Below are 115,343 nucleotides of genomic sequence, written 5' to 3' on the forward strand. Positions count from 1 at the left end.
GCTACCTCCAGCACATGGGTGGAGAAAAAGATGGCGCTGCCCTCCTGGCACAGCTGAGCCATAATGGTCTTCAGCGTATGGGACGCCTTGGGGTCCAGCCCCACAAAGGGTTCATCCAGAATCAAAAGTCTTGGTCTATGGACCAGCGCAGCAATAATCGCCAGCTTCTGCTTCATTCCATGGGAATAGGAGGCGATGCTGTCTCCCAGGTTCCCCGTCAGTTCAAAAGCTTCACTGTATCTGGAAATCAAAACCTCCCTGTCAGAGCGGCTCACCCCATAGATATCACTGATAAAGTTCAGGTAACCAATTCCCGTCAGATGCTCATACAGATCCGGATTATCCGGGATATATGCAATCTGTTGCTTGCAGGCAACGGGATCCTTGAGGATGGAGATCCCATCGATGGTAATCTCCCCTTCCTCAAAATCCAGCACTCCCGCAACGGCACGTATGGTAGTGGTCTTACCTGCCCCGTTATGGCCGATGAAGCCATAGATATCACCCTGCTCCACCTCCAGGCTCAGATTATCCACCGCTTTCTTGCTCTTCCCGTAGCTTTTTGAAAAATTACTGATTCTCAGCATAATATCCCCCATTCCAACCTCCGGTCTTCTCCCCTTAGCATTACTCTGCGTCAAGGGCTTCGTTTAATTGCTCCGTACCTGCCAGAACAAATCTTGCGTCCTGAATAATCGGTATTCTGCTGCCATCCTTTCGCACTACCGCAATCTCCTTAATCTCATCATAGGGAAGGGTGATATCCGTATGGCAGTTAAAATATGCCTTGGAAGGCTCCGTCTTGCGCAGCAGGGAAATCTCATTATCCCTGGCTACCGTCTCCTTCCCGTCGGGATTAAACACAGCCGTATCCTCTCTCATGACATAGCAGGTATCCCCGATGGCAAAATGCGGTCCTGTCTTCTCGGCAATGAGAATCGGCAAACGGGGCGCAATATCGAATTTCCTGCCCATCATATAGGCAGTGGTATTGGTGCCGATGGCAAATTCGCCAAGGGGCAGATAATCATGGTTATACAGCAGATTCTCCTTAACAAAGCTCTTATTCCTCTCCGCCTCGTTAAAATTGGCGCAGGAATATTCCGCTACCAGCCCGTCCCGGAAGGTAAGCTCCAGCTCCCGGCATTCCAGGTCATTGAGATAGATTCTGGAAACATGAAGAACTCCGTTGGTGCCCTCCAGTACAGGTGAGGTGAACACCTCTCCCACCGGAACATTGACATCCGCCACACAATTCTCAAATATGCTTTCTTTGGAGCTGTCCTTCAGCTCATAGAGCTTTACCTTCAGATCCGTATGATTCTCTCCGGCACCCAGGATATGGACATATTCTCCCTGATCCAGAGCATCAATAATGCATTGCTGAATCCTCTGGTAGAGATCATTATCCAGATTATTCACCTTCACCGTCTCCGCAAAGATTCCGTTGAAATCCTTTCCAATCTCAGGAACCGGATAGGCGATAATGGTAAAGGAGGTCTCACTGGGTTTCAGATATTCATTTCTAATGAAATTATCCTCACTGTTAAATTCCACATAAAGCTTCTGCTGGTGATCGTCCAGCTTCACCGCTTCCTTCTTATCCTTGGGCGCAAAAAGCTCCTCTCCAAAGACCTCAATCAACGCAGGGCCAGCATACAGCCCGGCCTTCTCCTTATACTTCTCGTAAGCCTGCTTCACGCACTCCAGACGGCGCTCCTTGAAGGCTTTATCAAAGAACAGACCGATATCAAAACGATGGTCATAATCGAACTGCTTATTGGGGCTGGTAGCATGGTAGCCGATCTTCAGATGCTGCCTCTTATTCACCGCATGATAAGCCGCCCGGTAAATGGTAGGCTCCAGGCCCATTTTCCTGAAATTATGAATCGCATAACGCACCATCCGCTCAAATCCAATCTGATAACGGATATTTATATATACCTTCTTGCTCAGATCCAGACGATTGGCAATATAACCCCGGCGAAAGCCCTCGGTATAGGTATCCGCCATTGCCTGAATCTGCTCCTGGGGCAGAGAATTCAGGAACTCAGCCGTCTTTATCTCATTTTCCGTAATGTATTCCCCATAGAAATAAAGATAACGCAGATCCTCCAAATCCGATTCCATAATAATATCCGCTGCAAAAGTCAGATCCGAATCCACCAGATCCCGGACCCTGTTCTCCACCAGCACCTGGCAGTAATCGCTCATGAAGTCATAGACCGCACGCTTTGCATCCTTATAGGTATGTTCGTCCTCTTCTTCAAAATAATTATAGATCTCAATCAGCAGCTCCAGGTAAATGGTCATTTCATATCGTCTGCATTCATAGGCATAGGAAATGATTCCCCGCAGCTCCGCCGCCAAAAAAGACAGAAGCTTACCGAACTTGTCTCCCAGCTTCTCGCAGGCATAAGAGGGATTGGCATAGCTGAACTGATAATGATCGTCTGTAAGATCCTCATAGAGAGCCTGATTCAGCCCCTTTAACTCCTCCAGGGAAAGTCCGGCGATCCGATCCCCCATAGCCATGTCGGCAACCTGCGCCACCATGCTTACAAAGGATGCCGTCCTTTGGAAATAGGCGCGAAACGGCTCCCGTACACTTTCCTCCGTCTCCATAACCCGGATCCGCTCCAGGGCCAGCTCGTATCTCTCCTGAATCGCTTCATTGTCTTCTTTGAATAAAATACTGTATTTCATTATGAATCCTCCATCCTCTTTTTAGTAATCATAAAAGTATTTAGATATAGAACAACTACATCCGCGTAATAGATCCCGATTATAGGAACATGGGTTATATTCCTATAATATAAATAATCAGCAGCAATATTGTCATAAATCCGTTAAGCACTGCTCCAATCATGGGAAACCGGTAGAAAATATCTTTTTTCCTGAACGCCCGATAACTCAGTATAAAGCCGGTGACCGCCAGGGCGAACAGACCGATTCCAGCCACACCGAGGACCATTCCTCCCTGACCGCGGGCCAACCCCGAGATAATGCTGACCGCCAAAAAGCCGAAAACAACAAATATCCCAATAACTGCGGAGCCTATCCCCAGCTTCGTATGTCTCCTGCCGGAGAAATGGATCATATCCTTATTTCTTTTTATATGCACCTTTGTCTCCTCCTTCTGCTCTTCTTCCGGCGCAGAGCTTCCGGTAAATCCTGCTGATAATAAAATAGAAAACATACCCCAGTATTCCCCCTAAGGTATTCATTAGGATATCATCTACATCAAAAATACCAACCTTGAGCACCAGCTGTGTTGTCTCCACCGCCAGACTGAACACCACGCTCAGCAGTGCAATCCGCCAAAATCTCCGATACCTCCGGCTCAGCTGGGGAAGAAGGAAGCCAAAAGGGGCAAAAGCCAGGATATTCCCCAAGATATTAACGACAAATACCTCCAGACCAAGCTGCTGCCTGTACCGGATAAAACGCTTGATCTCCTTGAGGAACTCCAGATTGCTGCGGTAACCCTCCACGGCACACCCCCGCCCATAATGCTCACTGAAGAACAAAAAATAAGATAATAATATGATATATACATAGAACAAAAGCCATCCTGCTTTTGTCAATATTTTTACAGTACGATCCTTCAATTTCCTTCTCCATATCCTATATTTTCTAATTAGATTGCGCCACCCTCAAGAATAATATACCATCGTCGTAAATGTCCCTATTTATTTATTATAAAGCAAATCTGACTCTCAGTAAAGTGTATAATATAATGTTATGAGAACATCTATATCCGGATTATACACTGTGATTACAGGAACATACATTATGTTCCTGAATATATTTCCCCGCAGTAGATTTTTTTTCTGCTTTTTTGTAAAATATACTTACAGGCGCTTATGATACATCAATCAGTCCGTGCCGGGATCGGCCAGACTGTTATCTTTCAGAAAGGATCTCCGAAAAAACAGATGAAAACATTTGAGGAATTGTATTATGAGGTTTTAATCAGGACATTGAAGGAAAAAGATATGAGCTTTCTTGAGAAGCTGGAGCTCTATGACACCCACCAGCTGGACTGCCTGCTTCATCCTGAGAAGCACCCGCTGGTATGGAGCACCGGGGACTGCCGCTGTGAGAAAGGGGATCATAATTGTGTAAAGGTCTGCCCTTTCCACGCAATTCATCCGAACCAGTCCGGCGAAATAGAAATTGAGGAAGAAAAATGTGTCGGCTGTGCCCTCTGTATCCAGGAATGCCGGGCGAAGAGGCTCACCTCCAGCAAGGATGTCATACCGGCCCTGCAAGCCGTCCGCTCCCATGAAGGGCCGGTTTATGCCCTGGTTGCCCCCGCCTTTCTCGGCCAGTTCAGCAGCGATGTCACGCCCGGCAAGCTTCGCAGCGCGCTGAAGGCCGCCGGCTTTGACGGCATGATCGAGGTGGCTTTGTTTGCCGATATTCTGACGTTGAAGGAGGCCCTGGAATTTGACCGGAATATTCAGACGGAAAGCGACTATCAGCTTACCAGCTGCTGCTGTCCCATGTGGATTGCCATGATCCGAAAGATCTATAAGGAGCTGATGCCCCATGTTCCGCCGTCGGTATCCCCCATGATCGCCAGCGGGAGGGCCGTTAAGACACTGCATTCCGATGCTCTCACCGTCTTCATCGGGCCCTGTCTGGCCAAGAAAGCGGAAGCAAAGGAGAAGGATATCGCCGGTGCTGTGGATTATGTGCTTACCTTTCAGGAGATTCAGGATATCTTCCGCATCATGGAGATCGATCCCGCCGGGATGGAAGAAAGCGAGAAGGATCATTCCTCCCGGGCAGGCAGGATCTATGCCCATACCGGAGGAGTCAGCGAGGCGGTCAGCGCCACGGTAGAGCGGCTGAATCCCAACCGGAGAATTACCATCCGCACCCAACAGGCAGACGGTGTTCCGGCTTGTAAAGCAATGATTAACCAGCTCCTCTCCGGTGACACCACCGCCAATTTCTTTGAAGGAATGGGCTGTGTGGGAGGATGTGTCGGCGGCCCGAAGGTTCTAATTCCCCATGAGCAAGGCAGGGCACAGGTTGAGGAGTATGGCATGGCGGCTCCCTACCCCACTCCCATTGATAATCCCTATGTAATTGAATTGCTCCGCCGTCTCGGCCTGGATACCGTGGAAAGCTTGTTGGAAAACAGTGATATTTTCACAAGAACCTTTGAATAGTCTAAAAGCGCCCTCAAAACCAAATGATTGATTTTGAGAGCGCTTTTTTAAGTTATCCTCAGAATAGCTTCCCGATTAATAGAGAACGGTTACAAACATGGTCGAGTTCATCACTGCCTTATTACCGTTGGCATCGATCAGAGAATTATTCAATACCTCTATCTTCAGTCCGGTTCCCTTATCCGGTATGTAATCCAGGCTGATATAAGCCGTATTGCCGCTCACGGTTACCGTATTGCCGTAAGTAATGGCAGAATTAGAGATATTGGAAATCCTTAATGTCAGCTGACCGGTAATCTCCTCACTGAAATTAAGCTGTATTCCTGTCAGTGTATTCCTGTCAAACACAGGAGAGCCAACCATGGTCGGTTTTTTGTTATCCTTCAGGGGCACCATCATAGTGAATTCGGTCATTGCGGAATAGCTGCCGTTATAGCCCTTAACACCGCTGATCTTAACAGGACGCTCTACCGTGGCATCGATTCCTCCATCCGCCACCGTTAAAAGAACCGTAGCGCCGTCAGGGGTATTCCTTGTCAGTGTTGCCGACAGAACGGGAACTCCCGGAATGGTGTAGTTGCCTACCAGCTCCGCAGATGCTTTATCCAGTTTATTGGCAAACTGGATGCTGATCTGGCTCAGATTAGTGTCCGACTGAGTGATCTCGTAAGGTGCCGGAAGCTCCGACGACGAGTTGCCTTTCGTATTGTTAAAGGAAATCGGACGGGCCAGGCTGGGGTTCTTATAGCTGTCTACTACAAAGCCGTTCTCCAGGGTAAAGGAGTAGGTACCAAGAGCAGAAACATTGCTCAGCTTCAGGTTTATCGTCTTCTTATCATTGCTGTTATCCATCCTGGTATAATTGATATTGGTCCCCGAACGGATATCATCGGTAATCGTAGTCAATGTCGTCGTAATTACTCCGGAAGCAAAGGCTGTTGTTACCTCTTTGTTATAGGTCAGCGCAAGGGTCGAAGTGGTTGCGTCAAATTCATAGGATATCAGAACCGGATTGGATTTATCAACGGTAAAGTTAATCTTCCGGGTCCATCCTGTCAATGCCGTGGTATCCGTCGGCTTTACATTATAGGAATCCCACAGGGACAGCCTTATCTCAACGGTACCGGACAAAGCAGCATCCGTCTCATTGATGGTATAAATTACATTCTTCGGATCAGAGGCATCAATTACACCCTCCATCATGCTTCCATTGTTCACCTGCAGGAAGCCGGCATAGCTGAGGGAACGGGTAAATGTCGCCTTCAGGGTGTTATAGCCCGTTCTGACCACCGATATCGGCACCGCCTGTGCCTTCGCTGTGCTGTCCGTACGAAGGGTTGCCATCAGGGTATAGCTTGCGGGAGCATTCCCGGCCATATCCTTCACTCCTGCCAGTACCACGGTGAATATCTTGCCGTAATCCGCCGGATCGATATTGGACAGATCAATCACCAGCGATTTCTTATTTTCACTGGCCACATAATTCAGGCGGTTATTCAAAATACTGAGCGTGTAGGCCGAAGCATTCGCTCCTGCACTGCCGCTGCTGCTGCCGATTACCGTCGCACCGGTAACACTTAAATTGGTGAAGTCTATGGGCTCCGTGAAATTAATGGTATTCCGGAAGCCGCTGTCATCCAATACAGGTGATCCCATCAGGCTCGGCGGATAGTTGTCGACAAAGGAAACACTCTTATAATATGCCTCTATGGGGACCCCTGAAGTAGTTAAAATCTTATTGCTCAGGCTGATACCATAATCCCCGTCGAAGGTCTTGGATGCGGTTATGACCAGAGTTCTGCCATCTGCGGAAAGGACCGCGGTCAATGTTCCCGGATCCGCAGCAAGCACTCCCTTGGCATTTTTTCTCTGTACCACATCAATATTGGAGGATAATTTGTTACCTGTTTCTATTACTGTGCTGGGATTCACCGCACTGTCAAATACAACCTTGATCTCCGTGGTATTAACAATTTCCGCACTCTGAACCGATGCTTTGGAATCTACCACCTCGATAATAATATAATCATCCACATTGCTCTTCTTAGCATCTGCGGCTGTGGAGCTGGCAGCTGCTTTTACCCTCAGCGTCACCTTACCCACTTTTCTGGCCGTCACGATACCTTCTGCGGCATTGTCCACACTGATACAATCCGTGTCTCCCTTATCCGCATACCAATAAGCCTTATCCGTAGGCTGACCCGGAACTGTCGTTGCATTAAAGTCCATGGTCGAGCCCAGGTTCATCCTGTGGGCACCGTTAACCAGTACGGCATTGCTGATTCGAATCTCCTCTGCCGGAATCTTTACGGTGACAGAACAAGACAAGGTCTTGGTCTTTTTGTTAGAATAGGTTATTTTACACTGTACCTTGGCAGTTCCTCCGGCAACTGCGGTAATCTTTCCTTTGCTGGATACGGTTGCCACATTTTTGTCGGACGAAGTATATTTATATGTACTCCCTGCCACTTTGTCCTTAATCTCAAGCTGATATGTCTTACCCACGCCAACCAGCTCCACCTTGGTTTTCACAAACGCAGGACTTGCCGCGGCACTGGCTATGACCGTGCTATGATTCCAGATCATCGGTATTCCGATCAATAATGCAAGAACCATAATTAATACCCGACTGTACTTCTTCATTGCTCTTCCTCCCTTTTTTTCTCATTATATCATGAACAAGGAGCATGTCCATGATCTTGTTGCTCCATAACGTCTGCTTTTATTACATCATGAACCAAAAACGTGTTCACGATCTCCAGCTCCAATCAGAAACTGCAAGCAAGCTTGCTGTGCGAATGTCTTTCTCGCACTATCCTCATTCCGCTTTCATTATATCATGAACATAAAACGTGTTCATGATCTCCGGCTCCGTTCACATGATTACGGGCAAGCTCGCATCATGTTCGCTACGCTTTCATTATATCATATCATCCGCAGATTAGGAACGCAGGGACCGCCTCCTTGCGTTCCCGTTGCACTTATCCAGGATGGCCAGGGGATTGCTTTAAGCCATCCTGGACTAATCTGCTCATCGTGGACATTATACCACAGCTTTATTGTCAAAATCATGGTAATTTAATTAATATTTTCTTACTTTGAAAATATATGGTTAATTTTCCACCTTTTTTTCCATCAAAAAATCATCCATAACAAAGCCGCCGCCGATATCGGCAACCTGGGTTCCGGTCTTTACAAATCCCAGGCGCTCATAAATACGGATGCTGTTCTCATTTCCGCGATTTACCGTAAGCCATATTCTATGTAAACCATTGTCACGGCATACCTTCTCCAGGTGTGCCAGCGCGGTGCCGGCATGTCCCCTGCCCCGGAATCTGCGTGCAATATACAGCTTGCTTAAAAACAGGCTCTCCGGTTCAAGACGGTACGCAAAATATCCGTTATATCCCCCAAGGCTTTTCATCAGACAGTATACATAATGATTATGAAAAATCTGATCCGATACGGCCTCATGGGACTGGATCCGATCTATCATATACTGCGCCTGATCCTTCCCGATGATACTGTCATAATGCTCATGCCATATCTCCTGTGCCAGCCGGGCCACCGTTTCTATCTGCTCTTCCCCGCAGACCTTTTCCAGGGTTACGGCATAAAGAACTCCTTCGATGATATCTGCCGCGTCCCTGACCAGCTGCTTGCAGGGCCTTGTATCGTAATATTCCTTCGTCCGGCTCTGAGGAGCAGCGCTGGGACTCTCCTCCCGGTCCAGGCGGAGCAATTCCCGGCAGATCAGCGATCCGCTGCGCTCCCGGAATTCCCGGGCCATCTTCTGGACTACCTCATAATTATATTTCTTCCCCTCCTCATCCATTCTGGCTGCGGAGCCTGTTTCCAATCCGGCAATCATGCTCATGCCCGATACGGCGCCGCAGATTTCCCGCATTCTTCCAACGCCTCCTCCAAAGGAAGCCGATAGCTTCAGAGCCACCTCCTGATCTATCCCGTACAAATCGCTATACGCGGCAAAAACCGACTGGGAACAGTTATACCCATCCAAAAAAAGCTTCTCCGCTAATTCCGCTCGCCCCATCCTGCTGCCTCCCTTCTAAACAAAGTCTTTGAAACTTCTGTAATCCATTTAATCATAAAATATCTGCTTTCAAAAGTAAAGCAAATATTTGTTCCTGGTATTTTCGGCAAATTTTACATGTTTATAGAACTTTTACTTTCTTTTTACTTGAATTCGAATTATAATGGAATAACAGTATATAATTATATAAAACAGAAAGGATGGTTCTTATATGAAGAAGTTTGGAAAGTTTTTATTTGGTACAATTACCCTGGCATCCATAGCAGCCGGTGCTTATTATGTTTATAAGAATTTTATCCAGAAGGATTCTTCTGATGATTTTGATGATTTCGAAGATGACTTTGAAGATTTGGATGAGGATACCGACGAGGAAGAAGAGGAGGCCGGAGAGACCAGAGGGTATGTGCCCATCAATCTGTCTACGGAAGAATCCGAAGAAGAAAGCGCTGAGGCAGAGGCTCCCGCTGAGGAAGCCCAGTCAGAATAATCGGAACAGGAATAGAAATAAATAGTCCGCTTGCGGACTATTGCGCTGCCGCGCGGTTGCCTTCAGGCAACATCTTCCTTATGCACGGCATGTGCATCCTGCGGAGCACTTTCTCGTATAGGATGAACTTTCCTATACGAGAATAAAGGTTCCTGCAACAGCCAAAGCATCGTGCTGTTGCAGGAACCTTTTTTATTGCATTATGAATTACCCGCTCAATTGCTGAATTCTGTGAAAAATTCCGTCAGCTCCCTCCGGAACCGGGTATCCTCCACCGCGTAATAAACTGTCTCTGTCTCAGTATCTCCCTGGGCATAGAGTACGGTCAGATTGCTGCCCACCTCCATGATATACAGCATTCCAAGCTCAGAGCTGTTCATCTCCACCGTGTAATCCGAATTCTCCGGGGAGCTGGTATCAGACAGACCGAACTGATGACCGTCCATGACAAGATAAAAGGCTTCCACATCCTCCCGGCTGGTTAAAGTAACGGAGACCTGATTGATATCATCCGATATGGTGAGGTAGCGGACCTGCTCCGGCGACGGAATAAATATCTGGCGGAAGGAATACATCACACTCTCGCCTGTAATACGGGCTGTCAATGCCTGATCCTGGTTCTTTGTCGCCTCGCTCTCCGGTTCTTCCTGCGAAAGGGCGAACTGGGAAGCACGGGTGCTTTCCTCCTTCCGCTGATCCTCCTCTTCCGCCGTCGTGTCCCCTCCTCCGGCAAGCGCATCTGATTTATATTCGTTTCCGTTGCTTTCTTCACCGCCATAAGCTTCAGCCGCAATGGTGAATTGCATCGGAGCCTCTGTCACGTCACCATATATCTCCTTCATGTCGCTGCCGCTTTCCTCCTGCGTCGATGCATCGGCCGATTCCGTATCGGGCATGGCGCTGTCATCCATAGCATTTTTACTCGAAATACCGTAGCTTCCCCCGTCCATCTGCAGGGCGCTATTCTCAGCAGACTTATCCATCTTCATGCCCATGGGCATATTACGGACAAAATTAATGCCGATCACAGCGATTACTGCCGCCGCTGCAATTCCTGCAATCCCGCGTACATACCGGTTCCAGGGCAGTACTTTTCTTTCCTTCTTTTCTATGGTTTTCTCATCCGCACCGGCTCCGGACCGGGCCTCTATATTAACTGCGGACTGCAGCTTGATTGCAGCCAGCGTTCTATTAATTAAATCCTCCGAGACATTGATACCGCTCAAATCAAGAGAAGCATTCAGATGTGATTTGATCTTCAAATCATCCATTTCCACATTAATTTCCTTATCTTTATAGCTCATCTGAAATCCTCCCTTCTAAAATAGATTTTAATCTCTGCCGTGCCCGGGAAAGCCTGCTCTTGGCAGTTCCTTCCGCAATATTCAGCGCCTGGGCAGCCTCTGTTATGGTCATATCCTGAAAATACACACATAAAACAATATCCTTATACTTTGCCGGCAGTCCGAGAACTGTTTTTTGAATCAATTCCCTGGTATCCTGCTTCTCCACATCATCATAATCCGTGTCACTGACAATCGCATCCTCCTGGTACTCCATCATGGGAGTCACCCGACGGTTCCAGGCGCTCTTTAAATAATCCTTGCAGGTGTTGATGGTAATACGGATTATCCAGGTCTTAATACTGGAATTACCCTCAAACGTTGTAAGTTTTTGATTTACTTTAATGAAAACATCCTGAAAAATATCTTCCGCAGTATGAACATCCTTGACATACATGTATGCCGTTCGCAATACATCGTTACCGTACTGCCTTATGAGAGTTTCTATATCATACCCCGGTATATTTTCTGAGAGTTCCACAGGTATATCCTTGTGCATCCTATTGTCCCCCTATACCATACTATTATTATTCCAGGCCGCTGTTACTGTTTTTAAGTCCACAATCATATAATAGTATACATGGATAGACAGATGATGTAAATAATGAAATAGATGCATATGCCATATACATTTTCCCTTCTCAACAATTAGACGCAATATAATAAAAAACAGTTCCATAAAATCCGACCAAATATGTAGGAATATTTATGATATCCGCTTTACTGCCGCAGGCTGCAGGGATTTTCCCGTAAAAAAGTACAGGCTCCCCACTACATAAACAAAAGGATTTCTTTTTCACATCCTTCTTTTATGTATACGGGGAGCCTGCGCCGCAGCGCTTCCTGTTTTACTGGGCCTGTGCCTTTTTCTGAAAAGCCATTCGGTACAGATTGGCATAAACTCCATTCCTGTCCAATAGCTCTTCATGGGTGCCGGATTCCTTGATTCCCTCTTCCGTTAATACCAGAATCCTCTTCGCATTCTTAATTGTAGAAAGCCTGTGGGCTATTACAAAGGTGGTCCTGTTCTTCGCCAGCTTCTCCAGGGAATCCTGCACCACCTTCTCGCTCTCATTATCCAGAGCCGAGGTGGCCTCATCAAAGATCAGCACCGGAGGATTCTTCAGGAATACCCGGGCAATGCTGATTCTCTGCTTCTGCCCTCCTGACAGCTTCGCTCCCCGCTGGCCGATATCAGTATGGTAGCCATCCGGCAGCTCCATAATAAAATCATGGGCGTTGGCATTCTTAGCCGCCTCTATCACCTCTTCCTCCGTGGCATCCAGATTGCCGTAACGGATGTTATCCATGATGGTTCCGGCAAAGAGATAGACGTCCTGCTGCACGATTCCGATATTTTTACGAAGGGATTTCATCTTAATATCGCGGATATCCCTGCCGTCCAAAGTGATACTGCCCTGAGTTACCTCATAAAATCTGGGAATCAGGCTGCACATTGTCGTCTTGCCGACACCGGAGGAACCGACCAATGCGATATAATCTCCGGCCTCAACCTCCAGGTCTATATTACGGAAAACCTCCGTCATGCTCTCATCATATTTGAAGGCCACCTTATTAAATTCAATTCTGCCCTTCACCTGCTTTAATTCCACGGCCCCGGGCCGGTCCACAATATCCGGCATAACCATCAGAATGTCATAGAAGCGGTCAAAGCCCGACATACCGTTCTGGAAGGTCTCCGTGAAACTGATCAGCTTTTTCACCGGATCGATGAGGGTATTGATATACAGGAGAAAGGTTAACAGATCGGTGATGGCGATAATCCCCCGGGTAATGAATAAGCTTCCCCCGGCAATCATCGCAATATTGATAAAGGCGGTAAAAAGGGTCAGTCCCGAGTGGAAATTGGCCATACTCCGGTAGCTGCCCCGTTTGCTCTCCACAAAGCGGGAATTGCTGACGTAGAATTTCTCCACTTCCTGCTCTTCGTTGGCAAAGGACTTCACCACACGGATTCCGGAAAGGTTATCCTCCACACGGGCATTGATATCCGCAATCCTCTCCCTGTTCCGGCGAAAAGCCCGGTTCATTGCTCCCCTCATATAATAGGCAAAAGCAAACATCATCGGGAGGAAGGCAAAAATCAGAAGGGTCAGGGGGACATTAATCTGGATCAGAATGATAAAGGCACCCACCATTTTAATAATGGATATGACAATATCCTCCGGTCCGTGATGGCACAGCTCTGAAATATCAAAGAGATCGTTGGTGATCCTTGACATGAGCTGCCCTGTCTTCTGGTTGTCATAATAGCTGAAGGACAGCTTCTGGAAATGCTCAAAGAGTTCGTTGCGCATGGTATACTCCATCCGCGCCCCCATGATATGTCCCTGGTAGGCAATAAAATAGGTGCTGACAAATTCCAGCAGAGCCAGGGCAAGCATTGCTGCCAGCAGCTTCAAAATAATAGGTGTTGCTTCCGGTATCGCATACTTCACCAGCACCTGATTGGTAATATACCGTACTATCATAGGAAAGACCAGGGATATGCCGGCAGCCAGCAGCGCAAAAAACATATCCGCGAGGAACAGTTTCCAGTGCGGTCTGTAATAGGATAACAGCTTCTTTGTCTTATTACTCATTATCATTCTCCGTTTCTATCTGTGTTATATCCGTCTGTATTATATCCGCAGCTGCGGCAATCCTCCGGGTCTTGCCCAATCCGCACAGCCGCCTGCTGCGAAATATTCTCAAGGAAGTTACTCCGCCAACTCTTCCTCTGTTACAATCTCAATTCCTTCTTCCATCAAAAGCCGGGCTGCCACTCCGTACCCGGGAACCAGCTTTCCCGAAAAAGTGCCGTCATAGATCCGGCCACAGCCGCAGGAGGGACTTTTTGATTTCATAATAGCCGTTCTGACGCCCAGGACTTTGGCAATGTCCAGCGTCCGCCGGGCACCCAGAAGAAATTCCTCTGTGAAATCCTCCCCATCCTTATTCCGGATTCGAATCTCTCCCTGTTGATCTGTCAACTCACAGCTGCTTCTCGGAATGGTCAGTCCTCCCAGCTGTTCCGGACACACCGGCACCGCTCTTCCCTGCGCCGCCAGCTTTGCCGCGGGTCCGCAAAGAGCATCCCTTCCGTCATAACGGCAGGGACTCCCAACCAGACAGGCACTCACCAGATAAAGTTCCTTCTTTTCCATCGCATCCTCCTCTTTGTTAAGTTCGGGTTCAGTCGTAAAGTTAGGCAGGTGTCACTCCATCAGGTCACTTTTACGCTGAGCCGTCCAATGTTACATTCTATACCAAATGTAACATTTGTACATCTTGCGAAGCGGAGCGTCCTGAACGCACGAAGGTAAGGCAAGTAAAAGTGACCTGATGGAGTGACACCTGCCTAACTTTACGACTGGACCCGAACTCTCCCCTATACATTAAGGCCGATTAGTAATTGCATATGCAATTACTAACCAGCCTTATCTTAAATTATCCGCATTGCATCTGATGCCTGTATTACTTTGAGAGCCGGATAGACAGTTCATACATGTACTGATCCACATCCTTCGTCATAGCTAAGGCTTCCTCAATATCAAAATCAACAAACTGGCCGTCCTTATATGCCACGACCCGCTTACTGGCACCGGCTACCAGCAGATCCACCGCCTTTGCTCCCATCATGGAAGCGTATACCCTGTCTCTGGTGGTAGGGCTGCCGCCTCTCTGGGCATGTCCGATAATCGTAGCTCTGCTTTCCATACCCGTTGCCGCCTCGATTCTCTTGGCCATACCATTAGAATCGCCCACACCCTCGGCATTGACAATAATATAATGCTTCTTGCCCTTCTTGCGCTTCTCGATAATATTATTGATGATTCTCTGCTCATCATAATCGTAACGCTCCGCAATCAGAATGTCCTCCGCTCCGTTGGCAATACCGCACCACAGGGCAATATAGCCGGCATGTCTGCCCATTACCTCAATGATACTGCATCTCTCATGGGAGGTAGAGGTATCCCGCACCTTATCGATGGTCTCCATGGCGGTATTCACCGCCGTATCAAAGCCAATGGTATAGTCCGTACAGGAGATATCCAGATCAATGGTTCCGGGAAGCCCCACTGCATTAATCCCTCTTCTGGCCAGCGTCTGCGCTCCCTTGAAGGAACCGTCGCCGCCAATAACCACCAGACCGTCAATGCCATGCTTCCGGCAAATATCCGCCGCTTTATCCTGCACCTCCGGCTTATGCATATCCAAACAGCGCGCCGTATAGAGAATGGTGCCGCCTCTCTGTATAATATCGGATACACTGCGCGTATCCATATCTATAATGTCTTCCTCCAGCAGTCCCAGGTATCCTCTCATGATTCCCTTCACCTGCAGACCTGCTGCTAAAGCGGTTCTCACTACTGCCCTGATGGCCGCATTCATTCCTGGCGCATCCCCGCCGCTGGTCAATACACCGATTGTTTTTACATTGCCCATATTAAATAACCAAACCTTTCCCTCGGCCTGTCAGACTTTTATACCGCACAGGCATCTCCAATTCTACAAAATAGTATTCTAATCTATTTTACCCAATTTTTCAATACTCTTTTCCGTAATTCGTACATTTTCTTCTTTATATACGCTGATCAGCTGCTGGATTACTTCCCCATCCGCTTTAATGTTCCTGCTTTTTGGAAGTTTTTTAACACATTTTTCTGCCTCACAGAAAATAACCACACTGTCATTGCCGTCCCACTGCTCCAATAGACGGTACAGCGACTGCTCATCCCTCTGGAAGCTTTCCAGATTCGGATATTTGATCCATACCTCCTGAGGAATACTGTCAAAGGAGATGATCTCCTGACAGATGAGCTTTGCCGCCTTCTCTTCCTCTACGGCAACCCTTCCCCGGACAAAGATCTTCTGCTCCGGCTCCAGCATGGTTTTATATTTTTCATAGTCCCTGGGGAACAGGATAACCTCAACGCTGCCGAACAAATCCTCCAGCGTGATAAAGGCCATCATGCTGTTGGTGCGGGTGGCCTTAACCGTCTTTGCCGTAATCATCCCCCCGATGGTCTCGATGCTTCCATCCTCTACTCTGGGATGATTCGTCTCTTCGTCAATGCCAAAATCATTGGAATTGACCGTCGCATTCTTCTTAATTCTGTTTTCATAAGCTTCCAGCGGATGTCCGCTGACATAGATGCCAAGAACCTCCTTCTCCAGAGCCAGGAGCTCATCCTTGCCGAATTCCTCCGCTTCCGGCAGGACCAGCTCATAGTCCGTCTTCTCCTCTTCTCCGGCAAAATCAAACAGAGTCATCTGTCCCGTCAGCGCCTTCTTCTTATCCGCCGCAATATCATCCAGAATCCGGCCGTATCCCAGCATCAGCTGTCTCCGGTTGGGATGCAGTTTGGAAAATACCCCGGCCTTAATAAAGTTTTCCACCGTTCTTTTATTCACTTCCTTGCCGGACAGACGCTCCGCAAAATCCCTCAGATTCAGGAAGGGGCCGCCCGTCTCACGTTCCGCCACAATCGCCTGGATTACCGGCCTGCCCACTCCCTTAATGGCTGACAGGGCATAACGGATCGCACCGTCGGATACCGTAAATACAGCATCTCCTTCGTTGATGTCAGGCGGCAGAATTTCGATTCCCATCTGCCTGCAGGTATAAATATATTCAGAAACCTTTCCCGGATTATCAATGACGGAGGTCATAAGCGCCGCCATAAATTCTACGGGATAGTAGTATTTCAGATAAGCCGTCTCATAGGATATGATGGCATAGGCGCCGGCATGGGACTTGTTAAAGGCATATTTGGCAAAGTCCATCATCTCATCATAGATATGATTGGCAACCGCTTCCGGTATCCCGTTTTTAATACAGCCCGGCACGCCTTCCTCTTCATTGCCGTAGACAAAGCTCTGCCGTTCCTTGATCATCACGGATTCCTTCTTCTTGGACATGGCACGGCGAACCAGATCGCTTCTGCCGTAGCTGTAGCCAGCCAGGTCACGTACGATCTGCATTACCTGCTCCTGATAGACGATACAGCCGTAAGTGGGAGACAGGATCGGCTCCAGCTGGGGACATTCATAGGTGATATGCCCCGCTTCATTCTTGCCCTTGATATACTGGGGAATAAATTCCATGGGCCCCGGACGGTAGAGGGAGATGCCCGCTATGACGTCCTCCAGATTCCTCGGCTTAAGCTCCTTCATGAAGCTCTTCATACCGGCGCTTTCCAACTGGAAGATACCCTCCGTCCTGCCGGAGGCGATCAGCTCATATACCTTCTGGTCATCATAATCAATTTTCTTAATATCAAATCTATCGGAGGCGGATCTCTTCCGGTTCACCAGGTTTTCCGCACTCTGAATTACCGTGAGGGTTCTGAGCCCCAGGAAATCCATCTTCAGCAGGCCCAGCTCCTCCAAGGTGGTCATGGTGAACTGGGTGGTAACGGAATCGTCGGAGGAACGGGAAAGGGGAACATATTCATCCAGGCTCTCCTTGCCGATTACTACTCCCGCGGCATGCATGGAGGTGTGCCTGGGCAGGCCCTCCAGCCTTTTAGACATATCGATCAGATATTTTACATCGCTGTTGCTCTCATAGAGGCTCCTTAAATCCCGGTTCTGATCCAGAGCCTTCTGTATGGTGATGCCCGGCTCCGTTGGAATCAGCTTCGCGACCGTATCCACCTGGGCATAGGGAAGATCCAGAGCACGGCCCACATCCCGGATCACCGCCCTCGCCGCCATGGTTCCGAAGGTTACGATCTGAACTACCTTGTCCTTGCCGTATTTGGCAGCCACATAATCAATTACCTCCTGCCGCCGTTCAAAGCAGAAGTCGATATCGATATCCGGCATGGTGAGACGTTCCGGATTCAGGAAGCGTTCAAAGAGCAGGCTGTATTTAATGGGATCAATATCCGTAATCCGGAGAGCATAGGAGACAATGGAGCCCGCCGCACTGCCTCGGCCGGGTCCCACGCTGATATTATTATCCCTGGCATATTTGATAAAATCCCATACAATGAGGAAATAGTCCACAAAACCCATATCCCGGATGGTCTCAAGCTCATACAGCATACGCTCCTGCAGCTCTGGTGTAACCGGCTGATACCGTTCCTCCAGACCCTCCCGGCACAGCTTCGTCAGATATTCATAGGCTGTATAGGGCGCCGGAACCGGATAGATGGGCAGCTTATATTCACCGAAGGTAATGCTTACATTGCACCGTTCGGCGATCTCGTGGGTATTCTCCAAAGCCTCCCTCATATTAGGAAACAGCTCCAGCATCTCTTCCGGAGATTTTAAATAGAACTGGCCGCCCTCATAGCGCATCCGGTTCTCGTCCTGCACCTTCTTCTGGGTCTGGATGCAGAGCAGTATATCATGGGAATCCACATCCTCGGCAAAGGTATAATGGACATCGTTGGTAGCTACCAGCTTAATTCCCGTCTCCTGGGACATGCGGAGCAGCGCCTGATTTACATTCTTCTGCTCCTCTATTCCATGATCCTGAAGCTCCAGGAAGAAATTCCCCTCTCCGAAGACCTCCCGCATACGAAGGGCCGCGGCCTTTGCTTCCGCATAAAATCCTCTGCGAAGATTGACCGCCACCTCACCCCCAAGGCAGGCGCTGAGGGCTATGATTCCCTCATGGTATTGCTCCATTACCTCATAGTCAATCCGCGGTTTATAATAAAACCCTTCCAAAAATCCGCGGGATACAATTTTCATCAGATTCTGATAGCCGGTGTTATTCTCCGCCAGCAATACCAGATGATAATAGCGTTCGTCCGAAGCCCCTGCCTCCCGGTCCATTCTGGAATTCGGGGCAACATATACCTCACAGCCGATCACCGGCTTAATTCCCTCGCTGAGACAAGCCTTATAAAAGTCGATGACACCGTACATCACCCCGTGATCTGTGATTGCCAGGCTGTCCATCCCCAGCTCCTTTGCCCGGTGCACCATTTCCTTGATCTTGCCGGAACCGTCCAGCAAGCTGTATTCCGTATGTACATGCAAATGCGTAAAATTCATATTTCTACCTCCGTTGCAGTTTTTATACAAGGGGAGACGGATAAAAGCCAATAACAGGGCTCTTTATCCGTCTCCCTCATGTACAAAAACCACCGCTGTGGCTAATTGCCTTTATGTATAATATAATATTCTACTCCGGAAAGCTTGTCAATCCCTATAGATAATAGGTAAATAGCGGAATTCCTTTACCTATAAATTAATCCTTTTTTTTATTAAATCTTCCATTTCTGTATCATGGGATATGATTATTATTATCATATCTTTAGCTGCTTTTATAAATTCAAGAATTGCTTTTCTTGAGTCGGTATCTAAAAAAGTAGTAGGTTCATCTAAAACCAGAACACTGGGTTTTTTAATTAAGGCTCTGGCAATAGCAATCATTCTTTTCTGTCCACCTGATAAATTTTTTCCACCCTCCACAATCGGAAGTGTTAATAATTCATCCAGTTTTATGTCCTTCATATTATTAATTAATTTGCATGAATTAACCTTTCCTTTCATGAAATATTTATATCAATGTTAAAACACTTGATATAAATATAGTTTTCTCACATGCTAAATCTTTGAAACCTATAGTCATTTTTCAATATCCCGAATACTCTCTTCACTTTTATAGAGAAGTTCATTCGGCATAGGATTCTTGTTCACCCATCATATTCTCATAGTATTAATAAAATCAATATTGAAAAATCATCCAGTTTGCCAACGTACTACTTATCTTTTATATAATTACCCTAAAGATATATAATGATATTACAATCAGTTATAATGTTACTATACATCTTATAATAACTGTCGGCAATATTTGTTTTTAGAATTTGATATTCGAATTCTAAATACATCAAATATAATTGTCCGATCTATGATAAGGAAATAAAAGGCTCTTTATAAAAACAGGTTTTGGATATCCCAGGGCAAAAGCCCCAGACATGCCCAAAACCTGTTATTTCATAATCTACCAGTTCATAGGAGGGCGCTCGGGATCAATAATTTCCTCAACGGAGAAGAGATCCGCCAGCCGCTGCGGGAATTGAAGCATTGCCTGTCCGTCAATAGGCCTCCTGCCCATTCTGACATAATCCTTCTTAATATGCATCCAGGGCTTGCCGTCTACATTCAGGAACAAATTGAAACCGCATTCCTTCAGGAATTTGAATTTGTCACTGGAATAGTGCCCCATGGTCGTCTCAATATCAATTCCTTTGGGGAAGACAAGGATATCGGTTCCTCCAATCAGAGGAGCTACTTCTTTCAGCCAGCGGTTCGTATCCGTCTTCAGATGCTCCAGGCTCATCTCTCCCATATTCCTGTGTCCCCAGCTATGGGAACCCAGCTCCCAGCCTGTCGCCTTCAGGGCATCCGCCACCTTTGTGGCTGCCTCCTTATCCTGCTCATAGGTGGGGGAGGTCTCATCATTGGTCCGGTAGCCGAAGATTCCTTCATAACCCGTGAGGGCCAGAAGTCCCTTTGCTCCCTTGTAAGAGAAGTCCGGGTGCTCTTCCACAAAGGCATCCAGAAGGGGAACCACATCAAAGGCTCCTGTGACCACACTTCCATCTGCCTGTATCATCTCACAGGTAACCTTTCCGTCTTCACCGATGATCATTCTGGAGGCAAAACCATCCCCATCCATATATTCATAATAGCTGACATCATCTACGGAAAGCACAAAGGGCTTTTTCCCGGGGCGGAGCATGATCTCATTCTCCACATACCCCATGGTGCCGTCCTCCTGCTTCTCCAGCCTCGTCAGATCCGCCATGCTGACAAGAACATAGCCGTCCTTATACATTTTATCCATGAGCTTATTAAACTCGTATATGGTTGCCATATACATATTGTAGCCCTTCGATTCATAATCCCCGTCAAAGGCTCTGGCGTTGTCCGCAACCAGGCAGTGGAAGAAAATATGATTAATCAGGGTTACGGAGCTATAGGAACCTCCCAGATTCACCAGGGATGCCTGCTCTGTCTCCAAACGGGTAATGGCATCGGATAATGCCGGATAGGAATTATAATCTCCCTCGGAGCCCTTATAGTCCTTAATCAGCTGAACTGCCTCATCATAGTTATAGCCCAGCGCCAGAAGGTCTGCCTTTTTAACCAGCTCGTCCCTCTCCGCAAGCTCCTTCTGCAGTCTTTCCTGCTCCTCCTGCGCGGCCAGCTCTTCCGCTGTCGGCTCTTTTTCCGCAGGGGAAGTCACATTCTCTCCGGATGAATTATTCTGTCCCTTATCACCCTTATTAGCTTCCTCTCCTGCTTTCGGAGGATTGTCGTTCCCTTCCTTATTCCGCGATGTAACATACAGGCGATAGCCTCCAAATAAAGCCAGCAATATCACTAACTCAACCACAATAAAAATAATCAGCCTGCGCGGATTTCTCCTTGATTTTCTCTGATCCTGTCCCACCATGTTCAACCTCTTTTCATTCATTTCGAAGACACCCTTTGGGGATGTCCATTTTTCAACCTATAGTATAACATATAAATCGATATAATTCTTTACGAATATATTAATTTATCCTAATAAATTTCTTTCTATTCCATATCTTATTATTCCCCGAACAGGAATAATTATAATCTGCTTCCGGCAGTGATTATGCCGCAAAGAAGGCACGGATTAACTCCGTACCTTCTCTGCTATGAACCCCTTTTTATTCCCATCATTATATAATTCTTAAGAACAACTGACTCTGCCCCAAAATTATTTACTGCTTAAATATTTTTCTATATTCTCGATTGCTGCTTTCTCATCTGGTCCATCCGCAGTAACTGTAACTGCCTCTCCGGCTGAAATACCCATGCTCATCATACCCATAATACTCTTCGCATTGACACGCTTTTCATTACTGGTTACGTAGATACTGCATTCGTACTGGCTCGCAACCTGAACAAGCAATGCAACCGGCCTGGCTTCCAGCCCGTTGGGAATGTTAATTACAATTTCCTTTGTTATCATGACTATTTTCCTCCTTATGCTCTCGCAGTTGATCTGCTATCATACTTAGCTTGCGCAGCCGGTGATTTACGCCGGATTTGCCGATGGCCGGCTGCAGCATTGCCCCAAGTTCCTTCAGGGAAGCCTCCGGATAATCAATCCTCAGCTGTGCGATGTCTTCCAATCCCTCCGCCAGGTCCCCAAATCCCACGGTATCCCTGATGTACAGGATATCCTCCTTCTGCTTTGACGCCGCATTCACGGTCTTCGTAATATTCGCCGCCTCACAATTTACCTGCCGGTTGATGGAATTGCGCATCTCCTTCAGTATTCTCACATTTTCCAAATCCATTAAGGCGACATGCGCTTCCATGACATTCAGAAGATCAACAATCTGAGAACCCTCCTTAATATAAACTACATAATTCTTCTTGCGCATTACTATCTTGGCATCAATGGAAAAGGCCTGTATTATGTCCCTCAGCTGCTCCGCCTTCTCAGGGCTTGCTGTCACTACCTCCAAATGATAGGCCTTCTTCGGATCACTCATGGAGCCGGAGGATAGAAATGCTCCCCGGATAAAAGCTCTCTTACAGCAGGCGTTCTGGGTGACCAGCTGACTGGCTGCCCCAATCCGGCTGCTTCCCTCCGGTACATTCTCCAAAGAGAGCTTGCATGCCTGCATGATCCTGATGACATCCTTCGTATTGCGGATTATTAAGGTTATATTGCTCTTATTCTGTCTGCTGTTTATTTTCACAGAAATTTCACTACTTATATTAAAGGTTTTTCGTATTAATGTAAAGTACTTTCTTGCAACAACCAGATTTTCTGTCTGTAATCTCAGATACAGCCTCTCTCCCGACCGGATCAGATGGCATTCATAAGAACAGATTGCAGAAAGCTCTGCCAGCCTGCAATGTCTTGCGCTGCTTAACTGCAAGGAAAGCTCTTCCTTCACCTCACTGGAAAATGACATATGAACCTCCCCTGACACACTCTTCTATCCCATGTCCCCGATATTATGTCTTATCAACATCCCTATGCTCTATTTTTAGTCCATATTCCGTCTTGGCCAGCCTGTCCCCCAATTCATTCACCAGGGTTACCGAACGGTGCTTGCCCCCGGTGCAGCCTATACTGACCACCAGCTGATTCTTTCCTTCTTCAATATAGTGGGGGATCAGAAATAGCAGCATGTCCTCCAATTTGTCGACGAATTGGCCGGCTATCTCCGATTTCATCACATAACTTCTGACTTCTTCCTCATTGCCGGTTCTGTGTTTCAGTTCCGGAATATAGAAAGGATTGGGTAAAAACCTTACGTCAAAAACCAGATCCGCATCCACCGGAATTCCATGCTTAAAGCCAAAGGACAAAATCGTAATAAAAAAATTACGGAAGGCCTGATCCTCCAAATAGATTTTATTAAGCTGTCCCTTCAGCTCTCTGGTTAAAAGGTGGCTGGTATCTATAATCACATCGGCTTTTTTGCGTAAAAACTCCAGCCTCTCCTGCTCCAGGGCTATCCCCTTCTCCACCCTGTCAACTCCCGACAGGGGGTGGATTCTCCGGGTTTCCTTATAGCGCTTGACCAGCACCTCCGGAGTACAATCCAGAAACAATATTTCATAGGAAAAGCCGGTGCGCCTCATATCTATGAGTACGGAATCCAGCTCCTTTAAGGCCTGGCCGCTGCGAATATCCAGTCCCAGAGCCACCTTGCTCTGGTTTCCCTGCAGAATCAGCCTGGCAAATTTCTTAACTAATTGGATGGGCAGGTTATCCACACAAAAGTACCCGATGTCCTCCAGCATCTTCAGCGCCGAGCTCTTTCCCGCGCCTGACATGCCTGTTACTATTACAAATCTCATCTTTATACCCATGCCTTTTGCCGCACAAATCGCCATGAAAATGCTAGCATGGACCCGGCCCTCCTTTATTCATACATTCCATTTCTCCCAGCCTGCTCCTCATTTCTGCGGAAAATCTCCCAGAAATTTAACCTCCGGTTCCAGCCTTACGCCGGATTTCTCTTCCACAATCCGGATCACATCCCGTATTACGCAAAGGAAATCCTCTGCCGAGGCATGATCCTTATTAATAACAAATCCGCAGTGCTTCTCCGATACCGCAGCTCCGCCCACCTGATAGCCCGCAAGTCCTGCCTCGCCGATAAGCTTACCGGCATAATTATCCGGCGGACGTTTGAAGGTGCTTCCTGCGCTGAATTGATCCAGGGGCTGCTTTTCCCTCCTCTGGGCATTCAGGGTATTCATCTTCTGCCGTATCAGCTGAGGATCTCCCTCGGACAGCTTAATATCCGCTTCCAGCAGTGTATAATCCACTTTCTGCAGTATACTGGTGCGATAACCAAGCTCCAGCTCCTCTAAAGTAAATTCCCTCAGGCAGCCTTCTGTATCCAGCATTCTTGCCGCAATAAGGCATTGCTTCATCTCGCCGTCATAGGCGCCCGCATTCATCGTTACCGCCCCGCCAAGGGTTCCCGGGATACCGGAAGCAAACTCAAAACCGGTCAGGCTATGCTCGGCTGCGATATTGGCCAGCCTGGCCAAAAGCACTCCGGCCTGAGCGGTGATGATCCCCCGCTCACCAACCCGGACTTCCGAGAAATTCTCTCCCAGTTGGAGAATTACCCCGCGAAAGCCCGTGTCTGACACCAGAAGATTACTGCCATTCCCCATAATGTAGCAGGGAATCTGCTTCTCCCTGCACAGGGCGAGAACAGCCCTCACCTCCTCGGTCCGGGTCGGTGTAACAAAATAATCCGCCTTCCCTCCGATATGCAAAGAGGTGTGGTGTTCCATCGGTTCGCCCCTGCGGACCTGGTCTTCCGGTACAATAAGTGTCAGTTCACGATAAAATAAATCCTCCAAGATATCCCTCCGACTGAACTGCAGCATAAAACTGTAGCATAAAATAATATAGTATAGTATATTTCACTAGTTATGTAATTATTAGTTTTGCCGCGCCATAAATTCCGGCATCATTCCCCAGGGTGGCAAGCCGGAATTCTTTATTTTTTAAAGACTCAATTGAAAATTCATTGTAATACTTCCTGATATTCTCTATCAGAATCTCACCCGCCATGGATACGCCGCCACCGATTACAAAGGCCTCGGGGTCAACCACATGGGCCACATGGGATAACGCCAGGCCCAGATAGCGGCAAGCCTTGTCCACCACCGCCAGCGCCAGCTTATCTCCGGCTTTGGCATGGTCAAAGACGGTCTTTGCACTGATTTCTTCCCTGCCGCGAAGGGAGGAGGGTTCTGCGGTTTCTTCTAAAATCCTCTTTGCCAGCTTCACAATACCGGTAGCCGAGGCATACTGCTCCAAACAGCCCTTTTTACCGCAGCCGCAGGTATCATTCTCCGCATTCTCCACATGAATATGGCCGATCTCACCCGCCGCACCATTGCTTCCCGACAGGATATGACCGTTCAGGATAATACCGCCGCCCACACCGGTACCAAGGGTGGCAAGAACAAGACTCCGATAGCCCTTGCCGCCGCCCATCCAGTATTCACCCATGGCAGCCACATTGGCATCGTTGCCTGCTTTGACCTTAAGCCCTGTCATCTCTGACATCTCTTTCTCGATATTAAAATTTGCCAGACCCAGATTCGCCAGCATTAATACCTGTCCTTCGTCGGTCACCGGTCCCGGAATTCCCACACCGACACCGGCCACGCTTTCCGGGGGAAGCTTCAGTTCTTCGATCTTATTTTTGATAAATTCGGACGTATCCCGAAGGATATCCTTGCCGTCCTCGGTTCTCCGGGTTGAAAAATCCCATTTATGAAGAAGCTTTCCTTCCGTATTGAATAAACCTGCTTTCACGGCTGTTCCGCCGATATCGATTCCAAAGCATATCCGTTCCATCTCATTATCACCTTTCCATGGTTATTCGTCCCCTGACGGACATCATCTTATTGCTCCAGTCCACACTTTTGGCCCTTGGCCTCCCCTTAATTGCCGGTTTTCTTCAGACTGTTGGTAACACGGTTATATAATTCCTGGGCCGCATTATAGCCCATCTTCTTCTGACGGTAATTAACCGCCGCCGATTCACAGATAATGGCAAGATTTCTGCCGGGCCGGATGGGTATGGAATGACAGGGCACCTTATTGCCCAGAAACTCGATATAAGTCTCTTCCAGGCCCAGCCGGTCGTAATGCTGTTCCTTATTCCACTCCTCCAGCTTAATTACCAGATCGATTGCCTGGGTGTTCTTCACGCTTTCCACCCCGAACAATGTCTTTACATCTATAATTCCAATTCCCCGCAGCTCAATAAAATGCCTTGTGATATCCGGGGAGGTTCCGATCAGCGTATCATCACTTACCTTTTTAATCTCCACCACATCATCGGTTACCAGACGGTGCCCCCGCTTAATCAGTTCGAGAGCTGCCTCACTCTTGCCGATACCGCTCTCTCCCATAATCAGAATGCCTTCGCCGTATACATCCACCAGACCGCCGTGAATGGTAATCCGGGGAGCCAGCTCCACATTCAGCCACCGGATTACTTCTGCCATAAAGGAAGAGGTGGTTTTCGAGGTCCGCAGAATCGGCACGTTCTTCTCCGTGGCCAATTGGATAAACTTCCCGCTGACTTCCATGTTACGGCTGAAAACAATACAGGGTACACGATAGTCCATCAGCCTGCTCAAAATCTGCAGCCGCTGCTCCTTGTCCATCTGCTGCATATAAGCCATCTCCACATGTCCGATTACCTGAACCCTCTCCGAGTCAAAATGATCAAAAAAACCTGCCAGCTGCAATGCCGGCCTGTTTACATCGGGCTGTGAAATCTTGATATTGCTGATATCAATATCCGGAGTACAATTCTCCAAATCTAATTTTTCAATAAGACGAACCAGTTCAACCGTATACATCCATACCTCCATCTGCCGTCCCGGCGGCATCATTCCTACATGTCTTTATATTTTAACACAACTTCCCGGCGGGTGTAAATGCTAATTACATCTGCGGCTTATGAAAAAATTCAAAAACCTGCTCCGCTGCCTGACGGTTCATGGAAGGAACCTTCATAATCTCTTCCACCTCCGCCGCCTGGATCGCCTCCAGGGACTGGAAGTATTTCATCAGCGCCCGCCTTCTGGCCGGCCCGATTCCGGAGATATCATCCAATATGGAGCGTACCTGGGCTTTCCCGCGCAGGGCGCGGTGGTATTCTATGGCAAAGCGGTGGGTCTCATCCTGGATTCGGGTAATCAGACGGAACAGCTCACTGCTTTTATCAATGGGCAGCTCTTCATTATTGTAATACAGGCCCCTGGTGCGGTGATAATCATCCTTTACCATACCGCAGACGGCAATATCCAGCCTCAGCTCCGACAGCACCCGCAGGGCAATGCCTACCTGGCCCTTTCCTCCGTCCATAAGAATCAGATCCGGGTATCTTGTGAAGCTGCCCAGGGTTTCGTCCATCTGCTTCTCCCTCAGCTGCTCCTGCTCCCGGATACCATGGGTAAACCGTCTGGTAAGCACCTCATACATGGAGGCATAATCATCCGGCCCCTGGATGCTCTTGATTTTAAACTTCCGGTAATCCGCCTTCTTCGGTTTTCCTTTTTCGTATACCACCATGGAGCCGACGGATTCAAACCCGGAGGTGTTGGAGATGTCAAAGGATTCAATCCGTTCCACCAGCGGCAGTCCCAGGTAATCCGCCAGCTCCTTCAGGGCTCCGACGGTTCTGGCCTCCTCCCGCTTAATCTTCTCCAGATCCTGGTTCAGCACCAGCTCCGCATTCTTTCTTGCCAGCTCCACCAGCCGTTCCTTCTCCCCCTTCTGCGGGGTCTTTAAATATACCCTCTGCCCCCTTTTGGAGGTAAGCCATTCGGTGATCAGCTCCTCCTCCCCGGTTCTGGTTCCCAGGAAGATTTCCTTGGGTATATAGGGGGTTCCGGCATAGAATTGCTTCAGAAAGCTGGCCATAATATGGTCATCCTCCTCATCCTCCACGCCGGACAGGTGAAAATGATCCCTGCCGATCAGCTTGCCGCTCCGGATAAAGAAGGTCTGTACAACAGCCTCCTCCTTATTTCTTGCAAAGGCGATGATATCCCTGTCCACCTGATCGGTGCTGGTGATCTTCTGGCGGTTGGCAATCAGCTTCACGCTGCCCAGAAGATCCCGGAACTCCGCCGCCTTCTCAAACTCCATCTCCTGTGAGGCCGCCAGCATCTTCTCCTCCAGCATCTTCCCCACTCTGGCATAATTGCCGTTCAGGAACTCCATAACCTCCTCAATATTGGCCCGGTACTGCTCCTGTGTCAGATACCCCTGGCAGGGCGCGTCGCACTGTCCCATATGGTAATAGAGGCAGGGCCGCTCCTTCCCGATATCCCTGGGCAGCACCCGGTTGCAGGTGCGGATCTTATAGATGCGGCGCAGCAGCTCCAGGGTATCCCTCACCGCATTGACGCTGGTGTAGGGCCCGAAATACTTCGACTTATCCTTCCTCATCTCCCTGGTAATGGAGACTCTGGGAAATGCCTCGTTCACCGTAACCCGTATGTAGGGATAGGTCTTATCATCCTTCAGCATGGTGTTGTACTTGGGCATGTGCTCCTTGATCAGGTTGCACTCCAGCACCAGCGCCTCCAGCTCCGAATCCGTAATAATATATTCAAAATGATCCACCCGTCCCACCATCTGCCGGATCTTCTCCGTGTGATTACGGCTGCTCTGAAAATATTGGCGCACCCGGTTCTTCAAAACAACCGCTTTCCCCACATAAATAATAGTGTCCTTCTTATCCCGCATGATATAGACCCCGGGCTTCGCAGGCAGCTTCTTCAGTTCTTCCTCTATATCAAACATATTCCCATGCCTTCCTTGACTTATAAAATGGCCTCTATACTCTACGCATATTATATCCCACCATCTCCTATCCGTCAAATCCCACCATGGACAAAAGGTTGGTGCTCCTCCCGGCTCCCTCTGTACTGCAGCTCAGCTCTGTGTAACGCAGGAAGGACACCGTCCCATAGCCTGTAATTCCGCTACATTCCGGTGTCCTTTCTTTCTGTTCCTCTAATGCTTAGTTAAAATTCTCCATCGCTGCCTTATTGGCTGCATTGGCTTTCTCTGTAAGATCCGGGGCAAGATCATGAGCATTAACTCCATCATTAAATACCGCCGCTTCAGCTCCGGCATAGCTTTCTGCAATAAAGGTGCCAAATCCGGGGATTACAGTACCGCCGTAGGGGATCGGCTCCTTGCAGTTCTCAAGGAAGGCATCAAAGAAGGGTCCTCTTCCGTAGCTGTCATCCGCACCGGGGAAGAATTCTCTAACCTTTGCCCATACGGTTTCGCTTAAGGTAATGGGAAGGGCATCCATGGAAAGCTTGGAGCCGTCCGGATTGGTCAGATTCGTATAAGCATCAATCTTAGCCAACCAGCCTTCTTCGTTCCAATTCATGAATTTCAGCAATTCATAAGCCTCTCTCGGATGTTCCGCAGCAGAAGAGATACCGCCAAAGTCCATGGTCGCCATGGAGTGTTTGCTGCTGGTTCCCTTTGCTCTGGGTACCGCATAGGGTACATATACCAGGCCCAGATCCAGGTACTCCTGTGTTGCAAATAAGTTGTTGAAGGTCCACCATGCATCAAACTGGTAAGCAATCTTACCGGAGTAGGCAGCCCACATATTTCTGTCACCGAAGGCTGCTTCTGCTTCATCCGAACCGAAGGCCGGGGCATGGTATCCGCCGTTAATCAACTCTGCCTGGAGATTGACCCCATCCGCCCAGTTGGTCATATCAAATTTGGTTCCGTCCCATCCGAATTCACCCCATACATTGGCATCGGAGGCAACCGGGTACCAGGTAACGATGGTTCTGAATTGATTAAATCCAAAAATTCCCTGTTCCGGAACGGTCATCTGCTTAATGGAAGCAACCATCTCATCCCAGGTCCAGTCTGTTCTGGGCATCTCAACATTCAGCTGCTCAAACACGGTCTTGTTGGCAAATATGGTCTCGGGGAAGAACTTTACAGGTGTGGCCCATTTCTTGTCCGTACCGTAGTAGCCGTACTTACCTTCATTAATCGTTACCAATACATTATCGGCTTCCGGATCGTTCTCCCAGTATTCCGTCATATCGCCCAACAAATTATTGGCAATGGCAAAGTCACATTCTCCAAGGATCCAGAAAGCATCCGGCATCTGGCCTGTAGAGATAAGATTTAACAGTGCGTCGTTATATCCGTCAAGAGGAAGGGATACTACTTCCACTGTGATATTGGGGTATTTCTCCATGAACTTGGACGCCAGATGCTGGGTTAGTACTTCATTTTCCCAGGAAGCGTAAGTTAATGTAATTTTTTCTGTGGTCATAGGCGGTAAAGCCTTTGCAGGCTCCGTCGGTTCCGCTGTGCCGGTGCTGTCCGCATCCCCCTTGGCATCTTCCTTGCCGGCATCCGGCGCGGAGCTGTTCCCGCTGTCTTCCACCTTGCCGGCATCACCCGGCTGATCGCTCTTTTCACCGCATGCGGTCAGTGCGCCCACACAGAGTACCAATACTAAGAGCAGGCTTAATACCTTTTTCATGTTTTTCATAAAAATCCTCCTTCATATAATTTTTATTTTTGTTTTTATTAGAATTCAATTTTATTGTAAAAATAAAACTGATGATTCTCATAGATTATTCTCCTGTGATTCCGGTCCGGTCGATGCTCTCCACAAAGAATCTCTGCAGGAAAGCGTACATAAGCAGCAGCGGCAGAATACTCAGCATGGTTCCCGCCATTTTAATGGATTCGTTGATATTACCCAGCTGCTGCTGATTTCCCTGGTTATACTGCTCGTATATATTGGTAAAGTTCTTAAGCTCCACCACCAGAGTCGTCAATCCATTGGCACTGCCGGTTCCCAGTCCTTTAATGTAGAGCTGTGTCAGGTAGGATTCATTCCAGTACCATACAACAGAGAACAAAAACACCACCAGAATAGCCGGGGCTGCCGAAGGCAGGGATATCCGGAAGAAGGATCTGAAATATCCCGCCCCGTCAATATGTGCCGCCTCAATAAGTGCCTGGGGCACCTGCCGGAAAAAGTTATAAAAAATCAGGATAAATATCTGCGCTTTGATGCCCTGGCCAAAGACCGCCGGAAGACCGAAGGCATTCAGGCTTCCCACCAGCTTCAGATTGGTAAGTAATACATAGTTGGGCATCATGGTAACCTGGGCGGGAAGGATGAAGGAAAAAATCAGAATTCCCATCATAATCCTCTTCCCTTTGAAGTTAAACCGGGCAAATCCATAGCCGATCACCGCCGTGCTGCATACCTGGATTAAGGTAGGAACACCCGCAATCAGCACACTGTCCTTCAGAGATTTCCAAAACCGCATGACCTTAAAGGCATTGGCGTAATTTTTCATATAAAGTCCGGAGGGTATCCATTTGATGGAAGCGTCCAGCAAATCGTCCAGGGACATCAGGCTGGTGCTGATCATATACAGAATCGGATACAGGTAGACAAAGCCGATCCCGATGAGCAGCACGTATTTAACTGCCAGGGGCAATATTCCTTCCCTGTCCTTGGCTCCCATCACATATTTTCTGAACTTTTCCTTATTAAACACGGGGGGCATATAGGGTGCTTTATCCTTATTCTTCATTTTACCGGCTTCTTTCATCCTCTCGCCCTCCTTCTTAACTGTTTCTGCCGGCGTTCCTGTCTGGCCTGCAGCTTCCTTCTCTCCCTTAAGGCTCTGGCACTGCGTTTCTTCTCCCGCTTCACCTCTGCCTGGTAATTATCCTTTTTTGTTCTCAGCAGCAGGGCCATCAAACCAACCAGGAGACAGACCACTACGGAGTACATCCAGGCCTTTGACGACGCATAGCCATAGCCTCTGTTAATGGCGAACATGTCATTGTAGATCTGGGTTATGATTACATTTTGTTCGTTATTGGACAGGAAAATCACCGTATATACCGCATTAAGCAGTATCATTGGCTTTATGGTCGGCAGGGTGATCTTCCAGAAGCATTCCCAGCCGGAGCCTCCGTCTATTTTCGCCGCTTCATAAAGAGTGCTGTCTATCTTTTGTATGGCGGCCAGAAAGATCAGGATCTGAACTCCCGAATACCAAAGTACCATGATCATATTGTTAAATAATTTAACGATGGGCTCTACCACTATGTAGGGCAGAAAATCATTCAGCACGGAGAAGATTACCGTAACATTCATGGAAGGAATGCTTGCCGCTCCCTGATCACTGAGCTGCGCCATGACCGGCCCGCTCACCACAATCACCGGGAGGAAATAAATCATGCGGAAGAGCCCCTTCCCCTTCATCTTGCCGTTGAGAAGCATGGCGATGATGAGGGAAAATACCACGATAACCGGAACCGACAGGACGGTATCCAGAAGGTATCTCACCAGATCCTCAAGAAAGAGGGGATCCAGACGGAAGATATCTCCGTAATTCTTAAATTGGACAAATTGAAACACCCTGCCCTTCGGCGTAATCTTCACATTGCACAGCCCGTAATAAAAGGATTGAAATAACGGTATGACCAGGAAGGTAATGGCGCCTATGATCCAGGGTGCCACAAACACATAGCCCATACTGTTTTCTCTTCTTTTCAGCTTACTTCCTTTGCTTTGCCTGTTCTTCATTATTTCTCACCTACCTTATAGGACATGGGTTCCAGCTCATAGCCGTCCACCAGGGCGGATGCGGAAGGATTATAATTGATATAGACCTTTACCCCATTATCATAGCCTACTACAGTTACGCCATTGCTGTATTGGTTATGCTCCGTGATCAGAGCTCCCTTTGTCTTCTCCGCCACCTCTTTTAGTTTTTTATAATACTCTATCATGGTATCCTTATAGACGGAGTATTTGGAGCTGTACAGATCCGAGGAGTTGGTGTACTGCAGCTTGGCGGGATCTTCGTAGGTGATATAAAAGGAAGGATTGATTCCCATTTCAACCAGCTGAAGAAAGTACTCCTGCTTATTGGCTTCAAAATTCACATATTCCCCATACATCGGAATAATCCCCTTTAAGGCAATAGAAAGAAAGGGCACTTCCCTGTCGGTAAAAATATAGTTGGAGGACGCTGTCGGCATATCCAGGATGGCGTCGCTGTATTTCCACAAATAAGACAGGGGCTTTTCCATAACAAGGCTGAGATCCTGATCCAGGTTCCGCACCGCCGCTTCATAGGTATTGGCCGTGTCTACCCTGCTGTATACCTTGCCTTTGTAGGTATAGGTGAATAAGATATTGGTAATGCCGCTCAGAGCAATCTGGTCCGCTCCCTTTTTCAAATAGGATTTTGCGGTTCTCTCCAGATTGGCCTTGCTGCGGGCCGGCGTCAGATAACGGAAGGTATCAAAGACATATTTCCAGGATCTCTCCTCGTAGACGCGCTTTGTAATCTGCTTCATAATGTTGAAGTTGCCGTTGCTCAGATCCGGGTTCACCCTCAGGGCATCCTGATACAGGTATAAATCAATTCCCATCTCCTTTGCATCCTTCATCAGCGAGGTAAGCTTTTTGGTCCCTCCGATGCTTCTATCCGCTTTGTAGGAGGTAATCGGCAGCGCATTCACTCCGTTTTTCTGCCATCCCTTGTATACAGAAATAATATCCTGTACTCCTTCCTTCTGAAGCTCTCCGTAGATTTCCCGGATCTGGTCCGTCGTCGTCATTACCACGTTCTTCTTAAAGATCATCCAGTTTTCCTTGTCTACTCCCAGAAAATCCAGCCTGATGTTAAAATCATCACCGGACTTCCTTACGGAATCCGTCTCTAAGAGGTAGTTCCTGTATTCCTTTGCCAGTCCTGTATAATTGGCATTCTCTTTATTGACAAACTGATAGCGGACTTTGATATCGAACTCGTTCCTCTTGGCCTGCACCGTGACTACCGAGCCTTCCCGGTTGCCGGTGGGCTGGGTGTAAATCTGCCGCAGGATGTATTTGGAGCAGATCCAGTTGTAATCCGTGTAAGCACCGTTGGGATACGCCTCTATTTTGGCGCTGTAATTACCGCTTTCGATGATCCCCAGATACCCAAATCTGGAATCTGTGTGAACCATGCCAAATACAGGGGCCATGATTTTATCCGCCTCATTGACAGTCTGGAAGCTCTCCCACAATAAGGATAGGGTATACGCCTCCTCCAGGCCGATGTTCATGCCATATACATACTGGGAATAGTTAGAGGAGAATCTGCCTTCATTATCCTCCAGGTTAATCAAAGCGCCGTTGCCGTCAGGAATGAACATATATCCGCCGCGTTCTCCCAGCTTGGTATGACCCAGAAAGGGATAGACATAGATCTCACCTATTTTAAATTCCTGGGATTCTTCCATAATGGAGTCCTTCGGAATATCAACCACAATTCCGTTCTCCTCCAGGGATACCCGGAGGGTGAAGCCGATTCCGAACTCCTCGTAAGTGATCCCGGCCTGGAACCCCTTCTCCGTAAAGATTACTTCCTTCTTTGCTTTCCTTATGTCCGCAGTCGTGGGAACAATATTAATCCCCTTTAAAACCTGCACCACAATGCCGGACTTCATAAAAGCCTGCCAGCCCGCGCTCCCCTTCGTCAGCTCTTCCTCCACGATGGATTCCATAATGGAGCCGGTCTCCTTATCCCGGATGATAACCGAAAGAGATTCTTCCTTAAAATAAAGCTGGTATTTTGAATTCTCAACGATCAGCTTATGCTCTTTTATTACCTCTGCCGACTCCGGTATCTGTACTCCCTCCTGCAGACTGAGCGGGACGATATCCTTCTCCTCCGGCAAAGCTCTGGCCGTATCATTTTGCCCGTATAACAGGGAGGCACCCAGAATTACCGCTATTGCCAGACATCCGAAAAGGATTTTGAGGTTTCTTTTTCTAGCTGTTTTCAAATCGATACACCACCTCTCCGTATATGGCCTGCACGAAGTCAGCAACCTGTGAAATCAGTACATATAAGATGAATAGCAAAAGGATTACAATTAATGCACAGAAGAAGGTGATAAGAATGACCTTCACTGTCTCTCCTACGGAATAGTTATTCACTTCCTTTATGGTCATAAACAATAATACTATGATCCAGGTATACAGTATAAAGTTGGAAAACCGGATCAAAAACACTTCATTGTACGTCAATACATTGCTCAGAACCACAATAAAGGGTTTTAAAATAAGATAGGGTCCCAGGGAGTATATATAAGCCGTGTACAGCTGCTTCATACTTCCTTCTCCGTCATTGATGGTGCTGATCAGATAGGAGCTGACGGTAAAGAGCAGGACAATCCCGAGGATGTACATTACATCACCGATAATATCATATCTTCCTTCGCTGACCCGTTTTACAATAAAGCCCGAAGCGTATTTATCCAATAGGAATACACCGATAAAGGCGATGAGCAGCAGGTGGGAGGTGGCGTAGGAAGCCTTTCCTTCCCTCTTGACTCCATATGCCCCGTCTATGGGATGCTTGATATAGTAAAACATGTATTTCAGCCTTTTTACACCGATACGGGCGGTCAGTCTGTCATTCAGCTTCACCAAGGGAGCCAGGACCTGCTTCCTCCGATGGAGATACCCTATGAGCTTCCACAGCAGAATAAAGGCAACCAGGATTCCCATGCTGGGGATCAGATTATTCCTGAGCCAGATATTTCTCACTTCCCAGAAAGCGTTGGAATAACCGGAATAGGACTGTGACATCCGGAAATACCTCAGGGCCTCGCTATAATGCTCTTCCTGCAGCAAAGCCTGACCCATGGCCAGATTGGCGTAGTCAAACAGGCTGTTCATTTCAATTATCTTCGTTAAGGGTTCCTTGCTTTCCGTATATTTTCCATCCTGATAAAGCATAAGCGCTTCATGGACCAGATCGGTAAATTCCGTAGTCTGGAACACCTGTATTTCATTCTTTTCCTGATCCAGAACATAGACCCGGTTCCTTTGATCCACTCCTACGGCAACTGCTTTCTGAAACAGACCAATTCTGAGACGGCCTGAATCCTTACCTCCAAATACAAACAGCATGCTGCCGTCCTTATTGTATTCAAAGATGTAGCCTTCCTCCGTGACCACATAGATGTTTTCATAATTCCCTACGGATACTGCGGAAGGCAGGGAATCATAATAATCTACATCAATCATATTTTTTCCCGCAACATTAAACTTTCGCAGGGAGTAATCCACACCCTGGGTTACGGTATACACCAGACCCTTGGAATCAATGGTAAGATTATAAGGGGTCTTGGGAAGAATTCTAGGAAGCTTGGCCAGCTGTTCGTCGCTGAGAAACATTCTCCGGAACACATCCAGCGGCTTGGGCATTGTCTTGTTGGTTCCAAAATAGCCTAAGAAGGTTCCGTTGCCCGTGGGGCTGATCTGGACAATGCCGTTGGTATTACCTTCGCATACGATGTACATGATTCCTTTGGAATCCACCGCCAGCTTCTGGGGCTTGAAGTTCACATCAGAACCGTACAGGGGATGATCCGGCTTGGTATACTCCTTGATCAGATCTCCCGCCTCGTTGAATACCACGATTCTGCCTGCATCCTTATCCGCTACATACAGGTTCTTGGATTCGGTCACAAAGATTCCCACCGGGTTCTTAAGCTCGCCCTCTCCGTAAATCCGAAGCAAATTCCCCTCCGTGTCAGACACCAGAATTCTCTTTCCTTCCGTATCTGCGATATAGATCTCATCATCCTTCGTTATCTGCATATCCGATGCATTCTTAAAGGATAATTCCCCTATCTTGGTAATGGAAGTCAGAGGAGTATAGGCAGTCTGGGTCTCCGTGATCCCCACATACCCCCCTTCCGTGTAGGTCTTATATGGTGTATCCGCTCTTGCCGGCACAGCCGGCATACAAAGGCTGAAAGCTAGCGCTGCAAGAACGATGAGGTTCAATCTGCCCTTGTTTTTATGAAATGCATTCATGATGCTCCCTCCCAAAGCTTATTTAATGTCACAGTTCGGCTGTTGGTGCCCCAGCACCCTTTTTAGCAGACCGGCTGAGCGTATCTTGTGAAGCGGAGCGTCCTGAACGCGCGAAGGAAAGGCAAGAAAAAGGGTGCTGGGGCACCAACAGCCGAACTGTGACTATTTAATTCCCGAATGTGCCATCGTATTCATAACATTGCGCTGCAATACAACGAACAAAATAAGATTTGGTATAAACAGAATAAGGGAAGCCGCTGCCGCCACACCCTGACCTGCAATCGTATTATTGGCATTGGTTAATGTGCTGGCATAAAACGCAAGAGTCCTGAGCCCTTCATGACTGGTATAATAAGTAGGGCTTTGCACGTCCCCCCATACCGTCTGGAAAGCCAGAAGAGCGCCTGTCGCGATGGCCGGTCTGATGAGGGGCAGTATAATCCGGTAGTACACCTTCAAATCAGAGGCTCCGTCAATATACGCCGCTTCGATCAATGCATCCGGCACCTGATCGATGAACTGCTTAATCAAGAACAGGCAGACCGGCATGGAAATCAAGGGAATAATCAATGCCAGGTAAGTATCCGTCAGCCCTAAGGTATTAATGGTTATGTACCTGGGAATCATAACCGCAACGGGCACAAACATCAGGGCCGCGTTGTTTACTTCCATAAGAACATATTTCCCTTTGAACCGGAGCTTGGATAGCGCGAAGCCCGCCAGGGTGGATAATAGCACCGAGCCCAGAACCACCGACAGGGTAACCAGCACGGTGTTAAAGATATACCGGCTCATGGGTATCGCCGAGCTTCCGGCGGATTTCATAAGCTTCGTAAAATTATCCAGGGTCGGTCTTGTCACAAAAAGCCTTGGAGGATATGCAAACAATTCATCCATGGGTTTAAATGCGTGGCAAACAATGAATATAATAGGAAATAACATAAATAAGGCCAGCGGTACGACAAACAATAATATTTTTATCTGACCGCGCTCAAAATGCTTGGGGTTAATTCTGCCTCCCTTGTAGCCTGCCATGTGCAGATCCTCCTTTCTAATCTTCTTTAAAGAAGCGCTTTGATACGCTTGAAAACAAGTATACGATTCCCAGCAAAACAACGGACACCGCCGCTGCATAGCCCATTTCATAGCGGATAAAGCCGTAATCCTCAATATGGTTAACAATCAGCTGCCCCGCATATCCGGGAGTCGGATTGGCACCGGCCAGCTGGACACCGATCATACCGTTCTGGAAGGCCCCCACTATGGTCATAACCGCTGCAAAGAGCATCTGGGGCTTCATGGTGGGTATGGTGATATAAATCATTTCCTGGAAGCGGTTCCTTACTCCGTCAATGGCCGCCGCTTCATACAGGGTCTCATCCGAGTTCAGGATACCCGCAAGAATTGCCAGAAATCCGACCCCCATGCTGCTCCACAGGGCCACGATAATCATGATGGGCAGGAGAAAGTTCGCATTAATCAGCCATTTGATGGGCTCTGTAATCACTCCGATCCGGATCAGCCACGCATTGATATAGCCCGTCTGGTCCCCGTTGAAGAGGATTCTCCACAACACCACCATGGCAACGCCGGAGGTTATGGAGGGAGAATACAGAATAAGCGCCAGCACGGTTCTCACACCCTTGGTTAACTGGGCCAGCCCCCAGGCCAGCAGGAAGCTCAGCACATATCCCCCCGGGCCTACAATCAGGGCATAGGTCACCGTATTGGGCAGTACGAACTGCATGAATACCTCGTCCTGGGTGATTAAATTGATATAATTCATGAAGGCGGTGAAGCTGGGCGCCTGTATGGTATTAAAATTCGTAAAGGACAAGCCTATGGCAATGGCCACCGGTATTAAAATAAAGACAGTGAACAGCAGCAGGTAAGGCGCCAGGAACAGGTATGCTTTGGTGTTACTGGTCTCCCTGCTCCGTATCTTATTCTTTTTGCTCATTTTTGTCCCCTCCTTCTTCCCCGTATAAGATACCTCGAACGATGTCAATGGTAGGAACAATGTATTCCTTCTGTACTTCCCCCACAGGCGAAAGATATCCGAATTCCATAAGCTTCCGGTTGGTTTCACGATCGATGCGCTTCACTGCCGAGTCAATGGTTATTCTCAGATCCTTGCCGTCTACCACTACTTTATTATAGGAATTGCTGATCTCTCTCTCCAGCATATAGGTTCCTAATATTCTTGGAGCCTCCAGCATCCACTGGGACTGCTCCTTAATTACCTTCTTATCCTCACTCTTCCAGGGAAGCTGCTCAAAGGCATCCATATTAGCGGTATTCCATATGTATTCGCTGCCATAGGAGGCCTGCAGAATCTGTCCGTACTCCACCTGTACCTCTGTGGAGGTCCACCAATCCAGATACTTCCACGCCTTCTGCTCCCTCTCATCCGTGCTCTTAAATATTACACAGCTCTCTGCTCCGCCGGATGCATAGCGCTTGACCTCTCCGTCCTCACCCTGGATTCCGGGGATAAGGGCAATCCCCCAGGCATTGGCAATCTCCGGCGCCGCATTAGTCAGCAGGTTGTACATGCCATATTCGGCGATACCGATGGGCATATCCCCATTGCGAAAATGCTGATAAAAGCTGGGAACATCCACCGGAAGATTATAGATGGTGAACAGCTCTGTTAACTCCGTCAATCCCTTCATGGCTTCTTCGCTGTTAATGGCTGTGTTTCCCGCGGTCCTGCCGTAGAGGGAAGCGCCGTACTGGAACAACAGGGGGGTGGTCCCGTGGAAGGTCTTAAGAGCCACCATTCCGGCGGTGGGGTAGTAGAAATTCAATCCCCTCATCTGCAATTCCGGAAGCATCTCCTTTACCTCCTGAATGGTCTCCGGAACTTCAAGACCCAATTTATCCAGAATATCCTTTCGATAGTACAGGACCCAGAAGTTGATGGTCTCAGGAACCGCATAGATGCCATCCCCTATCACGGCAGGGATATGAAGGCCGTCAACACTTCGGGATAAGACCTCCGTGTAATTAGGGAATTTGGTCACATCCACAATGGCATCCCGGATACCAAGCTCAAAGGGGATGGAATAATTAATGGAGGCCGCTATATCCGGCGCGTCGCCGGAGGAGTTTGCCAATATTAACTTGTTCTGATCCGGCATGATGGAAACATCTACCTTAATCCCGCTGGCCGGGGTGAATTTCTCATCGATGAGCTTCTGCAGCACTTCCACATGCTGCCGGGAACGGTTTACCCATACCTGAAGATGCTCCTCATTGGTGTTGGACACGGAATAAGCCTTGTTGGTAAAGGAGTAGAAAAATCTCCTGACATTGAGAGCCAGCTTTACAAAGAACCCTTTTTCCGCCGGCAGCTTTCCGTCTTCTCCAAAGACATATAATTTGTCCAGACTGACCGCATTTCCATTGAGGGTATCAATGAGATTCGCCAGGTACTGGATTACCGAATTGGTACTCTGAGCCAATTCGTCAATACGGTAAGGCAGGCGGTTGGGCTCCTTCGCCAGACTCTTCAATCTGGAGGATGCTACGGTAAGAGAGGAAAAAGCAGCAATCTTCTTCACATCGTTATTATATATTTTCACACTTTCATGGAGGGTATCCAGCTCCTCCGCCCATCCCAGCAGTCTTTCCTTTACATCGGGTATGTATTTCAGCATCTCCAGATCCCGGTACCGGTCTTTGTTCTTTCCGGCAACCTTGGTTATCTCCAGCGCCAGATCATTAACCTCGCTCATGATCCGGTCCACCGCTTCCAGCACATGGCGGATATTGTCCATATTAATGGTCAGGGACAGGGTATGCTCCCCCCGGGTCAGATAAATCGGGGCATTCTTCCCGTTCTCGTCCTTTAAGGTCATATTCTTAAAAGACTTGGTATAGCGGAAGGGATATGCCTGCATTAAAGCATTGGGTATCTCATCGTCAATCCTGATATCCATGAATACGGGGAAATCCGCTTTATCACTCTGTCTGTATACAAATCCCAGGTTGTAATATCCATCAACAGGAGCCTGAAAGGAATAGGTAATCCGCTGTCCTGCCTTCTTGAAAGAGGCACCCTCCAGGATATTCATTACCCTGTTGGAGGTGCTGTAGGGGGTCAATGCCGTATCATATTCACAGGACGCTCTTATGGAAGAATCGTTCCGGTAAAGCATATCCTCCGCTTCGATGACTACCGCCTGATTATTCTGTCCCGCAGTCTCCTGACCCGCTGTGCTATAGGGAGGGATCTCCGCGCTTCTGCCCTTCAGATACAAATCCCCCAATAAAAATCTGCCCTCCGTAATGGTCAGCTCAATCTCATTATCCCCTTCCTTCAGTTCCAGTTCCAGGGGCTGTGAATAACGGTAGCTGGTATCCATCAAAGGCTTGTTCTCCCACTGAATCAGCTTGCCGGGAAGGGAGACAATTTCATTCCCGTATCTGTCATAGGAGGTAACGCCCTTGTCCGCCCAGGTGCTTTCAAAGCTGAGCCTTCTTGCTTCATAAAACGGGATCTCACCATTCAGGGAGAGGGTGAATTCTACCGGCAGCACCGTCGCATCGTAGGACAGATAATCAAAGCTTAAGCAATACCTGGCTGTAACAGGAGCTTTAATTAAGAGCTTCACACGATCTCCTATCGCCAGGCTGACCGCTTCATTGGGATATCCGTAGTTATCCGCGGTCAATTTGCTCTTGTCACCGATCAGCGCATCCCTGACCGCTATGGTGATCTCCTCCCCTTCATAGGGAGCCGCGGTATATTTCCTGCTCGCCAGCGTATAGTTATTGCTGATCATCTCGTTGGTGTATTCCATATCCGCGGATGCATCCATAGGTGCGGATGTATTCACGATACCGCTATCACCGCCCGAGGCCGCTGCTGCCGGTAAATTGCCTGCCAGAAGCGTTACCGCCGCCGCGATTGCTGCAAACCGATACAAGCCTTTCCTTCTCATGTCAAGTTCCTCCCTATTTATGTACGTTGTATATAATCTGCCGGATTCTTAAAATATTTTAGTATTTTAAATTTTAATGTTTTTGACTAAATTATTTTAGAGTTTTATAAACTATATTCTTATTATATATAACATCTTTTATAAAGTCAATATATTATTTCATATTTTTGTGCATATTCTACAAGCTATATTTTTCATATTTAATTTTACCTATATTATCTCATTTAAAAAACCCACTATTGATTTATTTAAAGTTTTGCTATACAATACTTAAATAAACTTAGTTATTTAGAGGAGGGCTCCATGCATGTTGCATATAAAGACACTTGACGAAGGCCTGGATATTTTCAAAGCTCTTGGTTCCGAGATAAGAATATCCATTGTAAAGCTTTTGTTGAAGAATAAAGGCATGAATATGAACGAACTCGCCACCAGCTTAAACATAACCAACGGGGCATTGACAAGTCATATAAAAAAGTTGGAAGAGTGCGGGATTATTACCATCGTGAGCGAATCCTCCGGCCATGGTAATCAGAAGAAATGTATGGTTCATCTTGATAAAATTCTGGTAGAGCTGGATTCGGAAGAGCAGAAGAAGAACATATACGAGACAGATATCAAGATAGGTCATTATTCCGATTATCAGGTATTCCCTACCTGCGGTCTTGCCACCTCCTCCCAGCTCATCGGAGAAGTGGATGACGCCAGGTATTTTGCCCATCCCAGCCGGATTGACAGCAATATTTTATGGTTTACCAGGGGTTATATCGAATATATGATACCCAATTTTCTTCCGGCTTCCCAGAAGATTGACCAGATCACCATCTCCGCCGAGCTCAGCTCGGAAGCTCCCGGCGTAAATAATGTATGGCCCTCCGATATTTATTTTTATTTAAACGATGTCTGCCTGGGTATGTGGACCAGCCCCGGAGATTTCGGAGACGTAAAGGGCATCTTTACTCCGGACTGGTGGTATCCCAACTGGAATCAGTACGGCCTGTTGAAATTAATTGTAATTAATCATTCGGGAACCTTTATTGACGGCCTTCAGATCTCGGATGTATCCTTAAAAAATCTGAATCTGGATTACAGAAGCACCATCAGATTCAAATTCTGTATTCCGGAGGATGCGGAGCATGTGGGCGGCCTGACCATATTCGGACGCAATTTCGGCAATTACAACCAGGACATTAAGGTCCGCATTCATTACAGCCCCTTTGAGGAGAACAATAGCCAAAATCAAAGAGAGAGCTCAGAAGCATAAAAAGACCCTCCGGCCATATCGTCGCAAGAACGATGCTATGACCGGAGGGTAAAATTTTGATTTATTCTATGGCATTCAGCCCGCTGCCCCATATTGCAAATCCATGATCGGAAAGGGCCGTAAATATCATTACATTCTTCTTTCCCTGTTCATCCCACTGCATGGTGGCAATACCGTTATATACATGGCCGTCAATACTGAGATTTATCACTCCGCTGTCCTCATTGTAATCCCATATGCCCGATACTGCTCCTGTAATGGTATGATCTGTTTTCAATTCAATCAGTTCCGATACAATCACTTTGTTATTAATGCTGTTACCGTGGTTAATGTATTTGTAGATACCCGCCACTTTACTTTCCGGATAGATTTCCCTGGTCTCTTCCACATAGCGGTAGGGAGATACCACAGGCCACCCGGCTTCATTAAAATACATCTGGTGAACTCTGACCTCATGCCCTTCGCCCTTCAGCTCAAATCTGGTATGAAAAATCAAAAAATATTTCCCCGTCTCCTCATCGTAGTATGCGGAATTATGTCCCGGAGACACATAGCCGTTTCTGATTTTCGAGCTCTCCCCTTCCACATACCCGAAGCGGAAGCCGCCCATGAGCTTCACTCCATATTTGTAAATGGAATTATCGCTAAAGAAGGTACCGTTTGCACCCTTTACCTGTATCATGTCCACATCATTGGCATCATAGTAGGGACCATCCGGCTTTCTGGAGCGGGCCACGCGGATATTATATCCCCCGTCCGAGGCCAAACCGCCGTAGGATAAAAACATGTAGTAATATTCCGTATCCGGATTATAAAGCACATAGGCTCCTTCAATGCGCACATGATTTCCGCCCAATATCTTTTTGCCGTAGCCCTTCTCCAGAGGAAACCCGGTATCAGGATCCATCTCCAGCACGAAAATGCCGCCGGAATAAGAACCGTACATCATCCAGAGCCTTCCCTCTGTATCATAATACAAGGCCGGATCAATGGTATTAGGCTGCACATTGGCATTATAGGTCCCTCCGTCCTCACTGGGCATATCCGGGCCCATTCCGGATTTTAATATAATCCCCAGATCCTCATAGGGACCCTCCACATGGTCGGAAACAGCAATTCCGAGGCTGGCAAGAGGCATACTTCCTTCACAGGTGCAATAATACATATAATACCTGCCGTCGGCCAGCTGAATTACATCCGGAGCCCAGAAGGTGCTGGTTCTCGCCCATTGAAAGGCTTCCTTCATTTCTTCTAACGCATCATGAATGATGGGATTGCTCTTATTAACACCGGAGCCTATCATGGTCCAGTTCATGAGATCCTCCGTCTTTGCCGCGGCCAGATGGGAGCCGAATACATAGTAAGCCCCGTCTGCCCGGATCACGGAAGGATCATGAACGGATGCATTGACAAAGGGATACATTACCGGCTTATCTGCAACCAGCTTTATATCCTCATCGATTATTACCCCATTGATTACCAGCCCCTGTTCTTTTAAAGCTTCTTCTCCTGCCGTTTCGGTTTTGTCCGGCTCTTCTCCTGTACCCGGGCTCTCCGATATATCCTTCCCATCCCCCGGCTTCTGATCCGAGTCCTCTGTCACCTTATCCGTTTCTTCCATCACGGTTGTCCTGCCGCATCCTGCCAGCAGTACGGCGGCAGCCAGTAATAATAACATCTTCCTTCTCTTCATGTGTCCCCCCTCTGTGTACTCTTACACCTATTTGAACCATCTATTCCGCAGAAGCTATACCGTTTTCTGAAATTCAAATACCGGCATTCCGTCCTTCCACTGTACCTCCAGAAACATGGCATGGCGGTTGGGATCATACAGGGGATCTCCTGTAATTTCATCATACTGCCGGGCATGAAAAACCATAATATCCTTTGTGCCGTCCTCGCTTTTTGTAAAGCTGTTATGCCCCGGCCCATAAATTCCTTTTTCCTTGTCCGTTTTCAGTACCGGATATCTCAATTTCGTCCATGATTCGGGATCCAGCAGATCGTCGGCTTCATCGGCATACAGCAGTCCCGTACAATAACAGGCCCCTGTGGCACTGGCAGAAAAGGTGAGGAATATCCTGCCGTCATGCTTTAAGACGGCGGGGCCTTCATTCACCCAATATTCCTTCCTCTCCCAGTCATAATCCGGAGTGGTAAGAAGCACCTGAACCGTCTCCAATTTACTGGGGCTCTCCATCCTGGCGATGTAAAGATTGGATATCATCTTCCCCGTTCCAACCTTCTCCGCCCATATATAATAGTTCCTTCCCTTACTCTCAAACACGGTGGCATCCAGAGAAAAGGCACGAAAAGAAAATTCATCCTTATCCGCACACTGCATCTTCCCCAGCTCCACCCAGGTTCCCGTAAGGGGATCCTTATCCTTACATCGAAGTACATAGGGCCTGATTCTCCACTTATTTTCCTTCCGGCCCGCCGCAAAATAAATATACCAGCAATGATCTAAATAATGAAGCTCAGGAGCCCAGATGTGCTGGCTCATCTCCCCGTTCTCATGCTTATTCCATATCGTTACTTCCTCGGCATCTCCCAGGCCCATGATAGTTTTAGACTTTCTTAAAATAATTTTGTCATAGTCCGGTACGGATGCCGTAAAATAGTAATGTCCGTCTTCCTGTTTATAAACATAAGGATCTGCCCGGTTAAGCACGAAAGGTTTATTGTATTCTGTTTGCTTAAAGTTGTATTCTGTCATGTACATTCTCCTTCTAATCTCATCTCTTCATCAACCAGTTTGAACCGATTTTCATTATATTAGTTATTATTAAATTATTTTAATATAATCTAAACTATAATATAATACTATAATTATTTTCTGAAAAAGTCAACTGTTTTATTTCAATTTTTACTTCATTTTCCGAAAACTCACTTCCGCACGCAAAAAGGCGGCGGTTCCTTTTGAACCGCCGCCTTTTTGCACTGATTTTATTCTGTTTGCTCCGTTTCCCCGGAACCTTCCTTCACTTCATTGTAGATCCTCATAAATTCATCTCCGGTAATAGTCTCCTTGGTGATGAGATATTCCGCAATCCGATCCAGCACTTCCCGATTGCCTGCCAGAAGCTCTTCCGCCCTGTTATAGCAATTCTTCAGTATCTGCATCACTTCCTTATCTATCTCGCCGGCAGTCTCTTCTCCGCAGTTCATCACCGCTCTGCCGTCCAGATAACGGCTCTCGATGGACTCCAGTCCCATTAGGCCGAATTTATCCGACATACCGTACTGGGTAACCATGGCTCTTGCCAGGGAGGTTGCCTTCTCAATATCATTGGATGCACCGGTGGTGATGGAATCGAATACCAGCTTCTCAGCGGCACGGCCTCCGTAAAGAGTGACGATACGGGTCAGTATCTCATCCTTGCTCATGAGATATTTCTCTTCCTCCGGCACCTGCATCACATAACCCAGGGAACCCATGGTTCTGGGAACAATGGTGATCTTCTGGACCGGCTCCGCATTCTTCTCCAATGCTGTCACCAATGCGTGGCCCACCTCATGATATGCCACAATCTTCTTCTCTTCCTTGCTGAGAATACGATCCTTCTTCTCCTTACCGGCAATTACTACTTCGACGGATTCAAACAAATCCTCCTGGGTCACCACGGTTCTGCCCTGCTTTACCGCAAGAATGGCGGCCTCGTTGATCATATTGGCCAGGTCGGAGCCTACCGCACCGGAAGTGGCCTTGGCAATGGCCTCCAGATCCACGGAATCATGCATCAATACATTCTTGGCATGAACCTTGAGGATATCCACACGGCCTTTCAGATCCGGCTTATCCACAATAATCCTCCGGTCAAAACGGCCCGGACGCAGCAGTGCTTTATCCAGTACCTCGGGACGGTTCGTCGCACCCAGGACAACCAGACCCTTGGAGGAATCAAATCCATCCATATTGGCCAGCAGCTGGTTCAGCGTCTGCTCCCGCTCATCATTCCCTCCGCCGTAGTGGGAATCCCGGCTCTTACCGATGGCATCTATCTCATCAATGAAAATAATACAGGGAGCGGTCTGCTGGGCCTGTTTGAATAAATCCCTGACTCGCGAAGCACCGACTCCGACAAACATTTCCACAAAATCCGAACCGGACAGAGAGAAGAAGGGTACCTTTGCTTCTCCGGCCACCGCTTTGGCCAGCAGGGTCTTACCGGTTCCGGGAGGTCCTACCAGCAGGGCTCCCTTGGGCAGCTTTGCACCAATTCTGGTGTATTTGGCGGGATTGTGAAGAAAGTCCACGATCTCCGTAACCGATTCCTTCGCTTCCTCCTGTCCGGCCACATCCTTAAAGGTTACACCCGTCTGCTTCTCCACATAGACCTTGGCATTACTTTTTCCGACGCCCATGACTCCGCCGCTGTTCTTTGAAATGGTTCGGAACAAGAACCACATTACAACATAAATAGCAATAAAGGGAACGACATAAGACAGGATCATGGCAATAATAGAGCCGCTGTTGTCACTTACCTCTGCCGTGTAGACAACATGGGCTTCGTCCAGAGCCTTCATCGTATCCGGATTATAAATGTAACCTGTATAATATGTTATATCCAATGCTCCGCCGGTCTGTCCCTTGGGAATAATGGCTATGGTGTTGTTCGTCTTGAAGACCACCTTTTCTATCTCGTCCCGGTCCAGCATCTGCAGAAATTCACTATAGGTGATCTCCTTATTGGTGCTGTCCTTAATCTGCTCCGATAGGGTCCAGAACAGATACCATATAACCAAAGCGGATATAAGGGTGATGATAATGGCCATCTTATTCGGAGAGCCATTTTTATTTGGTTTATTATCGTTATCCATGAAATCCTCCTGTTCATAGAGCTATACCTCATTATACTGATAGTTTTTCCATAAATCAATAAAATTGTTCTTAAAATTCTGTGATTAAATTGTGTACAACCTAACCATAATCCTTTTTATTGTAAAATGCAAGCCTTTCCGAAGCACTACGCCCTCCGGCCTGCAATGTTATTTTCTTTATATTAAAGGTTCTATAATAAATTGAGTTACAGTTCGGCCTATAGGGATTCGAACTGTAACCCAGAGCTATCACTTAATTGAAGCTATAAAATCTCTCCGCTTGCTGTTAATCAGCATCGCTTTCGGATGAAAACAGGGTGGATAGCAGCGTCAGAGCGGATCCCAGGAATATGGCCATATCCGATAAGTTGAATATGATATTCTTCAGCTTTTTGCAATTAAAGCTGAAATAATCCACCACATAACCGCGTTTCATCCGATCTGTAACATTGCTGATGGAGCCCCCCAGAGCCAATGCCAGCCCCAGCTTCAGCATCTTCTTGCCCTTTCTGGGAAGCAGAAGTAAAAAGATCAGGGAAAACAGGGTCAGCAGGGTACCGGAGATAATCTTCAATATCTCCTTGTTCTCATTCATGAAGTTCAAAAAGGCTCCCTCATTGTGGTGTCTGCGAAGGATGACCCGTCCTCCCAATATCTCCTGGCGGCCTCCCAATTCCTTATGTTTCTCAATGTAATCCTTGATTAGATAATCTCCAATGGCAATCATTAGTACAATCAAGATATAGATCATATGATCCCCTCCTTATATCTTCCACTCAACCTCGTTACCAGAAATTACAATCCTATTATGCCACAGGAAACACAAATTATCAAGATGACCTGCTTTTTATTTCTTTCCTTCCTGACTCCACTCCTCGGACAGGATACGGAAGGCGTCCTCCTGTTCCCGGTTGCCTAATTTCCCATAACAGTCGGCCAGCTGCTTCAGAGGATAGTCTCCTGCGTAATGGATGTTCAACTCACATTCCGTCTCATAGGCGGCATTATAAAACCAAATGGTAGCCTCCCTGTAATCTCCCAGTTCCTTATAGTATTCCCCCAGCTCATAGCAGACTTCGGCGCTGGCTCTGCCGTCCGCCATATTATGCAGGCAGTATTTCATGAAGCCGGGAACATCCCCTCGCAGGCGGCAGCATCTGGCCAGGATGCATTCATAAATCTTGCGTTCCCCCTCGCTGCACTCCTCCTTCTGGGCAAAGCCATGAAAATACTCATAGGCTTCCTCAAAATCTTTGGCTTCTCCGGCAATGGAAAGCTCTCTGGCATACATGCCGTACAGCTTTGGAGAAAGTCCTCCGTCCCGCCGGATTGTATTTTGAAAGGTCTTAAAATCCCTTCCCGCATGATTGGATTGGGGCATATGCCGGATCACAATGTCACTGTCATAGATCACCGGCTCCAGCTTCACATTCTCATGGACCGGCTCCGCCCATTGAAAGGTCCGGAGGCGTTTATACAGCTTGGGCCGGTATTCTTCATCAAAATTATAGGTGGTATTATAGGCCAGCTGATTGGCGTATTTCATCTGAACAATTTCAATCTCAGGCAGCAGTCCCTGCTTCAGCCTGAGAAAGCGCTGCCGGTTCTCCTCATCAATCACCTCATCCGCATCGGCCACATAGATATAGTCCATGGCTGCCTTGGAGAAGGAAAAGTTCCTGGCCGCGGAAAAATCGTGGATCCACTTGAAATCATATATTTTATCCGTATAGCCTGATGCAATCTGTTTCGTAGAATCAGAAGAACCCGTGTCTACAATAATGATTTCATCCGCCAAACCTTTAAGAGAATCCAGGCATCTTGCCAGAACCCGTTCCTCATCCTTCACAATCATGCAAACGCTGATGGTAATCATAACTGCCTCCTCCGATGCTTTCCTGCAGAATCATAAATTTATGCAAAGCCTGCGGTCACAGGGCCTCCCGCCATGTCATTTCAATCACGGGCAGGGGGAGATCCATACGGCCGCAGGCCTTCTGATACAATCTGCAAATACTTTATTCTTATGTTCTTATCTTATATCATTCAACCCTGTGCCGCCACGGCAAGCGCCAGCAAGATACTCTTTAAATAACTGAGGCTACGGCGCTATCTTGTCTGCAGTCACCTTAACGGATTTATATTTCACAACCTTCTTCGTTGTACTATTAATCTCATATATTGTAATATAGCTGTCGGCAGTGATTGTAATATCCGCTCCTGAGGTAAAGCTTATACCGTCCGTTAAGACATCTTCCGTGTTCACTCCCTTAACCTCATCCGCACTGATCTTATATACAAAAGTATTATCCGTCCCAGGGGCATTCACCACTGACGGAGCAGTTGTTCCCGGTGCTGTTCCCGGTGCGAGAGTAACCGTCAGGCCCATCGCTGCCGTAGGGCTCTTTATGGTCAGCCTTACAGAGGTCTTATCCACCGTTCCGTTCTCATAATAAATGCTGAGAGCCTTGGCTGTGCAGTTCGGCATCTTTTCCAGCTCGGTTTTGTTGAGAATAATCTTCATTGTGTACTCCTGTGAAGCATCCGGAAGGGTTCCATCCGGAATTGCCGGAGTTACTTCCGCACTGCTCACCGGTACCTCTCTTGTTCCAAGGCGGATTGCCTTCAGCTTTGTTTCAAAAGGCTGCTTACCCGCACTATTCAACTTCACTGTAAAGGTAACATCACTTTCATTTGAATAGTTCTTTACGAATTCAAGGGTGGTTTTGTCCACTTCGGGAACAGAAGGATACCTTATCGGGAAGGTCACATAGGTAGACGCCATCTGGAAAGCAATTGCTTCACTGGAAGAGGTCTTCGCCTTATACTTAATCTCCTTCTTTCTTATGTAGAGCGTACCGTAATCCACAGCCTTACTGGAAGTAATCTTCACCGTCGCACTCTTGCTTATGCTGGTCCATGCCGCTTTATTAATATCAAATATGGCATCCTTCTTTACCACGGTATATTCATAAGGCTGGCCGGCGGAAGCGGAAGGAATGGTCACATTAATATTCTTTGTTCCGTTGTAGCTTATATAGATATTGGGATCATCACTGGCCGCGGAAGCGGGTGCCTCCTCTTCCTTTATCGCTCCGGTCACCTTCCGCTGGGCGGTCAGCTTCGTCTCCGTGATCTTCGTTGCCGCCGCCTTAGCGGTTGCATATCCCCTTATCTCAACTTTCATATCCGGGAAGGCGCTAGCCGCCGTCAGTCCATCATAGGTTCCGATCCCCTTCAATATGGCTGACAGAGTGAGGGTCTTAATCTGCCGGTCAGTTACTTTAGTCCAGTTGGTGGTTATAGCGCCCACCGTTACCCGATACTCCTGTCCATACTTGATATTTATCTTGAATTTGGAGCCATCCACACCAATAACGGGAAGCGCCGTCTGCTTGGCAATCTTAAGCTTTACCGCATTGCTGGCGCGTCTTCCGTTGGTTCCGTCAGGATATGCGCTGAAGGTTATGCTATTTGCATTGTGATTGCTGATGCTATCGATCATACCATCATTATTAGTATCTGTTTCAATATGGAATACCGGATTGGTATAGGCAAACATTGACGCAGCACTAGACAGATCAAGAGCTCCCGCTTTGGCAACATCATCCTTTGGCGCGATGCGGAAATAAAGATCCACACCTTTGACCAGATAGCTCTCCAGCAATCTCTTTGTCAGAAGCTCCGTGGACAGCCACCGCTCCGAATCACCCTTGCTCCACTGCAGCTCATCAAAGGTCAGCGGCTCAACACCGGTACCCTCTGTCGCCATAATATTAAGGAGGCTTCCAATCCTGTCTTCGTCTGCCAGGGTCTCCAGATCGCTGTAGTTAATGGATACCGCCAGCTTCGACGGCCTGGCCTTCACAATAACACGGGCCTGGACCGCATCATCCCCATCTCCCTTAATCTTTATGATATTCTCCGTATTGGATGACAGCCAGGAGATATCAATGACCGATATCCTGTCTATGCCGGCCGGGGCACTGGAAGCAGGCCGCGTAGGAAGCACCTCCCATTTATTTTTGGAAGCATCCAGCTCAGTGGCATAGTATATCTTGGAATTGCCGTTATTCAATACCAGAATGCTTTCATCCGTATAGGATACGGCAACTACCTGCACCGCCGATGCCGCAAAGACATTCCCGCCCGGCAGAGCCAGCAATGCCGCAACGATCAGAACAGGCAGTAATAATAGCTTTAAATTAAATATCATCTTCTTCATTATGCACCTCCATGTGATCTGTATACCCGCCAAAGAATGACTTCGATACGGATTCAGTTCTTTCTCCTGCATGTATTATCGGCAAACCACAGAGAATTCTTAATGCTTTATTTATGGGAAATTAGATGGTCCAGATTGGTATATACCAGTTCTTCCGGTCAATGGGCAGCAGGTCATTCGCCATGCAAATCACACTTCCGCTTCCTATCTCCAGTTTGAGCTCACTCATTCCCCCGAATTTCTCCGTCTCTGCAACAGAATCGAGCACACCAAAATTTTTAATTGCACCTTTTCCCGGTGAAGCCGATTTCTTCATTTCTATGGGTCTTAATTTATTGCAGCAACGCAGTTACTCCTCTGACGGACTGATTTGCCTGAACCAGCATCGCCTGGGCGGCCTGAGCCAGAATATCGCTTTTAGAAAAGCGTACCATCTCTTCTGCCATTTCTGTATCCCGGATTCGAGACTCCGCATACTGAAGATTCTCCGAGGTATTCTGTGCAATGTTATACATGTGCTCCATTCGGTTGGCATAAGCACCAAAATGGCTGCGCAGCCGGCTGATCTTTCCGGATGCCTTTTCCGCATCAAGGATCAATTCCGATGCCGCTTCCCTGGTAGAGGCCCCGCTCGATCCTATTCCTAGGGAATAAGTATTAAACCCCTCCCAGGTCATGGCCATTCCATCATCTTTATTGGCACCCGCCTGAATCCAGAAGCCCAGCTTCTCCTCTATTCTGAAATCAAAGGTGGATACTACCGCGGAATTCGGGTTCTCATTGGCCGCATAATTGGCATAGGCATAATCTGTCGCCTCCAGCTCCAGCTTGGACCCGGATGCGATATCATTCATCATGCTGTCATAGTAAGCTTCCCAGGAGGATATGGTGTTGGTTATAGAAATATTATATCTGGGCGGCTCTTCTGTAATCCCCGGCTTGAAGCCTCCACTCCCGTCATAATAATCCGAATATACATATTTCTTATACCCATCGGTATCCTGTACCCATTCCCCCGACGGGTCCTCCTCCATCTTTACAATCGCGGAGGTTTCCAGGCTCTGAGAGATGTCATACTCAAACTGCAGCCTCATATTGCGGTTGTCCGCCGTATTCTTCAAGGTCATATTGATTGTAGCTTTGTCAACCTCATAAGGCTTTGTATCAAAAGTAGCATCCATGGTACCCGTATTCTGGGGGCGGTTATCGCAGATGTACAGAGTACTGCCCTGGGATGCATACTGGGTAAAATGAAAATCATATCCGCTTTCCCGCATAATATCGACCAGGGCTCCGGCAAAATCCGCACCTGTCGCAATCCCTTTTTCCGCCACAGATTTCAAATCGATCTGGAGGCTGTAATTCTCGTTCCCGTCGTTAGATAAGGTATAGCCGTAGCCCTGAGAGGTGGTCTTGTCGGTTCCCCCATAGACAAACATAACACTGTAATGGTTATTGCAGGTCTTACAGGTAGAATTAAAGCCGGTTCCCAGCAAATCATACAAGTCATAATCTGAACCCAAGCCCGAGAAATCAATCCGCGCCGTGGGATAAGTTCCGTTGCTTATGTCCCTGGTTGTATTCATAGCACCCTTATCAATCGTAACCGTACCGTCCATATAACCGGCGTCGGTAATCTTCCCCGCACCCAGGATTTGTGTCAAGGTTTTATCCGAAAAGTCTTCCCCGGATAGCAGCGACTGTATCTTTCTGGCGGTCAGATACTGGATATATTCATCGGCATTCGCCCGGATTGAATCTGCCGGGGATAAGCTGACGGAGGTATAGGTCAGCAGGGGAGTCCCCTCTGTGCTGTTCCAGCTGACTGCAAATTGATTTGCCGCGGAATCATAAATCAATGCCGCCTCCCCAAAACCCTGCGCCCTGCTGTCAAAATCTCTTCCCAGGGCCGCTTCTTCATATATGGTAAGCCGATTATTGGTACTTACCAATGTCCCGGACACCAGCCCGCTGCCCGGTGCGGCGGCAAATGTATACTTTGTCTCATTGGATGCCGTAATATCCGTGTCCCGGACAGCCGCATGATTAATACCGGAAATCACCGAATCCAGGCTGGTTTCCCTCAGGAGGGTAAAGTCAAATACCACCTTATAATCATCGTTTTCAAAACGATACTGATATGTTCGATTGCCTGAAATATCGTTCTGAGAATCCCATCTGTTAATACCCAGATCAGCCCAGGACTTCTTAGAACCCGATACCTCATCGCCTCCTGAGTCCAGCACCCAGATTCCTGTCGTGTCCGCCCGCAGCTTAAAATCCAAATCCTCATGGTTCTTAATCTGGGGAAACATAGAATTGGTGATTCGCATCCTGCTTCCGGTATCTGTGATATCCACGGCCTGTGCCCTATAATATCCGTTATATACATTGGTGTACTTTCGTCCCAATCGCTGATTCCCATTGGTAATTCCATCGATCACATCCTCCAGGGTATCCCCTTCCGGAACCGTAAAGCTGACCTCCATGCCGCCATAAGCAAAACGATAAATCCCCGGCTTGACCGGGCCCGTCGCAGAAATCGGCTTATTTTCTTCATCCAATATATCGGCCCAGGAAATCTCTGTTCCAGCCAGGAATATTCCTGCTGCCGAGGCCTTCACCGGAATTTCCGCTTTAATTGCAGGAGGCTTGCTTCCCTCTTCGCACTCAATAGTCAGAATACACGAGCCGGTGTCATACTGATAACGGCCTTCCCTAAACATTGTCACACCGGTAGCCGAATCCAGGTAGGTCATATCCGGGTCAATCTCTGACCATGCCACTCTGGTACTTCCATTTACTATAATGCCCCCATAGGAGTCCGGATCCGCCGGGTCTCCATCGTTGGCATCAAAAATCCCCACCACAAGGGGTTCCCCGCCAAAAGTCAGCTCATAAGACCTGCTGAAAATATGATATGTATTGTATTCGGTATTGCGGCTGATGGAGTTAATCTCCTTCTTCAGCTGCTTCACCTCTTCATTAATCATGCCGCGGTCCGTTGATGTATTGGTGTCATTGGATGCCTGTACGGCTAATTCCCGAAGCCTGCCCAGAATACTGTGAACCTCGTTCAAAGCACCGTCTGCCACCTGGCAGAAATTAATCCCTTCCTGTACATTCTGGGCGGCGCGCTCCAGCCCTCTGACCTGAGCACGCATCTCTTCCGAAATGGTCAGACCCGCCGCATTATCCGCCGCTCTATTAATCTTATAACCGCTTCCCAGGCGCTCCGCCGCCTGCGCTTTGCTCTTATTATTCACGCCCAGCTGTCTATTTGCAAATAATGCCGCCATATTATGCTGAATAATCATCCCCGACAAGCCTCCGACACAGTAATAGTATTATAGCAGTGAATACATTCCTCCATTGTCCGGCATTTCATTCCGGTAATTCTGGCACCGCCCTCCGTTGCATCAATGAATTCAATCCCCTTCACATTACTGATCCGGTTCTCAATCCATTGCCGGTACATATCCAGGCTCCTTCCGGTGTACACCATATTGCCGTTGATATCCTCCACTCTCCTCAGATCCGGGGAATAAGTCAATTTCCTTGAGGAGGTGTCGGAAGCATGCCGGTAATCATCCGTATATGCCAGGTCCAGTCCGAGGAATATGATCCGGCGGCTGCCCAAGGCTATGCCAAGATCCAGCGCTGTGGTACTCACAGATCCTCCGGTACTGTTCAGCATCGTATGGTGTTCCTCTGCATAGGATTCTGATTTCTCATAATCCCGCTGCAAAATCAGATATTTCTTTCCATGGTAATTCCGTGCAAAGCCTTTATAGGCAGTGGATAGGAACAGCATGGGAATCTCCTTCTCTTCCAGTCCGGCAATCTGTCTGTATATCCGTTCATTGGCGTCCGTTACGATAAAATAATCCGGCTGGATGCCCGCTGTCAGCAGCTTACGATACACCGTGCCGGCAGCCAGAATGATTCCCTTGTTCCTGTCCACCTTCTTCAGCAATTGAAAATTCTTATCCAGAGACGGTCCGGCGGCAATAATATAAAGATCTTTATTTTGAAAATGATCTTTTAATTCTGCAGCAAAACCATCATAATGCAGAATATTTTCTTGAAAATTGCTGTCCAACAGCTTCTTCTGGTTCATAATAGAGCTGTATTGTATAAAATAGTTTTCCAGCTTCTCCTTTATATTCTGATCGTGTACATTCCGCAGCGAGGGATAGTGAATGACAAAGCGTTCCTCATCCTTCAATCTTTCCAGGCGCTTCAGCATATGCATATGCCTGGGATCATAAATTACCCGTACCGTTGGATGGTTCATCATGCTGCCCAACGCTGTATGGGCTGCTGCCAGCTTCAGGATATGGATATCCGCTTCGTAGACCTCAATCTGAATACTGCTGTCCAGCTGCATCAGCTCTTTAATATGATAACCCATACCGAAGCCATATACGATATAGCAGGTAACCTCCTCGTGATACCAGGAATGCGCCAGTGTAAAAGCTTCCTGTCCCGCCCTGCTGTTGCTGTGCAGATAGTATCTCCCAACCTGATCCGTCAGTGCCACCGTCATCAGACCGGAAGAAGAGAATTCCGCCTCATATCCCTGCCGTGCCAGCGAAAAAGGCGATTCTCCCCGGTAGATCAGCTCACAAAGCTCATGATCCGCCTGGTTGATTACCGCCCTGTTATTCTCAAATAATTCCTCATCATAGCCAAACCCATCCGAGGCAATAATATCCTCCTGAAGCTGGATAAAGTATCTGCGCAGCTGCAGCTCATAGAGGTCCGCCTGCAGAACATAATCCTTGCTGTTCTGGGCAATAAATATCTCTTCCAGAATCCCGCCCAGCTCAGAAAAACGATCCTCACCGACAATTGCCTGCAACCGCCCCATCCCGGCATCCATACGCTTCAGCAGATCGGCAGAAATGCGCAATGCTTTATCATAATTCTGGGTATGTAGGTAGAAGATGACTTTATCGATCAAGCCGATTAATATAGCATTATTTTGTAATGTCTGTTGAAGCTGGTTTGACATGCCATTCGCCGCCTTTTCTCTCAAGATTTTAATCGCTCCGCTATACCGCTAACCTCGCCAGTTTCTCAATATAGGCAGAATTAACTTCCTGCTCCAGACCATTAAGCAGATAATTATAAAAGTTCTCGCTTTTCGCTTCTGTCAGCTGCCTCACGATAGGAATATCATTATACTGCGGATACCTGTCCCGCACCTGCCCATTGATCTCTGTCAGCAGATCCGCGGGTATAAACCCAAAGGTACGGATAAAGTTCTTGACCACGGTGAGGTACGTAATTATGAACTCCTGATCATAGTAACTCTGATATTTCTCATATATCCCTCTCCCCTTCAGTTCCTCCAGCATCAGCTGTTCTATGATAAACCGATGCATTCGCTTCCTCCCGTCACCGGAGCTATTGGAGACTGAATTTTTATAGGTGACATAGTGATATAAATATTCTTCCAGGAAATAAATCCGGTTGGCATAATTCTTCACCAATTCAATAAAATACACATCCTCATAAATAAATCCTTCGGGAAATCGAATCTGATGCTTCTCCAGCATGGACCTGCGGTAAAGCTTGTTACAAGGTGAAGCACTGACCTCAAGCCGAAGAAAAGCCTCCCTGTCTTTATCATCGGCAACCTGCACCAGCCGATCCTTTTCTGCTCCGCGCCCCATGGCCGCCTGCTGCCCCTCTTCCGGCAAATGCTTCCTGGAACGGCATATTACCAGATCGCAGTCCTGTTCCTTCATCTTCTGATACATGGACTCATACATTGTATCCTCAATATAGTCGTCACTGTCAACAAAACCGATATATTCCCCAGACGCATAGCTCAGCCCCACATTCCTTGCTGCACCCGCACCGGCATTCTGCTCCAGGTTAATCAGCATTATTGTCTCCGGATATTGCCGCTCCCATTCCATCAGTTTCTCCAGAGTATCATCCGTGGAGCCGTCATTGACTATGATAATCTCCAGCATCTCCCGCCCGATGGTCTGACCCATCAGGGAATTCATACAATGGAACATACGTCCGGAACCATTATAAACCGGTATAATGATGCTAATCTCAGCCATGCTTCTTCTCCTTCCTCCAACGCCTATGCCAGGTTTATTCCATTACCGACTTTTATTATCGAAAAACTTTTCCGCCAGATACTGATATGTGGTTTCCGGCACTAGGTCTTTTATTTTATCGAATTCCTTTTCTTTCAAGTATTTTCTCACCAGCGATGCACTGACAACCACATTTTCATTTACGGTATGGCGCGGTATTTCAGAGAACTCTATATCATACTGCGGCAGGATGGATTTCATCGATTCGTTGTACTGCCTGGTCACAATATCGAAAGGTTCTTCTCCTACAAAGCGGATCTTTATATTCAGTGCCGGTGCAATATATTTTGAAAATATCTCAATATCCGTTGAGGTATCAATCTTGACCTCTCCCGGATTATCCTTAACAAAATAACCCGGAAAAGTTAATGCTGATATAATCAGTTTTCCGCTGGGAACTACAATAACATTCGGTATGTCCTTTGTTCCTTCCTTAACCAGTTTAAAGCGATCCTTAAACGGGAAAAACGACTTGTCTTCCTCTACAACAAAAATATAGAGATAATCAACCTTCTTAGCAGAGGTTGCGATTAAATATTTATGCCCCTTAGTGAAAGGGTTACAATTCATAACAATTGCACCAAGCCGTTTCCTCTTATCATCTATTCTATACTTTTCCAATAATGATAAATATAATTTCAGTTCGCTCTCATTTTCCAGATATTCATTCGTTGCCGTTGAAAAAAACACTTTCTCATTGTCGAAATAATTGCTCTCCTTATCCACAGAATTAATATCCCTCAGATACTTTTGTACAACTTCAACAAACAAATATTCAGCCATTTTTTTATTCATGATATGGTTACAGTGCCCAGGCAAATTAAAAAAACAATTTTTAGGGCGTGATTCATATAGGGGTGTAAAATCAATTATACTTCCCCCGCAATGTGCAATGGTATTAATCACCCTTTGAGAACTTCCAGAGGCATAGACTGCCAAATCACCCTTTCTATACTCCGTATTCCACATATTATCGAATACATTCTCGGCGATGCCTTGCACACCATAATTACAAACACATAACGTATCTTTATACTCCTCATTTATCAAGCGTTGTAAAAAACTACATATAGTGTGTGCATCTTCTACAGCATATCCAAATGCATAGCATGTTCCAAAAACATGTATTTTATTATGATATACTACTGGCTGGTCACATGTTTTTCTTTGACCGCTGAACACATTTACATAATCACTACTAATATCGGAATGTATGTATTTACCCCATTTCTTTATGACCGGCGGAATTTTTGACAAAGCAGATACGTAATCCGGGTGATAATATTCTCCGTAAATGTCCTCAGTAAAATCTTCATATAATTCAATATTATTTACTACATCAGCTATAGTAATACCCTTGATGATACGCTCCCTTTCTTCAGTTGTGTAAATAAGCCCCTCTTCTTTTGCAAATTTATTAGGTACACGTGCATATACAGAAAACAAACCTCTTTTCTTAAACACATCTTCCACATGAAGGTACTTATATATCTTATATAAATCACGAATAAATTCTGATAATCGAATTATTTTATTGTCCTCCAAATCAACCTTAATAAAACGATTTTCCGAAATTATCAGGGATCGTGTAGGAAGGATCTCCTTACACTCCCATTCATTTGTATCACCAATAAAGCATTTTGCATCACCTTGCGAATTAAAAAAACAATATATACTATAAAGCAACGAAGATTTACCCACAAATAAAACATTATCAAAATGATTTGCCATCAAATAATTATTAAGGCGTAAATTAGGAACTATTTGCAATTCATTCCAAAGTAATTGCAATTTAGCGTCATTCTCCAGTTGCTCCGAATCATAATAATATTCATATACAATCTGGTGATATTCATTAAGAACAGGCACTCTGTTTACTTTATTAAATGAAGTAAAAATGTCATGTGCCTCATTGATACTATGCCCTGAAGTACCGCCTTCGATGATTTTTTTGCTATTATAGTTTATCCAATCTTCATTTTTAACTTCTATGCTTCTAGACCATGCCCCTAATGTTATTACTCCAAGATATTTCAGATTATCGTCAACGCAATAAATACAATCTTCCGGAAAATCCATAAATATTTTTTCAATATTTTCTCTTGTAACTTCTTCCGGCTTAATAACATGCAGCATATTAGCAGTTCGCACTTTAATATGATTTTTATCAATAATTCTTTGCATAATTGGTCTCCTAATCCATACTTACAATATCGGAGTTGATTACCGTCTATTAAAGACTCCGCTCTATTCTAAGAAGATGATTTTTGTGCAACAACTCTTATTATCATTGGATCTGCATTTTCAAATGGAGCGAAACCAGTCGCTTCCTCCGAATAGATTATATTTAGTCCTACTTTATTTAGCTCTGCTTCTAATTCATTTTTTACAATAAAACGACGATAATGGTCATTGAATATAAATGCATTTCTTGCAACACATTGTCCTTGTCCGTAAAGTTCATCATGTATGCTTCTTACTTCTATAAAAAACAGACCGTTATCTTTTAAAGCACTTGCTACATTTTTAATTAATTCCTTCTGCTGGCTGTCATTAATTGCATGTATACTAAATCTGCTATAACAGTAATGATACTGTTTTTGATAAAGCGCATTCAATTTTACAAAATCATCACATACACATAAGAGGTTCTTTAATTCTTTGCATTTACTTTCCAGCGTACCTATAGCCTGTGAAGAGGCATCAATAGCAGTTACATTCAATCCCATCTCACAAAAAAATATGCTATCTCTTCCATTGCCGCAACCTAGATCTATAAGTGATTTCCCTTTCTCCAGGTATTTCACAATACTTTTGGCAAATAATGACGCTTCGTTAAGGGATGGATTGCTTGCATAAAAGTCATTCCAATACTTTACATCCCGATTATTAACTGCTTGATAATTAATATCATAATTTATTATAGTGTTAACACATTCAGAAACCGATATAGATCCGTCGGTGTTTAGGACTATATCCGGATTACGTGGCAGCTCAACATCCATATCAATACCTGGTAAGTTCTTAAAAAGACCTTGTTTTTGTTTCGTATACATACCTTTTTGGTCTCTGTTAACTAAAACTTCCGAAGGAACATCAAGAAAAATCTCAACATATAGCTTATTGTTTTCCCTATTCCATAAGCGTATGTCTTCAAACATCGCAACGGTACAGCAAACCACATCAATTCCCTGATCTGTTAATGCCTTACATAACCTAGAGTACCTGATTGCCCGCTCATGTCTTTCGTCAGCAGAATATCCCAGGTTACTTCCTACAATTTCTTTTAAAATATCACCATCTAATATTACAACATTATCTTCTATCTTCTTCAAATAATAATACAAAGCGTTTCCGATGGTAGTTTTACCTGCTCCCGGCAATCCTGTAATCCAGTAAAGAACCCCATAATTGTTCTTATCTATAAGCTTTCTATTCATGATTTACCTCTCAATGTTTTTCTACTTTACCTTTTTCATATAACTCACGTACATATTCATATTTATTGGAACTTTGTAAATTCACAAATCTATCTCCAGCCATCTTTTTTAGTTCGGAAATTCTATCTTGAAATTCCGCCTCGCCGATCCTATTATTGGATTCGTTAGGTAATAGATAATATATCTCCTTTCCATTCCGTAATAATATGTATTTGTCTTTCTTTCCCCTTGCACAACGATAGGACATAGCTGTATCCATATTGGTTTCATTTAAGTATTGGAGCTTACTAAAGGCATAAATATCCACATCTTGAAGCAAAACTTCATTGCTGAATATTTCAGAAAAATTCTCTTCCGTATTCCTTATTATAAATTGCAGCACCTTATCGAAATTATATAAACTAAACATCCCATCACACATTTGAGGTTTTTTGTTTTTACCGGCTATAATAAAGAAAATATGGTTGGCGTAGTCATTATACCGTCTATCCTCCTCTTTATACCAAATGCCATGATCACTCATAAATATTCTTGTAGAATCATACACTTTGAAAAAAGAATCGTAAAAAGCCAGCTGCTCACTCCAGTACCTGGCAGACAGCTCTTTCTGCTGTTTAAGCTCTCTTGTATTAAAATCATCTTTAAATGGCCGCAAATCCCTTATTGGTTTAGTAAGGTATGGCGATAAATAAGGCAGATGAGTTTCTACAACTGCATGTATCACTATGCAAACAGGCTTATCCAGTAATAGAATACTCTGTAACGCATTCCAATAACGAGTTGTTGACGCATTTTCCAAGCTGGAGAGTTCAAAATCATAATTTCGATTTTTAAAATCTTCTGTTATATTTTTCTTGATACCAATGTATTTGAAGTGATATCCCTGATCTTCTAGAGACGAGATAACACAGCCTTTCTTCGTATCATCACGTTCAATACTATTATCTAAAAAATAAACTTTACTAAACATCGTATGAAAAGCTGAGGTAGTTGATGGTACAACTGAAAATGCATTAATAAATGATAGATTTTCCTCTGCTAGAGTTTTTAAATAACTAAAATTAGTCAATTCTTCGTATGGAATTTGATCATTCCACGAAATTATTATATCATTATGCTTTCTCCGCTTCATTCTTTCTGCAATATCTTGAAGCAGATGATCCACCTCTGACATAAACTTGTTTAGTTTGGAGTAAATTTCAAATTCTGAAACCTGCGGTGACTCAATCAGCTTTTTTAAACTGGCAAAATCCTTTATATAAAGATATAATTTTATGAGTTCAATACAAAATTTTGATTTTTTTAGGATATCCCTCTCGGATTCATAGTTTAACCGCGCTTCTATAACTTGTAAATATGGGCTGTATTTATATAAAAAAAAGGGATGGTCAAAATAATAGCCTCTCTCGGCCAGATTTTCATAGATATCAATAACTTTATAGGTATGTAAGGGATATTTTGATTCTATCTCGTTTTTCATATCTTGCCGATAGCGGAATGAACTAATAATCAGCACATCAAATTTGGAATTATTTATTTCGGAAGAATGTAAAAGTGGTATTTCAGTCTGTTCATAATACGAACTGTCCACACCGTCAAGTTTTAATTGAAATAAGTGCTTATCAAAAATCGAAACAATTTTATATTCATTATTAAGAAGTGAGATAATCTCGCTTGTATGATCACCTACTCCCAAAAAAGCTATTGATGATTTCTTCGGTATTGCATCCGCAAGTATCGTTTTAACCAAATTATTATATTTATTTTCATCATAATCTAGTTTATACTTCTTTATTAGTATGTCTAGTTCATTATTTATATCAAACACTATTCCCACCGATGCTCTCCTCTGATCGTACAGAGAAACATTCTTCCTTCCACAGTTTTTTGTTACACTTCAACCTGCACTAACCCTTATTCACAATACTTCATACGATATTTACTAACCAATACATATTTACGTCCCAACATTGTTAGTAGGGCTTTAGCATCATCATGAGCAACTTCCGGTAAAACAAAATAAACGATATCAGAATCCAATTGTACAATACTCGATGGATGTTGAATTTCAATTCCTTCAAAAGCTCCATTTGCAGATTTGTCAATAACAGCCCTCAACTCCCAATTCGGATAGCCGTCATCGATGGCATGAATCAACGCCTGTGCCTGAGCAATCACACCCCAAACTGCATATTTCACTTTTTTTTCTTTATATAAAGGAAGGTTACGGATTTCATCAAGATAGCCCTTATTATATATATTTCTTCGTCGCTTACCATAAAAACCATCTATAAACCTGGTATCTATAACCTGCTGATATTTATTGCGAATTTGTCTGAGGATAATGTCTATCATCCTATTCTTTTCTTCTTCGTAATCAACCACAGTTGGATTCCAGTCGATTTTACCGAACTGTTCCGGTGTATAAAGCGGCAAGAATTTATCCAGCCAGGCGAACCTTCCATCAAAATTGTCTGCTACCAATATAACCGGGATTCCCATAGCCATACACGGGGATGCAGCATGTAGTCTTGAAGTTACCACTAAAGCCGCTTCGTCCCTATATTTTTGTAATTGCGATATACCCAGCTGATAAAACCTTTGATATTCATCCTCCGCCATAGTCTCATTGTCAGATGTTCTTTCAAAGGGAATCTGATGCTCAACGAACTCCGCTCCCTCTAACAGATGCTTCGGGATAAATTCCATAAGATTCCCCGGCACATCCACGAAGAATGTTTTTGTTCCCTTGCACTCATCATCTCTTCGGGGTAATAAAGCTGTCACACAGCCTGTTAAGTATGCCTGAATACCGTGATTTTGCATATTTTTCATTGTCTCTTCATCCCGGCAGCCAATTGGCTGATTGGCCATAAAATCAATTAAAATATCCTCATTAAAATGCCGAGTATGAAGATGAAAGCTTATAAACACAGGTATGATCTTTGAGGATACCGGAAGCGTTCCATAAGGATGTCCGAACTGATTGTATATCATATTAAAAGCATTAAAGGGAAGCACCACTTCTTCTCCTTCATAATCCCTTGCATGATATCTGCTGACTTCAATTAAATCCTTCTCCTGCACATTCATCAAGCTATAAAGATATTTCATAGCATATGTTTGAATGGGATCTCCAATATTGAGCATGTTTCTGCTCCCAGGCCGCATCGGTCGCTTTGAATAACAAAGAATTCCATACCTCACCTAATTTCCTCCTTGCAAGAATTTCTATGATACATCCGATCTTCTATGTATTTTACTACTCTTTTAGAAGCATAACCTTGATCCGCCATTCCAACACTCTTGAGATACTCTGCTACATCCTTTTGGTAAACCTCATAATCGAATTCATTGATATTTCGTACCAGCTCAGTGTTATCTTTAGCAATTGGAAAAGGCAGCGTAAAATAGTCTACGTAAAAATCCCTTTCTACCGCATATTCATATACATCTGTAGCAAATAACAATATCGGTTTCCCCGTAAGTGCAAATTCACTGATGACACTGGAATAATCCGATATCAATATATCAGAACCTGACAGTAATTCCTGCATATCATCATAATCCGTTGCGTTTAATATATACTCACTATACATTGCATCCCCTGCTTTTTCAATCATTGTTGGATGCAACCGAAGAAATACTGTCCATATACCGCCAAATTTATATGCAAGCGCCTCCCGAAGCCCCTTCATATCCAATTTATAATGATCCAGGGTTCGACTATTCCGGTAAGTTGGTGCATACAGAACTGTTTTTCTATCAGATGGAAGCTGAAAATAATCATATATCTTATTACGCACCCTACTAGTATCACCTAGTAGAATATCATTCCTGGGATAGCCGCACTCCATGATCTCACCCGTATATAAGAATGCGCTACGATAAATCTTAGTACAACAGGTACTATTAGATATCATTACATTTGTAATTTTATCCATATGCTTTGATGTTCTGGCGTAGGGTTTGTTATCAAAGTTCCGCGGATTGTCGGCACCAATCTTTTTCATTGGTCCTCCTCCTCCATGCCAGGTTTCTATGAACAATTGAGACTTTCTTTTCCTGTAATGCGGCAACTTTCTCTGATTATCAACCCACACCTTAGCCGTTGCCAGCTCATAGACAGCCTTAATCGATTTATATTTTACTATTCGAATTTCTTTTGGAAAAGAAGCCTCCGGAAAATCCGTTAACCATACAAGATCCCAATCCTTCTTTTGCCTGATAATTTCCTCTGCAATATACTTAGGGTTACAACCATACCCTTTTCCAACATAATTGCAAAACACAATCTTCGTTTGCTTGATCGGAAATAACCGAAACAAATAAAAAAGACATCGAATTCGTAAATTATCCAGATGATTTTCCTTTTTCATAAGACCTCCCATTATTTGTTGTCCAGATAATATAATCTTCTATATCTTTTTCCGTAGTTTCATACTCCGAATCATACGATCAAACATTTCTTCAAGAGGTACCTCCGGATTCCATCCAAGGGCCCGCAGCTTACCGGTATCAAGCCGGATTTTAACAACAGGATTAAATCCATGTTTCTGTTCATCCTCAAGTTCATATATAAGCTTAATACCACTGTTCGGATAGTGATCTATCAGCATCAGCGCCATATCCTTAATTGAGATTGCCGTCAACTCATTTGCCACATTATAGGCTTCTCCCTCTGCTCCCTTGATCAAAATAAAAAAGATAGCCCGAACTGCGTCCCGGGTATAGCAATAATTCCTCGTTGTCTCTCCCGTCGTATGAAGTACAATATCCTTTCGTTCAATAATACACCTGGCAAACTGTGCAAATACCCGGTTATCATCGTACTCCACACCAGCACCAAAGGTTTGGGACAGCCTGGCAATCTTAACCGGTATATTATACTCACTTCCATAAGCTACACATAGGCACTCTACCATACGCTTGCTCTCCGAATAGCTGCTTCTCACATTCAAGGGATTAATATATCCATAATCCTCTTCCGTAATAGATTCTTTTTGCTCCGGTACCCCATATACTTCGAGAGAAGATAAATACAGAAAGCCTTTCACCTTCTTGTTCCTGGCAAACTCCAAAAAATTAAGGCTTCCCTGAACGGCAGTCTTAATCGTTTCTACAGGATATTCTACAAACTCTCTTGATCCGGTAATGCTGGCTCCATGAATAATATAATCTACCGGTTCCCCCATCTCTAATTCAGACAAAATATCCTGCCGGAATAGATGCAGCCACTCACTCTGTAACAGCTTCCCATATATCCTCTCCGCCTTAACAAGGTTCCTTACCGGAGCAATAATACGAATATGCGTACCTCTGTACTCATTACAGCATAGCAACGCCTTCACTATCTGGCTTCCTATTAAGCCAGTAGCCCCTGTCACCAAAATTGTCTGATTATCCATTTGATCCAATGGAATGCCACTCTCTGCAATTCTAATCAAGTCTTCTGCAAGGATGTGATCTTCCAAAGCAACCCCATTTCCTAAATCTATCAAAATCCCACCGCTCTCTTTATATAGGCATTCTTTCACTAATAACTAATACTATTATATCCCAAAAATTTGGGAGTTTTCCCGTGCTTCATTGATCGCTCTAAATATATAATAATCTGAAGGTGTCGTAATTTTAATATTCTCATAAGGTCCTTCCACTGTTTTTAACGAAAATCCATAATGACTCATAATGGATGCAGAATCGATAAAGTCATGCCGAGCTTCTGACAATGCATTTTCATGAGCCTTCAAAATATCTTTTAAAAAGAAGGTCTGAGGTGCCTTCGCCAGCATGCTCTTGCTTCTGTCATTAATTCGGTCAATATTTCCCGTTTCATTAACGGTAATAACTGTCTCTACCGAAGGTGCTACCGTTATAGCCGAACCATATTTTTTTACACAGGCTATATTGTCCGTTATCACTCTGCTATTAATCAGCGGCCTTACCCCATCATGAATTAATACAATGGTATCATCCGGATATTCTCTCCCCAACAGCTTCAATCCGTTATAAATCGAATCCTGCCCCGTGTTACCCCCTTCCACTACCCAATGCACCTTTGTGATAGCATACCGGGTCAGCAAATTCTTCAGATATGAAATCCAGGACGCGATACAAACAACAACAATCGCATCAATCTCTGGGTGCTGTTCAAAATGTTCTATGGTATGTATAATAATATCTTTTCCGTGCAACTTCAGAAATTGCTTTGGTGTCGTATCGCTGCTTCTCATCCTGGTTCCTGCCCCACCGGCAAAAATCAATACTGTATTCATCCCAGTTCACAATCCTTTCACTTTTCCCAGGTAAAACTACTCATCTCAGAATCTCCGCAACATCCCTAAATAAACGTTCACTGGCAATGGTATACTGTTCCGTGTCAAATAACCGATCCCGTATCCTGCTCCTGGCATCTGAATATCGATCCTCTTCCAGAAGCGCCTTCTCCAGTTCTTCTCCACAATACACCTTAGTCCCCGGGGTATACTCGCCATACTCAAAATACAACTCCCTGGACTCAGAAAGGTACTCCTTATAATCATAAGGAAAGAAAATGATAGGCTTATTCGTAAAAAGAAAATCAAAATAAATTGAGGAATAATCCGTAAGCAGAATATCCGCTAACTGTAAAAAACAATAAGGGTCCAATTGTGCATCAATAATCCGGATCCTTTTACTGTTCTGTTTCTTCCATTCTGCCTGCTGCCTTGACTTAGGATGCAGCTTCACACATAATAAATACCGCTCTCTTTCAAGAAATGTTTTTAGCCGCGCCATATCAATAACATCAAAAGCTTTCCCTTCACTATCACGAAAAGTCGGCATATATAATATGATTTTATTCTCTTTCCCCGCGGATACCATCATCTCATAGGTCTGCCTCTCCTGCACGGTCATAACATTCTTTATCCTGTCCGAAATCAGAATATCATTTCTTGGATATCCCCCCGTCAATACACGCTTTGTACGAAATGCCGTTTCAAAAACAGGTCTGATAAATTGTGAAGTTGTTAGTATATAATGAGACGGCTTTTCATCGGAAATGCATCTTGGCCTTGCATGCACCCATTCCCAAAGGCTTCTGGGATTTCTGTAGTAATCAAATATATTATCCTTTTGGATCTTCTTTAACGGTATTCCATGCCATAGATTGATCTTCAATGCACCACCAGACAATACATAGGAAATATCCTTTGTATAATTATCATAGAAATATACGCCTGCCCGCAGGGAATTCCAGAAACCGGAGAAGCTATATAAATAATAAGCCTCCAGACAGTTCTCCCGAAGAATATCCACAATCTCCCTTGATCTCGATATCCATACTGCCCTTACATGATTTCCATGATTCTGTGATATATAGAGATAAAGATATTTTGGATTATCCGCAAAGCGTCTTCCAAAGGTACTTCCAAATACCCATAACTTCTTATCCCTAGGTATCAAATGAAGCAGCCCATAAATCGGAAGTTGCAGAATCTGGCCCCAATATTTAATTTCCTTTCCCAACTTCATCACAGATTACTCCCATGCCTTCCAGATAAATATAATCCTACCACTTCTTCAGTAACGTTTTTCTCTCAATGGGATCCAGTGCTCGAATAATCGGATCTTCGTAGTAAGAATCATTGCGAATATGTGTCGTTGATACTTCTTCAAAAATCGCACCTCTTATTGAGGTAAAGGAATGCTTCTCTCCCCTTAATACTGTCTGTATATCTCCCGGCTTCATATAGATATCTTTGCCATCCATATTCACTGTCAAATCACCGTATAAGAGCTGGAAGGTCTCTTCCTTCTCCTTATGCATATGTACCGGATGCTTCTGTCCCGGGAGAATCACTAGTAACTTCTTGCAATATTCCCGGTTGATAATGCTGATAATAATCGCACCCGTCTGGCGGAAATGCTTCATTCCATAATGATGGGACAGCTCTACCTCAAAACTATTGCCCAAGGCAATCCCCGCCTCATAAAGCATACCTTTGGCATCATGAACTACACTCCTAACCAGGTTAAGGTCCGTGAGCTTTCTTTTCTCCATAAAGGGCGCATTGGCAATATAGTCCCTTCCGGCCTCCATGCCATCAACAAACTCTCCGCTGGTCATCTGTTTTTCCTGGCAGGGCATTGCAAAATACACATCTTCTTCTGTCACCAGCGTTCCTTCTTTGACGTCCTTCTTAAGGTAAACCCCTCTCATAAGGGAACGAAGGGAATCCAGTTCCTCCTGACTGACGTATTTATCATTCTCTTTCTTGGTTCTGCAGATCATCCTGGCATCCAATACGGCCTTCACCCATCGGTCTGCCTGTTCCGGATTCATAGAATAATTATTCAAAGTAATGGTTTCTGTAGGTAGCCCCACATGCCGTTCTAAAATCTTAGCTCCTTTTGCAACCGCAAGCATCGGTACAATATTATCATCGGGATTTTCATGCCCGGAATAACCAATGGTAATATCCGGGTAACGCCGATTCATACGGTCAATAAAATCCAGCTGCAATTGTTCTAAAGGAGCTGGATACTGTGCAATACAATGAAGGAATGCAAACTCGCATCCCTTATGGGTAAAGAAATTATACAACTTATCAATATCAGATAAAGTCTTTCCGCCCGTCGATATAATGATTGGCTTATGGGTATACGCAATCTTGGTCAAAAGAGGCCAGTCCATGGCACTGCAGCTTGCCACCTTAATGATATCTACTCCCTGATCCATGCACCAATCCACCCCATCCTCATCAAAAGGGGTACTCATGGCAATCAGCCCTTCCTCATGGATTGCATCTACCAGCTGTGTAAACTGATCCACATCCAGTCTGGTGCCCATAAAACGCGGAATATGCTTTACGTCTTCCCTGTCCTTATATTCCGGATGAATAAAGGTATCCAGATTACGGTACTGCAATTTGACTGCCGCCTTTATGTTATACTTTCTGGCAATCCGGCTCATTGCTTTTATAATATCAATTCCATGCTCCACGCTGCCCTGGTGGCTGTTGGCCATCTCAAATATGAATAAATCATCAAATAAATTCTTCTCTGCGTTCATCCTGTCCTCCGGCTTTTATCTGTCCTTTTTTGGGACAATCACACAATTGACACTCCATTTCATATATCGACTTATTATAACATAAAATTAACCATATTACCAATCCTGTTTTTTATTCCCGCCTCATATCCTCAAGGCCAATCCTCCGCACATTCCACCAAGCCTATTGCCCCAGGAATCAAAAAAATAACGGGCTACTTTGTATTTTCTTAATAATATTCTCCATCGCCCCCTTGGAATCTGTCACTACTTGCTCCCTCTCTCTTGCTTTCTGCGACATCAGCTCGTAGAATCCTCTGTCTGTAATATATCTCTGAATAGTGGACAGCATCTCCTCATAATCTTTTACACAGAAATCAGGACCGCCAGAGACTGCCACATCACCATAATCCACAGTAATACCCGGCTTACCCTCATGGAATGCCTCAACAATGGAAAATCCTCCGCCCAGCCTTCTTGGATTCACGTATAAATCACAAATCTGCATTAAAGCCAGAATATCATTACAATAACCTATAAAGGTAGAATTGGTTTTAAACTCAGCGTACCTTTGACAATAATGATCATACCTTTCAAAACAACCCGCAAATACAACATGCGTCCCCCAAGCAAAGGTCTTATTCAGCATTTTAACAAAATTGTCATCCACCTCTGAATCAAGGCGAATTCCAACCACAACCAAAACAAACTTGTCCCCAGGAATAGAAAATTCTTCTCTCGTCACCGTGCTTATTCTTGGATTCAATTCAAAGGTGAAGGTACTTTCAATAATACTATCACGGGAATAGCCCTTCTTCTGCAGGTCTTCCCACTCTTCCGATTTAATCTTTCTTCCAATTACAGAAAAGGTTGCCATTGTTGTCGCAAGCGTAGAGAACGCAACGCTGATTGCAGCCTGGGGAACAATCCTTCCGCATAAATCCGCCGTCAGACTTCCATTGCCAATACTAATAATAAACGCAGGCCTCCATTCTCTTATCATGCTTACAATCTCCCCTATCACAGCGCGGGAAGGCATAGTGGCTTTGGGCTGATAGTAAGGTATCATTATATCCTTATACTGGTAATGGCTAGCTCCACTATATTCCTCTATCACCGTACCTCCCACCTGGTTATACACAATCAATTGCCCAGCCTCTGTGTACTGCTCACATGTATTGATTAATATCAGCTTTTTCCCAAGCAACTTGGCAATTGTATAGCAACGCTCCAGTGTCGTCCTGGTCGGCGCATGACGCTCCGAGAGAAATTGAATTGTGAATACAACAATAAGATCTATATTTCTCTCTTCCTTGGGGATTGGAACCAACTGCTCTGCAAGCGACCTCTCATAGCCATCAAAGGCAGCCCGATATAAACGCTTTAACAATCCTTTTGTATCAGCATCTGAAGATATTTTTTTTTCCAAACCATATCGCTTGCATTGATTCCAAAGAAAATAACGATGATTTTCATTCAGACATATATTCTCAATCCCATGCTTAATCAATGTATTAAGATAATGATTTTCTTTCGTCACCTGCATTAGAAATGACAATATAGCAATACAACGCACAATATCTCCCGGATCATTCATCCAAGCAGCATCATCCAGTATGCTGCAGGTAATGTAATACGTAAAATAAGAATACCCGTTCATATCCTGCTCTAATTGTTGAAATATACAATGTATTCTCCCAATGTTTTCCTCGGTCAGGCTATCCAATGCGCAAAATAACTGTTTCATAATCTCATGATCAAAATCATGCATATACTGGAGCTTTTGAAACCCTGGAAAGGCATATTCTTGAGAAGCATTTGATGGTTTATCCAAATTAATAATCCGCTTTTCATCCGACAAAACAGGTTCATATAAATAATATACTCCGTCAATCAGGTAATACTTTCTAATTCGTATACGTTCCTTGATATCCGAGATAGACTTTCCCTCTCCGCTATCTCTTCCATCCTCTCCGATCAACTGATAATCCCTTGTCTCAAAGGAGGTATCGCACCAGCTTAACGTATCGCAATTAGAATAAATGGGCTTAAACAATTCTTCACCTATATTAATTGGCAGGGACATAATCCTTTCATATAAGGGGGGAAGATTGTATTCAAAGCTCTCATCCCTATAATAGAGAAACTGGTCGAAAGTCTGATGATACAGACGATATATAACAAAAAACAATCCGGGTATATCCGTTATAAACAGCTTTTGTTCTAATAAATCGTTTCGCTCCATCACTTGATCCATTTCATGAATGATATTATCCGGATCATTCATTCTGTCTTCCAGATCATAATAAAGATAAATTGTATCCCCCAGCCTATCCAGCTTCTCCAAAAATGCCCAAATATCTCCTCTTAAATTCTTCTGCCTGCTGATAAAGCAATATACTTTTCTCATATGTCATCTCCCACCAATTCCACAGTAATCCATCTATTATTAAAATAAGTTACAAAAACATACTCATAAGTCTGTTCATGTCCATCATCTTATCGTCAACATAATAATCCGCATTCGGTTTACCAAAGTGCAGCTCATGGTATTTCAAGCCCCATGCACCCAGCTGCCGAATCGTAATATCCCTCCAATCTATTCCAGTGACATACCCTCTTGCCGTATGCAATACAATGTAATTTCCACTGTCGTACAAAAGATTAACAACCCGGATCATTTCTGAATTCGGTTCCGAACTCCCGTAATCATTGTTCTGCTGGATTTTAGCGATTACACCATCGATATCAAACACAAACCGTCTGTTTCCGGAGATGATCCTTAGATATTCTTCTGCCTGCTGAAATTCCTCTTCCGTATCAATATCATAATTCTTTGCCATCTCATATCCTAAAATCACCTTACCCGTCATAGACCGCTTCTCTAAAATGACCCTTCCACGTACAACGTCAATACAGGCGTTCTGATAAAATACCTGCGGCAATTCCTGTCTTGGAAGATTATAACACTCCGAAATATCCTTCATTACCGGCATTAAATATCCTTGCTCATCCTTGTGCCACATTTTATACGGAATTTCCTTTGCCGGTGCTACTGATCTGACAGAATCCGCTTCAGGGTGATCCATTAACAGCTCTATCATATTATCAATATCCTGACTGTTACGGATAGGATAAGTGGGTCTCAAATGCACTACAATATCCGCATAATACCCTTCTTTTTCCCTGAGGACATCTAAACAATGACGGAACACATCAATATCCAGCGACTGATCCCCTGCATATTCCATGGGTCTGAGAAAAGGAATCTCCGCTCCGTATTCTCTTCCAATCTCTGCATAAGATTCGCTGTCCGTACTTAGAATGACTCGATTAATATACCTCGACTTTTCGGCATGTTCAATAGAGTATGCCAGCATTGGCTTACCCGCACATGGCCTAATATTTTTGTGAGGTACCGATTTTGACCCGCTCCTTGCAGGGATTAATGCTAAAATATTCATACTAACTATACCTTCCCTTTAAAGTGATTTCAATCCAGTCTCCAGCAGAGGACGTATCCGGTCAATAGCCTTCAAGACAGCCCGATAGATACCAATTGCATGTTCATAGGTCTTTATTTTATTCTCTTTCTCATCCTCTGTGTATTGATAAATATTCGCCATCTGCTCCGTAGTATCTTCCGCCAGATCCCAGTCAATTAATTGATAGACCTCTTTCGACTCAATCAATCGATTAAGCTCTCTGATCTTTCGGCTCTTTAAAATACTGCTTCTTGTTTCCTCAATAGACTTGTTATATTTCTCCAACAGTCTTTCACTAAGCTCGAGCGCCTCCCGCGCATTTTGCTCCATAGTCTGCATATCAGCCAGATCCTGCTTCACCATATCTCGCACTCGGCGAAGCTGTTCCTGATCCAGCGTAGGCTTCAGATCCGCCATTAGCTGCTCGCAATCAAAGGTTCCTGTGCAATAAGTACGGATGGCCTCCTTTAACGTCATAATCCTTGTACCATGGATCCGGGCACCACCTTCTGTCGCGTCAATTACTTCCTTCCCCTCAAAAAGCTCAACCGCATCCTCAAACCAACGAATATAGATATACCAGTCATATCTCGTCTTGATCTGATTTCCGTAGATATCCTCTACCATCTCAAGATTCCTGCCTGCACCGCTTGCGTCCACCTGACGTCCGCCCGCATGCGTCGCGTTACCAAGATAAGCCAAATCCTGTCCCACAAGAATAATCCTCTGAAACCCCATAGTCTCACAGGCAGAAAAGGCTCCCGTCGCCACCGAGCCCCCCGAATGAATATCCCCAGTATTTATCCCTAATCTCTGATAAATTCCTTTGGCATAACCCTCCAGATTATACAGGATCACTCTCTTTCTGTTGTTTTGAACATTCTCCGGCCTGGCATCAATTCTGGTTAGCAGCGGTATGTTTCGGCACCTATCATCTCTCAAGTGAGAAAGCGATTTCCTGGGATCAAGCGTAACAATAAAATCAGGTAATATATCATGTGCCAACAAATATTTTACCGCAGTATCTACCGCAAATATAGCTGCCTTTCCCTTTGCCAGCTTCAAATCCTCTATGTTTTTATCTAAAGAGGGGCCGGCTGCCACTATGATCGCAGGTACCTCCTCAACAAATCTTCCCGTCAAATCCACCTCAATATTGCCGCCATTAAGAAGGTTAATGTTCCTGAGCATATTATCCAGTGCTACTCTGCCAATAGCCAGCTCTGTATATTTATTGACAGTTATTTTCTCCGTGTTATCTTCTTGTATTTTATGAAAAGTACGAAATTGTTCCGCGAAAACCCTTTCATACCCTGGATGTGAACAAACAATCTGAGATTGCTGATTCACGATACCAACATAATTGCTGAGCAAATTCTTAATTTCATTGTCATTAATCCCTTTCACGGTAATGGACACACTGCCCGCCCCAATAATATCCGTTAAATCATATTCCTCCATCACATGTCGGAACAGCCGAGGGCTTGGCTCATAGATCAACAACGCATCCCCCGGCTTCAATTTCTTCATTAACTCCCTCACAACAATACCATTCCCCAGGCCGAACATAGATACTACAATTGCCAAGTTCCGCATATCAAATTGTTTTGCCCAGCGCTGTGCCTCATGTCCCGGGTCATAGCTGCTATTGAACCGAAAGTTCTTCCCATTCGACTCCATCTCCAATACGGGCATCCCGTTCTTGGCCTGTATTGTACGAAAGTCCTTCTCTTCGTCCTTTGTTATCTGCTCCATCGTTTCATGGATCTTTTTATATAAATATTTCTTCTGCTCTTCCAGTGCCTTCAAATTTTGTTCATAGAACGACATAGCTGCCTTCCTCTCCTAATCTTAATCCAGCAAAAACATCCTCTAATTGCTTCGCTATTTCCAAGGACAACAAATCCGCTAAAAGAATCTCATCCTTTTCCTCCAACGCCGACATTGCCTGAGTAAACGAGTTCAGCCATTGCTCTTCATTAAATACAAGCTCCTCTGTCCGACAGTATTGTTCCATATCCTCTGTAAGCATTATCAATTTCTTCAGCAGACCATTCAATGCCAGGTACCCATCCTGCTGCTTCTGCTGGTAAAAATAATCTGTAACAGCGATGATCTCTTCTATTACAGTTTGGATCTCCTGGATTAAGCTTTCCTTCATATTGACAATCATTCCTCTCCTCATCATTCACAATGAATAGATAAATAAATAGGGGCTGACCCTAAGGTCAACCCCCATGATCACCATGGTAATATTTACTGAATTACTGTAATAATGACAATACACCCTGAGTGGATTGATTTGCCTGTGCCAACATGGACTGAGCTGCCTGCTGAAGGATGTTACCCTTAGAGTACAGCACCATCTCTTTCGCCATATCAACGTCACGGATACGAGACTCAGCGGATTGCAGATTCTCTGCAGTATTATCAGCATTTGCAATCGTGTGCTCCAATCTGTTCTGTAACGCACCCAACTTAGATCTCTGTGTGGACACATCCTTAATAGCTGCATCAAGGGTTGATAACTGTGCTGTCGCTAATGAATACTGGGAAACCTTATTCTGAACCTCATCAATTTTTAAAGATTTTGCTGTCATGCTCTTGATGCTAAACGTAATGCTCTGCTCCTTATTCGCACCAACCTGAAGGTTCTTGCCTTTGAACTTACCGCTCAGAAGCTTAATGGTGTTGAACTCAGTCTGCTTAGCAATACGGGAAACTTCGCAAGTCAACGCCTTTAACTCTTCCTTGATCGCAGTACGGTCGTTGGAAACGTTAGTATCGTTAGCTGCCTGAACCGTCAGCTCTCTCATTCTCTGCAGAATGGAGTGAGTCTCATTCAGTGCGCCTTCTGCTGTCTGGATTAAGGAAATGCCATCCTGTGCATTGGTGGAAGCACGATCAAGACCTCTGATCTGTCCGCGCATCTTCTCGGAAATGGAAAGTCCGGCTGCATCGTCGCCTGCACGGTTAATTCTGTATCCGGAAGAAAGCTTCTCAGTTGACTTTGCTACATGTCCGTTGGTAATGCCCAACTGTCTGTTGGTATTGGCTGCTGCCATATTGTGTTGTACTATCATATTAAATTCCTCCTTGAAATTATTGTTTGTAGCTTCCATGCTACTTTACTTTTATCTTTGTCGTCCCCCGTCCGGCCGTACGCTCCATTCGGAAGACTTGACTTTAAGTAAATATGATTTACTTGCTATATATATCGGAATACTTTTGAAATACTTTATACCCTTACAACAAATTTTTTATTTTTTCTTGTCGTAAAAAAAAGATTGTTCCTCGTTCTGGTTTGACATGGTCTTATAATAGGCCGCCGCCGTTCGGGAACTGACCATGGACCTTCTGATTTCCTTGCGTTTGCGGGTCAGCAGAGCCTCCAGCTTCGCCCGGTTGCGCAGCTCCATGGCCTGCAGCTTGACACTCCGATCAGATATTTCCGCGATATGCCCCTGAAGCGTCCGGATCTCGGCCTCATACCGGTACTTATTTCCGGCCAGTTCCTCCCTGACATGCTCAAAGGTCTGATCAAAACCGTGATCCAATTCCTCCAGGCGTTTCAGCAGCTCCTCTTTTCGGGAAACCGTCTCCAGGAAAGCATCCTCTTCAAAGGCACTCTGCTCCATGAGCTCCTCCTGCTGTTGTGTTATTTCAATTAAGCTGTAAAGAAGCTCCGATTTCTTAACTGACGCGTCCACCAGAAGCTGTATGTAGACCTGCTTTGTTTTAAGCTTATCCAGTTCCATCCCTAGTCCTCTCCATAAATACGCTATTTATCTGGTGCCCTTCGTCAGACGCATGACTTCCTTCCAGGTATCCCGCATTTCCCGGATATATCCTATGGCTTCCTCCAGAATCTCAACATTCTTCTTAATATTGCCTTCAACCAATCTGTTGTATACATGTTCATAGACCCGTTCAAAGCTCTCCGCCACTGGATAATCATGATTAAGAGTAGCGCGTAATTCTGTTATAATTTTCTCTGCCTTAATCACATTCAGATTAGCCTTGCTGTAATCCTTGTTCTCAATTGCATACACCGCCAGATTGCCAAACTTAATCGCCCCTTCATAGAGCAGCAGAGTAAGCTCCGCCGGAGATGCCGTCAGTATCTTACTGTCTTTATAAGCCGCAGCAGCATTCATTGCCATAATCCATATCCTCCACTATCAATATCCCTTGTTCTCCTGTACACTATCTCTGGCCAGTTCCAAGCATGGCCGCCAGATTATTGCTCTGGGCATTCAGGCTTGACATCGCCTTCTCCATGGCTGAGAACTGCTTGTAATAGCGATCCTCAATCTCCGTCAGCTTCTTCTCCAGGGCCTTCAGTTTATTCCCGTAGTCCTCAACCTGCTTCTTCATCTCCTTGTCATTATAGAAGGTCAGCGTGCTCCGAAGCGAGCTGCTCTTCCCCATGCTGTCCGCATAAGAGGAGTACATATTATCAGCAAACTTCGAGAAGACCGATATAACAGCCTGCGGGTTCTCCTCCAGTGCCTTCATCAGCTCATCGGCATTACCGGATACCGTACTGTCATCCTTATCTCCGTCGATGTGCAGCAGACCCTTCTCCGTATAATCCATGCCTTTTACGCCGAAGGATGACAAGCTGTATTTCTTGCCATTGACTTCTACGCTAAAGTTAATATCCGATCTCATTCTGTTGATCAGGGAACCAATGCCATCGTCCCTGCGGAGGAGGGAATCCTTGATCTTGGCCTCCCACTTCTCGATCTCCTTCTCGGACATGGCCTCCTTCTGCTCATCGGTCAAGGGCTCATAGCCTTTTACAGAGGGAGCGTTGTACAGCTCGTTCATGGTTGTCAGAATCTCATTGTACTCCTTCACCATGCTCTTGATCTTATCATATACCGCCTGAGTATCCTTCTTGACATTGATACTGACCGTACCTGTTCCTGTTTGCCCCAGCAGCTCAAAGGTAAGGCCGTTAACCGTCACTGTATTGGAAGAGCTCTTCATCTTAGCCCCATTGTATTCAAATTCGGCATCCTCAGCAGCTACCAGAGCCATGCCTGCACCGGCGGGGGCTGAGCCGTCGATCTTAAACGTGTCCCCATCCTTAATGACCGTTCCCAATCCCAGCTTATCCAGCTTAACTCCCGCTGCCTCTGTCGTCAGCGTAAAGGCTCCATCCGATCCGCTGGTCTTGGAGCTCAGGAAGAGACGTTTCTGCGCATTGTCAAAGGAGGCGTTGATGCCTGCGCTCTTCAGCTTGTTCACCAGCTCATTCAGTGTTGTATCCTTGGTCACTTTAATGGGCTTATTATTAATCCTGAATTCCCCTTCATCCCCATCAATGACCCCAAGTTCCGCCATTGTGGTCTTCCCTGTCACTTCAAAGGGTTTCCCGTCCTTCATGCCCTTCAGCTCGCCCCCCGTTACATACTGGGCAGTGGCCAGCCTGTCTATCTTGATCTGGTGATTTCCCTCTACCGCACCGTTACCGGCGGTCACCTTCACCTTACTTTCATCCGAGGAAGCGGCGCTTCTTACATTATATCCGCCCTGCAGCCTCATGCTGGACAGGGTTCCTGTATAAAAAGAATACAGCTTCTTATTCAGCTCCTGCCACTTCTCCTGCTTCCATTCCAGCTTTACCTTGCTATTCTCTATCTTAGTTGACTTCATACGCTGCGCTTTCATAAGCTCAGTTATGATAGCATCCGTATCCAATCCGGATGCCAGGCCTGACAATTTTATCGCCATGTCTATTCCTCCTATCTCTTCTCATCCACCAGCAGACCGGCTATCTCCCATACCTTCTCCAGCATTTCCAGGGCTTCCTCCGGCGGAATCTCCTTGATCACTTCCTCCGTCTCCCGGTCAAGGACCTTAATGGATACACGGTTGATCTCTTCATGATACATGAACTCGCAGCGAGTTCTATGTGCCTTCATCTTATTATTTACTTTATTAACTGCATCCTTTACCTGTTCATTGGAACTTTTCTGGTTCTGCGTGCCGCTCTGTCCCTTATCGGCCTGACTGCCGGCCGCAACCTTCGGCACCGTTACCGGAACCTCTGTAATATTCATATCAGCTGCTTTCGGCTTCTGTACGCTCTGATCCGCCTGCTGCCTTGGAGCAGCCTTCCCGGGGTCGTTGTAAATTGCCCCTGATAATGCTTCTACCGCCATATTAATGCACCTCCATGTGTATACGTCGTTATACAACGTCTGCTTATTTACCGAACGATCCTTATCATGCTTCTGTCATCCTTGACTGCACTGTTATTGCACCGATCTTCTAATTGTTATATCGGTAATGATTACTAAAATATTAATAGCAAGGATCAAATTAAGATACAAGAAGTTTTTATCAGACGATAAGATACGGAATGGAAAAGACCCGCCCTGGCCATCCGCACACGGGACAGTTAGGGAGAGTCTTTTCCAGTTATTTAATCACTTGAATAATTTCTTCAGTATTTCTTCCGATACCGGGGCTTCCGCCGCTTCCTTATTGGATTCCTTGATCTGCAGATAGATCTCCTTACGGTAGATGGCAACGGACTTAGGAGCATTTATGCCGATCTTCACTTGATCTCCTTTTACCTCCAGAAGGGTAATCTCGATATCATTGCCAATCATAATGGATTCATTCACTCTTCTTGACAGGGCCAACATATTATATGCCCTCCTTTGCAGCCTTATGGGCCTTCAGCTTCTCGTAGAAGCGGTATTTAATCTCATAATCCGCGTTCTCCGCAATGACCTGGGCACCCTTGCGTTCATCCGAATTAATAATAAAAGGAGCTCTCAGATTAGCTGAAATCTTCTCAATCTCCTGGGGCACGGTAACCGACACCAGGACTACAATATTCTCGTCCGTGAGATTCCCAAGAGATTTTAAAAGCTCGTCCTCCACCTCCGGGTTAAAATCCGGCCTGATAATAAAGGGATTTACTACCGGTATGGCCAGCGCCGGCTCATCCAGGCTCTGAAGCCAGGAGATATCCGGCCGTTCGCCGCCTTCATTGTCATAAAGCAGCGTATATTTCTTATAATCCTCAAAGCCAAATATTCCGTCGGCAAAATGTATTACCTTATCCTCATCCAGCTCTATTTCTCCAAAATGCCTCGTCTTCACCTGCATGATATCCGCCTTTCCTTTCCGATAATCTTCTCTTTAAAGTAAATATTCCTGTCCTTATTATATACGATTTATCCTGACTTTGCACCAATAAAATGTTTTATCCGCACAACATTCTCTAATCTTTTTATTCTTTTATTGATTTACAGGAAATCCAGCAGCGTGCTCTGTACCACTTTGGACGCGGCAGACAGGGAGGCATTATAAATCACTCCGGCAGTACCATACTTTATAATTGTTTCCGCCATATCCGCATCCTCATTGGTGGAGAGCAGATCGGTGAAATCCACCTCCTGGTCGGAAAGCCGTTCCTCCGTAAGCTCCAGACGAACATACCGGCTGCCCAGATCGGCAACGGCCGTATTGATTCGGTCCTGCTCCTTGGACGTAACCGTAATTCCTCTGGAGAATGCATCCTGCATGATCTCCTTCTTAAGCACCAGCTCCGTCTCCAGCTGTTCCTTCAGCTTTGTATACCCTTCCTTATCCGCGTCACTTAAGGACACATCCGTCAGGCGTTTTTCCACCTCGGCGATGGTATTCTCTACTTCAACCACCTCATTCACCGCATTCAGAATATCATTGATCGATCTCCCGATCTGGTGGGAAAAAGCGTCCCTTCCCTCTGTATTAATGGTCAGCTTCTGGTTGAAATTCACCTCGTACTGTATCTTCTGGGCTTCCTGGGTATATGTGACCGGTCCCTGCTCCGGCTTTGAGCTGTCCGTCATGGTACAGGTGAAATAATGCTCCGGCTTCAATTCTCCGCTGGCAAAACTATTTTTCGTATAGGTCACGGACATGTCCGAGGCCTGACGCATCAAAGCATACACATTCGAGCCAAAAATCAGCTCACCGGTCTCATGGATATAATGAACCTCATCCGGATCCGGCTGATATGCATCCGCGTCGGTCAGGGAGCGTGGTTCAATGTTTGAAATTGCTGTCTGCGGCACATCCACTCCATTGGCATCCTTAACAGAGTATGCTATCTCGTCCGGTACCTCATCGGCATCCAGCCTGTCGTATGCCAGCTGTATCCGATAGATTTCATCCAGCTGGGGTGCTTCATCCAGATTTATGCTCCCGTTCTCATAAGCCTCCAGGGTCTTGCCGCCCGTGCACCGGTTGAGAATCTGTATCTGCTTTCCGGTAAAGCGTTCTGTAATATCATAGGACAGATTGGATGCATCCTCCGTAAAGATCAGCGGGCTGTCCGTCTTATATCCGGTAAATACATATCTTCCGGCATAATTGGTATTCCCCTCCTGGTTGATCTGCTGCTGCATCTCCTCCAGATTCTTCACAATAGCAGAGCGGTCGCTCGCCGTCAAGGTATCCGTGCTTCCCTGAACACAGTAGGTATTCATAGACTTCAATATACCGTTCACCGTAGTCATGGCGCTCTCCGTCACTTCCATCCAGGACTTGGCATCCGGAATATTCTTCTTATAATACTGCTTCAGCTCCGACAGATTCGTACGAAGCCTCAAAGCCCTGACCGCAATGATGGGATCCTCCGAGGGTCTCTGAATCTTCTTCCCGGTGGAATACTGCTGCTCCAGGGAATCCAGATTTATCTTATTCTTATTGATATTCGTCATCATATTATTCGTCATCATCTTATTTGTAATTCTCATGCTTCCTGCCTCCTGTCCGAACCATCCCGGTCATAATGCAGCGCCTCACCCGTTCGGCACCGTTTCACTCTATGCACCCATATAATTAATCAGCCTGTCATAAATCTCATCCATTACCGATATCACTTTTGCAGAAAGATTATAAGCATTCTGATACCGGACCAGATTCATCGCTTCCTCATCCACATCCACACCGGATACGGACAGCCTCTGGTTTGTAATCGAATTCCGGATATTCGACTGGCTGTCGGAGAAGGTAAGAGCCTTATCCGTATCAATACCAATCTCCGCCACCAGGGTCTGGAAAAATCCATCCGGCGCCCCCTGCTTGAAGAGCATCTTATTCTCCTTCATGGCGATCAGCTTCTCTACAATATCATTCGCCTCCACGCCTGCAGAAATATCTTTTGTAGTGGCCATGTATGAAGTATCCGCCATCAGCTTCTCATTCACGGTAAAATTCCCCGCCGTCATAAAATAATAGGAACCATAGAAAGGCTGATCATCCGGAATCTCCTCATAATATCCCCCTGTCTGGGAGTTAAACGTGGTATGGTCATAATACGGATAATCATCCGAATCCGCCAGAGGGCCGAAGGTGTACTCCCTGCCGCCAATCTTGCCTGTTGCAGTAAAGAAATCCATCCCCGCCTTCCCGTTCCCATCCTGTCCGGTACGGTGTATCTCATTAAATGCTTTGGAAAAGGTTCTTACGAATTCATTCAGCTGATCCATATAATAAGGGATTCCCTTATAGTTAATGCTCTCACCGACACTGGAGGGCACATCGAGGGCATCCACCGCCACCTCGGTCTCCAGCTCAAAGGTATAGATGAATTTACCGTCGGCATCCTGCGTCACTTCAAAACCCGAATAATTGTAGTTGCGGTTCCCTACGGTTACAACACCTGTCTCCGGAATATTCAGCTTCTCCGCTGAATTGATATTGGTATCCGTCATGGTAACATAATTATCCCCGGCTTCCGCATAGACATTACCCTTCAGATTAAACTGGTTGTTGCCGTCTCTTACCTCCAGAAGCGCCTGAAGCGTTCCGCCCAGAAAGGAGCTTCTCATGTCAAAGTCCTGCCCGTCTTTCCAGTAGATATCATACAGACCTTCCGCATCGTTCTGGTTCACCTTCTTCTCTCTGGGAACCACCTTCAGCGTATTATATTCCATTCCGTCCACCAGGCTGACCCCGTCCAGCTTCACCACGTAGCTGGTAACCCCGACGCCGTCCCCGACAATCTTCTCTGTCACTGATATATTCGCGATCTCGGACAGCTCGTCTATCAGCAGCGCCCGCTGGTCCCTCAGATCATTGGCCTTGCTGCCGGTGACTTCAAGGGTATTAATCTGTTTGGTCAGCGACGCGATCTGCTGGGCGCAGGAATTGATCTGATCCACCCTGTTCCGAATCTCAAAATTACATTCCTTCTGAATGGTATTCATATTATTGGATAGGGAATTAAAATATTCCGTCAGGCTCTTTGCATAATTCGCCACCTGGGTACGGACATTCAGGCTGGAGGGATCCTTGGAGAGCTCCTGCAGGCTGTCATACAGGGAATTATAAGTCGTGGTAAACCCCTTTAAGGTAACCTCGTTAAAATAATTCTCTATTTCCTTCATATAATACGCTTTTGAAGAATATTCACCGTACATGGTATTGTTCTTCCAGAACTTAGTGTCATAGTATTCTTCCCGCTTCTGCACCACCCCGGTCACAGCCACACCCGTGCCCGCCATTCCGTAAGTGGAGTTCATCTTCAGGGCCCTGCCGGCCTGCAGCCCCATCACCTGTCTGGAATAACCGTCCGTCTCCGCATTGGCAATATTATGGGCCGTGGTATCCATAGCTCCTTTATATGCATAAAGACCCGTGGTTCCTATATTTAATCCAAAAAATGTTGATGCCATATAAACCTCATTCCCGCGCCTCTTTTGCGCATAATCCAGTCCGGAATTGCCTGTATCCCGATATTAGAACATCCTCATGATGATGTGTTCCAGCATCTCACTCACTACATTGACGTATCTTGCCGATGCATTATAGGCGTGCTGGAATTTAATCAAATTCGTCAATTCCTCGTCGGAGGAAACACCGGTGACTCTTGACCGCTGATCATTAATGCTGTCCGCCATAGCCGTCTGATTCTCACTGATGGTATACAGCTGCTCGCCCCGGTTTGCCAGCTCCGCCACAAAAGCCGTATAATAATCACTGAAGTTATATTCCGTCAGGCTGTTGGGTGACAGAGTGGAAAATGCGCTCTGCCACTTTGAAATCAGATTCTGAGCCGCCTCGATATCGAAATCCCCGGTACCCTTGTTGCTGGCCAGGGGAAGCAGCGCATAGCTCTGCATGATGGCCGGATTGACCTCAATCTCTCCCAGGGTAAACAAGGAATAGTTATCCGCGGGATCCTCATCCCGGTATATTCTGGTATAGACCGAATCGTAGGTGCCATCCTCCTTAAGATAGGTCACATACTCTTCCTCCCCGTACTGGGGCGTAGATTTACGTATGAATAAGGGCTCTCCCATGGTCTTGTTCTCATCCATACCAACGGGAGCATTCTCTACATCCAATATCCTTGCCGTTGTTCCGTCCGAAAGGGTCACTTCCTTCGTGGGACACAGAACACTGTTTATCGTCGTAACAATACCATGGATCAACTGGTCAAACTGGGCCTGGGTTGACATGATTACCGAAGCATTGATGGAATTATTAAAATCAATTACCGCCGCATCATACTTGACATCGGATTCATAATTCTCTCTCTTTGGAATATCCGTATGATTCGCCTGTTTGTAGCCTCTGGCCGTCAGCAGTCCCTTCAGGGAACCGATATCCGTATTATCCTTGGCCGCGGCGGCCCGATCCAGATTAAACACATCCTCATTGCCAAAAGCAACCCATACCGGCTTCAGCATCGGAGAGCCTTCGCTCAGCTTCGCCGTCCCCATCTCAAAGACCATATCCTCCGTTACAAAGGGAACGCCCTCCACATTGACACTAACCATAGCGTCGGGACCTTCTTTATAAGTAATGCGGACCAGCTTGCCCAACTCATCCAGAAGGTTATTGCGCTTATCCCGGAGGTCGTTGGCCTTCTCCATCCCATTGCTTTCATACTGGCGGATCTTCCAGTTCAGCTTCTGAATCTCCTCACCGATTTCATTGATTCTCTTCACCTGGTCATTGATCTGGGTGTTGAGATTCACCTGATAGTCATTGAGCTGCTTTGATATATTCTCCGCACGCTCGATGAAGGTGACCGCCGTCTGTATCACGGAAGCCCTTGCCACCACGCTGTCCGGTTCCTTGGCCAGCTCCTGCAGGGCCACCCACAGATCATTCATGGTATTCTGGAAGGCTTCTCCCTCCAGCTCTCCAAATAAGCCTTCTACTTCCTCTACCGCCTTGTACTGGGCTTCATAGAAAGCCTGTCTGCCAATCTCCTGGCGGTAGGACTGGTCCAGGAATACATCCCGCACCTGCTTAACCATGGCAAAATTAGCGCCTAATCCCTTCATCATGGGAGAGATATAGGATTCGCCCAGTTTTATATAATTAAAATCGGCAAGTACCGCCTGCTGCCTTACATAACCTGTTGTATCCACATTAGCCAGGTTATGAGAAGTAACATTCAAAGCCGCCTGACTGACGTTCAGGCCTGATACGCCGATATATAAGCCGCTCATTGAGCCCATAGATCACACCTCACCATATCTCTTACTGCTTCGCATCGAACATCCCTGTTCCCGAAGACGGGGCATCGTATTGATTGACCATTGCTATATTATAGCTTGCCATATCATAGCTTGCTCCCTTTGTGTAAGTATTGTTCCCTGGCGACATCCTTGTGCTTTGAATAAAATTCATATTGAATTCTATCATATCTAGGGATTGTTTTATTAATGATGTATTCTGATTATTGATTTCGACTAACCTTTGAATAGTAGCTTTTAGATTATCATGCAGAACAGAAAGAGCCTTCTGCTCCTTTGGCTGTTTCTCCAGCAGAGCAATTAAATTCCTCAGGGTAAGTTCCTCGGCTTTGCGGTTAATAACCGTCCGGATATTAACCATAATCTGTTCCCGTTTTCGTTCCAGATTGGCAACCGAAGTGATTGCCTCCTGTTCCTGTGCGGTAATCGCCTGGAGGGAAGACAGGTCATTCCTTACGATGACCCTGGTCTTCTCTTCCGCAATTGGTATCAATCTCTGATAGACACCGCATTCCTCCTCCAGAACACCAATTAATTCATCAATTAAGCTTGCCACCGCTAACCTTCTTTCCTTCGTAACATTTCACCTGACGAATCCGTTAAATAGTCTCGAAATATTCATCCACCAGCTTATCAGCCAAATCCTGAATGCTTACATGGTAAGTTCCCGATTCCATTCGCTGCTTAATCTCATTCACCCTGCTCTCCCGGACATCGGGGGAGTGAGCTACGATCTGCTTTGCAGCCTGGTAATCCTTCCCGGCCTTGGAGATCTCCAGCTTATCACTGAAGCCCGCGTTCTTGGACTTTACCGTATTCGCGGCACTGTTGGCCTGGTATAACCGACTCACCTTATTGAACGCATCAATCCGCATTCCTATCACCACCTGTCTTTTATTCTTACTCCCGTGCATATCACAAGCTTCGCTTGAGATACTGCTTCAATAAAGAGTTTGAAAGTGGTTTTCTTTCAAACTACTCCCTGCTCTAACTCTCTACGTTGCCCGCAACGTACCTTCCTATGATATTTATCGGAAGTTTTACTGTTTTCATTAGAGCTTTTTTAAATTTATTACAATTTCCATACGACTAAAAAGAGCAACCCCACCCTGCTTTCGCTAAAATTCTGCGAAGCAGGACAAGATTGCCCCCGCTAAAGTTTATTTGTTTCCGTAAATTATTTGCTGATCTTCCCCTTCAGCAGCTCAATTGCTTTTTGAAGCTGATTATCCTTATCCACGGGAATCACGACTTCCTTTTGCATTGCCTCATCCAGTTCAATCTCTACATCCGGAGTAATGCCGGTGGTATGAATATTGCGCCCCTTCGGAGTAAAATATTTGGAAATGGTCAGCTTAACCGCCGTGCCGTCCGACAGCGGAATAACCTTCTGTACGATTCCCTTACCAAAGCTGGTAGTTCCGACGATGGTAGCCGCCTTATAATCCTGAAGCGTCCCGGCAAAGATCTCGGAGGCACTGGCGCTGTTGCCGTTAATCAAAACTGCCATAGGTACCTTAACCTTGATCTCATCCTCTGCAAACTCTTCCTCCCGGTTCTTATACTTATCCTCTGTATAAACCAGAAGCTTCGGCGGCAGGAGCCGATCCAATATCCGGACAACGGAATCCAGCAATCCTCCCGGATTGTTGCGCACATCCACTACCAGCCCTTTCATTCCTTTGGCTTCCAACGCATCCACCGCTTCGTCAAACTGGGTTACCGTAATCTCATCAAATTCCGACATAACAATATAACCGATTTTATCCGGAAGCATCTTATACTCAATGGTAGGCACCTCGATCTGTTTTCTGGTAATGGTGAAGTCAATGGGATCCTTCTCCCCTTCCCGCACTACAGTTACCTTGACCTTGGTTCCTTCCTTTCCCTTCATCCTGCTCACTACCTCAGAGAGATCCTCTCCGGTCACTTCTTCCCCTTCCACCTTGTACAGGATATCTCCCGGCCTCATTCCCGCCTTATAGGCCGGACCGGTGGTAAAAGGCTTCACGATAGTTATGATTCCGGTTTTGGTATCCTGGCTTACGGTGGCTCCGATACCAAAATAGATTCCGGAAGAGCTCTCCATCAACGCTTTGTATTCATCCGCTGTGTAATAGGTAGAATAAGGATCCTTCAGACTGGAGATAAAGCCCTTATAAATGCCGTCTGCAAAGGATACCTTATCCACGTTCTCCAAATAATAATTATCTACCAACAGCTGCAGGAAAGCCAGCTTATCAACAATTTCATTATAATTGGATGCCTTGGCCGCTTCCGTCCCCGTCTCCTGTTCCTTCGCCTCAGTGGACTCCGGCTGATTAAATTCAGGCATACGATCGGAGAATATCAATGCTGCTCCCAGAACAACCACAAGAAGCAGAGAACTGAGCAGTCCCGTCAGCATTCCGGCAAGAAAATTCTTCTTCATTTAATCTTTTCCTCATTTCTGCATCTCATTGCTTAATAGTCCAAATTCTCCATATACTTCATATACTTTACTACCATCAGCGCAATCTTAAAAGTGATGGCATCCTCAAATACTCTAAGATCGAGATTTGTGCTCTTCTGTAATTTATCCAGCCTGTAAACCAGGGTGTTGCGGTGGATATACAGCTGTCTGGAGGTCTCCGACACGTTCAGGCTGTTCTCAAAGAATTTATTAATGGTGGTAAGGGTCTCATCATCAAAATCATCCGGTGATTTCCCTTCAAAAATTTCTTTGATGAACATCTTGCACAAGGGCATCGGAAGCTGATAGATCAGACGGCCGATTCCCAGGTTGTTGTATGCCACAACATTCCTTCCGCTGTAGAAAATCTTACCGACATCAAGGGCCATCTTCGCTTCTTTATAAGATCTGGATACATCCTTGATCTCATTCACAATGGTACCAAAGGATACCTGAACCTTGGCCATGGCCTCCGTGTTCAGCATATCCAGAATAACCTTGGCAGTCTTGGTCAGCTCATCATAGGTCTCATTCGGCTTCACTTCCTTCACCAGAATGATATTCTTCTCATCCACTGCCGTTATAAAGTCCTTGGTCTTGCCGGAGAAGAGGCTGCGAACTGTCTCCAGAGCATTGGAATCCTTCTCTGTCTTAGTCTCAATAAGGAATACCACCCGCCTGGCTTCCGTGTCAATGTGAAGCTTCTTGGCCCGGTTGTAGATATCCACCAGCAGCAGGTTATCCAGCAGCAGATTCTTGATAAAATTATCCTTATCGTATCTCTCCTTATATGCGATCAGCAGATTCTGTATCTGGAAGGATGCAATCTTTCCAATCATAAATACATCCTCTGAATCACCCCTGGCAAGAATTACATACTCCAATTGATGCTCGTCGAAAACTTTAAAAAACTGATATCCCTGAATTGCCTGGCTGTCTGCGGGAGAAGAGACAAAGGCCAAAACCGCGCTCTCATACTGCTCGGCATTCTCAATGGTCGTTGCAAGAACCTTGCCCTCCGTATCCATAACACAAATATCAATTCGTGTTATGCCTTTTAACCCGTCAATGGTACTTTGAAGAATCTGATTGGAAATCATGCTTTCACTCCTTTATATTATATTTCTATTTTTCTTTAAAATTCATGTATCTGAAAGTTATTTTAACACCGATTTCGTCATAAGTAAACCAATTTCATAAAAAATACACAAAAACTTTAGTATATTTCTATCAAATATCGAAGCCGTAACAATAGTTCATTCAATATACTATCCGGGCAGATCAAGAAACCGGCTGAAAGCTCTTGTCAAAAGAAGACCCGGAGCATACAACCCCGGGCCTTCTTCCTCCTTGCTTTTCAACCGTTCCTGACGGTAGCTTTCCACTGTAATTTGTTATTTAAAGTATGCGTCCAGCGCGTCCTGTACCTGCTGCTTATAGGTCTCCTGGAATTGCGCCGGAGTGACGGAGCCGTCAATCAGAGTGTTAAAATCATAGGCGAAGCCCAGATTATTCCACAGATCGAATACTTCCCTGCTTCCTACGTCAAACATAACATCAAAGTTCTCATTCTGAATCGTCTCATCCTTACCGGTTACAGCATACCACCATACCAGAGTCTCTTCGTCGTCACGGATGGAGGCATCGCCATCATACCAGTTCCACATATCGTATAATACATTATACACCAGCTCCGGGTCCTCTACGCCGGCAGGAATGATGTAATATTCGCCTGCGGAGATCTTGCCTCCGTTGGTCTCCTGGTTGCCGCTGTAGCCCACCGGCCACTGAACGAAGCAGGTATCGAATTCAAGGGTAACACCGTTGGAGCCGGTATAGTCATAATCCGCATTGTTGGCCAGAATCCAGGCAGCGCCGGGCCAGAAGCCGATATTGCCGTCACGGTACTGGAAACGCATGGTATCGGAGTCCGTATCCGTCATATCATAGGGATAGCATATCTTATAGGTATTATACATATCGTACATCATCTGAAGGACCTCGCCCACAGGTGCGCTTGACAGTCCCTCCGTGGTAGAACTGGCCACATTGGCCCCGTTGCTCATCATCAGCTGCTCAAAGGTCTCATTCTTGAAGCCGCAGTAGCCGTACTGATCCGTATTGCCGTCTCCGTCCGTATCCTTGGTCAGCACCTTGGCATATTCGATGAACTTATCCCAGGTCCATTCTCCTCTTTCATACAGCTTCCTGGGATCCTCCAGGTTATTATCCTGAAGCATCTGAAGGTTAAAGGCCAGAGGATAGGTAGCCTCTATGGTGCTGGCTGCCTCCACCCTCTTAAGGAGAGTGGCCTTACCGTCACCCAGATCCAAATATTTTACATTTTTCTGATCGGTAAAGAGATCCGAATCTGCCGGAAGAACCGTCTTCATATCCGTAGCAAGCCCGTTGAGCGCTGCCGGAATACCAAAGTTTAATTCTACCAGATAGATGTCGCAGTCCGGTGTTCCAGCCAGAATCGAGGTATTGATGGACTCCTTTACTCCGGCATAGGTCAGATTCTCCCAGTAAAATTCCACATTGTATTTCTCTTCTATCTTAGCGACATTCTCGAATTTCAACTGCCCGGCCAGAGCTCCCGAATAGGTGGGGTCATCTTCTACGGCCGTATGGCTGCTGTCATAATACTGTACCCACCAGGTACCGATGCGAATGGTTCTCTTCTCGCCGCTGGGTTTTACATCGCCCTGCTTCTCATCCCCTGCAGGCTCGGGAGTGGATTGGACCGGAGCATCCGTTGCGTCCGGCGCCTTATTGGAGGCCGGCTCCGTTTTCTTGCATCCGGCTGCCGTCAATACCAATATCAATACAAGTACAATTGACAGAATTTTTCTTAACTTCATTCCTATTATCCTCCTTATTTTGTAACTGAGCCTCATGCACCCAACACACATTATTCCGCGGGATAGCCGATGGTTGCCCGGTAAACTTCCCATGGAGCATCGCTTTCACACTGAAGCTTGCTCAGATAGGTAACGAAATCCTCGGTATTGCAGTATTTTACCAGCTGCTCATAGGTGATCTGTGCTCTGGAACCATTATCCGCCGCAGCTCCGCCGTCCGCCACGCGCTGCCAGCCAAAGGGTGCTCCATCCACGCCTGAGATAGCCACCAGCCACAGCATGCCGTCGGAAGCATAGTCAACGGTAATCACACAGCCCGGCTGGATCAATGCCGGATCCAGGGTTCCGCCGTCCGCAAGAGTCTGTACTCCGGTGCCCTGGGACCAGGCATCTCCCTTATCGCCTGCCAGACCCTCGATCTTCACTTCCTTATTCACCGGTACAAGGCCGGAGGGATATCCGATGGATACACTGAGTGCCTGCCAGGGCATATCACTCTCCACCTGAAGCTTGCTCAGATAGGTTACAAAATCATCGGTATTGCAATACTTAACCAGCTGGTCGTAGGTGATCTGACAGGTATCCCCGTCGATGGCCGATGCTCCGCCGTCCGCAACACGCTGCCAGCTAAAAGGCGCTCCATCCACGCCTGAGATGGCTACCAGCCACACATTGCCTTCGGATACATAATCAATATTGATGACACAGCCCGGCTGGATCAATGCCGGATCAAAGGGTCCGCCATCCGCTATGGTCTGTACTCCGGTGCCCTGGGACCAGGCGTCGCCGCTGTCGCCGGACCAGATCTCCACCTTATTCTTCAGCTCTACAATACCGGATCTCTGGCCGATGGTTACGCTGGCTACACTCCAGTCCATATCGCTTTCGCACTGGAGCTGGCTTAAGAAGGTTACAAAATCATCGGTATTGCAGTATTGTTTTAACTGGTCATAGGTAATCTGGGCAATGGTGCCGCTGGGATTCTTAATAGAAGCCCCGCCGTCCGCCACGCGCTGCCAGCCGAAAGGTGCTCCGTCTACCCAGGAGGAAGCTACCAGCCACATATCGCCCTCGGACTGATAATAGATGGTAATGACAGAATCCTCGGTAATCAGAGCCGGGTCGAAGGTTCCTCCATTGGCCACGGTCTGTACTCCGGTGCCCTGGGACCAGGCTGCGCCGCTGTCCCCGCTCCAAATCTCCACTTCGTTCTTCACCGAGATCAGATTGGCCCGGTCAACCTCCGAGAAACCTGCCGGTTCATCAAATACTACGGAGCTGTCTGCAGCAACCGTATTGCCGTCCTTATCCAGAAGACGGATATTATCGATATAAAAATTCGCACTCTTTGCTCCTGCCGCAACGCCGTTATCCGTTTCCAGAGACAGAATAATTAAGTTCTGGAAGCCTGCTGCAAAGCTCTCCCCCTCCTGCAGTACAGCCTTAACGGTGTTGGGATTCTTCTTCTCCATATAAACGGACCAGTCACCCTTAGATTCATGCCGGTCTTCGCCTACAAATGCGGTGACCTTGCCGGAGCAGGCATAGAATTTGCCGTCAGGGTTCTCAATTGCCAGATCCATGGTAATGCTCCTTACGGAAGCAATCCTGTCTCCTGCGAGACTGGATATGTCAATGGCCACATAAGGAACTCTCCCATTCATATTTGTTACCTTTAATGCCTTGCTTCCATTGTAATCAGCAATGGCCAGCTCGGAAGCATCCGCATTGGCCGGCTTGGTGTATACCACCACAAAGCCGAATTGTCCGTCCTCAAAATCAACACTTACCGGTGCGGGCTCCGCGGCGTCCTGCACAGGCTCCTTTGTCGGAACAGGGGTTGCTGTCGCCTGTTCCTGCGGCGGATTCTGGCTGACTGCTTCCTGCGGTTCTTCGGATTTCTTACATCCGGCCAGACATACCGCCAGTATAACACTTAGAAATAACGCCCATATTTTTTTTGTTTTCAACTCTTTACTCCTCCTTCTTTTTTTGGCTTTTGAGCAGAGCGCTTCCGTGATCAGCCCACGATACCGCTTCTCTCTACTCCCTCTATAAAGTACTTCTGAAGAACGACATAGATAATAATCATCGGAAGCATCACCAGCATGATGCCTGCATCCAGATACAGATTCTGAATTCTTGAATCCAGAATTTTATCCAGATTGGCTATGGTTGATTGCAGGGTGGCGATCTTTTTACTGATTACTATGTTCTCGCTAATCAGAAATAACTTCGAAAAAAAAGTATCATTGTACTGCCATACCATGGAGAATACAGCCACAGTAATGACAGACGGTATCGCATTTACCAGCATAATCCGGAAATACGTATACCAGGTTCCCGCACCGTCCACCAGTGCGGCTTCTTCTATTTCCCTTGGCAGTCCCCGGAAGAACTGGTTGAAGATATAGATGTACAGTCCCGAACGGACTCCGCAGCCAAGGAGAGTCATAATATACATGGGTATCGGAGTGGACATCAGTACCAAGGGCTTGCCGATGAACAGCGTCGCCAGCCCCAGGGGATCAAAATTTTTAAAGGTCATATACAGCGGGAGCATGATGGTATGGCTGGGAATTACAATCATCACCACCACGCATCCGAACAGGAGCTTCTTAAAGGGAAATTCAAATCTTGCGAAGCCGTATCCCACCATGGAGGTGATAAATACCTGGATCAGCATCAGGGAGCAGGAATATAGCAGATCCCTTCCCATGGTAGGCAGATACGCCATACGTTCCCAGGCAAGCTTGTATTTCTCCATCGTCGGAGCCTGTGGAATCATATATACCATGGGATTATAGGCATCCGCATCCGACAGGAAGGAGCTGACCAGCATCCCCAGCACCGGAGCCAGAATCACATAGCAGATACCCAGAATCACCACAAAGCTGAAGATACGGATCACCTGTTTCTTAAAGCCGCTGGCTATTCCCTTCCGGTTATTGATGAACCTTGGGTCGGAGATCAGATTGTTCCACCTTTTGGCAATGCTTTTTTCTTGTCTTGCAGTTTCCATATCCTTCTCCTCTCCTAGTTATAGTAAAATGTTCTCTTCTGTATAAATCCGCAGATCAGCACCAGAATGGCACAGGTGATCACAGTGCTCACCAGACTGAAGGCAGTGCTGAGTCCGTAATTAAAAGCGGTAAACGCAGTATCATAGGCAAGATCCACAACCTCGCTGTCCGCAAAGCTGTCCACTATGGTATAGACCACATTGGTTATAATATGGGGCATCACCATGGGAAAGGTCACCTTCCAGAAGGTCTCATAGGCGGTGGCGCCTTCAATCTTCGCTACCTCATACATGGAGCCCGAGATGGATTGCAGGGCCGCAAGGAAGATGATGATCTGTACCCCGGAGGAGGTAATAATATCGCTGATTCTGGAAACCGCCGTGATAATGTAATCCAGAATGGCGTCCGGCATCGCCAGGTTCCGGAACATATCGATGTAATAACCCACATTCACCGTCGTACCGGAGCTGGCTGCCATCTCGGAGCTTCCTGCCGAGATGCCTCCCGCCATCATCTGCATACTCAGCTCCAAGGCTTCCGATATTGCGGCGCTGTTGAGAATAACCGGCAGGAAGAAAATCGCACGGACCAGGGTTCTTCCTTTGAACTCCCGGTTCAGCAGGAGTGCCATAAACAGGCTGAAGAAAATAATCAGCGGAACATCCAGCAGCATGTCGCCCACGGAGGTGGTCAGCACCTGTTTAAAGCTGCCGTGCTCCCGGAAGGCATAGATAAAATTGTCAAGGCCGATGAACTTCAGGTTATAGCCCCCAACCGCTCCAACGGTTAATTCGGAAAAGGAGAATTGAACCGTCATGATCAGGCTTCTTACATAAAAAACAATAAATCCGATGAGCCAGGGCAGAATGAACAGATATCCGCTGACCATCCGCTTTTGGAGAAGAGTCAACCTTTTTTTCTTCATGTTACCGCTCCTCCATTTCATAGTGATTGGCGGGTATCGTGAGCTCTCCCACCGTTACCGCTTCATCCGAATAATTAAGATAGAATACCGTGCCGTTGCTGTAGGTCACTCTGCGAAGTCCGTTTTCCAGGATCTCATGATCTGTAATATTGGCCGCCGTGACCTTTTGCAGTGCCAGGTTAACCTCCTTGTACAGATCCAGAGCCTGTTCCTTCCATATCTCATAGTTGGTGGAGTAATACCGGTTTAATCCTGTATATTTCATTTCATTGGCACTCTCCCAGGTGAATACATAATGGGGTGATGCCCCGTATTCAATCAGCTTCAGCACCAGCTCCCGGCGGTCCATATCATCATAATAATTCAGTAATCCCCCGGCATAATCAATGCTTCCGTGGATAATCATCTGGTAGAGAGGAATATCCTCATCAATAAGGAAATAGCCGTTGCCTCCCAGGGGTACATTGATCAAGTGTCCGGTATAAGCCAGGGAATAGTCATTGCCTCCGCTGATCATCAGCTCCTTCCCGGTGCCCTTCAGCTGCTCCAGCTGGGCCTTCACGACATCCAGAGCCTCCTCCCGGTTCACAATCCAGGTCCTTTTATGATCCGACTGGAGCTCATCTCCCAGATCCCGCAGGGAGATTCCTGAAATATCCAGGCCCTTCACCTCTGAGACAAAGCCACCCACATACCGGCTCAGGAACCGGGGAGACAAAAGCAAAAGTCCCGTCTCCGGATACCCCATATGCGACATGCTTCTCAGGGTGGTGGGATTTACATTGGATACATATGCAAAATATCCGGCGCCGTAGTATTTGGAGGTCTCATTGTATTTGCTGTAGCGCTTGCTGATGTAGGTCACCTTCTGGAAGGCGGCATCGGCATAGAAGCTGCCCCCGTTCTCCTTTACCGCGGCACTCAGATCCTCCAGTCCCGATTTACCGCCCAGCTTGCGGATGATCTTTACCTTATCCGCCACATCGTGGTAGTAGCCTCCGTTGAACCAGCCCTGGTAATTCATCACCTGATTGGTAATTCCTCTCCCCGCCAGATCATCAGAGATTTTCTCCGCCTGGTCAAAGGTGGTGACTGCGTTAATTCCCAGATACTGTGTCCCCAAGAAGTGGGCTGTTTCTTTGACCCCTCCGAGAATGTCGTAATAGAAGGGAATATCCTTCGTCTCTTCCTTTCGGGAAAGCACGCCCTTCTTAAGGAGCCCCTCCCGGTAATAATTAGCCATTCCCGAATACCCTTTGTACTCCTCCGTCAGAAAGGTATAGTTCACCGTGAGATTGACCCGGTACATATCCTTCACGACAATGGGAAGATCCGCTTCATTGCCCGTGGAGCCGAACATGGAGAGCAGGTCGTAGTTCCTTAATAAAAAGGTTGGGTAAACATAATTGTAATTGCTGTATTTTCCGGATACTCCCGCCGTTATGTAGGCCAGAGAAGCTCCGTCTTCTATGGTTGCCAGTACGCCGGAGGAAGTCCGGCAGATGCCGAACAGGCCCAGCCTTGCCTTCTCCGTGTTCTCCACCTGAGTAGCGCTGCCCGCCAGACGGTCAATTTCATAGACATACTGGGAGTAGTCGGCGGCAGTGGTCTTTCCATTGTTAAAATAGATGATGGAGCCGGAGCCGTTGGGAACTACCATATATCCCTCTTCTCCGGCACCGGGGGCTCCAAAGAATTTCATCATCTGAATTCGATAGATCTTGGCTCCTCCGTATTCCTTGATCTCCCCAGTGGGGATCGATACCTTCAGTCCGTCCCCTGCCAGCCGGTATTCCAGAGGAATCAGGAAGGAAATGCTCTCCGGCACTTCCTCACCGGCCTCTCTCATGAGTTCGTTATAGTCTTCCTCCGTGAAGCCTGCCGCCTCCAGATAGCCCGTGATCTTTTGAAGGGTCTTCTTGTTCTTCTTCGCCACACCATTAAGCTCCAGCATTCCCGGCGACGCCGTGCTGTTAATATAGTAGCGCCGAAGAGCCGCGGCATCCGCCTCCGGCAGAGCTGCCTGCAATTCCTCCATCTTCTCCGGAGAGAGATAGGCGGGAACAATACCGGTGGTGGCCGTGCTGTGATCTCCCAAATCATAGACGAACCGAATGCCGTTCTCAATTCCTTCCGCCTTTACCTGCCCCCTTGCCACGGACATGCTGTAGGAGTCATAAATTCCCGCCGCCCTGCTTTTATTGAAATAATCCACCAGGAACTGGGATTTCAGATATCTTTTATTCGTCTCGTTGGCGATGGGATCCTCATCCGCATTCAAGGGATTAGAATATACGGTCTCTTTGTTCCGCTTGTCATACACCGCGATTTCCGCCGTCTCCGTATTGGCATACAGCTTCAGATATTCGTTCTCCGCAGCCAGTACCATACCCTTCACCGAAGCTTCCCCCTCCGCTATGGCCCGAAAGTCCTCCCCTTCTTCATAGCTGTAGGATGACAGATACTGCTTATATTCATCATAGGCCATGAAACGGACATAATAATAGACCAGCCAGACAGAGACAGCCAGAGCCGCCGCCCCTATGAGGGTAAGCTTAATCTTTCTTGCAGCTTCCGATTTTCTATTGATTTTTTTCGGCCTTTGTTTATTGAATTTCATGTGAAATATCCCCTTCTGCTGCCGCCCCGCGAATTCGGGCGGCAGTATAAATTTTCGCAGTCCTATGTTCTGAAAATCAGCTCCAGGTAAATGCTGTGAAAGAAGCCGTAGATCTGATTGACCAGATCCGCAAACATCAAAGTGATAAAAATGATGATAAACGCCGCCAGCAAAGTAAGAAACAGGGTGACCAGAGTCTTCGCCAGAGTATAGTTATGAACCTGCATAATTCCGGTCAGGAACATGATAACGCCATAGGCAATGCCGATCCCCAGCACCAGCCAGTAGAACGCTTCCTCCCCCTCCGCCATGAACAGGCTCAGCAGCGTAGCCAGATTGAAGGAAACAATGAAAGGCACCATGGCATATCCGATGGCAATTGCAATGTCCTTCAGCCGGCCCTCTCCCTGCATAAGACAGGTGACGGACCAGTTGCTGACGCAGAGCAGCAGATAGAACAGCAGCACTCCAACCAGCTCGGTCAGGCTGTCCACCGCCCTGGGATTCAGTTCATTTACCACGAAGCTGGCATACAGGCGATTGAAGGAGAAGCTGACACCGAACAATATCACCAGTATCACCGCAATGGGCACGCTTCCCTTGCCGATATGGCGGATCCAGTAATACCCGTCAACGGGGTGCGATACGGTGTATAATACATAGCTCCACTTTTCCTTAGAGAAATATTTGCTCATGATGTCTTTCCACCTCCTGCCCTCAGCCCCTGACTGCGGCCACTGTTTCTGAAGCCCTTCCCGCCTCTGTCCTTGCCGTGGCTGTTTTTCTCGTCATGGCTATTTTTTCCGCCATGGCTATTTTTTCCGCCATGGCTATTTTTTCCGCCATGGCTATTTTTTCCGCCATACTTCCGGCTCCTTTGGAATCCTCTGACAGCTGCTGCAAGAAGGATCACCGCCACGGCTGCCGTCAGCAGAAAATTCATATTTTTCTTCAGTACTTCATTGCGGTAACGGCGGAAGGCAATGGAGTAGAATTCACTGCTCATTCCCCGCTTCAGATAATCCATAGCCAGCTTATAATTCCCCGCCGTCAGATAGGCCTTGCCGATACCCACATATGCCAGCTCGTTATTCTCATCCAGCTCCAGCACCTTAGCCCACAGCTCCACTGCCTGGGCCTCGTCTCCGTCATACCGGAGCGCCACCGCCTTGTTAATCAGATTTCCGTAGTCCGTTTCGGTGAAGGTCAGAATCTCCGCCCGGTAAGCATCCAGAACAATTACTGCTTCTCCGATATTCTCAATCGCTACCGGACTGGCGAAGGTTCCCTTCTGGGTTCCCAGCCCTCCAAAGATATATAGCAGATTGCCCTCATGATCATAGGTGAATATTCTGCCCCTCCGGCGGTCCAGCATGGAGTACATTCCCTTCTCGCGGTATACCACATCGGTGATCTGGGAAGGCCCGGCATATTTGGAGAAACCGTCGATCAAGAGATCGCCGCCCACATTCTTATTCTGCCCCTTCTTAATAACATCCTGACCCTTAGGATTGAGCCTGCGAATTGCCTGGAGCCCCTCGGCATCAATATTGGAGGCGTAGACAAAGCCGTCGCTGTCCACATCCATTCCGGTGAATTCCGTAGGAATATAGAGCTTTTGGTTCGAACGCTCCTCCTTGGTGGCAAGCCTCTTCCAAAACTTTTCCCAAAGGGATATCTCCACCTCGATGGTTCCGAAGAAGCCCATGAATTCGCCGTTTTTCTCAAACACCATAATTCCCTGGAACATATTCTGGGCAATGCAGTAGATACGATCCGCATAGTCCACCGTTACCTTCAGAGGGGTGAATACGTAATTATCCTCCAGCTCCTCCGAAGCGGGATTGGCAACAATCTTAACCAGCGCCCCTTCCCCGTCCAGAACAACAATCCGGTTATTCTGGGAATCCGCAATATACAGCTGGTTATTCTGCGATACGCAGACTCCGTAGGGAGCCTTGAAGGTATCCTTCCCTTCATTCTCAAACTCCGTAATAACCGCTTCCACACGGGTCATGTTCTTATTGAGGATAATAATCCGGTTATTGCCGGTATCCGCAATTACGATTCTTCCATCCGGGGTCTTGCACAGATCCTGAGGATTGCTGAAGGCCCCCAGAGGCTCTCCGTTATATACCAGCTGGGTTCCCGATACGGAATCAGAAGGAATATAGGCCGCCGGAGTAAATACAATATCTTCATAAAAGTTATAATTATAGGTATCATAGGGCAGCTCGTTGGCCAGTGCGGCTGCAGTGCCTCTCCAGACCAGAGCTGCCGCAAGAACAGCCAGAACCGCCATTTTTCGGAGCATAAAGCCGGTAGTTCTCCTCTTGCCGCCGTTCAACACATTGCAGTCTAATTGCTGCTTACCGCTACTTAGCATATATCCGGCTGCTTGCTGTCTGCCACTGTTTCTCCATCTCCATCGCTTCATAATCCCAGCTCCCCTCATTCTTTCATACCCGAAGTAGTCATGGTCTCCATAATGTTGCTCTGGCAGATCAGGAAAAATGTAATCGGCACTGCCGCAATAATAAAGGTTACCGCCGCACCCGCTCCGGCTCTGGCCGCACCGCCCTGGGTAATCTGCTGCAATGCAAACTGCAGAGGCTTCAATTCCTCATCCCGCAGGAAGGTTCCTCCCGTATTGGCCCACATCTGCTGGAACTGGAAGATAGCCAGGGTCAGCCAGGCAGGCTTTACATTGGGCATTACAATCCGGCCGAAGATCAGAAATTCGCTGGCGCCGTCAATTTTGGCGGATTCCATTAAGGAATCCGGAAGCTGCTCCATGAACTGCTTCATCAGATAAAGCCCCATGCCAAAGGACCAGGCAGGAAGAATCAGTGAGAAGTATGTATTGTTAATTCCCAGCCAGGATACAATCATATACTGGGGTATCTGAGTTACCGTCCAGGAGAACATCATGGACAGTACCACCAGACGGAATAACAGATCCTTACCGGGAAACTTATGCTTCGCCAGAGGATAGGCCGCCAGGGATGCCACCAACACATGCCCGGCCATCCCTCCTCCCGTAATGATGATGGTATTAATGATATACCGGGAAAAGGGAATCCAGGAATCATTCATCAGCACAAACAAATCCGAGAAATTCTCCAGCACCGGATTTTTCACAAAGATCTTGGGAGGATATTGAAACAGCTCATCCAGGGGCTTTAAGGCATTATTCACTATCATAATGATGGGGAGCGCCATAAAGACACCGCAGAACAGCATCAGGGTAAAGAGCAGTCCATTTCCCGCCTTGGACCGGTTCAGCTGCTTCTCCCTCGGCCTGCGCCGGAAGGGGTTCCACCCTGTCTTCGAATAAGTAACAATCTGGTTCTTCATTATTCCCCGACCCTCCTCAAGAGTTTTTGCACAAACTTATTTGTGCCTACCATCAGCAGGAACAGTATGGTTGCAATGGCCGATGCGTAGCCCATCTCAAATCTGGTAGAACCGTAATCCAGAAGATGGGTTACCACGGTGGCACCCGAATAATTCACAGAAGGATTTCCCGCCAGGTTAATGGATATATCCGCCACGGCAAAGGACTGGGTAATCTGCATCACGGCACCGAACATAAGCTGGGGCTTCATAGCCGGCAGAGTGACAAACCACAATTCCTGCCAGCGATTCTTTACTCCGTCCAGGGCCGCCGCTTCATACAGACTTTTGTCCACCGTCTGAAGGCCGGCAATAAAGGCCAGAAAGCCCGTGCCAAGGCTCAGCCAGAGCTGGACGATGATCAGAAAGGGCATAATCCACTTTGCCGTCTTCATCCATACAATCGCCTCATTAATGATCTCATAGCGGAGTAAAATGCCGTTAAGATAGCCGTAGCGGTCACCTGTAAGAATCAGATTCCATACCACATAGGCGTTGCCGCAGATGCTGGGCGCATAGAATACCAGCGTCAGAAATGCCCTTAGCTTTCCGCGGAATTCATTGATAATCCATGCGAACAGCAGACACAGAAGATAGCTGGCAGGCCCGGTGATTACGGCAAACAGCAGCGTGTTCTTCAAGGATATCATGAAAATATCATCTTCCAGCAGCAGCTTGGTATAGTTTTTCCAGCCTACAAAGGTGGGCAGCTCCAGCATATTGAAATTGGTAAAGCTGAGCCCCATGGACATTGCCACCGGCAGCACCGTGAAAAAGAAGAACAGGATAAAATACGGCGCCAGCATCAGATAGGAAACCCGGCTTTTCCCCATGCGATAGCGGAGCGTTCCCTGACGTCTGGCCAGCTCCAGAACCTCCTCCGATCCGATCTCTTGAACACAAGCCTTATTCATGCTCCCCACTCCACTTTCAGTATTCTTACGATCTCCCATGTTAATATCTCCATTCTGCCGGTGCCCCGCCTTGCCATGCCCCGGCATATCATTCTTACTTCCCATCGCCGTCCTGCTTCCTTGCTCCGTCCGTCCCGGTCAATCCCAGCTCAGCCAGCTTGTATTCAATCTCCGCGTTAATATAGATTACCTTCTCCATCAGCTCCTCCCTGGGCGTTGAGGTATCCGTATCCGTAACCACGGTATAAAAAGCATTGTTGACATTACGCCAGGAATAGTAACCGCCCGGTACCTGCCGGATGCCCTTGAGCTGCTCAAATTGCGCCGTCAGCGCCCTATAATCCTCTACCGGCCAGGCCAGCCTCGCCAGCGCTTCCAGATTCGCCGTTGCCACTCTGGCACTGGAGCCCATGAGGCTCTCCATCTCCCGCCCGTATAGTACCTGTGTCTCCGCGGAGGTCCACCACTTCAGGAAGGTCCAGCTCTCCTGAGGATGCTTGGTACCCGCCATAATGATATCCGCCAGGCCGATGGTTCCGGTGGTATGATTAAGGGTCCCATCCTCCTGCATGATTCCGGGAACCGTGGTAAATTCCCAGAGTCCTTCAATGTCAGGGGCGGACACCTGCAGGTTATTATAGACCGTATAGTCCGCGATAATAAGAGGACATTCCCCGGTACGGAAGCGTTCCTCCGCGCTGGTTTCCTTATCCAGCTTATAATCCGTGTAAAACTCACAGTATTTCTTGAAGGCGTTGACCGCCACCTCGGAATTAAGAGCGGAGGCGGTTCCGTCCGCATTATAATAATCGCCGCCCATCTGGTACAGCAGCATGGCAAAGATCTGCTCTCCCGGATACATGCCGAATTCCATCTGGTTCTTGGCAAGCACCGTCATGGCCACCTTCACCTCGTCCCAGGTTCTAGGAACCTCCATTCCGATCTCGGATAAGATGTCCTTTCGATAGAACATCATAAGAAAGGTCTGGGTATCCGGCAGCGCATAGACGCTGTCCCGGAAGGTAAAGGGCACCAGGGCGCTTTCGGAGAAACGTCCCGCAACCTCCTGATAATCCGGAAATTGGGTCAGATCCAGCACCGCATTACGGATTCCGTAATTCACCGGGGTATCATTGGCCGCGCTGATCAGATTAGCTGCCACCTGGGTGGAAGCAACCTGGGTCGGCCCCACCTGGATCGCCACATCCGGGCCTTCTCCCGCCATCTCCGCCTTCAGCAGGGTGCCCATATCCACCAGCTGGACATTGACATTAATTCCTTCCTCTCCGGTGAAATTATCATCGATGAGAGATTTGATCACATTGGCCTGATCCCGTCCGGTTCCGATCCACAGGGTTAATGTTACACTTTCGTCGTCCTTCTCCGATATGTTGCCGATCATGTTATAGTTTATAAGAAAGGAATAGAATAACCGCTTGATTTCATATGCGCATTTGGAAAAAAAGGAATCCTGCCGGTATTCCGCCCTTTTGTCTGCGGAATAGATATTAATCCGATCCAGCGCAAGGGGCTGAACCACCACCTGGGTGAGCCAGTTGCCGCAGGCGCGTACATTGATCTTATAAGCAGTGATTACCTTTACAAAGTCCTCCTGGTCCTTAATTAAGTAGGTCAGCTGGTCTCTCATGGTACGAAGCACCGCCTCCTTCTCCGAACCGGATCCGGCAAGGGCACGCAGTTCGATAATGGCATCGGCAATCTGATCCCGTACATCGATCAGCTCCGCCTCCAGTCCGGGCAGGGTCGCTTCAATCTGGTAATCCCGATATTTATCCGGCTTTACTCCGATGATGCGGATCACCTTGCGGTAAATGGCATTCAGCTTTCCCACCGCTTCCTTGACCTCTCCTATGATACTTGCAAATTCACCCAGCACCACTTCCATGCGAATGGTATGGCGGCCCGGCTTCAGGTAGAACTGGTAGGCATTCCCCTTCTCGTCGGAAAGCACCACATCCTTCCAGGAAGAGCTGTAGCCAAAGCCATATGCCTCCATTTCCTGAAAGGGAACCTTACCGTCGATCATAATTCTGCGCGATACCTTGATCCCCCGGAGATAGCTTTGCTTTGCATACATGGATATATTGTAATACCCGGCTTCCTCCACCTCAAATTCCCATTCGATCCACTGCCCCGCATCCCGCCAGGACTCATCTCCGATGGTATTATTCAGCAGCAGCTTAGGACTGGAGGGATATACCGCAGGCGAGGACTGGTCCTGCCGGGGATACAGCATCTGAGAGGAGGTCACCTTTGCGTTCTCCGCCTCGATACGGATAAACCGATCTTTGGTCTCCGCAGCGCCTTCCTGGTCCCACAGAGCTTTCTGAGTCTTGTAATCCCGGACCTCTTCCATATATCCCAGGGTTAATTTATGGATCAGCATGGGCTCCCTTAAGGATAATATGGATATGGTATGCTCCCCCTCTGTGAGATAGATTGCCAGGGGCGCCGTGATATAGCCATTGCTGTCATAGCAGTAGTCCCTGATCCAATCCGGAACCTCCAGCCCGCCCGGCTTGAGATCATTTCCCTGATTATCCTTCTGCCAGTTCATTACGGTAACACCATTATCATCCACATGGGATTCGCTGACCTCCGTCGTCCAAAGCCGGCTGAATTCCACTAAGGACAATTCCTTATAGGGCAGCTCTCCGTCGATAAAAATGCTTCTCTGTATATCCGAGCTCTTACCCTCTATGGGATAGTACTCCAGAGACAGATAATAGAAACCGCTCTGCTTCACTTTTACATCAAACTCCACCAGGGCATCCTCAGAAGTCAGCAGGCTGTCTCCTTTCCTTCCCTGATAATCCGTATAAATCACAGGAACGGCTTCCGCTTCCCTTTCCTGATACCTGCTGTAGTCCGCGGCCGCAATCTCAATCTCCGTCTGCGGATAGCTTCCCGTATGGCTTTCTATGTAGGAATTATAATTTGGCACCGAAGCATCGATGGAATAGGTATTCAATGCCTCTTCAAAATCCTCCCGCGTCTTGTCACTTGCCGCCTGCGCCGCCCGCCTGTCCGGAGATGCCGTAAGATTTAAGTGTGTCGGAACGCCCAGGTATGAGATTGCCGACAGAATCAGCACCCCTGCCGTCATCCGCCTAAAGTAGCTCTTGATGTTCATTTGCCATACCCCTTTCAAATCATTTGCGCGAGAATGTATTTCCCCCGATACCGTTCCTCTATTTTACTTCAGGTCCTCAACCAATCTTCCGTTAATCGGGTAGGATGTGAGATCCGGCAGTTCCTCCAGAGTCAGGACCTTCTCATGCCGATACGCCTTCTTCAGCATCTCTTCCTCGGTATATTGCTCGCTTATAGTGAAGATGCCGATATCCTTGGCTACAAATTCCCCGCTCCAGGTACACCACATTCCCCACATCACTCGATCCCGAAGCGCCAGATCCGGGTCAAATACACAGCCATTCTCCGTGAGATAGACCAGCTTCTTGGCCTCCGTATAGCTCTGGGCCTTAATATAGCGGGCCGCCTGGGAGGTATAGACCCGTTCGCCGGGGTAGATATCCTCCCCGATGATGTCCACATAATCATCGCCGGGATACCACTCCCCATCCTGTCCGTTCCACACCCAGATCAGATTATTCAGCCCATATTCTACAGTGAGCCTTTCATATAATAAGAGATAAAGCTTCTTAAATGCCTCCGCTCCCGATGCTCCCCACCAGAACCAGCCTCCGCTTGCTTCATGAAGCGGCCTCCACAAAATGGGGACTCCGGCTTCTTGCAGCACCAGCAGCTCCCGGGCAATGGCATCAATGTCCTTCATCAGAAGGTCATAGCCTTCCGGGTCTTTGCCGTCCATGATCTTCTTCAGATTGATATTGGTGGCATCGGTATAAAATCCCCGGTACCATTCCCCTGTCAAATATTTTGCCGGCGCATTCCAATGCCAGCAAAAGGTCACGATACCTCCGCTCTTCCAGAAATCAATTGCCAGCTTCGTCTGATTACCAGAACTGCCGCGCTCCACCCGTGAGGGTGTGTACTCTATAAAGTCAAGCCCCAATACCGCCGGGGTCCTGTCGGTTGTCTTCTTCACGACTGCGAATTCCTTACCGTACTGTCCCGTGCTGCAATACTGCCCGGAAAGGAAATATTCATCATAGATATCACAAAGATAGCTCATGAGCCTCTTTGTATTGTCCGTGGCATTGGCATTGACCAGAACCGGCGATACCTGGTAGCGCTGCGGATTCAATTCCTTTGCCGTATGTATTTCTAATCTGTCCAGCATGATATACCCCCAATAGCTTTCTACTTTGATCTTATGTTCTCCCTCCGTGAGGTACACACGCTCCAGCACTGACGCTTTGAAGTCCTTGCTGTCCGTTGCGATTACTCCCAGCTTCTCATCATCGGCATAGATATAATTCTCTTTATATCCGCCGGCACTGGCGGTAAGAAAGACCAAATCATAAAATCCCTCTGTTCCAATCTGTACCGCAAGGGTACAGGTATCCCCGCTTTTGTGAAATCCCTCCGCATAACCGGTCCCGCTGCTGTCAGAAGCCGCTTCTCTGGAGGTCACATTACCGGTAAAGACTCCATCTTCCGCCTCGACTGTGCAGACCACTTCCTGCTCTCCCTCCAAATACAGGGGTGCTTTCTCCCAAATTCGTGCAGCACCCTGTGAAGAGACTTCTTCCGGGGTATTCTCCTTCCCGATGCTCTCTCCCTCGTCAGAGACATCCCCTTCCGTCTGTGAGATATCCTTGTCCATAGCCCCTCCCTCTGTATGCAGAGCATCCGCTTCAGATATTTCATTTTTCTGCCCGTCTTGCCGGCAAGATATGCATCCGACAGCAACACTCCACAGTACTGCTGCCAATATCAGATATCTTATCTTCTTCATGATTCCTCCACCGCTCTTCATCGCTTCTCATTATTTTTAGCTGGCAGCATTGCACAGCAGCTATCAAATGCATTGATTTTGCAATATACTGCATCATTCATTTTGCATTTATATATGATTATGCATCATATTATATCACAATAATGTCAAATGGTCACTAGGAATATTTAAATTTTTTCAGTTATTTTTGGACACAAAATAGAGTTATTTTTTATCTCTTTTTGTAATATATTATTTTATTATTTATATTATACATAATTCCATACAATTAATGCTATTATTTGAATACTTTATACACATCCCCTTTTATTCATATGTTTTTACAGTCTCAAGCTCATCGCTCATGTCCCAGGAATATCTCTCAATAATTTTGCACCATTATATCAAGCAAGATAAAGCATTTTATCTTCAAACTTCAAAGCATTCCCTATCCGCTTATCAAAACTTCTCAAAAACCTGCCAAAATACATATGACAGCGTTTTCCATAGGTTAGTCCAAATACAGTAATAGAGCGAGATTCAGAGAATCACGCCCTATTTATTGACATAACATCATCAAAAAAGGCTGTTTTAAAACTGAAAACAGTTTTAAAACAGCCTCTGTTATTATTTCTTATCCATGCATTAGACTAGTTGGTAACAACCTCTTCTGTCTCTTTATCAAAGATATGGATCTTGGACATATCAAATGCAATCTTCAGGGTGTCATCCGGTCTTGCAGTTGTACGAGGATTTACACGTGCGGTAATATCCAGAGTATCGTCTACGGAGAAGTATAAGAATACTTCGGCACCCAGCAGCTCGTATACCTTAACAGTTGCCTCGATTACGCTATCCGGGGAATTGTTGATGAACATCTCTTCATCATGAATATCCTCGGGACGAATACCAGCCACAATGGTCTTGCCCTCATAACCGCCGTCGATAACCTTCTTAGCCTTGCTCTCAGGAAGCTTCAGGCTATTCTTTCCGAATTCAACAAATACATCGGAGCCCTTCTTCTGAACGGTTGCCTCGATAAAGTTCATCTGAGGTGAGCCCATGAAACCGGCAACAAATAAGTTCTTCGGTCTGTCATATAAGTTCTGAGGTGTATCTACCTGCTGAACCAGACCGTCCTTCATAACAACGATTCTGGTACCAAGGGTCATAGCCTCTGTCTGATCGTGCGTTACATAGATAATGGTTGTCTGCAGTCTCTGGTGTAATTTGGAAATCTCGATACGCATCTGTACTCTCAGCTTGGCATCCAGGTTGGATAAGGGCTCATCCATAAGGAATACCTTAGGATTACGAACAATCGCACGACCCATGGCAACACGCTGTCTCTGACCACCGGAAAGAGCCTTCGGCTTACGGTCTAACAAATGCTCGATATCAAGAATTTTAGCTGCTTCATGTACAAACTTATCAATCTGATCCTTCGGAACCTTTCTCAGCTTCAGACCAAATGCCATATTATCATAAACTGACATATGGGGATACAGCGCATAGTTCTGGAAAACCATCGCAATATCTCTATCCTTCGGCTCTACATCGTTCATTAACTTATCGCCAATCCATAATTCACCCTGGGAGATCTCCTCTAATCCAGCGATCATACGAAGCGTGGTTGACTTACCACAGCCGGAAGGCCCTACGAAGATAATGAACTCTCTGTCAGCGATTTCAAGATTAAAATCCTTTACAGCGATAACTCCGTTGGGATACTGCTTGGTTATGTTCTTTAATGATAAACTTGCCATTTTATATCCTCCTACATTCTCTACAATTCCTTTTTGTTGTTAATAAAGTATGCTCTTGTACAACTTATTATGGTTTAATGATACACTATTTCATGCTTTTAAGCCATATCCCAATTTAACAAAATAGGATTTTGCCTTTTGTATAATTTGTATACCAATGATTAAAAAAGGTAGATTTAACGGTAATAGACTTTGCATTTCTTTACTTTACTGTCTATATTCAATAAAACCTTCCCCCATAACCTCCCTGACATCGCTTACTATGATAAAGGAGTTAGGGTCTATCTTCTTAGAAATTTCAACGATTCTAACAATTTCTTTCTGGGAGACAACGCAGAAAAGCATCTTCTTATCCCGGTTGGAATACATTCCGGTTGCATTGATCCCGGTGATCCCCCTGTCCATCTGATGCATGACCGCATTGGCGATCTCCGAGTAGCGGTCCGAAATAATATATGCCATTTTTGCGAATTTCAACCCCTCCAGTATTCCGTCGGATACCTTGCCGGTTATGAAGACGGCAATCACCGCATACAGCGCGTTGCCGAGACCGAATACAATTGCACCAAGGAGAATGATAATACCGTCAATCAGTATCAGCATACGGGGCACCGATATGTGCCGGCTGCGAAAATGCAGCAGCGTTGCCAGAAGATCGGTTCCGCCGGTGGAAGACTGGACCGAGAATACCAGCCCGATTCCCGCTCCGCTGATCACTCCTCCGAAAATAGAAGCCAGAAGGTAGTCTTCCAGCAAGAACCCGTGGACCGGAACCACCATGAGAGACAGGGTGAAAGCCAACATCCCGAACAGAGAGGAGAACAGAAATCTCACCCCTTTTGCCTTCATGGCCAATAAAAAGAGGGGTACATTACACAGCACATTAAAAAGCCAGACAGGAACTCCGCCGTCTAATAATCCACCGGTCCAATGCTTTACCACGATGGCAAGGCCGGAGACCCCTCCCGTTACGAGTCCCATGGGCTCATAGACCAGGTTGACTCCCACTCCCATCAGGAATGCTCCCAGCAAAATTATAATGTACTTTCTCAATATCTGAATATGTCTGTTTTTCATCACTGTTTTCTTCATCCATCTACCTCACTGGTATTATATTGGTTATTATTCCTACGTTGCCGGCAACGTATACTCATTGTCTGAGATATGCATCCAAATCATTTAACTGGCGAATCGCTTCGTTTTTCTCCATGTAGAACCCTCCATTTTTCTCTTCCCCCGGAATTCTTGTAAAAGCAACCTCTTTTAAGGGTGTTTTGGAATAGCTCTCCAGATAATTCATTTTTTCAAAAACCGATATATTCGAGCTTAGCTGTTCGTATATCTCTGTGATGTACGCTTCTATCTTATCTTCCCCTTCCAAAGCACCCAGAAGTTCCAGATAGTCCCGGGTGAATACCTCCAGCTTCACAGGTTCCGCCCCGGATGGATCAAGGTCCTCTTCCGTTCCTGCCAGCAGCGCTCCTGCCGTTGTCCCCGGCTGAAGCTCCTTCTCCTCAAAAGCCGTTTGATACAGCTGCTCCGGCAGCACGGTATAGCAGCTCACCGGAAGCTTCAGCAGCTCCTCTACCAGGAGCACAACACAGTCAAATAGCACCGGTGTCTCCAGATATCCCGTCATGGCAGACAGACTGATGCTCTGGGGAATGGAGGGCTGATACCCCGTCAGCTGCCGGTATCTCTGATCTGACATGGTGAGGCGGGTGTTCATGGGAATCGTCAGATAGGTCAGCTGCTTCTTCTCACAATGAAACACCTCCAGCACCAGCCTGCTGATTGTATTGGATTTCGAATCGTAACAGAAAATCAGATTCTTCGATACATCGTCAATGCTTGCCATGGTAATGGGTGTAGGCACGGCTTCCAATTCCGCGGCTGTTTCCTGCAGCCTTTCCGAGGTTACCGGAATAGTTACCGGAACAGGCTCCTCTACCTTCCAGAATTTCATTGCAGACAGATATCCCGCAGCCCCTGCTCCAAACAAAAGAACCACAATAAAAAAGGATTTCAAAAATCCCCAGGCAAACATACTTCCTATCCCTTTTTGTCCCCTCATTATAATCCTCACCTCGTTCCCTTATCTTCAATTATTTTACCATGTTCAGAAAAGATTATCAACAAAAACACCGGTCAAGTCCTTCATAAATCCAAAGGCCCAACCGGTGTGTTCTTTCATTAAAAGCTTCTTTTACTTAAATTTGTGATGACCAAGCTTGAAGGTATATCCCTTCAGAGTTCCGCTAAAATAGAGATAGTTGCTGAAGTCCTTCGCCTTACCGTTAACTTTAATCTCGGTGACACCGCTTAGCGCAGCTTTTGCCGCCTTAATGCACTCTTTCTCTGCTGTCGAGGTAAATCTGCCGGCATCATACTCCGCCAGCGCCCTCTTTAATTTCCCGCTGCTGGCCGGACTGAACTGGTGCTTCTGGTAAATAACTCCCTTTACCGTATCGGGATACAATCTGGATCTTGTACGGTTCATAACTACTATGGCAACCGCAAGCTTTCCATTATAGCTTTCACCCTGTGCTTCACAAAAGATTAATGCGGACAGCAGTCTCAAATCAGCTTCTGAATACTTTGCTTCCGCTTTCTTAACCGTAGTCTTAGCAGTGTCTTCCTTCTCGGTATTCTGAGAAGCCTCTGCATCTTCTGTATCTTCATCTTCAATATCAGCTGTATCTTCAGCTTCAATATCTTCTGTATTTTCAGCAGCTTCTGCAGTTTCCATATCCGCCGTATCTTCGGGGCTTTCTGCATCTTCTGCATCTTCTATCACGGCCTCTTCTTCATTCTGATCTGCCGCCAGTGTTTCTGTATCAATAGAAACCCCTTCTTCAACTGCGGAAAGAACGGCTGCATTCTGCTTTGCCGGGTCTGTTTCCTGATCTGCTGATCCTGCTTCTTCCTGATTTGCCACAGCTGCTGTTACTTCTTCCTGGTTCTGACTCTCGGTTGTGCCTTCTGCTGCATATGCACTCGCTCCTGTAAAACAAAAGGCTATCATTCCGATTAACATACACACTGCCAACTTCCTAAATCTCATGTCGGTACTCCTTATAATAACAATATAATTATTACTTATTTAAGACAAGCTCTTAATCTTTTTAACACTTAGTTAATATCTATGTAATAATTATAACACAAAAATGCCAAAGTTCAAGCATTATTTGCAACTCCACATGTAAAAAATGGATTACTTCCGGATAAAGGCAAGCTATAATCTTGATAAAAGCCTGATAAACACTGGGTTTATCACAGAATAAAGGCGGTCAAAAAAGTTAGGGCTAATAATAAAAATAAACTATATTTTATATTTTGTCCAGTTTATGCTATAATATAACATAGTGAACATGCTGCAGGGTTGCTTGCGGACATGTGAACGGAGCGAAGATCATGAACACGGTTTTGTTCATGATATCCCATAGAGCTTATAACGCTGCATCCGCAGGCAGCACACAGTTTATGAGGAGGTTATGTATGAAAAGAAAAACCGTACTGGTTACCGGCTCCTCCAGGGGGATCGGTAAGGCCATCGCTGTGAAATTTGCCAAGAAGGGCTATAATGTGGTTATTAACTGTGCCCACAATGAAGACGCCCTGCTGAAAGCCAAAAGTGAAATAGAAGGCTACCAGGTCTCCTGCCACGCTTTTCTCGGGGATATGGGGAATTACGAGGATGCCAGGGAATTATTCCGCCAGATTAAAAAACTCTATACAAATATTGATGTTCTTGTCAATAATGCCGGTATCTCTTATATCGGCTTATTGACGGATATGTCCCCGGAGGACTGGAACCGGGTGATTACAACCAATCTGACCTCGGTTTACCACTGCTGCTCCCTGGCCGTTCCAGATATGGTCAGAAACCGGTATGGCAAGATCATTAATGTTTCTTCTGTCTGGGGCAGTGTCGGAGCTTCCTGTGAGGTAGCTTATTCCGCCTCCAAGGGCGGGATGAATGCCTTTACCAAAGCCCTTGCCAAGGAGCTGGCCCCCAGCAATATACAGGTTAATGCGGTTGCATGCGGAGCAATTGATACGGAGATGAACCATTTTCTTGGTGATATAGAATTAATGGATCTCATTGAAGAAATTCCCACCGGCCGGTTGGGCCGTGCCGAGGAGGTGGCAGATCTGGTCTACCACCTGGCATATAAGAACGAATACCTGACAGGACAAATTATCGGGCTGGACGGGGGATGGATTTAAAAATTTTACACTAGGAGGATACTATGCTTTTACGAAAAGAGAAAGGCGATTGTAATGAAGCACGCTGCATCGTCAAATATGTGCAGGATAGAATGGAAGGCAAGAAAAGCACTCCGCCGGAGATTTCTTTTGATCTGCATCAATCCGTATATGATCTGTTTAATCATTTTTTCAACAATGAGGCGCAGCTTTCCCAATCTGCAAAACAGCTTCTGGGCCTTGCAACAAAGATGAGTGATTTCGACGTCCATATGTCCCACATTGCCCATGATCTAAAATCCTTTTCCGAAGAGATCGCCGGCTTGAGCGAGTCCAATCTGGCAATCGTAGAGGAGACCACTGCAAGTATGAGCGTTGTGGCGGAAGCGGTGAATAATTCTTCTGAAACTCTGGAAAAGCTGGCTGTCGCTTCGGAAGAACTGATTGAAAGCAATAATTCCAGCCTTCAAAAAATCGCACAGGTCAATACCCTAAAGGAAAATGTAATGAACAATTCCTCCATTATGAACAGTCGTATCGAGGAATTGCTGGAGATGACCAATAAGGTAAATGAAATTGTAAGCAGCATCGGCTCTATCGCAGAGCAGACCAACCTCCTATCCCTCAACGCTTCCATCGAGGCTGCCAAGGCAGGAGAAAACGGAAAGGGCTTCGCTGTCGTTGCCTCGGAGATCCGGAAGCTTGCTGATACCACAAAGAAAAGTCTGGAGAATATGAGCACGGTTATGTCCGATATCCAGACAGCCGCGGAGAACGGGCGGGAGAGTATGATCAACACCATAGAATCCACCTCGGAAATGAGCGGTAAGATTGACGACATTTATTCTACGATGCAAAATAACATGCTGCTCTTCAACCGAACCATAGATAATGTTCGAGAGGTTAACACCACCATGGCAGAGGTCAAGATTTCCACCAATGAGATTAATACCGCCATGGATGCCTCCAGCAGTGATGCAGAAAGGCTGAGCCAGATGACCCGTGTCATTTCCGACGACTCGGAACAATGCGCTTCCCTGGCACAAAATATCACCGATATGGACGATGCTCTTTCGGATATAACCAAAGACCTCTTCTCTACCTTGAAGGGCGGGATGAGCAACCTGACCAACGAAGAACTAATGCTTCATATTGTCAATGCAAAACAGGCTCACGGAAAATGGCTGGCTACCTTACAGTCCATCGTCAATGACGGTATCATCTATCCTCTTCAGACAAACAGCACCAAATGCGCCTTCGGCCATTTTTATCATTCCATCAGCGTGGAGCATCCCTCTATACAGGAGGATTGGAATGCGATAGAAGAAGTACATAGTAATTTTCATGATTGCGGCGATAAGGTGCTGGAAGCAATCCGTAATTCTCATACAGACGATGCTTTGAAGCACTTCAAAAATGCCGAATTATATTCCAAGAAG

86 protein-coding genes (2 of these 86 running past the window's edge) are annotated in these 115,343 nt (G+C 46.4%); 5 read left to right on the plus strand and 81 right to left on the minus strand.

Annotated elements, in window-relative coordinates; all coding sequences use genetic code 11:
- The 4 genes from HNQ56_RS10025 to HNQ56_RS10040 all read right to left on the minus strand — a co-directional run.
- Nucleotides 1-587, minus strand: the 5' portion of a protein-coding gene (locus HNQ56_RS10025) for an ABC transporter ATP-binding protein (RefSeq protein ID WP_429145643.1). Its footprint begins 127 nt before the window's first position; 587 of the gene's 714 nt are visible here — the first part of the coding sequence; it begins with the start codon at nt 585-587; the stop codon falls past the left edge of the window.
- A gap of 40 nt (nt 588-627) precedes the next feature.
- Nucleotides 628-2,706: an aminopeptidase gene (locus tag HNQ56_RS10030; protein ID WP_429145199.1), complete on the minus strand. Its 2,079-nt coding sequence runs from the start codon at nt 2,704-2,706 to the stop codon at nt 628-630.
- A 94-nt stretch (nt 2,707-2,800) separates the two neighbouring features.
- Nucleotides 2,801-3,124 carry a DUF6142 family protein gene (locus HNQ56_RS10035; protein ID WP_429145201.1) on the minus strand — a complete coding sequence of 108 codons (324 nt, stop codon included), beginning with the start codon at nt 3,122-3,124 and terminating at the stop codon, nt 2,801-2,803.
- Nucleotides 3,105-3,611 (minus strand): VanZ family protein, encoded by a 507-nt coding sequence (locus HNQ56_RS10040; protein WP_429145204.1) that lies wholly within the window; start codon nt 3,609-3,611, stop codon nt 3,105-3,107. The genes HNQ56_RS10035 and HNQ56_RS10040 overlap by 20 nt, the downstream gene beginning before the upstream one ends.
- Nucleotides 3,612-3,938: 327 nt before the next feature.
- Here HNQ56_RS10040 and HNQ56_RS10045 point away from each other — a divergent pair, with 327 nt between their 5' ends.
- Complete coding sequence (locus HNQ56_RS10045) at nt 3,939-5,183, plus strand: [Fe-Fe] hydrogenase large subunit C-terminal domain-containing protein (protein WP_429145207.1); 1,245 nt, start codon at nt 3,939-3,941, stop codon at nt 5,181-5,183.
- Between the two features lie 75 nt (nt 5,184-5,258).
- Here the strand turns inward: HNQ56_RS10045 and HNQ56_RS10050 are convergent, their stop codons facing one another.
- Nucleotides 5,259-7,826 (minus strand): Ig-like domain-containing protein, encoded by a 2,568-nt coding sequence (locus HNQ56_RS10050; RefSeq protein WP_429145209.1) that lies wholly within the window; start codon nt 7,824-7,826, stop codon nt 5,259-5,261.
- 469 nt (nt 7,827-8,295) lie between these two features.
- Complete coding sequence (locus HNQ56_RS10055) at nt 8,296-9,237, minus strand: C-GCAxxG-C-C family (seleno)protein (RefSeq protein WP_429145211.1); 942 nt, start codon at nt 9,235-9,237, stop codon at nt 8,296-8,298.
- Nucleotides 9,238-9,448: 211 nt separating this feature from the next.
- Here HNQ56_RS10055 and HNQ56_RS10060 point away from each other — a divergent pair, with 211 nt between their 5' ends.
- Entirely contained in the window at nt 9,449-9,724 is a 276-nt protein-coding gene (locus HNQ56_RS10060) for a hypothetical protein (protein WP_429145214.1), read from the plus strand.
- 215 nt (nt 9,725-9,939) lie between these two features.
- Here the strand turns inward: HNQ56_RS10060 and HNQ56_RS10065 are convergent, their stop codons facing one another.
- The 23 genes from HNQ56_RS10065 to HNQ56_RS10175 all read right to left on the minus strand — a co-directional run bounded on the left by HNQ56_RS10065 (nt 9,940) and on the right by HNQ56_RS10175 (nt 41,953).
- Nucleotides 9,940-11,028, minus strand: coding sequence for a hypothetical protein (locus HNQ56_RS10065; RefSeq protein ID WP_429145215.1), 1,089 nt, complete (start codon nt 11,026-11,028; stop codon nt 9,940-9,942).
- Nucleotides 11,018-11,566: a sigma-70 family RNA polymerase sigma factor gene (locus HNQ56_RS10070; RefSeq protein ID WP_429145218.1), complete on the minus strand. Its 549-nt coding sequence runs from the start codon at nt 11,564-11,566 to the stop codon at nt 11,018-11,020. Before HNQ56_RS10070 ends, HNQ56_RS10065 begins: the two co-directional genes overlap by 11 nt.
- A gap of 349 nt (nt 11,567-11,915) precedes the next feature.
- Nucleotides 11,916-13,670, minus strand: a complete 1,755-nt coding sequence (locus tag HNQ56_RS10075) for an ABC transporter ATP-binding protein (RefSeq protein ID WP_429145220.1) — start codon at nt 13,668-13,670, stop codon at nt 11,916-11,918.
- A 117-nt stretch (nt 13,671-13,787) separates the two neighbouring features.
- Nucleotides 13,788-14,234: a 2-thiouracil desulfurase family protein gene (locus tag HNQ56_RS10080; RefSeq protein WP_429145223.1), complete on the minus strand. Its 447-nt coding sequence runs from the start codon at nt 14,232-14,234 to the stop codon at nt 13,788-13,790.
- A gap of 310 nt (nt 14,235-14,544) precedes the next feature.
- Entirely contained in the window at nt 14,545-15,516 is a 972-nt protein-coding gene (pfkA, locus tag HNQ56_RS10085) for a 6-phosphofructokinase (RefSeq protein ID WP_429145225.1), read from the minus strand.
- Between the two features lie 78 nt (nt 15,517-15,594).
- Nucleotides 15,595-19,083 carry a DNA polymerase III subunit alpha gene (locus tag HNQ56_RS10090; protein WP_429145228.1) on the minus strand — a complete coding sequence of 1,163 codons (3,489 nt, stop codon included), beginning with the start codon at nt 19,081-19,083 and terminating at the stop codon, nt 15,595-15,597.
- Between the two features lie 189 nt (nt 19,084-19,272).
- Entirely contained in the window at nt 19,273-19,584 is a 312-nt protein-coding gene (locus HNQ56_RS10095; RefSeq protein WP_429145229.1) for an ATP-binding cassette domain-containing protein, read from the minus strand.
- Between the two features lie 454 nt (nt 19,585-20,038).
- The gene (locus tag HNQ56_RS10100; RefSeq protein ID WP_429145232.1) at nt 20,039-21,517 is read right to left on the minus strand and encodes a polysaccharide deacetylase family protein; all 1,479 of its coding nucleotides are present in this window, start codon (nt 21,515-21,517) and stop codon (nt 20,039-20,041) included.
- A gap of 270 nt (nt 21,518-21,787) precedes the next feature.
- Entirely contained in the window at nt 21,788-22,042 is a 255-nt protein-coding gene (locus tag HNQ56_RS10105; protein WP_429145234.1) for an HPr family phosphocarrier protein, read from the minus strand.
- Nucleotides 22,017-23,000, minus strand: a complete 984-nt coding sequence (whiA, locus tag HNQ56_RS10110; RefSeq protein ID WP_429145237.1) for a DNA-binding protein WhiA — start codon at nt 22,998-23,000, stop codon at nt 22,017-22,019. The genes HNQ56_RS10105 and whiA overlap by 26 nt, the downstream gene beginning before the upstream one ends.
- A gap of 43 nt (nt 23,001-23,043) precedes the next feature.
- A complete protein-coding gene (gene rapZ, locus HNQ56_RS10115) occupies nt 23,044-23,895 on the minus strand; it encodes an RNase adapter RapZ (RefSeq protein WP_429145239.1) in 852 nt (283 codons plus the stop codon).
- 99 nt (nt 23,896-23,994) lie between these two features.
- Nucleotides 23,995-24,918, minus strand: coding sequence for a UDP-N-acetylmuramate dehydrogenase (murB, locus tag HNQ56_RS10120; protein ID WP_429145242.1), 924 nt, complete (start codon nt 24,916-24,918; stop codon nt 23,995-23,997).
- Between the two features lie 70 nt (nt 24,919-24,988).
- Entirely contained in the window at nt 24,989-25,927 is a 939-nt protein-coding gene (locus tag HNQ56_RS10125; protein ID WP_429145245.1) for an ROK family glucokinase, read from the minus strand.
- An 86-nt stretch (nt 25,928-26,013) separates the two neighbouring features.
- Entirely contained in the window at nt 26,014-26,943 is a 930-nt protein-coding gene (hprK, locus tag HNQ56_RS10130) for an HPr(Ser) kinase/phosphatase (RefSeq protein WP_429145247.1), read from the minus strand.
- Between the two features lie 85 nt (nt 26,944-27,028).
- Nucleotides 27,029-28,897, minus strand: coding sequence for an excinuclease ABC subunit UvrC (gene uvrC, locus HNQ56_RS10135; protein WP_429145250.1), 1,869 nt, complete (start codon nt 28,895-28,897; stop codon nt 27,029-27,031).
- Nucleotides 28,898-29,117: 220 nt separating this feature from the next.
- Nucleotides 29,118-30,638: an ABC transporter substrate-binding protein gene (locus HNQ56_RS10140; protein WP_429145253.1), complete on the minus strand. Its 1,521-nt coding sequence runs from the start codon at nt 30,636-30,638 to the stop codon at nt 29,118-29,120.
- A gap of 85 nt (nt 30,639-30,723) precedes the next feature.
- Complete coding sequence (locus tag HNQ56_RS10145) at nt 30,724-31,719, minus strand: carbohydrate ABC transporter permease (protein ID WP_429145256.1); 996 nt, start codon at nt 31,717-31,719, stop codon at nt 30,724-30,726.
- Nucleotides 31,716-32,705: a carbohydrate ABC transporter permease gene (locus tag HNQ56_RS10150; protein ID WP_429145259.1), complete on the minus strand. Its 990-nt coding sequence runs from the start codon at nt 32,703-32,705 to the stop codon at nt 31,716-31,718. The genes HNQ56_RS10145 and HNQ56_RS10150 overlap by 4 nt, the downstream gene beginning before the upstream one ends.
- Nucleotides 32,705-34,960, minus strand: a complete 2,256-nt coding sequence (locus HNQ56_RS10155; RefSeq protein WP_429145262.1) for a DUF5696 domain-containing protein — start codon at nt 34,958-34,960, stop codon at nt 32,705-32,707. The genes HNQ56_RS10150 and HNQ56_RS10155 overlap by 1 nt, the downstream gene beginning before the upstream one ends.
- On the minus strand, nt 34,947-37,004 hold the full coding sequence (locus HNQ56_RS10160; protein ID WP_429145264.1) for a YIP1 family protein: 2,058 nt from the start codon (nt 37,002-37,004) through the stop codon (nt 34,947-34,949). Before HNQ56_RS10160 ends, HNQ56_RS10155 begins: the two co-directional genes overlap by 14 nt.
- Nucleotides 37,005-37,166: 162 nt before the next feature.
- A complete protein-coding gene (locus HNQ56_RS10165; protein WP_429145267.1) occupies nt 37,167-38,039 on the minus strand; it encodes a carbohydrate ABC transporter permease in 873 nt (290 codons plus the stop codon).
- Nucleotides 38,040-38,055: 16 nt separating this feature from the next.
- A complete protein-coding gene (locus tag HNQ56_RS10170) occupies nt 38,056-38,964 on the minus strand; it encodes a carbohydrate ABC transporter permease (protein ID WP_429145270.1) in 909 nt (302 codons plus the stop codon).
- Nucleotides 38,948-41,953, minus strand: coding sequence for an extracellular solute-binding protein (locus HNQ56_RS10175; protein ID WP_429145273.1), 3,006 nt, complete (start codon nt 41,951-41,953; stop codon nt 38,948-38,950). The genes HNQ56_RS10170 and HNQ56_RS10175 overlap by 17 nt, the downstream gene beginning before the upstream one ends.
- A 307-nt stretch (nt 41,954-42,260) precedes the next feature.
- Here HNQ56_RS10175 and HNQ56_RS10180 point away from each other — a divergent pair, with 307 nt between their 5' ends.
- A complete protein-coding gene (locus HNQ56_RS10180) occupies nt 42,261-43,217 on the plus strand; it encodes an ArsR/SmtB family transcription factor (protein WP_429145276.1) in 957 nt (318 codons plus the stop codon).
- A 61-nt stretch (nt 43,218-43,278) separates the two neighbouring features.
- On the opposite strand, the gene HNQ56_RS10185 is transcribed toward HNQ56_RS10180, so the two are convergent.
- The 52 genes from HNQ56_RS10185 to HNQ56_RS10440 all read right to left on the minus strand — a co-directional run bounded on the left by HNQ56_RS10185 (nt 43,279) and on the right by HNQ56_RS10440 (nt 112,759).
- Nucleotides 43,279-44,910, minus strand: coding sequence for a glycoside hydrolase family 43 protein (locus tag HNQ56_RS10185; protein ID WP_429145278.1), 1,632 nt, complete (start codon nt 44,908-44,910; stop codon nt 43,279-43,281).
- A 54-nt stretch (nt 44,911-44,964) separates the two neighbouring features.
- Nucleotides 44,965-45,936: a glycoside hydrolase family 43 protein gene (locus HNQ56_RS10190; RefSeq protein WP_429145281.1), complete on the minus strand. Its 972-nt coding sequence runs from the start codon at nt 45,934-45,936 to the stop codon at nt 44,965-44,967.
- Between the two features lie 230 nt (nt 45,937-46,166).
- Nucleotides 46,167-48,041 carry an ATP-dependent zinc metalloprotease FtsH gene (gene ftsH / locus HNQ56_RS10195; RefSeq protein WP_429145284.1) on the minus strand — a complete coding sequence of 625 codons (1,875 nt, stop codon included), beginning with the start codon at nt 48,039-48,041 and terminating at the stop codon, nt 46,167-46,169.
- A 286-nt stretch (nt 48,042-48,327) separates the two neighbouring features.
- The gene (gene lspA, locus HNQ56_RS10200) at nt 48,328-48,792 is read right to left on the minus strand and encodes a signal peptidase II (RefSeq protein ID WP_429145287.1); all 465 of its coding nucleotides are present in this window, start codon (nt 48,790-48,792) and stop codon (nt 48,328-48,330) included.
- 96 nt (nt 48,793-48,888) lie between these two features.
- Complete coding sequence (locus tag HNQ56_RS10205) at nt 48,889-49,917, minus strand: tetratricopeptide repeat-containing glycosyltransferase family 2 protein (protein ID WP_429145290.1); 1,029 nt, start codon at nt 49,915-49,917, stop codon at nt 48,889-48,891.
- A 225-nt stretch (nt 49,918-50,142) separates the two neighbouring features.
- The gene (locus tag HNQ56_RS10210; protein WP_429145292.1) at nt 50,143-52,266 is read right to left on the minus strand and encodes a hypothetical protein; all 2,124 of its coding nucleotides are present in this window, start codon (nt 52,264-52,266) and stop codon (nt 50,143-50,145) included.
- A gap of 121 nt (nt 52,267-52,387) precedes the next feature.
- Nucleotides 52,388-52,582, minus strand: a complete 195-nt coding sequence (locus HNQ56_RS10215) for a hypothetical protein (protein WP_429145295.1) — start codon at nt 52,580-52,582, stop codon at nt 52,388-52,390.
- A gap of 16 nt (nt 52,583-52,598) precedes the next feature.
- Nucleotides 52,599-55,583, minus strand: a complete 2,985-nt coding sequence (locus HNQ56_RS10220) for a flagellin N-terminal helical domain-containing protein (protein WP_429145297.1) — start codon at nt 55,581-55,583, stop codon at nt 52,599-52,601.
- Entirely contained in the window at nt 55,580-57,283 is a 1,704-nt protein-coding gene (locus HNQ56_RS10225; protein WP_429145300.1) for a motility associated factor glycosyltransferase family protein, read from the minus strand. Before HNQ56_RS10225 ends, HNQ56_RS10220 begins: the two co-directional genes overlap by 4 nt.
- Nucleotides 57,284-57,323: 40 nt before the next feature.
- Nucleotides 57,324-58,349, minus strand: coding sequence for a glycosyltransferase (locus tag HNQ56_RS10230; protein WP_429145303.1), 1,026 nt, complete (start codon nt 58,347-58,349; stop codon nt 57,324-57,326).
- A gap of 42 nt (nt 58,350-58,391) precedes the next feature.
- Nucleotides 58,392-60,572, minus strand: a complete 2,181-nt coding sequence (locus HNQ56_RS10235; protein WP_429145305.1) for an adenylyltransferase/cytidyltransferase family protein — start codon at nt 60,570-60,572, stop codon at nt 58,392-58,394.
- 68 nt (nt 60,573-60,640) lie between these two features.
- Nucleotides 60,641-61,828 (minus strand): adenylyl-sulfate kinase, encoded by a 1,188-nt coding sequence (locus HNQ56_RS10240; protein ID WP_429145308.1) that lies wholly within the window; start codon nt 61,826-61,828, stop codon nt 60,641-60,643.
- A gap of 10 nt (nt 61,829-61,838) precedes the next feature.
- Nucleotides 61,839-63,665: an alkaline phosphatase family protein gene (locus tag HNQ56_RS10245; protein WP_429145310.1), complete on the minus strand. Its 1,827-nt coding sequence runs from the start codon at nt 63,663-63,665 to the stop codon at nt 61,839-61,841.
- A gap of 77 nt (nt 63,666-63,742) precedes the next feature.
- Nucleotides 63,743-64,978: a polysaccharide pyruvyl transferase family protein gene (locus tag HNQ56_RS10250; RefSeq protein ID WP_429145313.1), complete on the minus strand. Its 1,236-nt coding sequence runs from the start codon at nt 64,976-64,978 to the stop codon at nt 63,743-63,745.
- 53 nt (nt 64,979-65,031) lie between these two features.
- Nucleotides 65,032-66,207 carry a CDP-glycerol glycerophosphotransferase family protein gene (locus HNQ56_RS10255; protein ID WP_429145316.1) on the minus strand — a complete coding sequence of 392 codons (1,176 nt, stop codon included), beginning with the start codon at nt 66,205-66,207 and terminating at the stop codon, nt 65,032-65,034.
- Between the two features lie 39 nt (nt 66,208-66,246).
- A complete protein-coding gene (locus HNQ56_RS10260; protein ID WP_429145318.1) occupies nt 66,247-67,236 on the minus strand; it encodes an NAD-dependent epimerase/dehydratase family protein in 990 nt (329 codons plus the stop codon).
- Nucleotides 67,237-67,380: 144 nt separating this feature from the next.
- Nucleotides 67,381-68,103, minus strand: a complete 723-nt coding sequence (locus HNQ56_RS10265) for an IspD/TarI family cytidylyltransferase (RefSeq protein ID WP_429145321.1) — start codon at nt 68,101-68,103, stop codon at nt 67,381-67,383.
- 40 nt (nt 68,104-68,143) lie between these two features.
- On the minus strand, nt 68,144-69,343 hold the full coding sequence (locus HNQ56_RS10270) for a CDP-glycerol glycerophosphotransferase family protein (RefSeq protein ID WP_429145324.1): 1,200 nt from the start codon (nt 69,341-69,343) through the stop codon (nt 68,144-68,146).
- A 37-nt stretch (nt 69,344-69,380) separates the two neighbouring features.
- Complete coding sequence (locus HNQ56_RS10275) at nt 69,381-70,883, minus strand: N-acetylneuraminate synthase family protein (protein ID WP_429145327.1); 1,503 nt, start codon at nt 70,881-70,883, stop codon at nt 69,381-69,383.
- Nucleotides 70,884-71,061: 178 nt separating this feature from the next.
- Nucleotides 71,062-73,272: a glycosyltransferase gene (locus HNQ56_RS10280; RefSeq protein ID WP_429145329.1), complete on the minus strand. Its 2,211-nt coding sequence runs from the start codon at nt 73,270-73,272 to the stop codon at nt 71,062-71,064.
- Nucleotides 73,273-73,321: 49 nt separating this feature from the next.
- Nucleotides 73,322-74,326 (minus strand): acylneuraminate cytidylyltransferase family protein, encoded by a 1,005-nt coding sequence (locus HNQ56_RS10285; RefSeq protein WP_429145332.1) that lies wholly within the window; start codon nt 74,324-74,326, stop codon nt 73,322-73,324.
- Nucleotides 74,327-74,344: 18 nt separating this feature from the next.
- Entirely contained in the window at nt 74,345-76,177 is a 1,833-nt protein-coding gene (locus HNQ56_RS10290) for a motility associated factor glycosyltransferase family protein (RefSeq protein WP_429145334.1), read from the minus strand.
- Complete coding sequence (locus HNQ56_RS10295; RefSeq protein ID WP_429145336.1) at nt 76,164-76,520, minus strand: DUF8042 domain-containing protein; 357 nt, start codon at nt 76,518-76,520, stop codon at nt 76,164-76,166. The genes HNQ56_RS10290 and HNQ56_RS10295 overlap by 14 nt, the downstream gene beginning before the upstream one ends.
- A gap of 91 nt (nt 76,521-76,611) precedes the next feature.
- A complete protein-coding gene (locus HNQ56_RS10300; protein ID WP_429145339.1) occupies nt 76,612-77,430 on the minus strand; it encodes a flagellin N-terminal helical domain-containing protein in 819 nt (272 codons plus the stop codon).
- A 177-nt stretch (nt 77,431-77,607) separates the two neighbouring features.
- Entirely contained in the window at nt 77,608-78,105 is a 498-nt protein-coding gene (locus HNQ56_RS10305) for a hypothetical protein (RefSeq protein ID WP_429145342.1), read from the minus strand.
- 27 nt (nt 78,106-78,132) lie between these two features.
- Nucleotides 78,133-78,513, minus strand: coding sequence for a flagellar export chaperone FliS (fliS, locus tag HNQ56_RS10310; protein WP_429145645.1), 381 nt, complete (start codon nt 78,511-78,513; stop codon nt 78,133-78,135).
- Between the two features lie 40 nt (nt 78,514-78,553).
- On the minus strand, nt 78,554-80,089 hold the full coding sequence (gene fliD, locus HNQ56_RS10315) for a flagellar filament capping protein FliD (RefSeq protein WP_429145345.1): 1,536 nt from the start codon (nt 80,087-80,089) through the stop codon (nt 78,554-78,556).
- 11 nt (nt 80,090-80,100) lie between these two features.
- A complete protein-coding gene (locus HNQ56_RS10320) occupies nt 80,101-80,520 on the minus strand; it encodes a flagellar protein FlaG (protein ID WP_429145348.1) in 420 nt (139 codons plus the stop codon).
- 267 nt (nt 80,521-80,787) lie between these two features.
- Nucleotides 80,788-81,009 (minus strand): carbon storage regulator CsrA, encoded by a 222-nt coding sequence (gene csrA, locus HNQ56_RS10325; protein ID WP_429145350.1) that lies wholly within the window; start codon nt 81,007-81,009, stop codon nt 80,788-80,790.
- A 1-nt stretch (nt 81,010) separates the two neighbouring features.
- Complete coding sequence (fliW, locus tag HNQ56_RS10330; RefSeq protein ID WP_429145352.1) at nt 81,011-81,478, minus strand: flagellar assembly protein FliW; 468 nt, start codon at nt 81,476-81,478, stop codon at nt 81,011-81,013.
- 140 nt (nt 81,479-81,618) lie between these two features.
- Nucleotides 81,619-83,115 (minus strand): flagellar hook-associated protein FlgL, encoded by a 1,497-nt coding sequence (gene flgL / locus HNQ56_RS10335; RefSeq protein WP_429145355.1) that lies wholly within the window; start codon nt 83,113-83,115, stop codon nt 81,619-81,621.
- Between the two features lie 69 nt (nt 83,116-83,184).
- Nucleotides 83,185-85,038: a flagellar hook-associated protein FlgK gene (gene flgK / locus HNQ56_RS10340; RefSeq protein ID WP_429145358.1), complete on the minus strand. Its 1,854-nt coding sequence runs from the start codon at nt 85,036-85,038 to the stop codon at nt 83,185-83,187.
- A 63-nt stretch (nt 85,039-85,101) separates the two neighbouring features.
- The gene (gene flgK / locus HNQ56_RS10345) at nt 85,102-86,826 is read right to left on the minus strand and encodes a flagellar hook-associated protein FlgK (protein WP_429145361.1); all 1,725 of its coding nucleotides are present in this window, start codon (nt 86,824-86,826) and stop codon (nt 85,102-85,104) included.
- Nucleotides 86,827-86,857: 31 nt separating this feature from the next.
- The gene (locus tag HNQ56_RS10350; protein ID WP_429145364.1) at nt 86,858-87,409 is read right to left on the minus strand and encodes a flagellar protein FlgN; all 552 of its coding nucleotides are present in this window, start codon (nt 87,407-87,409) and stop codon (nt 86,858-86,860) included.
- A 43-nt stretch (nt 87,410-87,452) separates the two neighbouring features.
- Entirely contained in the window at nt 87,453-87,728 is a 276-nt protein-coding gene (flgM, locus tag HNQ56_RS10355; protein ID WP_429145366.1) for a flagellar biosynthesis anti-sigma factor FlgM, read from the minus strand.
- A gap of 302 nt (nt 87,729-88,030) precedes the next feature.
- Nucleotides 88,031-89,284 carry a S41 family peptidase gene (locus tag HNQ56_RS10360; protein ID WP_429145369.1) on the minus strand — a complete coding sequence of 418 codons (1,254 nt, stop codon included), beginning with the start codon at nt 89,282-89,284 and terminating at the stop codon, nt 88,031-88,033.
- A gap of 32 nt (nt 89,285-89,316) precedes the next feature.
- Entirely contained in the window at nt 89,317-90,405 is a 1,089-nt protein-coding gene (locus HNQ56_RS10365; RefSeq protein ID WP_429145372.1) for a PucR family transcriptional regulator, read from the minus strand.
- A gap of 294 nt (nt 90,406-90,699) precedes the next feature.
- Entirely contained in the window at nt 90,700-92,169 is a 1,470-nt protein-coding gene (locus HNQ56_RS10370; protein ID WP_429145376.1) for a hypothetical protein, read from the minus strand.
- Nucleotides 92,170-92,219: 50 nt separating this feature from the next.
- The gene (locus tag HNQ56_RS10375) at nt 92,220-94,139 is read right to left on the minus strand and encodes a hypothetical protein (protein ID WP_429145379.1); all 1,920 of its coding nucleotides are present in this window, start codon (nt 94,137-94,139) and stop codon (nt 92,220-92,222) included.
- Between the two features lie 50 nt (nt 94,140-94,189).
- Entirely contained in the window at nt 94,190-95,191 is a 1,002-nt protein-coding gene (locus HNQ56_RS10380; protein WP_429145382.1) for a carbohydrate ABC transporter permease, read from the minus strand.
- Nucleotides 95,192-95,205: 14 nt separating this feature from the next.
- Nucleotides 95,206-96,117, minus strand: a complete 912-nt coding sequence (locus HNQ56_RS10385; protein WP_429145385.1) for a carbohydrate ABC transporter permease — start codon at nt 96,115-96,117, stop codon at nt 95,206-95,208.
- 1 nt (nt 96,118) lies between these two features.
- Complete coding sequence (locus tag HNQ56_RS10390; protein WP_429145388.1) at nt 96,119-98,737, minus strand: DUF5696 domain-containing protein; 2,619 nt, start codon at nt 98,735-98,737, stop codon at nt 96,119-96,121.
- A gap of 62 nt (nt 98,738-98,799) precedes the next feature.
- The gene (locus tag HNQ56_RS10395) at nt 98,800-99,432 is read right to left on the minus strand and encodes a YIP1 family protein (RefSeq protein ID WP_429145391.1); all 633 of its coding nucleotides are present in this window, start codon (nt 99,430-99,432) and stop codon (nt 98,800-98,802) included.
- A complete protein-coding gene (locus tag HNQ56_RS10400; RefSeq protein WP_429145393.1) occupies nt 99,429-101,174 on the minus strand; it encodes a gluconolactonase in 1,746 nt (581 codons plus the stop codon). The genes HNQ56_RS10395 and HNQ56_RS10400 overlap by 4 nt, the downstream gene beginning before the upstream one ends.
- Before the next feature lie 14 nt (nt 101,175-101,188).
- Nucleotides 101,189-102,094, minus strand: coding sequence for a carbohydrate ABC transporter permease (locus HNQ56_RS10405; protein WP_429145395.1), 906 nt, complete (start codon nt 102,092-102,094; stop codon nt 101,189-101,191).
- On the minus strand, nt 102,094-103,152 hold the full coding sequence (locus tag HNQ56_RS10410) for a carbohydrate ABC transporter permease (RefSeq protein ID WP_429145398.1): 1,059 nt from the start codon (nt 103,150-103,152) through the stop codon (nt 102,094-102,096). Before HNQ56_RS10410 ends, HNQ56_RS10405 begins: the two co-directional genes overlap by 1 nt.
- Nucleotides 103,142-106,201: an extracellular solute-binding protein gene (locus HNQ56_RS10415; RefSeq protein ID WP_429145401.1), complete on the minus strand. Its 3,060-nt coding sequence runs from the start codon at nt 106,199-106,201 to the stop codon at nt 103,142-103,144. Before HNQ56_RS10415 ends, HNQ56_RS10410 begins: the two co-directional genes overlap by 11 nt.
- A gap of 63 nt (nt 106,202-106,264) precedes the next feature.
- Nucleotides 106,265-107,950, minus strand: coding sequence for a glycosyl hydrolase (locus tag HNQ56_RS10420; protein WP_429145404.1), 1,686 nt, complete (start codon nt 107,948-107,950; stop codon nt 106,265-106,267).
- A 629-nt stretch (nt 107,951-108,579) separates the two neighbouring features.
- Nucleotides 108,580-109,695, minus strand: coding sequence for an ABC transporter ATP-binding protein (locus HNQ56_RS10425; RefSeq protein WP_429145406.1), 1,116 nt, complete (start codon nt 109,693-109,695; stop codon nt 108,580-108,582).
- 207 nt (nt 109,696-109,902) lie between these two features.
- Nucleotides 109,903-110,787 (minus strand): YitT family protein, encoded by an 885-nt coding sequence (locus HNQ56_RS10430; RefSeq protein ID WP_429145409.1) that lies wholly within the window; start codon nt 110,785-110,787, stop codon nt 109,903-109,905.
- A 58-nt stretch (nt 110,788-110,845) separates the two neighbouring features.
- The gene (locus tag HNQ56_RS10435; RefSeq protein WP_429145412.1) at nt 110,846-111,769 is read right to left on the minus strand and encodes a hypothetical protein; all 924 of its coding nucleotides are present in this window, start codon (nt 111,767-111,769) and stop codon (nt 110,846-110,848) included.
- A 132-nt stretch (nt 111,770-111,901) separates the two neighbouring features.
- Complete coding sequence (locus tag HNQ56_RS10440; RefSeq protein WP_429145414.1) at nt 111,902-112,759, minus strand: cell wall hydrolase; 858 nt, start codon at nt 112,757-112,759, stop codon at nt 111,902-111,904.
- Between the two features lie 434 nt (nt 112,760-113,193).
- Between HNQ56_RS10440 and ymfI the strand changes: the two genes are divergently transcribed.
- Nucleotides 113,194-113,925, plus strand: coding sequence for an elongation factor P 5-aminopentanone reductase (gene ymfI, locus HNQ56_RS10445; protein ID WP_429145417.1), 732 nt, complete (start codon nt 113,194-113,196; stop codon nt 113,923-113,925).
- A gap of 23 nt (nt 113,926-113,948) precedes the next feature.
- A protein-coding gene (locus HNQ56_RS10450) for a methyl-accepting chemotaxis protein (RefSeq protein WP_429145419.1) crosses the window boundary here: on the plus strand, nt 113,949-115,343 show its 5' portion. The gene runs 75 nt beyond the window's last position; 1,395 of the gene's 1,470 nt are visible here — the first part of the coding sequence; its start codon is at nt 113,949-113,951; its stop codon lies beyond the right edge, outside the window.

Source organism: Anaerotaenia torta (assembly GCF_050433395.1).
Classification (GTDB): Bacteria; Bacillota; Clostridia; order Lachnospirales; family Lachnospiraceae; genus Mobilitalea; species Mobilitalea torta.

Coding starts and splice junctions, on each gene's coding strand:
- flgK (WP_429145361.1), bottom strand. CDS start 86,826: ATGAGCGGCTTATATATCGGCGTATCAGGCCTGAACGTCAGTCAGGCG.
- HNQ56_RS10105 (WP_429145234.1), bottom strand. CDS start 22,042: ATGATAACAAAGGAAATTGTAATTAACATTCCCAACGGGCTGGAAGCC.
- HNQ56_RS10050 (WP_429145209.1), bottom strand. CDS start 7,826: ATGAAGAAGTACAGTCGGGTATTAATTATGGTTCTTGCATTATTGATC.
- flgM (WP_429145366.1), bottom strand. CDS start 87,728: ATGCGGATTGATGCGTTCAATAAGGTGAGTCGGTTATACCAGGCCAAC.
- HNQ56_RS10185 (WP_429145278.1), bottom strand. CDS start 44,910: ATGAAGAGAAGGAAGATGTTATTATTACTGGCTGCCGCCGTACTGCTG.
- HNQ56_RS10230 (WP_429145303.1), bottom strand. CDS start 58,349: ATGGCTGAGATTAGCATCATTATACCGGTTTATAATGGTTCCGGACGT.
- HNQ56_RS10190 (WP_429145281.1), bottom strand. CDS start 45,936: ATGACAGAATACAACTTTAAGCAAACAGAATACAATAAACCTTTCGTG.
- HNQ56_RS10030 (WP_429145199.1), bottom strand. CDS start 2,706: ATGAAATACAGTATTTTATTCAAAGAAGACAATGAAGCGATTCAGGAG.
- HNQ56_RS10295 (WP_429145336.1), bottom strand. CDS start 76,520: ATGATTGTCAATATGAAGGAAAGCTTAATCCAGGAGATCCAAACTGTA.
- ftsH (WP_429145284.1), bottom strand. CDS start 48,041: ATGGATAACGATAATAAACCAAATAAAAATGGCTCTCCGAATAAGATG.
- whiA (WP_429145237.1), bottom strand. CDS start 23,000: ATGTCATTTTCCAGTGAGGTGAAGGAAGAGCTTTCCTTGCAGTTAAGC.
- HNQ56_RS10275 (WP_429145327.1), bottom strand. CDS start 70,883: ATGAACGCAGAGAAGAATTTATTTGATGATTTATTCATATTTGAGATG.
- HNQ56_RS10095 (WP_429145229.1), bottom strand. CDS start 19,584: ATGAAAGGAAAGGTTAATTCATGCAAATTAATTAATAATATGAAGGAC.
- HNQ56_RS10440 (WP_429145414.1), bottom strand. CDS start 112,759: ATGAGATTTAGGAAGTTGGCAGTGTGTATGTTAATCGGAATGATAGCC.
- HNQ56_RS10290 (WP_429145334.1), bottom strand. CDS start 76,177: ATGTCGTTCTATGAACAAAATTTGAAGGCACTGGAAGAGCAGAAGAAA.
- HNQ56_RS10145 (WP_429145256.1), bottom strand. CDS start 31,719: ATGAAAGAAGCCGGTAAAATGAAGAATAAGGATAAAGCACCCTATATG.
- flgK (WP_429145358.1), bottom strand. CDS start 85,038: ATGGCATCAACATTTTTTGGATTAAATATAGGAACCACGGGTCTTTAT.
- HNQ56_RS10360 (WP_429145369.1), bottom strand. CDS start 89,284: ATGAAGAAGAATTTTCTTGCCGGAATGCTGACGGGACTGCTCAGTTCT.
- HNQ56_RS10405 (WP_429145395.1), bottom strand. CDS start 102,094: ATGAAGAACCAGATTGTTACTTATTCGAAGACAGGGTGGAACCCCTTC.
- HNQ56_RS10160 (WP_429145264.1), bottom strand. CDS start 37,004: ATGAATGCATTTCATAAAAACAAGGGCAGATTGAACCTCATCGTTCTT.
- HNQ56_RS10420 (WP_429145404.1), bottom strand. CDS start 107,950: ATGAAGAAGATAAGATATCTGATATTGGCAGCAGTACTGTGGAGTGTT.
- HNQ56_RS10385 (WP_429145385.1), bottom strand. CDS start 96,117: ATGAAGAAAAAAAGGTTGACTCTTCTCCAAAAGCGGATGGTCAGCGGA.
- HNQ56_RS10210 (WP_429145292.1), bottom strand. CDS start 52,266: ATGAAGAAGATGATATTTAATTTAAAGCTATTATTACTGCCTGTTCTG.
- HNQ56_RS10125 (WP_429145245.1), bottom strand. CDS start 25,927: ATGGAACGGATATGCTTTGGAATCGATATCGGCGGAACAGCCGTGAAA.
- lspA (WP_429145287.1), bottom strand. CDS start 48,792: ATGATCTATATCTTGATTGTACTAATGATTGCCATTGGAGATTATCTA.
- uvrC (WP_429145250.1), bottom strand. CDS start 28,897: ATGTTTGATATAGAGGAAGAACTGAAGAAGCTGCCTGCGAAGCCCGGG.
- HNQ56_RS10065 (WP_429145215.1), bottom strand. CDS start 11,028: ATGAGCTATAAAGATAAGGAAATTAATGTGGAAATGGATGATTTGAAG.
- HNQ56_RS10365 (WP_429145372.1), bottom strand. CDS start 90,405: ATGATTTCCAATCAGATTCTTCAAAGTACCATTGACGGGTTAAAAGGC.
- HNQ56_RS10060 (WP_429145214.1), top strand. CDS start 9,449: ATGAAGAAGTTTGGAAAGTTTTTATTTGGTACAATTACCCTGGCATCC.
- HNQ56_RS10045 (WP_429145207.1), top strand. CDS start 3,939: ATGAAAACATTTGAGGAATTGTATTATGAGGTTTTAATCAGGACATTG.
- HNQ56_RS10090 (WP_429145228.1), bottom strand. CDS start 19,083: ATGAATTTTACGCATTTGCATGTACATACGGAATACAGCTTGCTGGAC.
- HNQ56_RS10425 (WP_429145406.1), bottom strand. CDS start 109,695: ATGGCAAGTTTATCATTAAAGAACATAACCAAGCAGTATCCCAACGGA.
- HNQ56_RS10150 (WP_429145259.1), bottom strand. CDS start 32,705: ATGAAGAACAGGCAAAGCAAAGGAAGTAAGCTGAAAAGAAGAGAAAAC.
- HNQ56_RS10370 (WP_429145376.1), bottom strand. CDS start 92,169: ATGAAGTTAAGAAAAATTCTGTCAATTGTACTTGTATTGATATTGGTA.
- fliD (WP_429145345.1), bottom strand. CDS start 80,089: ATGGCGATAAAATTGTCAGGCCTGGCATCCGGATTGGATACGGATGCT.
- HNQ56_RS10320 (WP_429145348.1), bottom strand. CDS start 80,520: ATGGCGGTAGAAGCATTATCAGGGGCAATTTACAACGACCCCGGGAAG.
- HNQ56_RS10280 (WP_429145329.1), bottom strand. CDS start 73,272: ATGAGAAAAGTATATTGCTTTATCAGCAGGCAGAAGAATTTAAGAGGA.
- HNQ56_RS10430 (WP_429145409.1), bottom strand. CDS start 110,787: ATGAAGAAAACAGTGATGAAAAACAGACATATTCAGATATTGAGAAAG.
- HNQ56_RS10435 (WP_429145412.1), bottom strand. CDS start 111,769: ATGAGGGGACAAAAAGGGATAGGAAGTATGTTTGCCTGGGGATTTTTG.
- HNQ56_RS10225 (WP_429145300.1), bottom strand. CDS start 57,283: ATGTCAAACCAGCTTCAACAGACATTACAAAATAATGCTATATTAATC.
- HNQ56_RS10100 (WP_429145232.1), bottom strand. CDS start 21,517: ATGAATGAAAAGAGGTTGAACATGGTGGGACAGGATCAGAGAAAATCA.
- HNQ56_RS10250 (WP_429145313.1), bottom strand. CDS start 64,978: ATGCTCAATATTGGAGATCCCATTCAAACATATGCTATGAAATATCTT.
- fliW (WP_429145352.1), bottom strand. CDS start 81,478: ATGCAGGTGAAGACGAGGCATTTTGGAGAAATAGAGCTGGATGAGGAT.
- HNQ56_RS10220 (WP_429145297.1), bottom strand. CDS start 55,583: ATGATTATTCAGCATAATATGGCGGCATTATTTGCAAATAGACAGCTG.
- rapZ (WP_429145239.1), bottom strand. CDS start 23,895: ATGAGATTTGTAATAGTAACAGGCATGTCAGGCGCGGGAAAGAGCTCG.
- HNQ56_RS10285 (WP_429145332.1), bottom strand. CDS start 74,326: ATGAATATTTTAGCATTAATCCCTGCAAGGAGCGGGTCAAAATCGGTA.
- HNQ56_RS10380 (WP_429145382.1), bottom strand. CDS start 95,191: ATGGAAACTGCAAGACAAGAAAAAAGCATTGCCAAAAGGTGGAACAAT.
- HNQ56_RS10170 (WP_429145270.1), bottom strand. CDS start 38,964: ATGAGCAAAAAGAATAAGATACGGAGCAGGGAGACCAGTAACACCAAA.
- HNQ56_RS10400 (WP_429145393.1), bottom strand. CDS start 101,174: ATGAAGCGATGGAGATGGAGAAACAGTGGCAGACAGCAAGCAGCCGGA.
- HNQ56_RS10235 (WP_429145305.1), bottom strand. CDS start 60,572: ATGCAAAGAATTATTGATAAAAATCATATTAAAGTGCGAACTGCTAAT.
- HNQ56_RS10080 (WP_429145223.1), bottom strand. CDS start 14,234: ATGGAAAAGAAGGAACTTTATCTGGTGAGTGCCTGTCTGGTTGGGAGT.
- HNQ56_RS10395 (WP_429145391.1), bottom strand. CDS start 99,432: ATGAGCAAATATTTCTCTAAGGAAAAGTGGAGCTATGTATTATACACC.
- HNQ56_RS10255 (WP_429145316.1), bottom strand. CDS start 66,207: ATGAAAAAGGAAAATCATCTGGATAATTTACGAATTCGATGTCTTTTT.
- HNQ56_RS10070 (WP_429145218.1), bottom strand. CDS start 11,566: ATGCACAAGGATATACCTGTGGAACTCTCAGAAAATATACCGGGGTAT.
- HNQ56_RS10270 (WP_429145324.1), bottom strand. CDS start 69,343: ATGAAGTTGGGAAAGGAAATTAAATATTGGGGCCAGATTCTGCAACTT.
- HNQ56_RS10265 (WP_429145321.1), bottom strand. CDS start 68,103: ATGAATACAGTATTGATTTTTGCCGGTGGGGCAGGAACCAGGATGAGA.
- HNQ56_RS10175 (WP_429145273.1), bottom strand. CDS start 41,953: ATGAGAAGGAAAGGCTTGTATCGGTTTGCAGCAATCGCGGCGGCGGTA.
- HNQ56_RS10165 (WP_429145267.1), bottom strand. CDS start 38,039: ATGGCAGGCTACAAGGGAGGCAGAATTAACCCCAAGCATTTTGAGCGC.
- HNQ56_RS10410 (WP_429145398.1), bottom strand. CDS start 103,152: ATGGGAAGTAAGAATGATATGCCGGGGCATGGCAAGGCGGGGCACCGG.
- HNQ56_RS10055 (WP_429145211.1), bottom strand. CDS start 9,237: ATGGGGCGAGCGGAATTAGCGGAGAAGCTTTTTTTGGATGGGTATAAC.
- HNQ56_RS10390 (WP_429145388.1), bottom strand. CDS start 98,737: ATGAAATTCAATAAACAAAGGCCGAAAAAAATCAATAGAAAATCGGAA.
- csrA (WP_429145350.1), bottom strand. CDS start 81,009: ATGTTGGCCCTGTCAAGAAGAGTGAATGAATCCATTATGATTGGCAAT.
- HNQ56_RS10205 (WP_429145290.1), bottom strand. CDS start 49,917: ATGATTACCATCAGCGTTTGCATGATTGTGAAGGATGAGGAACGGGTT.
- HNQ56_RS10300 (WP_429145339.1), bottom strand. CDS start 77,430: ATGATAGTACAACACAATATGGCAGCAGCCAATACCAACAGACAGTTG.
- HNQ56_RS10240 (WP_429145308.1), bottom strand. CDS start 61,828: ATGAATAGAAAGCTTATAGATAAGAACAATTATGGGGTTCTTTACTGG.
- pfkA (WP_429145225.1), bottom strand. CDS start 15,516: ATGGGCAATGTAAAAACAATCGGTGTATTGACCAGCGGCGGGGATGCG.
- HNQ56_RS10415 (WP_429145401.1), bottom strand. CDS start 106,201: ATGAACATCAAGAGCTACTTTAGGCGGATGACGGCAGGGGTGCTGATT.
- HNQ56_RS10305 (WP_429145342.1), bottom strand. CDS start 78,105: ATGGAACTGGATAAGCTTAAAACAAAGCAGGTCTACATACAGCTTCTG.
- HNQ56_RS10260 (WP_429145318.1), bottom strand. CDS start 67,236: ATGGATAATCAGACAATTTTGGTGACAGGGGCTACTGGCTTAATAGGA.
- flgL (WP_429145355.1), bottom strand. CDS start 83,115: ATGAGAATTACAAATAAGATGATGACGAATAATATGATGACGAATATC.
- HNQ56_RS10140 (WP_429145253.1), bottom strand. CDS start 30,638: ATGAAAAACATGAAAAAGGTATTAAGCCTGCTCTTAGTATTGGTACTC.
- HNQ56_RS10075 (WP_429145220.1), bottom strand. CDS start 13,670: ATGAGTAATAAGACAAAGAAGCTGTTATCCTATTACAGACCGCACTGG.
- ymfI (WP_429145417.1), top strand. CDS start 113,194: ATGAAAAGAAAAACCGTACTGGTTACCGGCTCCTCCAGGGGGATCGGT.
- HNQ56_RS10180 (WP_429145276.1), top strand. CDS start 42,261: ATGTTGCATATAAAGACACTTGACGAAGGCCTGGATATTTTCAAAGCT.
- hprK (WP_429145247.1), bottom strand. CDS start 26,943: ATGTATACGGTTGAACTGGTTCGTCTTATTGAAAAATTAGATTTGGAG.
- HNQ56_RS10215 (WP_429145295.1), bottom strand. CDS start 52,582: ATGAAGAAATCGGCTTCACCGGGAAAAGGTGCAATTAAAAATTTTGGT.